Consider the following 115,343-nt stretch of genomic DNA (forward strand, 5'->3'; position numbering starts at 1 on the left):
TAGTTCTGATGGCCGAGCGCGGCAGCGGTGCCGGCGTGACGCGGATGGAGGTAGCGCAGGTCGCCGCGCACGATCATGGCCTCGTGATTGCCGAGAACGATATGCAGCCCGCCCCCGGCCTTCCGGGCTTCATCCTCCAGCTTGTAAAGCAGCCACAATATCTGGAGCTGATGCGGACCCCGGTCGAAGATGTCGCCGGTGACGACCATATGTCCGCGCCCGAAGGACCAGCCGAGTTTGCGATCGATGATCTTCTGCGCCTGAAGCAGTTCGACCATGATCTCATATTCGCCATGGGTGTCAGCCATGACGAACATCTGCGCTGCTTCACCCAGCGTCAGGACGTCCGGCGACGGCACCGCCGGCGGACGCAGCTTCACGCGGAAGGCAGGCACGCGACCGACCGCGGCGATGTCGATGGCCCCACCTGCCCGCACCGGCACATCGCTCCCGCCACCCGCGACGCGCGCAACCCAGCCGCCACCCTTCGCCTCGACATAGGGACCGTCGGGCCCGAACGCATCAGGCCCAGCCTGCGAGATCGCCGCAGCGGGCATGCAGAGGAACGCGGCGATCAGGCCGAACCGACGATGTCGGATCACTCTGGATCCCCATTCGAGGCGACTGAACCGCATGATATCACGCATCGCTGTGGACACCTGGAACGACGCAATGACGATCAAATGGTGAGATGGGCGAGATAGGATTTGCCGCGATATTCGACGACATAGACGCCGACGACGCCCTTTTTGAGCGCATGACACGCCTTTCCGGCATCCGCCACGAGACAAATCTCAGTGCCGTCGGCAAAGTTGAACGGCCCGAGGTCCGAGACGTCGGGCGACTGATCGCTCAGCGTCCAGGGAAAGGCCGTATCGTCGCGATTGCGCAGGACCTTGCCGTTCACGGTGATGTCCAGCACGTTCGACGTGCTTTTGACACGGGCCACTTTGGTATGGACCGGCTTAGCCGTGCTCGGTCCGGCGATCGCGCCGGTATTCTGCGCCACGGCGGCGCTGGCGGCCAGACCGGTCAGAACAAGAGTAAACACCATCGCGCCGAGCGCATGGATCCTCGGTCTCGTCATGGTCAAAATCCCTTCAGGTCGCTGTTTGTGGTCCTCCATGGGGAAACGTGCGACCTCGCCAGCACCGCATTCCCGCGCGAACAAAAAAATGTGTGCTGGAGGAGCGATGAGCGATCGCTCGCCCCAAACCGCACGATCATCCACTATCTCGCCATCTCGCGGCGCTCGGCCAGCCTCTTGTTGATATATTGCTCAAGACCGTTCCCCGGATTCCAGCTCGGGGCGCGCTTGTCGTTCGCGATCGCGAGTATAAGCGCCTTGTGGATTCCGGCGAAGCGCTCGACGGCCCGCCAGTCGATGGGCTGGGACATATCGTCGCCGACCTTGTGATAACGCTCGGCCCGATAGGTCTCCCATGCCGCCTGACCGCCATTTCCCGGCCCGGGCTCGACATAGACCGACGGGATGCCGCGATTTATGAAAGCCAGTTGGTCCGATCGCCAGAGCGGATCGCCCGTCTGGTTCTGGCCAGAGATCGCTGCACCGAACCGCGAGGCTGCTTGAGCAACGATCGGCCCCAGTGACGACTGGTCGGCGCCATAGGGGGTGATATCGCTGAACTCATAGGTAAGGACCGGCATGTCGATATTGACATTGGCAGCGGGAATTACGCCTTGCTTGAGCAGAGCATCGACAAGATATGTCGATCCCAGCATCATCGTTTCCTCACTGGTGACCGCCGCGAATATGATAGGCCGGCTGGGCTGCCGCCGCTCCCCCGCGATCGAGCGCGCGACGTCGAGCATGATCGAGACGCCCACCGCATTATCGAGTGCGCCGTTGAAGATCCGGTCCTTGCCACCTTCCTCCGGCGACTTACCGAGATGATCGAGATGCGCGGTCACTACCACCGGGCGGTTGCGAAGCGAAGGATCGGAGCCGGGGATCATCGCCACGATGTTGGGACTGGCGAATCGACGTTCTTCGAGATTCGCCTGGATCGTGGCGCGCTGTCCGAGCTCGACAGGTTTGAGCCTTTGCCCCGAAGCTAACGTCCGACGCAGCTTATCGATGGAGACCGGGCTGCCGTTCAGCAGCGCCTCCGCCTCGGGAAGATCGAGAGTGACCACGGGGATCGCCGCGCTCCGGGCAACGCCATCGATCCGCACGCCCGGAATGGCGGGATCCGGCGGATTTTTGCGCGATCCTGCCGGGCGTTGCGTGAGGCGGAGATAGATGATCCCGCGGCCACCCATCGAACGGATATTGGCTTCACGCACATAGCCAAGCGCTTCGGGCACGCCAGGAGGGATCGCCTGAATGACGACAGCGACCCTGCCTTGGAGATCCACGCCCTTGAAATCGTCAATCGCTAGGGTCTCGTCACGAAGACCATGGCCGACAAAGACCAGCTCGCCGTCAACAACGCTGTCCGCCTCCAGATGAATGGTCGATCCCTGGCTTATCAGGCGCAACCCGCCAAGCTCGACGAACGGCGTGCGCGCCTGATCGGCGACACGCTTCACCAGGGGAACGGACTGAATCACGCTCCCGTTCCAGCCCTTCAGTCCGGCGGAACGGAAGCGATCACCAACATATGCGGCCGCCAGATCGTAACCAGCGGTGCCGAGAGCACGACCCTCAAGACCGTCGCCCGAAAGATAGGCGGTGTCCGCCTGCATTGCGGTGACGCTCAACGACGATCGTGGGGTCGCGGACATGGTCGCGCAGCCGGAGAGCGAGACAATGGCAAAGAGAGATGCGAGAATCAATTTACCATGCATCGCGTGGTTCCATTTCCAATTTGATCGGGATTCGGATCACCCGGCTGGCAACGCCTCCGAGGGGTCGCACGGCCGCTTCCCGCCCCTTCAAAGCCGAACGGCTACGCGATGCATGCTCGGAGCGAGGCTGAAGGGACGCCGGTCAGGATTGCCAGATCAGCCGCGCAGGGTGGGTCGCGCGATCGCCGATCCGCCCTCGCGCCTCACCTTCCAATCGCAGCGCAAAGGGCGCCCGAAAAACGGCGCAGCTGACGCTGAGCCCGTCCCTCGTCCTCGAAGCGCCGATCCAGGTCAGAGGGAGCCGTCAGGCATTGAGAAACCAAGGTCGCGGAAATATTTGCGGGCGCTTTCAAGGCCAGGCTTGTCCTGGGCCAAAGTCGCCTCGACTTTTCCGATATTCACATCCACGATGCCCGCAACTTCTCTTTCTTCTTTATCGGCCGACTTTCGATATCCGTCCGCCAGCCATTTCGCGGCGATCACGCTCCCGAATTGCACTTCGGGATAGCGCTTGGCGCTCTGCTCAGCCAAGCCATCGAAAAGCGCTGCGGCGCGATGCCAATTGCTGGTGCGCAGGCTGTAGACCGCATCACTATGACGCGCATTCGTCCGGGCGGCGCTCAGGCCCACAGCCCTGGCGCAAGCATCCGTGGCGCTCGGAACCACTATTCCCGACACAGCCGCCGCCCAGCACAGTTGGTTCAGTGCTTCCCAGCGATCCGGAGCGAAACTCACTGCAACTTGCGCGTCCGTGACAGCCTCCCCATATCGCTTTGACCGCAGCAATGCCTTTGATCGCAGCGAGAGGAGAACCGCCTTTGCCCTCGGGGTGGGCGCCGCGTCGGCAGCCTTCCTGCACGCGTCTATGACGAGTTGTTCATTTTGCTGCTTTATATCCTGACAACCTAGAAAGGCTCCGGCCAGATCCTTGCTGCCCGACGGCATTACGAACATGCCCTCAGGCGCTTCGTTTGCTGCGGCGGGCGCGGGCGCAGCTCCGTTCACCGAAATGAGCAATATAGTCGGCACAAATCGGCGCAAATATTTCACTTCACATCTCCATTACAAATTGCATTGAGCCCGACCGCTGATAGCATTTCAAGATAGTAAGTTACATTACGCCTTTATATCGACGATTCACCTTACCTGAGACGCACAACAATCCAATTTCGCCTATCCGAAACTCAATTGCTACTCAGCATGTCAGTTATTTTCATCGAAAATTTGGCATTTTGATAAATCAAAATATTCTTACAGAACCTTGTCAATCACCGGTATCACGCGCGCCATATATGAGCTCGACCCATTGCGCCCCACAATGAATGATGGCGAAAGCGCCTTCTGTCGAAGTCCCGTCTGTTCGACATAGTGCCTCGCTTCTGCTGTTGGATGACATTGCCCGATTCGCAGATGAACAACTTCAGCCTTGCAAGAGCCAAGTTCACTCCTGAACCTATAAATGACCCGTCTCTACGAATTTTGCTCGGGCCGATCCACACGGATCGCCCCGACGCAACAGACGCTAACAGCCTACCATTTGGCGCGGAGAGACGCGGTTACCGATCGGGGCGCACCATACCAGTGCCCACTGCTGGGCGAGTTGGAGACAGTCTGATAATAGGTCTTGTCGAGGATATTCTCGAGATTTAGCGCCAGTGACCATTTATCGGAGAAGCGATAGTCGATACGCGCCGAGACCACCGCATAGGCTGGAACCGTGAATTCATACGGCGCATAGTCAGGCGGCCCCCAGGACGCGCATTCCCGCTGACCATTGATCGGATTCGACTCACCAACGAAGTTCTGACAAAAATATCCGGTATTATATCCCGCAGATTGTCCATTCACACCAGCGGACAGCGTCAATCCGGAGAGCCTGCCGCGGTGGCCAGCGGCTCCGAAATCATAGCTCATCCAGAGCTTGTAGACCTGCTTTGGCGATATCGAGATAAATGAGGTTCCGGCTATACCGTATTCCTCATACATCTTCCCTTCATAAGTTGCTTCATTATACGTATAACTTGCAGAAAGCTGCAAACCGCGCCGCAGTTCGCCGCTTACCTCGATATCAAAGCCCGTACTCTGGTACACATTATCGGGATCACCGATATAGCAGCAACGAACCCCCTCGCTCACCTCGTACTCTGGAATGGTGATATCGCGGATAGCACCTCCTTTCTGCCGCATCCGGTAGGCAGCGAGAGTCAGATTAAGCTTGCCATCTCGCGCCGCCCACTTGACTCCCGCTTCCCAATTCCCCCCCGTTACCGGGGCGAGCGCGGTTTGCTGAGCGGTTCGAAACTCAGACTGGCTCGTATAGATATCGGTATAACCGACATAGGCCGTCAACGCTTTCGTGACATCAAAAGACAGATTGGCGGCCGGCGGCCAACTGAAGTCGGTGCTGCCATAATGCCTATTGAACGGCACACTCCTGACATCGCCTATGGCCTTCCCGACACAACCGCTGGATGGCAAGAATACACAAAGCGCCTGCTGGACCTGATTCGTTTGTTCGCGACTCCAGCGCACGCCAGTGGTCAGGTGCAGCCTGTCGAACGCCGTCAATCTGAGATTGAGATAGGCGGTCGACCGGACCTGACCATTTTCGAGAAAAAGAGCGCTCGAAAGGGGCTTACGCGGCTCGGTGTAGATGGGGTCGTTGGGGTTGAAGTTCAGAACATTGACCGGCGGATAGGTGCGATTGATGCTTCCAGCAGGACAGAGAGTCACCCCGTTGCCGCAATAGATCGGCCCGTTCGGATATGGTTGATAGAGATTGTCATGCCGTCCGATAATAAGGGGCTGGTAACCGCGCCCAGGGGCATCGCTGGTGACACGGTTGACACCCATCGCCACCTCCTGACGCTGCCCGAAAAGCGTGAACGCTCCGGTAAACGTCGCCTCGGCAGACAACTGCTTCCCGGCATAATCATAATAGCTGCCAATCATGTCTGCCCCGAGTCCATTGACCGGGTTGATCGCCCCCGCGCTTCCGGCCGTCTTCCTGAAACTGGTCTGCCTGTTCTGCGTCACGTTGAGCTTCAGCAGCCATTCCGAGCCGATCTTCTGCTCAAGCGTGCCGAACAGTTCGCGCGTCTCGAAATCCCAGCGATTCCATGGAAATACAAGAGACGTCGAACGCGGCAGCTTCAGATCACCGCCGGCCTGATAGCGCGGCAACCCGCCGATCCAAGGCACCGTATCCTGCTTGATATAGTTGAGCCCGGCCGTGACCAGCGTGGTCGGCGTGACATCAAGCTCGGCAACGCCGTAGATCAGGATCTTGTTGAGCTTGGCCCGGTCATAGAAATAGCGCTGGTCTTGGTAGGTGGTCACCAAGCGACCGCGCAGCTTGCCATCGAACGCAAGCGGCGTCGTCGCGTCGATAACAAGGCGATAGTTACTCCAGCTCCCGACCTGGGCGTCGATCGACAATTGACTATGATCGAGCGGCTTCTTGCGAACGAGATTCACAGTTCCCGAGGGGTTGCCGTAGGCACTGAACTGCCCCGCTGCGCCGCGCAATATTTCGACGTGATCGTAAATCGACATGTCGATCTGGGGAAAATAGCCCGCCCCTCCGCCGAACGAGGTCGACAGGGGCGCACCGCCGTCGACCTGGATGCTTTCGATCTTGAATCCGCGTGAGAGGAAAGTGGTTTCCATGCTCGAAGACCCTTGCACGAGCGTGATGCCCGGCATTTGCCGCATCGCCGTCGTGAAATCGGTGACATTCTGCTGCTCTAGCCGCTCGCTCGTGAGCACGCTGATTGTCTGCGGCACGTCCTTCATCGATTGCGCGACCTTGCTGCCGATGGTCAGCGCCCCCGAAGTGAAGCTGCCGGTGCCCTCGGTCGCTGTGATATCGCGCGAGCCGTTGATCCCGTTGACGCCGACATCCCGGCCGGCTCCGCCAAAATAGGGAGAGCCCTGACTCCCCTCCACGCGGACCGGCCCGAGCACTCGCTCGCCGTCCTGGGCGGCGATTTCGCCCGCAGTGCCGCCCCTGGTGATCGTCGCGCTGTTGCCCGACATGCGCGCCGAAAGCCCGGTGCCAGCCAGCAGGCGCGCGAGCGCCGCCTGGGCGGTCATTTCACCGGACACGCCCGGCGAGTGCTTCCCGGCGACGAGGTCGCTGGAATAGACGAGCTGGATGCCGGTGCTCGACGAGAATGCCTGGAGTGCGGCACGGAGATCGCCGGCGGGAATGGAGAAGGATTGGGCCGCCGCCTGGGCATGGGCCGCTTGCGGCAATGCGATGGCGGCAGGCGCAGCGAGCGCGATGGCGAGCGCGGTCCGCGAGGACCGGGCGAGATGACGCAGTTTCATGAAAACCCCCCTGAATTCGGCTCGATGATTTCGAGCGTTATCCCCTCAACGAACTGAATCAGCGGCACCGCACGGGCCCTGCGATTTTGAAGCACGCTCCGCTTTCGCAGGGAAATAGTCGCGCAAATGTCTTCGCGATCCGAATGGATCGCCGCGACCCCGCGCCCGTTTCTCACCCTGCTCTTCGTTTTCCTAACAGCCGCCGTGACAACAAGCCGCTTTCAGATCAGCTTGCGAAGCATGACCCTCACAGTCCGCCCGAGTGCGTCGAGATCATCGGGAAGAAAGCCGCGCGGGGTGACTCCAGCGATATCTGTCACCCTGATCCTGCTGTCGAAAAGATTGTTCGCTTCGACGCTCATACGCAGCCCCTTTGCCCAGCCGCTCTCCACGCCGACGCCAAGTATGCCCAGCTCCCCGAAAAGGCGGAAACCGACCTGCGTCCTTGCTGCGTAACGCAGATCGCCGAGCGCGTCGGCAAGAGCGCTGCGCCGCCATGCCGGCGCCTGCCAGTTCGCGTTGAGCGACACCCCGGCACCAGCCTTGCCGAGCGTTGCCGTTGCCTCGATCCGGTGGCGGGGCAATACCGAACCGCCATAGCCGGCAAGGCGATCGAGAGGTGCCAGACCGGCATGCCAGCGCACGCGATCGGCGAGTTGCCAGACATGCCCGAGCGACAGTTCGAGACGGCCGCGACCGGCAACCGTTTCGAGCGCGCCGGCGGGTCCAATCCGCAAGCCACCCGCGCCGGCTCCGCCGGAAGTGGCTCGTTCGCCGACCGCCGTCTTCCCGCTCGCACCGAGCGCCGTCGACCAGTTAATCGCCGTTCGCAGGTTTTGAGTCACGCTCTCCTCGATCGAAATCGGCCGCGCATCGACCCGGACCAAGCGGCCATCATCGTCCCGCAGGAAGCGATCGGGAAACGCCGCCTCCACGTCGGCTGAAAATGACGGCAAACCGCCAGCCATTCCATTTTCCTGCTCGCGGCGATAATCCATCGTCAAGGTGAGACCAGGCACGGTAGCCAGCCGGAATTGCGCGCCGGCCGCCAGTTCCCCACGGCTGATGGTAGCGAGATCGGGATTGCCGCCGGTCACCTGCTCAACCTCGACCACTTCACCGCGAACCGGATCATAGAGGCGTACCGCCGGTGTGATGACCAGGGGCGCGGTCAATTGTTCGAGCGTTGGCGCGGAGCGCTCGACCGAGTAGCGCAGGTTAAGCCGGATCGCCTGCATAGGTGACCATGCGGCTTCAACGCCGAACCGGGTGCGCGGCGGCCCGCCATTGCCGACAAAGCCACCCGCGGTCAGATTGAGGCTGAGATCGCCGAGCGGCGCAAGGAAGCCCCCCCTGCTTGCCAGGGGCAGGCTGAAGGCGAGCACCGCGTCGGCGCTGTCCCTGCCGGTTTGAAAATCGGGATCGTCGCCGTAGCGGGTGGTTCCGCGCGCATGCGCCGCGCCCAGGGACAAGGTCGCGCTGACAGGCCCAGCGGGAAGCTCGGCCAGGGGGGCGGACGCATTGGCCTGGAGCACGAAGGACGTGGTCTCGCCCTTGCTGACATCGGCGAGGACCGGCGCATCGGGCAAGCCGGCCGGCGCTCCGTAGGGATTGGCGCCGGCGGCGACGGCAGCCTGGACGCCGCTCCAGTCACGCCCGCGCTCGATCTGGCTTTCGCTTCCGCTCCAAGCGAAACCGGCACTGAGGCTCAGTTGCGCCTTGCCGGCGCGCCCGGCAAGGCCGAAGCCGAGATTGGCGCCGAATGTCTCGTTCCGGCCGGTCAGTGGCGCTCCTGCCGCTCGCCGGATGAGCGTATCGCCAGCGAAGGGCGACCAGGCGCTTCCGGGCGGCAACATCCACTGGGCTTGGGCAAAGCCGAGCAGGCTGCGCGAGCGGGCGAACTGGCCACCGACATTGAGCGATCCCGTGAACCCGCCTATCGGCCGCGAGAAACCGATCTTCAGCCCCATGTCCTCGCTGGCCGGCGTGAGCGTGCGCGCATCGCCAGCCGCGGCAGGATGAGGTCGATTGACCAAGGGCAGGAAATCGGCAAGCGTCGGCGGAGTCGCCCGTGCAGTCGCCGGCACTCCCGCGGTCGTGACCGGCACGCCGGCCAGGGCCGTCAGCGCCGGGTCGATTTCACCGCCGGGTACGAGGCCCACAACATCACCCTCTCCCGAATATTGTCCGGCGACCGTGGAGACGCGGCGCTCGGCTTCGGTCAATGCGCTGATCCGGCCATAGCCCAATTCGATGCTGGTCGATGCGTGCCCGTCGAGCTTGACCCGATGAGCGGTCGCGCCGATGCCGGTGGTACCGCCGCGCGTCGCCACGCGCACCGATCCCTCGCCGGTGATCGAGGCGAATTCGCGCTTCAGGATCACATTGACCACGAGCTTCCCGGCGGGATAGCCGAGCCGGGTTGCGGCCTCGGGCGGCAGGACTTCGATCCTGGAGACCGCCTCGGGCGGATAGCCGCTGACGCTGCTGCCAGGCGCCGCCCGCCGGCCGTTGACCAGCATGGCCGATGACGCATCCTCTCCTATACGCGGGCGAAGCGAGCGCAGCAGTTCGCCAATGGTCGAGGCACCGTAGCTGGCGATTTCATCCGATGTGACCTCAAGTTCGGCCGGCAGCCCCGTGCTGCCCCACGGCGCCCTCACGACTATCTCGCCGGGATCCTCGCCAGGAACCTCTCGGCCTGCGGTAACGGGAACCGAATCGGGGTCAGCCCTGGGCGGCTGCGGATCCTGTGCGAGGGCGGGTTTTACCGCGAGCATCAGGCCGGCGATACCGAGGCCCCCTACCTTCAACCGCCCAAATTCAGTCCGCCGGCCCCGCCCCGTACGCACCATGCTACACTCTCCCGACACATGCCCTCGAAAGCGGGCACATGTTCAGGACGAGTGAGATGGCGATGCCCGCACGGGTGCCTTTGGATCCCTAGCTCAACGCCCGTCGGCACAAAGGGGCAGGAGTTGATCGTGTAATGTGCTTGCTCATCTGGAGCGCGATCTGGTTCTCTCTTGGGCCACCAGTAGAGCCCGACCTTCGAGCAGTCCGAGAGCACCGAGGACAGCGAGCGGACTACATCGGAACTGGCCGCATCTCGGGAAAATACCGATACAAATCTCAGAGCATTGAGCATTCAACCCGATAAATATGTGCCCCACCGAGAGTGAGGGAGCAGACGTAACCACGCGTTCTACCTGAACGCTCGTACAGCAGCGCCCGGGGCGAGGACAAACCGGAGCGAGAGCTGACTACCCGGAAAAACCAATTTTCAAGTCGATTTTTTCGCGAAGCACCACCAGATGCGCCTCGAGTTTCTTATTGATTACAGAAAGTTGTTGGGTCAGCCCTAATAACACTTCAAAAAACTGCTCCCGGAATTCTTCTTTCGCGAACAACTCCCCATCTACATCATCCAGCGCTTCGACAATCTTCAACCTCTTATCGATCGCCCGCTCGATCTCGACGAAGAAGGGAATTTTCCGCAGAGCGGGATTTGTCTCAAGCATGTCCTTGATCGACCGGCAATTGGCATTCATCCTATCGAGAAAATCGTTAAATCTCGCGATCAACGCACCGTCTCCGCCCGTCACATCAACGACGCTGACCGTCCCGTCGGCCCTGATCCGCACAAGGGCACCATCAGCGGGCCAAGGCTTTGGCCGCTGCAGCTGGCACTGATGGGTTTCCTGTTGTTGCTGCTGTTGCTCCTGCTGTTGTTCCTGCATTGCCATCAACAGGTCGGCTGCCTCGAGTTCGCGACTCAGTTCCCTAATACGGCCCATCCGGAGCTTGGCATTTACGGCACGTTCGAGGCTTTCCATTACATTGGCCGGAAACTCCACGACAGCCTTGAGCAGCCCAGCCATCCCATCAGTCCAATTGCTCATGCCATCTTCCTCCCTTGCCACGCCTTTAATGTAGGCAGAACACTGATCCGACGCCATTGCAATGCCGGGTCGAACACCCCGCCAATCCAAGGCGAGACAGGACATTCGAAATCCGTGGAAAGAACGAGGTCAGCAACTTTCATCCGGATCGGATGAATCAGGGATGTGGACTGGGGTGTGCCGCTCGTTTTCTCCGTAAGATTTGTTATCGTACGCATACTGGCCGGGGAACTGGTCGTGTACAGGCATTTTAGCGGCCGGCGATGCACTTCGATATCAGCCGCGCCAATGGAACCCTCGCCAGACGAGCTGGCATGACCGGCGATCGGTGGATTGATCATGGCCAAAAACATCATCATCTGCTGCGATGGCACAGGCAACGGGATCGAAGTCGCGATCTCGAACGTCCTAAAGCTGTACCGCGTTCTCGGGAAAAGTGATCGGCAGAGGGTGCATTACAGCCAGGGAAGCAGCGCGCTCGAAGCGGCCTGGCAAATACAATCTCGACTCTGGAGATCGTGTGGACTCCGTGTTCCATCTGCCCAACCGAACGATTGCGCTCAAGGTAAAGCCTCGTATCTCCAACTATGTCGATCTCAAACGGGGCGTGTTCCATTGCACCAAGTATCGAGCGGTCAGGACAGCGATGGACGTGCGGACCGAGGCTCCGGTCGAGGCCGCCCTTGTGACGGAGACGAAGCTCCCCGGAGGGATCTGACATCGCTGCGTCAACATGGCATCCAGCACTTTCAGGCGCTCCTCGAGCGCCGCGCATGAGCCTTCCGATTAGACAGCTTCAAGGTGAAAGGGCTCGGGTATGGGGCTGACGATTAACTCGACCACCAACTTCGCTTCAGGGAGGCGCGCCGCAACGGCGAGGATCGCGCGGCCCATTTCCAGGTGCAGCTTCAACCTGACCGACACCGCTGCCTTCGAGAAGACCATCGAGGCCTGTGTCGAGTGGATGGCGCCCAAGGCGGGAGGGAACCTGCCCGTCGAGGCTCTTCGCGGGGCGCCGTTCGATCTCGTCGGTCAGTATCAGGCTAACCCGTGCCGTGCCGTCAGGCTGGACGTCCCAGATGGCTCTGTGTGGGCAGCCTGGTTGAGCGAGTTCTCGGACGGGACGGCGGACGGCACCCCGCCACGCAACTGGATCACCGAGTTGTTCGTCGAGCGCCGCGCTGGTGAGATGGTCCGCTTCGGCGCTCAGCTCTCGTTCTTGGGTCGACCGGACGACCGGGACTTCATCCTGACGAGGCCGAGGCTGGTGCGGAACATCCTCGAAGTGCTGTCGGCCGAGGCAGATGGCCAGCCCATGCAGGAGGTGCCAGCACAAATTGGCGAGGCAGATGTCCATGAGTTCGAGGCGCTCGTCTATTCGCAGGGCCGCCGGCTTCCAATCATCGCACTCTCGCAGAACGCTGATGGCAACTACTTGGTGAACCCACTGCAGGTCGCCCGTCGGCTCTCGGGCGCGGCACATGTGGCGGAGCTCGACGTCAATGCATCCTGGGCGCTCACCAAGAGTGTCGGCAAGCAGATGTCGGTCTTCGGCGGGGCGGTGCGCATCTACATGCCGGGCTTGACCACCGACGATGAGGAACGCTTCCGGCATCCGCTGTTCCTCTACCCGCTTGGTATGCGCGCGGCGCAGTTCATCGACATGCTGGCGAGCCGCCTCCTACCGCTCACCCTCAGGGACGTCGCGCACGAGAGACCATTCCTTCGCTTCTCCGAGGTTAGAGCCGCTGCCGCGACCATGCCAACCCGGACGGGCGGCGGGCAGGTGGAGCGCATCTCGGACCTCGAACTCGCCAACTCCGCGCTCAGTCAGCGGGTCGAGGCGCTGGAGGCGGATCTCCAGTCGGCTGACGCGCTGAATGACGACGAAGTCAAGCTGCGCCTGGACGTCGAGGCGCGCGAAGAGGAGCTGAAGAACGAGATAGAAATCCTGAAGCGCCGGCTGACGGCCGCAATGAGCGCCCGGCCAGCTACGGTGCCGGAGGAGGAAGTGCCGGCGCGCGAGCTGGAATCCTATGAGGATCTTCCGGAGTGGGCCGAGGAGGTCCTGGCCGGCAGCGTGGTCATCATGCAGCCTGCGCTACGCGACTGCCGAAAGACCGGCAGCGACAACATGCTTCGTCGCCTGGAATCGGTGCTCCTCATCCTAAAGAACGAATACGTCCCGGCCCGGCGATCGAAGTCGCGCGAGGACCGCGCAGCCGCGGACGCAAGCCTCCAGCGGCTCGGCTTCGAGGACACGCCCTGCTTCGCGACCCGGGACGATGCGAGCAAGTGGAGCCAGTATTCGGTCGTCTACAAGGGCCGACGGACGGTGCTTTACGACCATTTCAAGAATGGCAACGGCACCGACAATTCCAGCCAGGCCCGCATCTACTACCACTGGGACGAGGAGGACGGTGCCCTGGTGATCGGCAAGATGCCTTCGCACCTTCCCAACAGCCACACGAACTAGGCTATTCGGTCGTGCATGGACTTCACCCCCCGCCGGTATCGGTATCCCCGCAGGCGGCGTTGTTCGGCCAGCTCGGCGTCGATGTGTTCACCGTCTTCGCTGGCGGGAACAGGCGGCTCTTCGAACTTGCCGTTCTCGCCGTCTATGAACAGCTCTATCGCTCCGACCTGATGTTCCCGACCCAGGCAGAAGTCGTGGCGGTCATCTACGAATGCCTCACCCGTGAGCCGGAGCTGTGGTCCGAGGAAGAGGCGCCCGTTGATCTCGACCGACTTGTGACGCGCAGCGGACGCCGCGTGCGTCGCCGCCGGGTCGAGGGCGCGGACACCGGGGCGACGGGCGTCGTGATCACCCGCAGCCGTCACATCTACAACCGCCTGCTACAGACGGGCTGGCTTGACGAGGCAAGCTACGGCCTGAAGGTCACGGTGGAGATGCCGTCCGGGCCAATGCGCCTGGCGGAGTTCCTCTGCACGATGCGTGACGGCACCGCCGAGCAACTGGGGGGACTGGTGGTCGAGGTGCGCAACGCGATTAGGGCGGTTCGGGAGAAGCCCGGCGAGAATGCACTCGGCCTCAACAAAGCGGCAAGGGATGCGTCCGCTTTCGGACGCTACCTGCGCAGCGTGCTCTCCGCTCTGCGCGAGGTTGATCGCCAGGTCCTGGCGTCGGACACGCTTGCGGACCGCCTACGCCACTATTTCGAGGACTTCGTCGAGCGTGTGCTCCTGCGCGACTACACCGCCATTTCCACAACGGCCCATCCTTATAGGCACCGCCGCGCGATCCTTCAGTCTCTTGACCTGCTTGAGGAGTCCGACGGCGATCTGTCGGCGCTCGCGGATGCCTATCTGGAAGCGCGCCTCGTCGCGAACAGGGCGGCCGCGCTCAACTTGGTCTACGAAGACCTCAACCGCATCCGCCGCGTCTTCGAGCGGATCGAAGAGGCCTTCGAGGCAATCCAGCGCCACCGGGCACGGCTCGAGGTCCGGCTGCGCAACGTCGTTCGCTATGCCGGACGTCGCACGAGCTTCCTCGAGCGCAGCACGGCGGTGATCCGCGGTCTGGACATGCTGGTGATCGACGGGCGCCGCGCCAACACCGAGCCAAGGGGCGTAGTAGAGCCGCGAATACCGTTCGTCGCGCCAACCTTGCTGGCAAAGGCGAGAAGCGTGCGGTCGTCGATCGAGGTCGTCGATCTTGCCATCCCGCCACCAGACCCCCTTCGTGAATTGAGGCGACGGCTCGAGCGGGAGTATCTCGACCGGCTCACCGTGACGCCGGCGAGACTGTCGCGCTTCCTCGAGAAGCAGGTCCCTCCGTTCGGACAGATGCGGGCGGCGCATGTCCGGATCGAGAATGTGGAGGACTTCCTCGCCTTCGAGGCTCTTCGTGGTCTCGTGGCCGGAGGACTGGATATTCCCCTCAGCGGCAGGATGGCCAGCATGATGGAAGGACGCTTCGAGCTCTCGGCACGCGGCGACACACGGGTCGACAACGATTGGATCGAGTGCGCGGACTTCCTGATCCGTCGCCTCGATGACAGCATAACAATGGAGAGTAAGGTTGCTCGTTGAGTTCGATAACCTCAGTGAGAGTAATCCTCGCGCTTATCAAAGGGTAACTCAACTGATCGCGCACCTCATGCGCAACCAGTTTGTGCATACCGAGGACAGGGGATCCGCGCCGCTCCTTGAGGTGCTCGCGCGACCGGAAAGCAGGCGTCTGATCGAAAGCTACTTCGATGTCGCAGGCTATCGCCTCGTCCACCGGGAGAGTGAAGGCTGGGCCGGTATACTGCCGGATCCGGAACGTGTCGCGCTGCCCCGCATGCGCATCGACGAGACCTTGGTGCTCCTTGTCATGCGGCGACTCTGGGAGGAGGAACTCCAGCACGGGGAGATCCACAACAACGGCACGGCGAGGCTCACGGTCAACGAGGCCTACGCGGCCTATCAGGAGATCGTCGCGGGATCCCGCCGGCCAGGTCTGGGCGCAACCGACTTTCGGGATGTGCTGAGGATGCTCGAGCGCCGAGCGCTCGTGCGTCTGGGTGATCTCGACGCCGAGGCACAGGACATGGATCTCGATATCCGTGCGCTCGTCGCGACGGTCGCCGGGGACGACTTCGTCGCATCGCTGGAATCGCTGGCTGGCCGCGCCTCGCTCGCACCAATTGTAGAGGACGAGATGGTTGGTCCGGGGCCGGATGCAGAGCGTGAGCCAGAGCCAGAGCCGGAACCAACGAACGAACCGATGTCCGATGAGCTCGCAACGGTCGGGGACGAGGAGCAATGATCGAGCTCAGCAGAATCGTCCTCCTCAACTGGCACATGATTTCCAGGGCAGATCTGAATCTTGGCGGCGATCTCGCCATCCTGGGTCAGAACAGGTCGGGAAAGTCCACGATCATCGATCTGATCCAGGCCGTCCTGGCAGGCGGCTCGGCACGTCTCTACCGCTTCAACCGCTCGGCCGGCGAGAGCGGATCCCGCTCGGATCGCACTCTGGCAGGCTATTGCCTTGGCCAGCTCAGTGACGACAGCTTTCTCCGAAATCAGGCCATCACGCACGTTGCACTCGTCTTCGAGGATCGTTCCGGAAACCGGCTCCCGGTCAGCCTGGGCCTGTCGGTCGAGGCGACCCGCGGGCGTCCCGCGGAGGTGGTCGGAATGTATGTCGCCGAAGGCGTGGTGGTCGACACCGGCATGCTCATCGACGAGCAGGGGGACTCAATCCGGCCGAGTGAGTGGTCAGTCGTCCGCAGACGGCTGGAACGCGCCTGTGTCGCAGGGAGCGGGCAGTTGCACACTCCTGGCGACGCTCGCTCGTTCATCCGGGAATACATGCGTGCGCTCTTCACCAGGAGAAAAACCTCCGACCCGGACCGCTTCGCGCGGACCTTTATCGCGGCGCTGTCCTTCATGGACATGACGTCGGTCGAGCAGTTCGTCCGCCGGTATCTGCTGGAGCGTCGTGACGTTGACATCGCGGAGTTGAGGGAATCGATCCAGCGCTATCGCGAGATCCAGAAGACCATCACTGATCTCGAAAAGCGACTGGAGGCTCTTGGTGCGCTGAAAGTCCAGGTCGAACGATATGCCGAATTGCTCGCTGATGAGGACGCATGCCGGAGCATCGAGAGGACGGCGCTCGTCATCGAGGCGGTTGGAGGCTTGCTTTCGAACATCGGCGAGAAACGATCAAACGCCGCCGAACTTGCCAACGTGGTCGGCGAACTTGAGCGGCTCGAAGTTGAGATCGCGACCGAGAACGAGACGCTGGAGGCGATCCGCAGGCAACTGAACGCGACTGGGGCCGCCGCGCAGCGGGAGTCCGTGCAGCGGGATATCAAGGACATCGATCGCGCGCGTGGCGTGGTGATGGACAGGCTCCGAAATCGATATCTCGCGGCAGCGCGTGCCACTCAGCTTCTCAAGATGCGCGATCGTCTCAGCGTGGTGAACCCTGGCGAACTGCTGAAGGCGTTGGAGGCGATCCAGAAGGCGAGCGATGGGCTCGAGCCGCCCGACTGGCCTCGCGATCCGGCGGCGATGGATCGGCTACTCGACGAACTCGCGGCCGCGGCGCAGACCCGAGTACCGAAGGCCCTGGATCTCCGGAACAAGGCCATCACTTGGGCCAGCCGCATCCGCGATGAGATCGCTGAGGATCTGGAGCGGTTGGCGGCCGCACGCTCCGGCCGGGTCCCACTCAGTGCCGCGACCACGCGTCTGATCGAGACATTGCGGGCCGAGGGCATGCAGCCGCGCACGCTGTGCGAGGTCGCAGACATCCAGGATGAGGACTGGCGCGATGCGGTCGAGGCATTGATGGCCCGGGACCGCGAGGCGATTATCGTCGCGCCGGAGCACGCGTCACGCGCCACCGCGATACTGCGTCATGGCCGAGGGTCTTATCCCCGGTGTCGGGTCGTCAACACCGCTAAGCTGCAGTCCCGCGCCACAGCCCCGGAAGCACGGTCGCTCGCCTCGGTCGTGACCTCGTCCGATCCACTCGCGATGGCCTTCGTTGTCTTCCGCATCGGTAACGTGCTGATGGCGGGGGATCAGGAAGCGCTACTTTCGGGAGGCCGCGCCGTCATGATGGACGGTTCCTACAACGACAGCATCGTGACCGAGATGCGCAAAGCAGATCAGTACAAGATCGGCCTAGCCGCAGCGCCTCTTATGGAGGCAAGTCTCACCGCAAGCATCGAGGAGAAGCGGCGTGACCTGGCCACGCACGAGGCTAACGAAAAATTCTTCGAGGACATCCTCGCAAGACTCAAGGACTGCTCGGCAAGCGTGGACGCCAAGGATCGGCTGGACGCCATCGTGCTCGAGCTCGACGGGATCTCGGAACGCCGCGCCGAAGCGCTGGGGAGGCTCGAGGCGATCTCGGCGATGGTGGATCCGTCGCTGCTGAATGCGGAAGCGAAATCGAAGCTTTTGATTGGAGACTTCACGCAGGACCGCGAGGACCTGATCGAGCGCCGCGGCGCCATTCGCAAGGAGGCGGATGAGATCCGGAAGCGGCTGGGCGCCGGAGACGGGATGCCGGGATCGTATCTGTGCCTTGCCCACCGTCGCCGGCAGTTCAAGGTCATTGTTCCGACGCAGCCGCTCCTGAAGAAATTGAGGCCGAGACTTGAGGAGCTGTCGAGCCGTCCTTGGGCGCGTGTCGCCTCGGACATGGCCAAGCGAGCGAGCGAGGTCATTGAGGCCCATCGCGCGCTGGAACGCGACATCAGGCTCGCGCTTGGACGCTACGCTATGAATTTCCCCGACACGCTCGAGGGTGCTGCGGACGCGAAGATCACAGGGGCCATCCGGCAATGGGTCACCGAGGGCGTGGAGGCGCTCGAGGGCAACGAACTCATCCGATACCGCAGTCAGGCCGATGAAGCCGCCGATCGGGTGTCGAGGCTTTTCCGCACCAACTTCATCCACGAGCTCAATAGCCGCTTCGGAACGCTCGAGGCGGAGCTTGAAACGCTGGGTCGAGCGCTTCGCTCACGCCCGTTACATGGCGAGATCTACCAGCTCCAGTCCCTGCTTAAGCCGGAATTCGAGGACCTCTACCGCCTGGCGAGGGACAGCGAGACCGATGAGAGCGTGCTGGACGCACTGTTCGGCCGTGGGGAGCCGAAGGACGAACGCCATGCTCGTGCACTCCAGAAGGTCGAGCAGCTCCTTGCAGATGAGGAGTTCGATTTCGCCATTTATCAGGACTACCGTAACTACTTTGCTTTCGACCTGCGTATGCGGGACGTGGCCTCTGGCCGCACCAAGAGCTTCGACCGGCACCGAGGCGTAGCCAGCGGCGCGGAGCGTCAGGTTCCGTTCTATGTCGTGATCGGTGCGGCGCTATCGAGCATATACCACGGCTCCCGGCAGTTCGGCGGGGTCGATGAGATGGGCATCGGCCTGGCGGTGTTCGACGAGGCATTCTCGAAGATGGACGGCCCCAACCAACGGACCCTCCTCGACTTCTACCGTGAGATCGGACTGCAGGTGGTGATCGCAGCACCTAGCGAGAAGCGGGCGGCCGTCTTCGAGAACCTCGACTGCGTGATCGACGTCTATCGCAGTGGGGACGTGGCGTTCGCCGAGACGGTGCAGATACGTGAGCGGGCGCGGCAGGAGATGCGCGCGGCCAATCCCCAACACGCCTCGGATGAGCAGCTTGCCGAGCGTTACGGTCTGACGGAGCGGGCGGCGGAATGAGCGGGCGCGGATTTTCCAATGCCCGCCAGCTGCTCGAGACGCTTCTTGACCGCTACGAACGCAGGCCGGAGACGACGCGTCTGTCGGCAGAGATAGACATCGAAGGCTTTCGAAACGTCGCGGAACGGGATGCATTCGACGAGGAGCTCGCAAGCCTCGTCGGTGTAGGCGGCGTTCGGCTGATACAGAAGGGGCCACGTTACGAGCGCGTGACGACCGCCGTCGCGCTGTCCGATCCAGCTGTCCTGTACGCACATCTGGGAAGAACGCCATCGTCCTTGCGCGTTGAGAAAGCGCTGGAGTGCGTTCGACGTGCCCCGGAGCTCACGCCTTCGGCGCTTGCCGTGGTGGACAGGGTGGCGGAGGCCTGGAGCCGCGGCGTCTCGCACGTCGGGCTTCCCCCCGGGGACGTCACCTCGCTCGAGCATTCCCTGCGATTGGCCGATGCGATCAGGGCGCGGGACGGCTCGGATCAGGCAGTCATGGACTATCGCACCTTCTCTCGCGCGACCGTGGGCGACACCAAGGCTCTGGAGCGCAATCTCAGGCAGGTCAGGCAAATACTCCCCTTGTTGCATCCCGGGGTGTTCGAAGACGAACTTCAGATCGAGCGTCTGCTCGCGGAGGTTGGTATCGTCAGATTGCCGCAGCCGCTGCTGATCGCCGGACGCATGACGATTGCCGGTCAAACGCTACCAGCGATGCCGTATGCCGGGATACCGACCGAGACGGTCTCCCAGATCGGGCTTGTCGAGCGGCCGAGCCATCTGCTCACCATCGAGAACTACGCCTCCTTTATCCGTCACGTCCGCGAGGTTCCGATCGCGGGAGGCATCATCATCTACTCCGGTGGTTTTCCATCGGGACCGGTCCTGGAGGCGACTCTTTCGCTGGCAGCGGCCGCCAGAGCGCCAACCTTCCACTGGGGAGACATGGACCCGGGGGGTGTGAGGATCTTCCGACACTTGGAGCGCGCGCTCGCCGAGGTCGGAGTGGACCTTCGGCCGCATCTGATGTCTGCCGAGTTGCTCGCTGAGCGTGGAACGGCCGCGGCCAGTGGGATCGGTGCGGCTCTGAAAGGCTTCGAGGACAGCGCCGTCGCTGCTCTGGCTGAGGAGATCGGGCTGACCGGGCTTATCCACGAACAGGAAGACCTCGATCCAATAAGTCCCATCTAAGGCCGCGCGAAACGGGGCGGATGTATTCGCCGTCGCAATTTAGATCGCCAGAGGCTTTGTTCTACTTGGCGAATCGGCTCTTCACGGTAAGTTGCCAGATCGTCTTGAATTTTCGACTCGCGGTCCAGGGGGGATCGCTGGGGGGTTGAATTGGATAAATTGCTAGACCTGCTGCTCGGTGCGCTAGGCCTAATCTATTATCATTCGTGGTTTGTGCCGTTCGTCCTGCTGCCCATCATGTTGGCGGTAGCTGGATGGCTGCACTGGAGGGCGGAACGTCACACCCGCCCGTTCATTGCCGCGGCGAAGAACCGCGCCGAGCAGCTGGCGGCCGCGATTGGCGACGACCCAGACCCAACCGCAGAGCGTTCGGCCTTCGCGCGCAACTATCTCGCGATCGCACAGGCGATGGGTGCGGAGGCGAAGGGCGCCGACGCTCTGGTCCAGGCATGGCGGGAGTTCCAGGAGACGATCGTCGACGAAAACGGCGATCCGATCCGCAATACGAACCGCCCGAGCGCCTTCTTCATGCGCGTCATGCCACGCCAAACGACGCTCACGTTCGCGTCCAACGTGTTCGTCGGCGTTGGCCTCATCCTGACCTTCCTTGGCCTGATCGTTGCGCTCAACACGGCAGCGCAGGGCATGTCGGGCGGTGGCGTCGCGAATGCGCAGCTCGCCTTGACCGGACTGCTGACGGTAGCCGGCGCCAAGTTCTTTTCATCAGTCGCCGGTCTTGTTGCCTCGATTTGGCTTCGCTTTGCGGAACACGGACTGTCTCGTAGGGCCGCGGCCCCGGTAGAGGGCATCTGCGAGATGCTCGAGCGCGGATTGCTCTACGTTCCGCCCCAACGGCTCGCGGTCGAGCAGCTGGAGGTCCTGCGCGAACAGCGCGACCAGCTAAAGTTCTTCAACACCGACGTGGCGTTGCAGCTGACCGACCGCATCGGCGAGCAGTTCAGGCAGGCGATCGCGCCGGTGACGCAATCGCTGGGCGACCTCAACTCGAGCATGACCTCCGTCACACAGGGGATCGGTGCGGGTGCCCGCGAGGCGATCGAGAAGGTAAGCGGCGAGCAGCTGCGTGGCCTGAGTGAGACGCTCGGCTCGCTTCGGGAGAGGCTCGACGACATCGGTGCGAAGGTCGGGGCGTCGGGTGCCGACGCGGCAGAGCAGATCAAGGCGGCCGGCGTCGAGTTCTCGGCGGCCGCCCGCGACATCCGGGACGCGTTCGAGACGCTGACCGGGAACGTGGATCGTCTCGGGGAGCGTCTAACCGAGCAGGGTCAGGATGCCGCGACCGCTCAGGACGAGGCACTGACACGGATGCGCGACGGGCTTGCCGAGGCGCAGGACCGCACGGCTTCCGTGATGGAGCGGGCTGTTACGGCCCTGCAGTCGGCGGGCCAGCAGGCTGCGCAGGACATGCAGACGCGTCTCTCCGACGCCTTGGCGGAGGGTGTGGCCTCGAGTCAGGAAACCTTCCGCGCGGCCGTGGCCGAATCCGGCGACGCGCTGCGGGAGACGGCCGGCACCCTGGCCAAGGCGATCACGGAGGCCGCCGGTGGCGTCGAGCGCGCGGGAGCCAGCTTCGACCGGAGCGCCGAGGGCGCGAACAGGACCGCCAGCGCCATCGACGACGTCGTCGCCAACGCGGAGCGTGCGTCGTCCAGCTTGCGTCAGGCGACGGAAGGCATGTCGGGAGCCGCTGCGCCCGTGCTGCAGGCCGCGCGGACGTTGAGCGAGGCCGCAGAGCGGATCGCCACTGCGGTCGAGAGCAGCGGCACCGCGGAGCAGGAGGCCCTGCGCGAGATGCGCCAGCTTGCGGAGGGTATGCGGGAGACCCACGCTGCTGCGGAGGCCGCGTGGCGCGACTACCGCGCGCGCTTCGAGGGCGTCGATCGCGCAATGGCCCAGACGACGGACAAGCTCGCCTCAACGCTTGGAGAATCCTTCCAGGAGTTCCGTCGCTTCGCGCAGGAGACCGACCGCGAGCTCGCGGCGGCCGTCGGAAAGCTCGCCGGCACGGTCACCCAGATCGAGGAATACGCCGAGGCGCTAGACGAGTATGTCGAGGAGACCCGGGGCGGTCGCCTGGAGGCGGCTGAGTGATACTCGAGGATACGGTCGAGCACGTCGTCGAGGAAGAGAACTACTTCATCTCGATGACCGACATGATGGTGGGCCTCGTGTTCATCTTCATCATCCTGCTAATGTATTTCGCCCTGCAGTTCCGGGATGTGACCGAGCAGCTCTCGGGAGCCGACAAGACCAGGGCGGAGATACTGCGCGAACTGGAGAAGACCCTGAAGTCGAAGGGTGTGCAGGTGACGATCGACACCCAGAATGGCGTGCTCCGCCTCCCGGACGCTATCCTCTTCGACAGTGGGGTCGCAAATCTGATGCCCCAGGGCGAAGTCGCGATCGGGCACCTGGCCTCCGCGCTGGCAGACGTCCTCCCTTGCTACACGGACGCGCCTGACCCAAACTGGCACCGACCCAAGAGCTGTCCGGACACGCCGCATAGGATCGAATCCCTTTATGTTGAGGGGCATACGGACGACGTTCCTCTGTCGGGCGGTATCCAGTTCAGGGATAATTGGGATCTCTCCGTTGCCCGTGCGACGAACACATACCGGGCATTGGTTCGCATCTCTCCGGAAGTGGCGCTCCGCTGTGCCCGGCGCGCTGGCGAGTGCGAGCCTGTGCTCAGCGTGAGCGGATATGGACCGCAGCGCCCGGTGCCAGACCATGGAGGAACGGTCGAGGAGCGTCGGCAGCGAGACCGTCGCATCGACCTGCGCATCCTCATGGTCACCCCTGATTCCGGAGATGCTGTGCGCGCCGTCGACAAACGGTTGAGGCGCGATTGACGACGCTTGCCGCCCTCCTCGCGGACCCGACGACGCTGCTGCGCCGCGTGACCGTGCGTGCGCCCGAGCCGGCGGCCCTCCGCAGGGAGGCCGCAGCGATCACGGGCGACGCGAGGACGGTAACCGATCCAGAGCGCATCGCGGTCCTCCAGGCGAGGGTGGCGGCGCTGGTGCTCGAGGGAGGCATCGCCAGGATCTCGCGCCGCGACCTGCGAGAGAGCTGCCGGACATTTCTCAACGCCCCCAACCCACCCGCACGGGCTTCTCAGATTGGCGGCGCGCTGATCCAGCGGGTGCGCGAGACCGGTCGGCGTCCCGCGTTCTTTGCGCTGCTTGACGCCTATCTCGATGGGTTTGCTATCGACGACGAGGATGTCCGCCGGCTCGCGCAGACGCTTGCCCAGATAGCGACGACTTGGTCATGGCGGCCGACCGACGCCTGGCGTGACCGCATCGCCGAGTTCGATCTTCTCAACCCGCAGGGTGCACCGGATCGCATCGCCGCGCGCATCTTGGAATCGACCGATGGCGGCCGTTCGGTCCTCCAGGCATCGGGCCTGGACGTCGGCGGCCGGCGGAAGGGCGGACTTGTCGAGGCGGCGTTCGTCTCGGCTTGTCGCGCCGTGTCCACGCGGAAGGTTGCGGATATCGAGGACGCCCAGTCGCTGCTGCTCGTCTGGGGGCAGGAGCAGGGGACGCTGACGTTTCCCAGGGCGTGGCCCGACCTTGTGCGCGCGTGTCTGCTACCGTGGGCGACGCGCGAGCCGACGGATGCCCACAAGGTGATGCTCGTCGAAGGGCTCGAGCGGCTGGGCGGCGGCGACCCTCGCATCCCGGGTCGCGGCAGGTGGTCCGTCATCGCCTCAGAGGCGCCCGACGCCCACGCGATCCTTATGCGTTGGCTCACCAAGGCCTCCGTGATGCAGTTCCTAGAGATCGTCGACCGGTCGCTGCGGGACGGCGACGCGCGCCGGATGTGGTCATATCGCAGAGCCTTTTGGACCTCCTACCTGCTCAGTGAGAGCGGAGCACGTATCGATCAGGCTTGGGTGGCTTTCGGTTCGGAGGGTGCCCGGCTGGCGCGTGCGGTCGCGCACGAGACTGGTGACCGGAGCCTCTCGGTATTCGGGGAACAAAGCGAGAAGTCCAGTCAGCACGCGGCGCTTCTCGTCAGGATCGGCGATCTGCTCATCGTCGATTGGAGCCACTCCGCGAAATACAATGTCTGGCGCCGCGGCGAAGGGGGGCCAGCGCTTTTTCGGCAGACCTATCTTCCCGGCGCACTGGACTCCGCTCCTTTGCGGGAAAGCCATCACGCCCCCGCCAACTACACGTGGCAGAAGCGGCTTGCGTTCATAATCGAGGGCAAGCGCTACTCCACCGAGAAGCCCAGCTGGAGACCCCGCCGTGTTTAGGCGCAAGGATCGTATCAAAGCCCTGCCCGCGTTCGGATATGAGGTCTCGGGCGAGGAGACGGTTCTGACCCTACGAGATGGGAGCAGCCGCATCCCCGTCTCGGAGTGGGTCGGCAGAATGCCGCAGTCGTCCTCGGCGCTGGCGTCGCTGGAGGCTTTGCAGAAGGGTGTGCGCTTCGGGAACGAGGAGATCGTACTGGAGCCGGGCGCGGTGGCGGCGATTGATTCCGCGAGCGCCGATAGCCTGGGCCTGCCACCGCCGACGCGGCTCGCGCTCGATCTCCGTCCCGTAGGACGCATCGACGAGGATGACTTCCACGTCGCGGTGCGTTGGGTGCAACCCGGAGGGTTCGCCGTCCGGACGGAGCGAAACGGCGCGCTTCTTAGGTCCGAAGCTGGTCTGCGCCGGGTACCCGAGCCCGTCTGGTCGCTCTTCGAAGCGGCGAGCGCACTGTCGCGGCCGCTGGAACGGGAGGGGCGCTTCCAAGCCTTGGCGAGACTGCAAGCCTTGTGGCCGCAGGATCCCGCCGCCGCGGTGGCGAGCGAGCCGTACCTGCAGGACCTTCGCGTCCACTACGCTTCGGCGGTGTCCCTGAGGATCCGGACACTTACGCCTGATAGGACCGAATTCGAGCCCTTGCTCTTCAGTCCGGCGTCGTCGGAAGCCGAGGCGGAGACCATCCATGAGGCCGACGCGGTCCTGAGCAACGCGTCCCAGAAGCTCTTCGCGGAAGACCGCTTCCTGCGGGAGGCCGATGCGCGGCCAGTCTACGTCCTGCGCAACGGCGAATATGTCTTCGTCGATCCTGCTTTGCGACCAGTACTCGGGATCGTCCGCTCGGTCCACGACGCTCCGGAGGGGGAGCGGCGGCACTTCGTCCTGAATCCGCGGAAGGTCCTGCGCGAGCGGCTCGGGGACGAGGTGGCGGAGAAGATCGGGCTTGAGCGTGTCTTCGTCGAGACTGAGCAGTTCTCGGAGCGCGTCTCAGGCGTCGACGTGTGGCGTCCGCCCGTGCTGCCGTGGCTCGCTCCGCCCGGAGGGAGCGGGTGGCTGCCCGAGCGGTTCGGGCTGCGTATCGGCGACGACTATTACATCGTTGCGCCCGGCCACGTCCCGGCTCTCATCGAGCGGGTGGAGGGGGCGTCCGGGCGGGACGAGCCCGACGTCGACGTGACCGATCTGCTGTCCCCGGCCTCGGACGACGCTTCCGGCGAGGACATCCGGCTGCCTATCACCGACCAGTCGATCGCATCCCTCGAGGCCCTGCGCCCGTTCGCGATCTCTAACGGCGGCGGCGAGACGGGTGGCGATGTCGTCCTGACGGCGAGCGAGATCTATGGTGGCAGGCTGTTCCTGGTCGTCCACGATAATTTCGAGGAGGTCGAATACGAGTCGCCGGAGCCCCGGGCCCCGGTCGAGCTCGCACCGGTCGAGCCGCCGGCCCTGCTTCGCTCCGCGCTCAAGCCCCATCAGCGCGCAGGGCTCGACTGGCTGGTCGCTGCGCATCGTTCGGGGCTCCCCGGCGCGCTGCTCGCCGACGACATGGGTCTTGGGAAGACCCTGCAGGCCATCGCGTTCATGGCGTGGCGCCGCGAACAGGTGCAGGCTGGGGAGCTGGCCCCCGCTCCTGCGCTCATCGTGGCGCCGACCGGCCTGCTCGGGACGTGGCGTCAGGAGATCGAGCGCCACCTCCACGACCCCGCCCTTGGCCCGCTCGTCCCCGCTTTCGGCAGCGCTCTGCGCCAGTTGCGCGAGGAGGACGGCTTCACGCAGCGCGACATCGACAGTGGGCGCGCGGCACTGAGCTCCGAGGCGTGGCGGGACGCCGGTGTCGTGCTGACGACTTACGAGACCATGCGCGACTACCACTTCAGCTTCGCCCGCACGCGCTTCGGGCTGATGATCTTCGACGAGGTCCAGAAGCTCAAGAATCCGGCCAGCCAGGTGAGCCGGGCGGCGCTGTCGCTCAATGCCGAATTCACGCTTGGAATGACCGGGACGCCGGTGGAGAACCGCCTCCAGGACCTGTGGTCGGTGATGAACGCGATTGCCCCGGGAGTCCTTGGCTCGAGCCGCGAGTTCGAGCGGCGCCACTCCACGTCTGATCGCCAGGCGCTAGCGGCGCTGAAGTCTCGGCTGAGCGATCCGCAGAACGGGGTTCCCCCACTGCTGCTGCGCCGGATGAAGTCCGAAATCCTCGATGGGCTTCCCCGCAAGCACGTCCACCCGTTCCGGCTCGACATGCCTACTGTGCAGGCCGACGCCTATCGCGACGTGGTGGTCCGGGCCGCGGCGGCGGCGGTCGGCGGCACACTCGGCAAGGGCGGCATGCTCTCCGCGCTATCGGAAATGCGGGGCATCTCGCTTCACCCGATCGACCCGCGCAACGCGCCATCCGACCTTGCCGCCTACGCGAGCGATTCAGCGCGATTGACCCGAGCGTTGTCGATCCTCGATGAGGTGGCGGGGAAACGCGAGAAGGCCCTGATCTTCGTCGAGGACCTCGCGATGCAGGAGCGTCTGGCCGCCCTGATCCAATCGCAGTTCCAGCTGCGGCGCACGCCTTTCAGGATCAATGGGCAGGTTCCGGGACCGCGGCGGCAGGACATCGTCAACGAATTTCAGTCGCGGCCTGGTGAGTTCGACGTCCTCATCCTGTCACCCCGCGCCGGCGGTGTTGGGCTGACGATCACTGCGGCGAACCATGTCATCCACCTCTCCCGCTGGTGGAATCCGGCGGTCGAGGACCAGGCGACGGACCGCGTGTTTCGCATCGGTCAGGAGCGGGAGGTCCATGTCCACCTGCCGCTCGCAGTTCATCCGGACCCCGCCATCGGTCCGTTCAGCTTCGATCTGAAGCTCGACGCTCTGATCGAGCGCAAGCGCGCTCTCACCCGCGATCTGTTCATGCCACCGGAGGCAGGTGACGCCGACCTGAACGAGCTGTTCCGGGAGGTCTCGCTGGCGAGCGAGAGCCATGTGGGCGAGGTAGCGCAGGCAGGTCCCGCAACCGAAGCGACGGCAGAGGGACCGCCGTCGACAGCTGCCTCCAAAGCGCCGGTGGCGGCTGTTACCGGGTCTCCTGCGGTGGCGACCGAAGTCGCACCGCCAACCCTAGCCACGCTTGCACCAGCCCTGCAGGACCGCGGAATACGCTACTGGCGCCTGGAAGCGGGAGACGAGCGCCCCACCCGGGAGATCATGGCTGTCTTCGCCAGTAGCACGCTCGCGCACGTGGCGATCCGAGATCCCTACTCCCTGTGCACCAAGTGGTCGCGCAATGCGCAGGTGCGGTTCCTTCGCGAACTGGCCGCCAGCGCGCGGGTCATCGAGGGGATAACCATCGAATACGCACCCGACATCGACGGCGATCTGGACGAAAGTGTGAGGCGTAGGGAGGTCGGCAGTCTGATGGTCCGCAGCTTCCCAAAAGGCGTTCCGAGCTTCTCCTTGGCGAGGCGGGCGAAGCGTGGTCCGGACGATGATTTCCACGACCGGTTCGTCGACATCGACGTGCGGGGACCGGACGGAGGCTTGCAGCGTCACTCGATCACCATCGGCAAGGGGCTGCAGGCACTTTTCGAGGACGGCTGGCAATGCACTGTCACCTACGTTCCGCCGCGGGCTGCGTGATCCTCACAGCTGGAAGTCCTCCACCTTCAGGGCCTGCTCCATCTCCTTGCGGTTGAGGTTCACGATGTACTGGGTCCGTGCGCTGATCGGCTGAAGGCCTATGTAGACAGAGTCGAGGTGCTCTTCACGGTGGGCCACCTTCTTGAGCAGGATTTCGCGGGCCTTTTCATCACCGGAATATCCAGCAGTTCCGCCATGCAGTTGCCATCACCCACCCGCTACCAGCTCGATCCGGTTGCCCGCGACATGCCGGAACGCGCGATCCCGGCACGTCAGCAGGATGACCTGCATTCGCGTCGCCACGTCCGACAGGATCTCCATCATCAGATCGAGGCCGGCATCGTCGGAATGGACGAGCGGATCGTCGAGGATCAGCGACACCGGCCCGCCCTGCTCCAGCAGCATCTCGCCGAACGCGATCCGGGTGAGCAACGCAAGCTGTCCCTGCGTGCCACGCGACAGGCTGGCGCAAGTCTCGTCGACGCCGGCGCGGATCATGTGCCCCGATCTCGAAAGCGATCTCCACGGCATCGCCGGATCCAGAAGGCCGATGCCTCCAGCCTGAGATCGCTCCGGCAGTCCCTGCGACGGAGAATTTGCCGCCGCTCATCCCCCCGCTATTGCAACTGAAACGGCCAGGGCCAGGCATGCGGCACTTTAGGGGGGAGGGACCATTATCCAACGATGCGCCGCCCGGAAGCAGGCTGCCGACATCATCGTCCGTACCGATGCAGCCGGGCGCCAAGTTGTTTCGGGACCCGGCCTAAACTGCCCCGCTATTCGGCTCCCGCGCCCTGACGGAGGCCGCGGAGCGCAGCCTCCGCATAGCGGAGCGCAGCGGCCTACCGCTCGCGAAGCGAGCGGGACATGCGGGAGAGGGAAAAATGCGGGCTGCGAATGGCGAGATCAGCCCGAGCCGTCAACTTCCGGCCCGTATCTCGAACCGCCTGGCCGACGGGCGCCAGGTCCAGGCTCAGTTGGTCTTCTGCTCCGCAGTCAGCGGCGCGCGAAGGTGGCGATCCATAAAATCGAGCGTTCTTTCCACCTGGTCCAAAGCCAGCTTCGGTCGCCAGTCGCTCGGCTGATGACCTTCGCCGGCATAAACCGCAAGTTCGGCCTCGCGCCCGAGGCGGCGCAACGCCGCAAACATTTTCCCGGCCTCAAAGCTGCCGACGGGATCCGCAGACCCTTGGATGATCAGCAATGGCGTGCGGATGCGATCGGCAAGAAAATATGGAGAATTGGCGACAAAGCGCGCCGGATCATCCCAGAGCGTCTGGCCCAGCCGCGGCTGCGAGCGCTCGAACCAGCCCATCGGGTCGATCAGGCGGTCTCCCCAATATTGCGGCTGCGCATATCCTCCCGCGAGATCGTAGCGGCCGCTGCTCGCGATCGCCGCCCGGAAAAGGTTGGTGCGTGAAATGACGGCGGCAGTCGCAAACCCGCCAAAAGACGTGCCGCGCAATGCAAGCCGGTTGATGTCGACATAGCCGAGATCCGCGGCGCGATAGACCTGCGGCATCAGGGCATCCATGATCTCGTCGATCACATGGCCACGCTGCTCGCCTGGGCCAAGCGGCACATCGGCAAGGACGACGGCATAGCCCCTGCGCGTAAACAGATAGGCAGGGTCGCCGATGTCGGGCGCCCCGAAATATTGGAGCGCATCCGTCGACCTGCTTCCCGGGTAGAACCATATGACAGCGGGCAGGCGCGCATTCCTGGGCGTACCGGGGGGCATGATGATGGCCGTGCGCACCGTCTGCATCGCGCCGTTCTCGCGGGGGATATCGGTATGGAAAGTTGCGATCTCGACATTGCTGGCGCCATCGAGGCCGGGCTCCACCCTGGTAAGCCGGCGCGATGTGCGCATGTCGAGGGAAAAGGATTTCAGATCAGGCGGCGTGCGCAGATCCTCATACAGGGCGATCATCCCGGCACGCAGTGGCGCTATGCGCGTCATGCGCGCCTCGGCCTGCCAGACCGGTTGCGAGACACCGCGGCTCCAGTCGAGCGCGAGCATCGCGCTGACGCCGTCCGACTTCCGACGCGCCATCACGCGGAGCTGAGATCCCCCGGCTTGCCAGAAGCGGCTCTCGTCGGCGGAGACTATGCTGGAAAGCGTCCAGACCTTGCGGTCAAAGGGGAGAAGCGTCGATGGCCCGCCGTCGAGCGGGACAAGCGACAGCGACATGTCATAATTTGACGTGTCCAGCGCCCGACCATTCGCCCGCGCGTCGGATCCCACGAGGATTTTCGTCCCGTCCCCGCTGAACCAGAGAATATTGGGGGCGAAAGACGTCAGGTCCTTGCCGAGCTCGACCGGCTCTCCCGGCCCCTCCTCACCGACCGGGACCCGCCAGAGCTTGTCGTCGGCAAGAAACACGATTTCGTCCCGGTTCGGGCTCCAGCGATAGCGAGGATCGAACTCTCCCGAGTCCGCAGGCCGCAACCCGGCCGTTACCAGATGCGGAATGCCGCCTTCCGCCGGCACGAGATACAAAGACATCCGAGTGTCGTGCACGGAACCGGCGACCTGGCATGTGCCGCCAAGATAGGAAATCCAGCGCCCCGACGGTGACGTCCGCAGATAAGGCGTCGGATCGGAACGGCGCGGCGCCCGCGGTCCGGTGACCTCCAGATCGGAGATCAGCGGTTTTGCGCTTCCTCCGGTCGCCGCGATCGCCGCCAGCCTCGCGGAAAAATGCGACGAGCCGGCACAGGCGACCGCCTCGTCCTGCGGCGCGCCAGCGTCTGCGCCTGCCCTCGCCCCGGCCCCCGCCTCCGCCTCCGCCCCGGACGAACGCTTTGGGGCGATGCTGCGATAGACCATCACCTCGCCATCGGACGTCTTCGGCCCCTCGCCAAGGTTGCTTCGCTTCCGCGAATAAGCAAGCGAAGCAGGTCCATCCTCCGGCCAGAGCGGCACGAAAATTCTGGAACCGTCAGGACTCCATCGCGGCTTGTTCGTCGCCCAGTCGGTTGCCTTCACCATGTCCGCCGCCAGGCGCTGGCATGCCCCGCTCGAAAGATCGTAACGCCACAGGCGCACTGCGCCATCGCGCGTGGAATAAAAGGCTATGCTCTTGCCATCGGGTGACCATGCAGGACTCCAGCTGCTACCGCCCTCACAGACCGGCATGGACCGGTCCGTCCCCAGATCGATCAGATGGATAGACGCCCCCTCCAGCGACGTCGGCGCGCCGCTTTGCTGATAGACGTCAAGGGCTCCGCGCGAGACCGATGTCGGCGCCATGATTACATAGGCGGCGAAGCGCTCGTCCGGACTCACCGACAAGGCAGGCGAATGGATCATCGACGGAAAGCCGCGATGGCTATAGGCAAGCGCTGACGCAGCCGCGACGTTGGGATCCTGCCCGTTGGCCGGCGCGGCGGCGAGCGCCATGGCCGCACAGGATGCGAGACTTGCATAGGTCCTCATGGATCATTGCTCCAGGAAATGATCAGAAGCGCTTGCGGAGCTCGAGCGAGATGAACCGCCCGATCGGACTTGCATTCGCGGGATCGTGACCGATCGGTTCGATCAGGCCCGCGGTCGTGCCGGGCCCGAGTTCAGCCACATAGGGCGGCGCGGCATCAAGCAGGTTCTGGACGATGAAATGGGCCGACAGCCCCTTCAATGGGCCGCTGCGTTCGGCAAAGCGGTAGCTCGCGGTCAGGTCCAATGTCAGCCAGTCATCGATATGGGGAGATGCCGGCGTGATCGGGTTGTCGTATCCCGTAATGTAGTTGGCGCTGAGGCGTGCGGAAAACTGGTCGTGCCTGAACCCCGCATAGCTCATCGCCCGAAAATCCGCCGGCTTGCCGAACTGGTTGATCTGGCTGATGGGGCCGGAGCTTGGAGCGGTCCGTGCCTTGTAGGACAGGATATAGGTGGCCTGCCCGCCCAGCGAGATTTCCGTACGGCCGAGCGCGAACTGGTAGGAGAGTGCCGCGTCGAGCGCCCTTTGCTTCGAGGACGCGATGTTGCGCAGCCGATTGTCGACGATGTAGTCGACGTTGTTAACAAGAGCGTCGAGGTTCGACTGGTCGAAGCCGGTCACATTTCCGGGCGCCACCCGCGCTGTGGCGAGGATTTCACTTAAATCGTCGCGAGACGGCGAAAAGTTGAACAGCTCGGGGTAGAGCGAGGGCTGAAAGAAGAAGCCCGTTCCGCGGCTCGTATCGCCACGCGAGATCCGGTTGTCATAGTCGATGCGAACGAATGTGATCGACAGGCCGAGCCCCGGTATCGGGGCCGGCTTGATGTCGGTTCCGAATGTCAGGATTTTCGCGGTTTCAGGTTGAAGATCGGAAACCACGCCCGCATCGATGTAGAGCCCCACCGGACTGGCGACGCCAGGCATCGGGCTCGGCAAACCGAAGCCCGTCACATTATAAAGTTGATAGATTCCGCCTTCGGCAAGGTTGCTCAGATAGGGTGCCCGGAAGGACAGGCCGTAGCTGCCGCGAATGTTGAACCCGGATACCGGCGACCACAGCAAGCCGACCTTCGGGCTGAAATCGCTCCCAAAGTCCGAATAATCCGAATAGCGCCCGGAAAGATTGGCCTCGAACCGATGGATCATCGGCACGGCATTGTCGGGGCCGATCAGCGGAACGTGAAGTTCACCAAAGGCGTAACGGGTCGAGCGCTTTGGCCGGACGACCGTGATGGCATTGTCCTGGACAAGGCTTTCCCGGGTAAACCCGCCGCCGACGGAATAGGCGAGCTTGCCGGACCGAAGCTGCACAAGCACGCCATCCGCCTTCAGACCGATATCATAGCCGCGGGTGAGCGAACGGGTCGTATACTCGCTCGCTGGCGTCAGGCTGGGAACCCGTGTGACATGACTGGTCTCGTTGACCCGCGAAAAGGACCCGGCCAGTTCGAGGCGGAGCGGCGCCCCCGCATCATAGGATGCGCCGAGCGAGACGAACTGGTTGCGAGCGCGACCGTCATATGTATCGGAGACCGTATTTGGCCGCCCTCCTGACAGGCCATTGTAGCGAAAGACCGCCTGGCTGGTGTCGCGCCCCCCGACCAGCACCTCGCCGCTCAGCGCCAAGCGGTTTCCCACCCGCTGCCCCGCGCTGATAAAAAGTCCGCCCCGGGTTTCTTTCGGCACGAGATAATAGAGCCCGGTGACCCCGCGGGCAAAACTCCGTTCACTCGTATCCAGCGGCGAGCGATCAAGATAATTGACGCTCGCAACGATATGGCCGCTGCTCCAATGCGTACCGGCGGTAAGCGCGCCCCGGAATTCGTCTTGGGCGCCATCGTCGGTAAAGCCGATACCCGCGGCCGCCTCCAGTCCGTCGAAGCGATCCTGCAGGACGAAATTGACGACGCCACCAACCGCATCGGACCCGTAGATGGACGAGGCACTGTCCGTCAGGATATCGACGCGTTCCACGGCGGGCATCGGGATGAGCGAGACATCGACCGCGATGCCGTTGGCAGACGGCGCCAGGCGGCGGCCATTCAGGAGAACAAGCGTCGTTCCCGGCCCCAGGCCCCGCAGGTCGACGCCGTTGACCGCATAGACGTTCGAAAAGTCGCGCGTTGCGCCGACGGCATTTGCGTTCACGCTGTTGAAGTTGGCGGGCAGCTGGGTGATCAGCTGCTCGGCGGTGACCGCGCCCCGTGCATCGATTTCCGTGCGAGAGATGCGCTGTATTGGCGAAGAGTCCGGTTCAACCCCGCGAATATTTGTGCCCGTCACGACGATCTCTTCACTCGCGGCGGCTCGCTCCTCCTCGACGGCGGAGGCCTTCGCGGCCGGCGCGGGCTGGATCGTGATGATCTGCCCGCTACCGTTGAAGCTCGCGACAAGGCCGGTTCCGTCGAGCAGGCGCCTGAGCCCTTCCTCGACCGGATAGCGCCCTCGTACCTGCTTCGTGCGCTTGCCGGCGACGAGACTGCCGCTCGCGAGAATCTGGACGCCTGCCTGCTTCGCAAAGGCCGGGATACCGCGCGAGGCGGGCTGTTCGGGCACGTCGAAATTGCGTGTCTGCGCAACCGCCGGTGCCGAAACGGCAACAGCCGCAATCACGGCCGCACCCGCCATCAACCGCCGTTCAAACGAAATCCCCGCGATCAGTCCCTGCATGTCATGCTCCTTCCCCGGCCGAGATTTGTCCGGCTCCCCGCATGACAGGACGAGCCGCGAAAAATTTTCCGATGGCGGGTTCCGGAAATATTTCAAACTCACCGATCGAGATGGATCGCCTCTCCTTCCACCCGGACCCGCGCGCCGAGCGTCGAGGCTACGGCACGCGCAAAAGCCTCTGGCTGGTCGACGCGAAAATAGCCGACAAGCGGTTCGCGCCCGAGCGCGGGATTGTCGATCACGATGGCGCGACGATTATAGCGATTGAGCTCACCGGCCGCGAAACCGAGACTCTCGCCGTCGAGCGCGAGCTCGCCGGTCCGCCACGCCAGCGCGCGATCGATCCCGCCGGGCGCCGGCGTCACTTTCACGCCAACGCTTCCCTCAGGCACGAAGCCGCGATTTCCCGCCGAGATGCGAACACGCCCGTCGCCGCCTTGCGACCAGGCTTCCACGACGCCTTCCGTCACCAATATTTCGGCGCCGGACGCTGTGCGGCGCACCGAAAAGGCCGTGCCCACCGCCTGCACCCTCACCGTTCCGGCCTCAACCAGGAACGGCCTTGTCCGGTCATGCGCGACCTGGAACCAGGCCTCGCCATGCTTGAGACTGATCCTGCGCTGGTCGTCGGACATCTCGATTTCGACGTCGCTGTCGGTGTTGACGGATGCGACCGAACCATCGGCCAGCGGCACCCGCCTGATCTCACCGATAGCTGTCGCGATCTCGATCCGGTCGGCAGGGCTGGCGGGGACGAGCAGAAAGGCAAGAGCGATTGTCGCCGCCAGCGATCCGGTAGCGACGAGCGGCTTCCAGAACCGCGCCGGACGGGCCTTGCTCTCGTGCTCCTCCCCTGCTCCCAAAGCCCTGCCGCGATCGAGATAGGCGAGCGCGGCCTCGGCGCGCAGCAAGGCGCCGGCCCGGCGTTCATCCGCAGCGAGCCACTGATCGAGTGCTTCCTGATCGACCGCCTCGAGCGGTCCGCCGTCGAGACGCACGGCCCAGGAGGCGGCCGTCTCTTCGTCAGTTTCGCTGCTTGCCATCTTCTCTCTTTCGCAAACTGGCTTGCTGTCCTTCATTTCGCCCCTGCGCGGCGATCGCCTTCAAGATGAGCTTCAGACCGCGTACGGTTTGGGCCTCGACGACCTCTTGGCTGACGCCCATGCGCGCCGCGATCTCGCGCTGCGGCAAGGCCTCGACACGGCGCATGTGGAATATCTCGCGGCACCGGTCGGGAAGCGCATCAATCAGCGCGCGAACCCGTTCGAGCTCCAGGCGGGCGCTGACGCGCCGCTCGGGATCCGGCGCCTCGTCGGCAAGGGCGAGAGCATCGACCTCGGCAAGGCTGTCGATCCGCACGATCCGGTCGCGGCGAATGCGGTCGAGGAGCACCGTACGCGCTGCGGTGAAGAAATAGGCGCGCCCGTCCCGGATGTGGGAAACATCGTTAAGCCTGGCGAGCTTGAGGTAGGTATCCTGCACGATGTCGCCGATTTCATGCTCGGCGACCGCCATACGCCGGAGCCGTGCGCGCAGCTCACCTTCGTGCGGAACGATATTGCTCCCCACCCAGGCGACAATGGCTCGGCGATCGGACGGCAATGAACCCTTCGCTTCCTGTTCCGGCAAGACTATCAGAGCAAGGACGATTGGCTGCGAGATTTCCTACGAGGGGCGCGTGTTTTTTGCCTGAGCCTGATCACAGGCTCGTCCGGACCGAGCCCGTCTGGCGGTGTTCGGGTACCGTCGCGGGAATAGCCGGAATCCAGGGCGTAGTTTTAGAGAGGTCCGCTTCCGACCAGCCTTTCGCGTTCAGTATGGCAAGGCGGTTCGGCTCTCAAACGTCGGGTTCTGGCAACGGCGGACGTTCGAGCTGTTTTGCAGGAACGTCGAGAATGTCCCAAGGGCCGTCGAATTCCGGACTGTCGGCAGCCGACCAACTCGAGACATTCAACGGCGTTAATGTGAGCGTCGGCTTTTGCTGAAACCCGCCATTCGGGTCGAGCAAACTGGCCGGTCGGCTTTGCGCCTCAATATCAGACATTCGAAGGCTGGCAGCGCGACCCTGAAACCCGCCGTTCGTTCATCAAACTGAGCACAGCTTGCGGAGGTCCGCCCTTGGGACGAAGCCGTTATTCGGATACGGTCCGCTATACGACAGCTATCGCCAAATTCGGTCGGCAGTTAATCTGAAATCCGCCCGCCCGGTCCAGTTCCTCTTGGATGACGACGCAATGCCATGATCAAGGTGACCGTGACTGAACCAGACAGGCCGGAGCGACGCCGCAGGACGCTCGCCCCTCTCACCATCCCGCAGATCGCCCACGGTGGCCTGCAGGAAAGCCAATCCCTCGACTTCAAGCGCGAGGTGAACATCGACAAGTTCGAGGGAAAGATCCGTCTGCTCGACGATGTCGTGGCCTTCCTCAACCGAGGGCCCGCACGCATCGTGGTGGGCGTAGAGGAGAAGGGTGGCCGGTTCGACAGCTTCCGTCCAATTCCCGGTGACGCCGATAAAGCGGCGCTGCGGATCCAAACGCTCATCCAGGACAGCATAGCGCCAGTTCCATTGGACGTTCAGGTTGTGCCGCTGCACCTTGAGGCCGGCTTCATCCTCGATATCCAGATTCCGCAGCATTCCGGCGCGCCATTCATGAACCGTCTCTCCGGAGGCTATCTGATCCGATCGGGCGCTCGGAACCTTCCGATCGACCCGGGGATGCTGCGAAGCCGGTTCGTGGAGGAGTCGGCGTGGATGGCACGGCTCGAGGAACTCACAGCCAGCGAAGACGTCAGAGTGCAGGCGGGTGGACGCCTGGCGATGCGGCAGGCGCTCAGGATCGGCATCCTCCCGCAGGAACACTTCGACCATCATCGTCACGCTTTCGAACAGGGCGATCAGATCCGATATCCGGGTCCGGTGTTCCACCCGCATTCCGATCCCTGGTTCAAGGCCGTGGAAGACGGACACGAGATCATCGCCATCGACCTGAAGCCTCAGGGGGTCGAGCGCCTGTTCGTCCGGGACGACTGGTTCGTGCACGCCCATGCCGCCTTCGCCATTCGACAGCTGAGCGGCGAAGGGCGCCTGGGAATGCACGAGTTCAACGAGGAAGTGAAACGCTATCTGGGCGAGCTTGCGGCCTTCTTCGTCATGCAGGAAGTCGAAGGTCCGTTCGCGATCACCTTGGCACTTCAGTCACTGGGCGAGAGCGAGCATTTCGGTGCCTGGTTCCCTCGGACGAATGTCGTTCGAACTCTGCGCCCCCGGATAGTCGGGTCGCTCGATGAGCCGACGTTCATCGACGATTTCCTCCGGAAGGTTCGGCAATCCTCTATCTTCGGTTAGGCGAGAGATCAGCCGCGATGCTGCGGAAGTCGACGATATGATCCACCAAGGCCTGGGCCCGCTTGGAGAACTGCATGGGCACCAGATGATCCGTGACCAGGGCGGAATCCAGCTGGAGTCGATCGACCGGGATGCCGGTCAGCCTGGCCAACCCAGCCGGTTGGGCCTTCAGGAATGTGATCCGGTCGAGATGCTTCTGGATGGGCGTGCGCTTGCCACCCGGTGGAGCAAGGGTCGCATACTCCTGCAGCCTCTCCCCGATCTCCCCGATCGAGCGGGCACGCTGAAGGCGCTTGCATTCGATGGCTAGGACACGCCCGGATTCCTCGTGCCAGGCAAGGACATCGACATCTCCCAACTTCTGCTTGCCGCCGAGTTCCGTCAGCTTCACATCCGGGCGGGCCTTCCATCCGACCTCGACCATCCGATCGGCCACCCGACGGTTGAACTCATGCCCTTCACGGTTGACGGCGGTGCCGATCCAACTGCGCATCTCCTTCATTGAATACAGCTCGACCGGCAGCAATCCCTTCCCGGTTTCGAGAAGCCGCTGGACGAAATGGTCCAGAAGGGTCGGATAGACCAGAATGACAGGATCCTCCCCGCCGCCGACCTGGAGGAACGGGCGCTGAAGGAGTGAAAGCCTTCGATTGAAGCGCCATGGATACCAGTCGCGCTTCTTGGCGCCGGCCGGATCATCCTCGTCCCACGCGGCCCGCGGACGAAGCGACAACGCATCGTAGCAGCGGTCCGCGTCGATCGCGGGCTCGTCATCCGCGGGGCCCGCGATCCGCCCGACCAGTTCGCTCCGTATGAGACGAAGCATGTTGCTGCCAGTCGCGGCGGCCTCGTTGGCCAATCCGCTCGCAAGCCGAACCAGCCCCTGCAGGCTGATCGCGTATTCGGCTTCGATCGCCGCCTTCCACTGCATGTCGATCTTCAAGGCGGATGCAGCCGGAACTGAGCTGAAATTGCTCCCGTAATCCTTCGCGGAGCCCCGAAAATCGCGCTCTCCCTGGGCCTCGTAATAGGGGCGCTGCTGGGTCCGCTGGAACGAGCCGTCGAAGGTCAACGCACCACTAGGGGTGACGACGGGCATACTCGCGACCAGATCCCAGCGGATCGCGTCGCTCTGGTTGGCACACTCGATGATGACCGCGACATCGGCGAGCATTTCATCGAAGTCGGCCTGGGTGACATCCATGCCGCCCGCCTCCGGACATGTGCATATCGCCATCTCCGCGATCACGCGGCTGGCGAGCGATGCCATGCCGCGCTTCGACTCCATGTGGTTGAACGCCGATACGATGTCCGCCTGGTCGCGATACAGCGCAAGAAGCGCCGACGCGGTCTGCGCCCATTGCTGCCGATCCCATGCGACACGATCGTGATTGTTCAGCGTGAAGGTGGCCAACCTCTCCCGATCCAACGTCATCATCAGCGCACGGACGCGGGCCCAGACCGCCTCGACGGCGGCGTTCAGAATGGTGGATGCGTCGTCTTTAGACAGCGTGCCGCTACCACCGGTCCATCCCGAAACGCCGGCCAGATCAAGGCGACTCCATGAAAGATCCTCCTGCTGGAGCAGGCGAGGCCGTCCGAGACCCGCGGCGGCATAAACCAGCGCGCTCGGTGTGCGAGGCGGCAGCATGTGGAAGAAACGCGCCTGCGTCGACCCGGCAATATCGAGGGACAGGGCCTCGACCCCATCATGGTCGATGTCCGCGCCTGACAGAGCGAAGGCTCCGCGGATGATCGCCCCAATAATCAGGCGCTCACCTATGTTCTCGGCCCGACCAAAACTTCGGAGATGGTCCGCTCCGCAGGCGATCACGATAGCGCCGTCATCGAGATCCACCTTGGGCGGACCGAACGCTGCGTCCGGTGGAGGTGGCGCGCCGCCGATCTCGTCCGCACCAGGGACGGAGATACGGATACTGATCTTGCCGGACGGGAGGTTGGGCAGCAAAGCATCCAAGCGGGGGACGGCCCGCACCAGCCAGTTCTGAGCTGCGTCCCAGACCTGATACTCCACCGACTTCCCGGTCGGCGTCACGGCTGTAGCGACCAGTTCTATCCACCAAGGACGTGACGCCGTCTCCACACAGGATAGCAGGCGTCCGCCGACGGCTTCTGCGACGCTCGAATAGAGGGGAAGCCTTTCAACCTCGCCGAAGAAGACGTCGAGGCTAGTGCGCTGGACCTCGACCCAGTGGCCCGCGCCGGGTCCTCGCGTGACATGGGCGTCGATGAGGGATCGAAGACGCTGGCGGACGTTGGCGATGAAGTTCGTCGCGATCTCGAAGGGGCCGGGCGCGACTTCGTCCGGCACGATCGCCATCGAATGCGCCTGCATGAACCCGTATAGGTTGACGAGGCCATTGACGTTATGGATCCCGTAGCCCCGGGAGGCCAGGCGACTGTCCTGGTCAAGGATCTTCCACAGACGAAGGGCGTCGAAATCATGCTCGCACCACATGCGTGCAAGGTCGGACTGCTCGATGCCCGTGAAATGCCAGCCATCTATCGATTCCGGCAGCATAGTCGCGAAGCCCCGACCGATGCCCGCGTGGACGACAACCGTCATCCCTCGGCGATAGCCCGCCTTGCCGGCCAATTCCCTCGATGTCGCGATGAGGGCCGCAGTCAGTTCAGAGGGAAGACGCTGAAGGGAGCGAAGCCCTTGGTCCAACGCGTCGGATAGGTCTTCGTGGACATGTACCACGTGGATCACGCCGCCATCGTCGAATTCAGCCACGAAGTCGCGACAGCGCTCGATCAGGGGCTGCGGTGACCGGATGCCCTTGATCCGAAGGCCCGCCAGCCCCGGGCCCGCCAGTTCAGCCAGATGGAGGTTCGCGACGAGATCCTCCACCTCGGGCAGATCTCCCGCTTCGCGCGCGCACTCGATGATGTACCTGCGGATGGCGGCGCCTATGGCGGTCGGAAGCGCCACGACGATGGCTTTGCCATTCCATATGAGCGGCCGCCTCTCGAACGTCGTATTGCCGAGGGTCTCGCCTTCGATCTGAGCCCGATGCTCTTCCAGAAGTACAAACGGGCGGAGCAACGGTGCGCGTATGGCGAGGCCACGCAGGTCGCTGACCGAGAAGGTCACCCGACCTTTCGCCTCCTCCAGGTCTTTGCTGACGATCCGCAGTTTCTGCCTCGGCCGTCCCGCCGACAGAGCATACCTTTCCAAGCCGCTCCGCTCGGCGAGGACGTCACTCAGCTTGAGCAGCGCAAGGCAGGAAGATAGAGCTTCCGCAGCCCATTCACGGTCGCTGAAGCGTAGCACTGCCTGCAGCAGCGCCCTGACACCAGTATCGTTGTCACCCCACAGTCCATCGAACAGGCGCCGATTGCCTTCGGGAGAGGGGACGTTCGACACGAAGACGTCTTCGACCGGATCCTCAAGCTGACCGATGTCGTCACGCAGCAGAGCATCGTTCAGCCACTCGCGCAGATGCGCTGCGGATGGCGCGCGTGCACCATCCGCATGCACGGCCGCTAGGGAGGAGAGCATCTCGAGCCTGAAGGTCGCCGGCTGATTTTCGGATTCCGTGAGAAGTCCGCCTACAGCAGTCGCCAACTCGTGAAATGAGCAACGGCTCAGGCGACGTGTAAGCGCCGAAAGCCGAACTGAGGTGCCGGACAGTCTCAGCGTGGCGTCAGATGCGGCCAACGCACCGAAACTCCTCCACGCATTCCATTTCATATCTTCACGAGCCATGTCTCCGGCATAGCAGATGCTGTCGTCGCGTGAGTCATACGAAAGGGGGGTGTTCGTCTTTCCACCCGACGCCTATATTGCCGGCAAGGCTCTCTACAGGAGCCTGCCGCCCGCCAGCAGCGAAGCCGTGATCGGCACTGTTCTGATGAAACGACGGTCCTCTTCGGATCCGTTGCTAGGTGGTGGGCGGGCGACGCTTGGCAGTATGGATCGGGAGAATGACATGTCCGATATCAAAGAGCTGCGCCCAAAAACCATTGCGGGCATCAAGCGGCTAGCCAAGCGGCTTCAATCCAACTCGACGCTGACCAGAAGCGCTGCGCTCAATGCTGCATCTGTGCAGGCAGGCTTCCAGAACTTCGCGCACGCCAACCATGCGATCGATCAGGCGAAGGCTCCGTCTGCGAAAGTCCAGAGCCAACTTATGAGCCAACGCGAAGCATACCGTGTGCGCAGCCGTGCTGAATGGGTGAAGAGGATCGACAGCGTACCGGGTGCCTCCGGCTCCGCCTCCCTATCTTGGGACACGCTTGCAGAGATGGCCCGCGTGCTGGACGCATTCATGGGATCCGGGCAAAATCATTGCCACTTCCCGGCTGGTGGCGGCCACGACCTCACCGGTGTGCGCCTCTCGCGGTCTGAGCCCGGCTGTCTCGAATTCCGCGTTACCAATAGTCTTGTCTACATTGGGCGGCCCGTTCGTCTCCGACTGGAGCGCATCGAGGCTGAGCCGGCGGAATCCTACCTCTACATTGAGCAGATGGAACTGGCGGAGTCCGGGGTGTATCTCACGGATGAAGACGATGACACGCCGAGACGTATCCGCGACCAGGAGGAGCTCGTCGATCTTGGCGGTGGGGAGTATGCGGAGCGCGGCGCGTGGGACCGCGGCTTCACAAATGACCCCGAGGATCCCCTGCCCGATTCCGCACGATTGGTGAACCGGATACTACGCGGCGATCTCATGCTGGTCGGCAAGGCCAGCGTCTGGAACGGCAGCGGGCAGACCTACAATGGCCTGCATAACAAGCTGGGCTCGTCAGGTGTGAGGCAGCTGATCGAGACCGGGCTGGCGCGTCGGGCCGTATAGCGACCGAACTCCGGCCCGTTCGGGTGGTGGAAAGCCCCTCGCCAGACGAAAGGGCAGCGCGGGATAGGCGAAAACGGGAACGGCGCCGGCCGGTGCGGATGCGTCGTCCTGGTCAACGTGTGGAGTGAATGCGGGGATTGCGATTACGGAGACGACGCCGAAGCGACCAGGGTTCGCGCATGGTGCAGCACCCTCTATCCGTCTTAGTAGCGGCTTCCCGAATGGCTGTTTCGAGAAGCCATCGCGACGCGCCGAACGACAATGTCTGAGCGCCTACCGACCGGCAGCTTCATGATGCTGATCGGCAGCTCTTTGCAGACCCGGACATTCGCGCCATCAGACGTGAACGGCAATATCTGGTCGGGAGCCGACTCCGCGTGAGCGTCAGCTATCCTCTCAATCCAGCTCCAAATTAGACAGTCGACTTCCGACTCGGAAATTGCCGGGCCGGTTCCGCAAAAGCTGCCGGTCGGCAATGCGCCCCACTTTCAGTCGTACGACGAGCGGTGTGCCTGACCCACGAACAGCCGTTCAGATGGACGCGCCCGTCGGCGATCATCGGGGCAGATAAATCGATTACGCGTTGCCGGACATCTGAGTGCCCAGGTGATCCCGGGCATAGCGCGTGCAAACTGAACCAACGCCCAAGGGTCTGCGATTGGAAGCATCACAATCGCCGGCCTCGGGAGGCTAAGGGGCAGTGAGGGGCGCGGCAGCGACCATGTCGACAAAGATGTGGCGCAGGCGAATGGTGTGGTCCGGGGTCTGGGCCAGCGCGTTCTCCAACACTGCGAGAGCCATGGGATGCGAGGCGCTGGGCACGAGGACGGCTTCCTTGCCATAGGCATTTTGAATGCGCTGGTCGATCGTTGTTACGATGCCGCCGACCGGCAAGGTCAGCACATAGCCGAGCATGAATCCCCAATCATGACCATTGGCGTATTGGCCGCTAGCAAAGCGCTCAACGCCTTGAGTCACATAACTGGCGCTAAGGCTAGGTTTGGCTGCGTCGACGCGCTTGCACTCGATTGCGACGAAGGCGTCTTCATTGCCGAACTGGTGGGAGAACTGCAGGGTAATATCGATACGGCCGAGAATCGCCGGATCGTTAGTCGCCATGTTGTCGACTTCATGCTCGCCGCGAACCTGCAGATTGGTGATCCCGAGCGCGCGTTTGACGCGCCGTATCGCTTTTCGAACGACGATCGTCGTCGGCACCTCGAGCATACCCGGCGTGACGTGCTGCCGCGCTTCGTCGACACCGCGGCATACGAGGTCGAGGACAGTGTCGACTTCGTCCGAGGATAGCGCGAACGCCGGGTTGCCATAGGGTTGATCAGGCCCGAGGAGCGCCATCGCGCCTCCGCAGCCAATGGTCGGCTAATATCACGTCGGCATCGTTGAGCCCGATCGTGCGAGTCCAATATCGCCGTTCAGAAGGCTTCAGAATGAACAGGGCATCGTCGCTGTAGATGCGCAGTTGCCGACGCTCGTTGAGATAAGGCGGGACGTCCGCGTCGAACCGGCCGCGGAGTAAGCGGGCGAGACCAGCCAGATCGTTCCGGTCGCCGTCGCGCACGACCGGCGTTGTACCGGGGGCGCCCGGTGCCATGTTCAGGCGTACTGCGGTGACCCCGGGGATAAGTCGATCGCAGTCCGGTGCGATCAGCTTTTCATCATAGACATGCGCCTCAAGATGCCGCTCTCCCCGGGCACGTAGATAGGCGTTCACGGTGGCGACGACCTGGCCCGCGTAGTTTCGCATGTCGGCGTCACCGGCAGACAGCACGAATCCGGCCCGTTCAACACGGTTCTCAAAAATGAGGTACCGTGCCTTATCGACGGCTTCGGACGCGAGGACCGCTTCCTCCGGTTCGAGTTCGTACAGGTCGAACACGGCGCGATCGAGCGCCTTCAAAATCTCGGAGTCGCCCGGGCTACGCGCCGCAGCCCGCTCGGCATCGATGACGGCTGTGATTTGAGCGTTGTCGACCGCGTCGAAGTGAGGAACGCGTAGCGAAAGCAGATCGTGCGGTTGGACAGTCGGGCGCTCCAGCCCCCATGTCGGACCACCCAAAGCGCACTGAAACGAGGTCAGGGACGAATTGAGGATGCCGGAGAGCAGATAGGCGAAGCGGGTATCTGCTTCCGCGAAAGAAATGCCGAAAAAGCTCTCGGTGTACAGTCGGTCCACGTCCGCAACCGCACAACTATAGCGACCACGCTGCGCTGCGACTTCAGAGCCAACCTTGGAGCATAGAAGCAATGGCCCCTTGAATATTGCGCGGGAGCGGGTGCGGTGGAGGGTTTCGTGTTCGAAAGCGTCGAGTGAGCTGCGCAGCCAGAAGGGCGTGAAATTATCCGGCGTTACGACCTTCAGGTCGAAATAGTCTGCGGGGCTCTTGGTCTGCCCCTTGCCGTTGACCTTGAACCCCTGTCCGCGATGCGTGCGAGCATGAAGGCCGATCCGGTCGAGTGCCTCTCCCAAGGTAGGAAATTCGCGCTCGAGACGATCGATCAGCCATCCGTCGCGTACGGATCCGAACGTCGCTGCCTTCAGGAACGGCGGGACAGACAAAACGCGATCCAACGGGATCGAACGAATTTCGCTTGGCCCAACATGAAAGACGCCGGTCCGACGGAAGTCCGGTGTCCACGGGATCGACCCGACCAGAAGCCTATCCTCGGCGGTCGACAGGGCACAGCGCGCCAGAAACAGCAGGGCCGGCCCGACCGCGTCGGGAAACAGCTTTTCCCGGCGAAGATAGGACAGGTTGATCAACGCCGTCGGCGCCATGCGCTTCAGCAAGTCGCTTCGCGCGGCAACTGCTTGGCGATCCTTCGAGAAGAATGGCGTGGCCTTCATGACCATGCCAACCCGCCCGGTCTCACCGGCAAGGCGGGCGGCTAGGGTCAGAAACGCCCAATCAGGGCTTCGGCGCGGCCGAGGCGTATTGTCCTGCTGCGTCGACGGCTTTGCGACCGGCACGGTCTGGCTGACGAACGTCCAGGGAGGATTGCCGACCACAGCCGAGAAGGTGGTCGAGCTGATCTTATCCGGAAGCGCGCCGAGAGAATTCGCCTCGAACAGCGTGCGCCCGATCAGTCGATCGAATTTAAGGTCGGCGAGATCGTTGATCGGATCTTCGTCGAGTTCGAGCGCGGCGAGATACAGGCTGAAAGCGGCAATGCCGAGCGCCGACCGGTTGATGTCTATTCCGAACAACTGCCCGTAGAGCACTTGCCTGACGGTATTGCGCGACGCCGGGCCGCCTTCGCTCGCGCGCCATACCAGTCGCCGGAAGGCCTCGACCAGGAACGCGCCCGAGCCGCAAGCCGGATCGATAACCGTGCCGCCGGCGGGGAATTGTTCGAAGACCGGATCGAGAGTCAGGTGAACCAGTTCGACCGGCGTGTAGTGGAGGCTCTGGGCGTTGGCTTCGTCGAGTGCGCTCGATCGGGCAAATTGCTGGTAAATCGAGCTGATGAGGTCGATCGGAATGGCATTGAATCGGAATCGAAACAATCGGCCCTGCCCCTTGCGATCGGGGATCAGGCTGCGGCCCTCGATGAAGTCGCGGATCGGTTCCAGATGCGCTGCCGTCAGATGCTCACGTTCCGCGCCGGGATCGTCCATGGGGAACAGATCGCCGTTGAAGGTCGCGCGTAGCCATTGGAACAGGCCAAGGGTGCTCTCCGGTGTGGCGAACATGTCGCTCAGGTCGGAGGACAGATTGCTTGGCAGGAAGGGCTGAGCCAAGCCTCGGTCGAGCAGATACCAGGTGAAGATGCAGCGCCCGACAAATCGCTGGGCGATGTCGCGGGCGAGCGCCTGTGCGCGAGGCGAGGCGTCGGCGGGCGTCAAGGCCACAAGGCGATCTTCGAGCGCGCTGATCTCAGCCAAGAGCTCGCGATCGACGCGGTGCCTGCGATCGATGCGTGCGCCGACATTGCTGGCCCAGAACGCGCCGGTCTCGGTCGTCAATCGGCCGCACGCTGCGTCCAGCGCGCGCAAGCGCTCGGGCGAGCCGAGATCGAAGCGATCGAGTTCGGGCGGGTCCAATTCTTCAGGCGATGCGTCGGGCGCAGCGTAGCAATCGTATAGCCGGACATCGGTGGGCGTCACAATCCAGAGTAGCGGCGCTACGCCGACGTTCCATGCCGCCTCGTACCAACCACGTAGATCGGCGGGGGTCGGCGGCGCCTCGCCCGCATCCTTGAAGATGTTGGCCGGTGCGCCCTGGGCTGAGAATACCGCATCGGCGTTCAGGCCGACGCGGTCGTCAGCGATGACGGCACGCAGGCGTGGCGGGACGTCGCTCCCTGCGACCGTCATCCCGGGCGCAGGGCGGCCTTCGCTGTTGAAATAGCCCGTCGCTTCGAGCGCAGACTTGAATGCCGCGCTCGTCATGCCGATCGCCTTCGCGTCTCAACCGCGACCATTGGGGCTTTCGCGGGCGACGCAGCGACGGGAAGCGCGGGAAACAGATCGAATTGACCGGCCGCCTCGGCAGGGCGTGGCAGCGCGAACCCCACTGCTAGGATCTCGAGATGCGGGTCGAGATGGACGATGATCGCATCGTCCCGTGACCTGTCGGCATGGCCCACATCGACAAATGACCAGTCGTTAGGACTCCGCAGGACCAGTGCCTGACCCCACAGCGCGATGAATGAGCGCGATTTGAGGGCACGACGAAGTCCGGCAAACAGATGTCGGTGGGCTTGAAGTTCGAGGCGAAACTTGTCCTTCAGGATGACCGCCATGCGCAGGACAAGGATGGTCTGCCAGCTGAATTGAGCCGAAGACCCCTGTTTGCGGGCAGGCTGATCTGCCGGGATGAGGGCGCGCCGGCTCGTCCATTCCCGCAGCTTGGCCGGCGTCAGGCCGGTCAGCTGTAACGCTAGGCGTTTCGGCACGAGCTTCATCATCATCCCCAAAGTTGGGTCATCACCCCCCAACTTCCCGAGGTTTGGGTATCAGACTCGAAGTTTTGGGCAACAAAAAAGGTACGAGGGCCGGCGTCGTGATGCGGCCGGCGCAGGCCCGCACCTCAATCGCTTGTGGTTTTGGCCGCGGGAGCCTCCTGGGCATCGGGAACTCAACTGCGTTTCCTCTGCTCGACGTCGCGTTCGGCGCAGGTCCGCTTCCCGCTTTTTGGCGCTGAAAGCCGACAGGCCGCTACCGGCCCAACTTCAGTCGTAACGCGACGCCGCCCGGACAAACGCTGAACGTCGGCCCCTGACAAAAGCTGCCGTTCAACATCTCCCGTGCGAACGTCGGGAATGTCCCCAATAGCGACAGCTCCGCGATCGCTCAGCGAATTGGCTGCTTTCGAGATCGGGGCCATCGGGTCCGAACAACCGAACCAGGGGCGGTACCGACCGATGGCCCATGCGAGCCTCGAAGCAGGTTCACCTCATAAGGCAAGAATGCCGCCATGCATTCCAAAACGAATGCATCGACACGTGGGCCCTCATCGCCCGGGTGCCTGCGACGAGCCTGGCGTCGACTGAACCACCGGCCCCGCCCATGCAACGCCCGCGCAGCTCCACCCCCTCACTTCAGCATCATCCGGTTCGCGTCCACATGCCGGAACGCCTTGGACCGGCAAGTGAGCAGGATCACCTGCATGCGGCTGGAGGCATCCTTGAGGATATCCGTCATCGTCTCCAGACGCGTGTCGTCGGAATAGACGAGCGGATCGTCGAGGATCAGCGATACCGGCGCCCCGTCCTCGAGCAGCAGGTCAGCGAATGCGAGGCGCGTCAGGATCGCGAGCTGCTCCTGGGTGCCGCGGCTGAGATCCGCACAGGCCTCCTCCATCCCCGCCCTCGCGACCCCGGAAAGCCCGAGCGCCTCGTCGAACGACAGGCCGGAGCCCGGGAGCAGGCGCTCGACATAATGGCCCGCGCGCCGCGTGACGGGCCCCATGAAAGTCCGCGACGCTTCGTTCGCGGCATCCAGGAGCACGCTGCGGAGCATCTCGAGCACGTCCGCCTCGCGCCGCAGCTTGTCGACCGCGGCGATGGCGGCATCCTCTTCCTCGCGCGCCTCGGCGAGGACGCCGGCGGGACCCGTCGTCCCTTCGCGCGCGATCGTCGATTCCAGCGACGCGATCCTCGCGGTCAGCTCGAGCCGTTCCTCGCCCGCACGCCTCGCCGCGCGATCGAGATTCTCGATACGCCGGCGAATGGCGTCGACATCGAACGCCCTTGAGCCTTCGCGCGCGTCTTCCAGAGCCTCGAGCTTCTGGGCCCGCTCGCGCCTTGCCTCGGCGAGCGCACCCTCCAGCGCTCCGCGATCGCCGCCCTCGAGGACATTGCGGAGGTCCTCCCGCGCCGCCACATCCTCGCGAAGCGCCGATCCCAGCTCCGCCTGCGTCCTGGCGAGCACCGTCTCCGCCTTCGAAAGCGCAATCCGGCTGTCGTCATGCCGTCCCGCGGCGTCCGCCTCGGCAAGCCTCGCCTCGCCCAGCCCGGCCTCCAGCGCATCCAGATCGTCCGCCGGGGGCAGCGCATCCGCCATGCCCGCCCCGAGCTCCGCCACAAAGGCGCGCAGCGCGTCGGCACCCGGCGCCAAGGCGATCGTCGCATCGCCCGGACAGGCGGCCGCCATCTGCGAACGCAGCGCCGTCAGCTCGCGCGCGGCGGCCGCGGCCCGTTCGTTCCGCGCGACGCCCGCGGAATGCGAGTCGAGGCCCAATGACCGCAACGCGGCGGCGAGCGCCTCGCTCGCGGTCGCAAGATCGGCCTCGATCGAACGCCCCGCCCCCCGGGGCGGACGGATGGTGACGCTGCCCGCATCGCCAAGCTCGATCTTCGTCGCGGCGAGAATGTCCAGCCATGCGACGTCGCTCTCCACGCCATCGATCCGCAGCGGCACGCCGTCGCCGACCGCGACCTCGACCCGGACCGCGCCCGCCTCGAACCGCGCGCGCGCCTCGATCGCCGCGCGCTCGAGCTTCGCGAGATCGCCGAGGTCCCGCTCGGGGATGGCGCCGGCGGCTTCCTCGACCAGCAGCCGCTCTCGCGCCTCGAGATCGGCAAGCGCCCTGCGCGCATCGACCGCGCGCCGCGCAGCCGCCGCCACGGCATGGGCGCGCGCACGCTCGCGTGCCTGCCCAAGCGCCGTCTCGCGCGCTTCGCGCATCGACCGGGCGTCGTCGAGGCAGGCGCGCAGGCGCTTCTCCTCGTCCCCGGCACCGTCCGAGGCGGCCCTGGCGGCCGCTTCCGCGACGCTCTTCTCCTGCAGAAGCGCGGACGCGGCCACCGCGCGCGTTTCCGCCGCCGCCAACCTTTCGATCCGCGACGAGGCGGTACGCGCGACCTCCTCGGCGCGCCCGAACTGCGCCTCCGCCGCCGTCGCGCGGAGAACCGCGCTTTCGGCAACCTTCTGGTCCGCCTCGAGCGCCTTGCGCGTCTCCACAGTCTCCGGATCCACCAGGTCGCGCTCGAGGAGCCTCAGCCGCGCCTTGACGCCGTCCAGTTCGGCAAGCGCGTGCTCATAGTCCCGAAACCCGGTCTCCGCCGCCTGGCGCGCCGCCGCCGCGGCGCTCGCTCTTGCTTCGGCGGCGAGGAGGTCGCCGCGCGACTTGCCCGTCGCCGGCGTGCGCAAGGCGGAATAGGCGGTCTCGACGCCGGCCCGGATCGCATCGAAGCGGCGTCCGCCGGTGACCGCGCCGACCTCGGCCTCGAGCACGCCGCGAATGCTGTCGCGCACGATGCGATTGGGGCCCTTCACCTCGAGCGCGCCCATCTGCTCGACCCACAGCATGCCGAGCGGCCCGCGCGTCTCCTCGTCGGTCCCGCGGCTGTTGCCGCGCTCGAAGCCGAGCAGCTGCTGGAGCGTTTCCTCCGCCGCATCGCTCTCGCGGCGGCCGCCGCCGCCCTCGAGCCGGACGAAGGCGGACTTGAGGAACTGCTTCTCGAGCGTCCAGCCCTGCCCCTTCACATCGAACGCGATCGCGACGCGGGGCGCGACATCGTCGCCGAGCGGCACATAGGAGCGCACCAGTTCGGTCTTCGCCGAATAACGGACGAAGAAGGCGGCGCGCAACGCCTCGAGGATGGTCGACTTTCCGGTCTCGTTGGGCTCGATGACGATGTTGAGCCCGTCGGTGAACCCCTCGATGCGCAGCGGTTCGCGGAACTTGCGGAAATTCGAAAGCGCGATCGATCTCAGGATCATCGCACCGCCCCCGCCTCGAAGCGCATCGCCTCGACATAGAGGCGCTCGAGCGCGGAGGCCGCGATCCCCGCGTCCGCGCCGCCGGTCTCCACGCGCAAGCGCAACGTCTCGGTTGCACGTGCCAGCGCACCCTGCACGTCGATGAGTGCGATATCGTCGTCCGTCGGCCGGACGCCGAGGCCGTCCGCGTCGAGATCGAGATGCCGCAGCTCGTGCGCCAGGCGGTCATCGAGCATCGCGAGGATGGCGACGCGGTCGGCGAGACTGGCGACGCCCGAAAGGCCGAGCGACAGGAGCATGTCGGGCAGGCGCCCTTCCCCGCGCAGCATGGCGAGCTCGCGCTCCAGCTCGTCGGGGTTCGCGACGCTCCAGCGCCGCGACAGCCAGCGATAGCGTCCCGTCTCGATACGCTCGAGCGACGGAAGCTCGCCCGAGCGCAACCCCGCGACGATGCAGCCTCCCGGCTCGTCGCGTCCGAACCGGTCGGTTTCAGGGGTGCCGCTATAGGCGGTGCGGTCGCCGACCTTGAGGAAACCGTGCCAGTCGCCAAGCGCCAGATAATCGAGACCGGCCGTCCTCGCACGATCGGGCGGAATGAGGTTCGCGGCGTCGCCCGATGCGCCGAACTCGGTGATCGAGCCGTGCGCGAGGCCGATCCGCAACGCGCCGGGCGGGGTCGCCATATCGGCCATCGCGGCCGTCGGATCGGCGACGGTCTTGCGGTGCTCCAGGGGCGCGGGCAGCAGCCAGGCACCCTCCTCCATCTCGACCGGCTCGGCGGTATCGACGATCCGGACATTCGACGGCGCCCGGCTGCGCACCCTGCCCCACAATCCGCCGGCGCGGGCATGATCGTGATTGCCGGGCATCAGCCACCAGGTGACGGGCGCCCTTTCCATGCGCGAAAGCGCCTGGGCCACGATCCGGTCGCCGGGCTCCACATTGTCGAAGACATCGCCGGCGACAACCACATGGCTCGCCCCCGTCGATGACGCGACGCTGCCGAGCCGGTCGATCGCGTCGAGCCGCGCTTCCGACAATGCGGCACGCACATCGGCCGGAAACCGCCCGAACGGCTTGCCGAGCTGCCAGTCGGCCGAATGCAGAATCCTGAGCGCCGCCATGTCATCACTCCCTTCGTCTTCGCCCTACAGCCTCGCAGCGCTGGGTGACAGAGTCTGTCGCCCATCACCCGCTTGCGGCAGCGACCCCCGCGCGCCGCCCGCTCGCACCTGCCCGCGCCGCCGGACAATATCCCCGCCGGTCCATATCCGGCCGGATCCGATCGGGATGACGAACGATATCCGTGCGGACCTGGCGCCCGAGCGCCCGTGCGCCGTCGCGCGCTGAGGGCTGCGGGCTGCGGGCTGAAAGCTGAAAGCTGAAGACGACGCATCCGCAACCGAATCAGGGAAGCGCCGGAAAGGCCCGACGATAATCATGAACCAGCTCGCGCAGCGCCTGGGGCGCAACGACCTCGACGGCATCGCCCCAGGAATAGAGATGCCAGGTCATTTCGAGATGGCCGGACGCGTGGAAGCGCACGATCAACGACCCGTCCTCCGCCTCCTGCGTCGTCTGGGTCGGATGGAAGACATAGCGCCGCGCATGCGCCGCGGCGTCCGGCCGGAAACGCCAGATCACCTCGCCGAACTCCTGCGCACTCACATAGGAACCGAAACCCTTTTCCGCATGGCGCCTGAGATTGAAGCCGGGATCGATTTCGAACGAACCCTCGAGGCATTCGGCGTCCTGGATCTCCTCGACGCGGTAATGCTGAAGACTGGCCTTCGCTCCCTTGGCGGTGTCGCGCGCCACCAGATAGCGCCGGACGCCGAGGAGCAGCCCGTGCGGCGCGACGATCCGCTCGCGCGGCTCATCCTCCTCGCGCGTGCGGTACATGATCCTGAGCAGATTCGGCCCCTTCAGCGCCTCGTAGATCGCCTCGACCACGTCCTCCCCCGCGGCAGGTCGCGGCCCGGGTCGCGCGGCATGGCCGAGCGCCTCGAGCACCGCCTCCTTGTCGACCGCGAGCCTGGTGCCCTGCTCTGGCGGAATGAGCGCGCGGACCTTGCGCTCGAGATTGCGGGCCTGCGCGGCTTCCTGCGCCATGCCGGCACGGTCGAGCTGCGAGATCGCCTCGGCGAGCGCGACCAGCTCGTCCGACGACGGGGTGAGAAGCGGGGCGATCGCCCGCGCGGGGATCGTCCAGCGCGCGCGCCTGTCCTCGCCGATCATGTGCTCGGTCTGGGGAAAGGCGGACTGGAGCGCGAGCGTCATGCGTTGCGCCGTCCGTTCCGAACAGGCGAACTCCTCCACGATGTCGTCGAGCGTCACTCCGCGGCGGCCCGTCGCCATCATCGCGAGCTTCAGCAGTTCCTGTGCCTTGGAGAACGCCATGAATCACCCCGCCAGACCATTTCGTACCCGGCGATCATGGGGGTGACAGGTTTTGACGTCCAGCCATGCAAAACAGGATTCATCGAAAGCAGGAGATCAGGACATGGGTTTCTCGGATATCGGACTGCGCCATATCGTCGATGTCGACGGACAGCTTCTCGGCATCGACGCCGACGTGATCGACACGGCCTCGCTGCTGGCGAGAGCGGATCGTCCCGCCGACAGCCAGCTCTGGCTGGTGCGCGCCGGCGAGCGCTTCGCGGTCCGCCCGAAACAGCTCATCCGCCTCAGCGAGGACGATGTGCTCTTCTTCGAGACCTCGGCCACCAACGCCTCGCCCGCGACCGAGCTGCTCGCGGCCTGAACCGGTTGGCGGGGACGCGGGCAGGCAGCATCCACCCTGGCGGCCGCGCGGGGTGACGGGCGCACGGCGTCCATGGCGAACATGACGACCGTTCGGTCAGCCACCGTGAAGGTGAACGACGAACCGGTCGCGGTCAGCGTGATGCCGTTGCTCCGATCGATGTGCGGCTATCCCGCCCGACAGCGCGGATGCGTAACTGGCTCCGCTTCGTGGCGTATGCTGCGCCCCCCGGCGATGGCAGCGGCGCGCGAGTCTGTCGCAATCTTGCCATAATGGAAACATCGCGTTACATAAATCAGGGATAACGGAAAGCGATGTTTCCAATGCCCAGTCCTCACCTTCCATCGATCGCGGTTCGCCGGGCGCTTGTCAGGCTGGGGTCAGACCTGCGCGACGCCCGGCTGCGGCGCAACTTGCCCGCAGATGTCGTCGCCAGTCGCGCTTTTACAACGCGCCCGACGCTTCGCCGCATCGAGGCCGGCGATCCCGGCGTCAGCATCGGCATTTACGCCGCCGTCCTCCAGGCGATGGGACTGCTCGAAGGCCTTGGTGTGCTCGCCGATCCGGCCAATGACCCAATCGGCCAGCGACTTTCGGCGGAAGCCCTTCCCGAGCGCGCGCGGATCAAGCGGCGCAAACCGCGCTCGGACGGTGGTCGCCCTGACCGTGATGGCTGACGTCGAAGTCCATATCGCACTCGGCGAGACAACGCTGCGTGTCGGGACGCTCTATGCGCCCGAACGCGGCGGCGACCGCGCCCCCGTCGTCTTCGAATATCATCCCGATTGGCTCGACGACGACTCCGCTTTCTCGCTCGAACCCGCACTGCAGCTTGGCCGTGGCGCCTTCGCACCCACCGCCGGTCCGTTCGGCTCGATCGGCGATTCGGCACCCGACACCTGGGGCCGCCGGCTGATGCAGCGCGCCGAACGTCGCAGCGCCGAGCGCGAGGCACGGACGCCGCGCACGCTGTCAGAACTCGATTATCTGCTCGGCGTTTCCGACCGCGCTCGCCTCGGCGCCCTGCGCTTCCGTCGGGCGGGTGCGGTCGTATTTCTTGCAGAAGACGGCGCGGGCGTTCCCGGCCTGGTCGATCTCGGCAAGCTTCTCGCCGTGACCGAACGGATCGAACGCGACGAGGAAAGCGAAGAGGATCTGGGTCTGATCTTCGCGCCGGGCTCATCGCTCGGCGGTGCCCGCCCCAAGGCCTCGGTGCTCGATCAGCACGGCGCACTGTCGATCGCCAAGTTCGCCAAGGAAACCGACGATTATCGCATCGAGCTGTGGGAAGGGGTCGCGCTCGATCTCGCGCGTCAGGCGGGCATCACTGTTGCCGATCATGCGCTGCACAAGGTGGCCGGCAAGCCGGTCCTGATCTCGCGCCGGTTCGATCGCGACGGCGAGCGGCGCATTCCCTTCCTCTCCGCTCTGTCGATGATGGGGCTGAAGGACGGAGAGCGCGCGAGCTATCCCGAACTGGTCGATGTGCTGACACGCAGCGGCGCCAAGGCCGCCGCCGACGCGGCCGAACTCTATCGGCGCATGATTTTCAACATCCTGATCTCCAATGTCGACGATCATGGCCGCAATCACGGCTTCCTCTGGCGGGATCAGGCCGGCTGGGTGCTTTCGCCGGCATATGATCTCAATCCTGTACCGGTCGATGTGAAGGCACGCATTCTCTCGACCAATATCTCGCTTGACGACGCGACCTGCGACCTCGGCCTGGCACTGTCGGTGGCGGAATATTTTGGCCTGAAGCCAGCCCATGCGATCGAAATCGTCAGGCAGGTCGCCCGTGTAACGCAGCGCTGGCGCACGGCTGCCGAGCGAACGGGCGCGAGCCCTGCCGAAGTCAAGCGTATGGCCAGCGCGTTCGAGCATGACGATCTGGCCAAGGCGCTGGCGCTATGAGCCTGGGGTGGTTCAGCCTGGCGAGCTGGAAGGCGGGCCGCGCACCTGATGTCCGGCGGAGAGGTCGCCAGCCATGGTGGACCGTCAAGGCACAATGCAGACTGTCGGCGCCTCCCGCAGGCTCTATCCGGCAAGGAGCGATCGCGGCTTACATTGCCGCATAACCGCGAACCGACACCGACTCAGTTCGTCGAATCCAGATGTCCTACATGAGAACAGGAGTGGTACAAAAATGGCGAAAGGAGCATTCGCCATGATCTATTTCGACTCGACGCTCATTGTCGCATTCGCGACCCTCCTCGGCAGTCTCGCGACACTTGTCTGGGCCATCCGCCGAAAGCCCTAGACGGGATCGCCGCCCGGCCCCGTCGAGCGCGGGCATGCCGCCGACAATTGGCGCGGGTTCGTCGCTTGCGAGCCCCGTCTCGATTTCCGCGCACCGTCGCTGCGGGGTGCAGGCGATGCCGAAAGGAGGATCCCGACAGCTTCAGACCCAGAGCGAAACCCTCAATGCCACCGGCTCCTCGTCCAGGATCCGGTCGGTCGCCTTGTCGAACTCGATGGAGACGAACTGGCCGTCGACCAGCCAGACCGTCCCCTTGAAAGGCGCCCCCGAGATGCTGCGGAATGAGAAGGTCGCCATGGCGATCTCGCCATTGACGTCGGTGAGACGAAGCGCCGGATCGAAGCGCGGCCTGCCCCTCTTCATCGCATAGGCGTTGACCTCGCGCCCGCCCTCGAGGCGCTGGACCAGGTTGATCCAGGCGATCCGCTCGCGCAGCTTGCCGCCGCGCCGATAGCCGAGCCGGATCGCCGCCTCCAGGAGAATGGTTTCCTCCAGCAGGCGAAAGCCGCGTGTTCCCCGCCGGAAGAACGCGATGAACGACAACAGGACATTCATGGCCATTTCGCCTCCCCCGCGCTTGCCGCACCCCGCGCCCTCATCAGGAAAACGACCCGGCCCGCCCGATCCGCACCATGTCGCCCGATAGGCCGCGTGGCGGCGTGGCCCGGCACCGCCTGGCGATGCGGCCCCGGACCACGCCGCGTCCGAAGCGCGCACCCGTCGAAGGGGACGCCAGCGCGCACTTCAGATCAGCTTGCGAAGCGATACCCGGACGGTCCGGCCAAGCGGCTCGAGATCGTCGGGCAGGAATCCCCGTGGCGTCGCACCCGCCGTGTCGGTCACCCTCATCCGGCTGTCGAACAGATTGTCGGCATCGAGGCTGAGACGCAGCCCCTTGATCCAGCCCTCGCCCGTGCCGACCCCGAGCCGCCCGAGATCGCCGAACAGGCGGAGATCGACCCGCGTCCTGGCGGCATAGCGCAGGTCGCCCAGCGCATCGGCCACGGCGCTGCGCCGCCAGGCCGGCGCCTGCCAGCTCGCATTGACCGACACGCCGGCGCCTGCCCGGCCCAACGTCCCCTGGGCATCGATACGATGCCTGGGCGATACCGAGCCGCCATAGCCGGCTAGCCGGTCGAGGGGGGCCAGACCGTCCTGCCAGCGCACCCGATCGGTCAACTGCCAGACATGGCCGAGCGATAGCTGGACACGGGTCTGATGGCCGCCGCCCAGTGGCTCGCCCGGCTCGACGAAACTTCCACCACCCGGCCTTCTGGGTCCCGGCGGCTCGTCGCCCGCCTCGGCCTTTCCGGTCCTGCCCAGCGCCTTTGCCCAGCTGATCCCGGTGCGCAGGCTTTGCGTGACGCTCGCCATGATGGAGATCGGCCGCGCATCGACCTGCACGAGGCGCCCGTCGGGATCGCGCAGGAAACGCTCGGGAAACGCCGCCTCCACGTCCGCGGAAAACCCCGGCAGCGCCCCCACGATCCCCTCGCCCAGGTCGCGGCGATAATCGATCCGCAGCATCAGGCCGGAGAGCGCCGCCGGCCGCAACACCGCGCCTGCTGCAAGACTGGTTCGGCTGGTGGGAACGAGGTCAGGGTTGCCGCCGGTCACCTGCTCGACCTCCACGACCTCCCCGCGAACGGGATCGAAGACCCGTACGCCAGGCGTCACGATCAGGGGCGCGGTCAATTGCTGGAGCGTCGGCGCAGCGCGTTCGAGCGAATAGCGCAGATTGAACTGGACCCCGGACATGGGCGACCATGCCACCTCGGAACCGAGCCTGGTGCGCGGCGGCCCGCCGGTCCCGACAAAACCGCCGGCGGTGAGATTGAGTCCGAGGTCGCCGAGCGGCTTCAGGAAACCGCGGCTGCTTGCAAGCGGCAGGCTGAGCGCGAGCTGCGCGGTGCCGCTGTCCTGGCCGATATCCTGGTCCGGCCCGTCGCCGTACCGCGTTGTCCCCCGCGCATGTTCCGCACCCAGCGACAGGCTGGTGCTGACGGGGCCGGCGGGAAGGCTGGCGATCGGTGCCGCCGCCTGCGCCTGAAGCGAGAATGACGTGGTTTCACCGGTGCTGATATCCGCGAGCGCCGGCGCATCGGGCAGGCCGGCCGGCGCGCCATAGGGATTGGCGCCCGCTGCGATGGCGGCCTGGACGGCGCTCCAGTCGCGGCCGCGCTCGACCCTGTTCTCGTTTCCGTTCCAGGCGACGTTCGCGGTCAGGAACAGCTGGGCCTTGCCGGCCTGCCCGGCGAGCGCGAGCGCGAGATTGGCGCCGCGGCTCTCGTTGCGGCTGGCCAGCGGCGCTCCGACGGCACGCCGGAGGTTGGTATCGGCGGCGAAGGGCGACCAGGGACTTCCGGCGGGCAGGATCCATTCCGCCTGGGCGAGGCCAAGCAGGCTGCGCGAACGGCCAAGCTGGCCGCCCGCGTTCAAAGAGGCGATGAAACCGCCAAGCGGTCGCGTCAGGCCGATGCCGAGGGTCAACGCTTCGCTGGCCGCCGTGAGCGTGCGGGCATCGCCGACGACGACGGGATTGGGCCGATTGGCGAAAGGCAGGAAGTCCGCAAGCACCGGCGCATTCGCCTGTGCGCCGGCAGGTACGCCCGCGACCGTGACGACGATGCCCGCGGCGGCACTCAATGCGGGATCGATCTCGCCGCCCGGCAACATCCCCGCGATATCGCCCTGCGTCGAGAATTGCCCGGCAAGCGGCGAGACGCGCCGCTCCGCTTCGCTCAGGGCGCTCGTCCGGCTATAGCCCAGATCGAGGCTGGTGCGCATATGTCCGGCGATCCTGAGGCGCTGGACACGCGTATCGATCGTCGAGGTTCCGCCACGGGTTGCGACGCGCGCGCCGCCTTCCACGGTGACCGCGGCGAAGCTGCGCTTCAGCACGACATTTACGACGCGCTGCCCGGCGGGATAACCGAACCGCACCGCCGCCTCGGGCGGAAGCACCTCGATCCTGGCGACCGCCTCGGGCGGATAGCCGCCGACCCCGCCGCCCTGCCCCGTGCGCTGGCCATTGACCAGCACGATCGGTGGAGCGTCCTCGCCGATGCGAGGACTGAGCGAGCCCAGCAGTTCGTCGATGGTCGAGGCGCCATGGCTCAGTATCTCGTCCGAACTGATCTCGAGTTGCGCGGCGATGCCCGAGCTGCCCCAGGCCGAAGGCGCGGTCACCACGATCTCGCCGGGATCCTCGGCGGGCGCGGCCGGCGCGGACGCGGCGGGAACGGGATCGGGCACGGGCGGCGGCGACGCCTGCGCGATCGCCGATTGAGGGGCGAGAACGACGCCGGCGATATTGACCATCCCGGCTCCGAACAGCCCCGAGCCGCACCTTCCGCTCCGCTCCAATCCCGCCATGACACGCTCTCCCGACACATGCCCGCGACACCGGACACATGGTCATGACGAACGAGATGGCGAATGGCGCAGTGCCCCATCCGCCAAACTCAGCCGTCGGCATCCAAAAGCGCGAAAATTCGCGGAAAAAGGGGCGCGGAATCTTAGCCCCGCGCTACGCCATTAGTCAGCGGCGGCCCTCCAAACCGGCTCACACGGCCAGCCTTACGGTCCGCTTGCTCGAGCCCACATGCACAAATGACTTGCGATAGTTGCAAGAGCCGTGCGGTTGATTGCAAAAAAGCGGCCAGAATTAGGCCGCGAAGAAACGGCGTGTGTCGGGCAGGCAACGCAGGACAACCACATTACAAACCACGTTACGGCGAGGTCGGCTCCCGACCAGTATGCACCGTTTCGGTTCGACAACGAGCATGTCCGCCTACACCAAAACCTGCCACTCCGCTGGGGCAAGACCGCCCTGGCCCAATCGGTACGTCGATTGGCACGATGTACGCCATATTCTCATTACGCCGCAAGGCGGTGCCGATTCGATTACCCCTTCGCTCCTGAAGCAAATTCCAGTGCGACCCTTACCAATTCAGAGGCTGAGAGTTTGCGGCCGAAAATTTCAATCGATGATTTGAGCGAAGCCGGCAACACCCTTTGGGGATGACGGCCTCTTTGTCGGCTTTGAATGTGTGTGCAGATCTTCGACTTTGCCCAAGCCTCCAAAAATCGCTTCCATGGTTCGGACACATAAAGCGACGCCCTCGTCTGCAAGGGCATACCAGACCAGTTTGGCTTCCTTGCGCGTTTGAACGAGATTGGCGCGGCGCAATTCGCCTAGCTGCTGGCTGAGCGCCGGCTGAGCGATCTCAGTTGCTTCACCAATCTCCGACACATTGCGCTCACCGCGCAACAGGCAGGACAGAATCATGAGGCGCTGGGGTTGCGCAAAGACCTTGAGCTTTTCCGACGCTACGGTCGCGGCGTTGCGGTCCTCGTAGAATGCCGCCTTCATCCCGCACCCACGAAGCGGCAAAACCAGTCCTGGTGATTTTCAGCGGTGTCAGACAGGGGGCTCAGCAGCGGTTTTCCCTCCCGCCAGCCTTCAGGCGCCAGCACCTCACCACCATCAACGGCCTGCAACGCCTTGAGCATCCGCAGCATTTCATCAACCGAGCGCCCCACATTGTAAGGATAGCAGGTGATCGCTTTGATAACGCCTTCAGGGTCGATGAAGAATGTCGAGCGCATCGCCATGCTATCGGCAGATCGCTCGTCGATCATGCCATAGGCGCGCCCGATCGCCATGCTCGGATCCTCTATTATGGGAAACCGGACATCGGCGCCCAGCGTCTCACGGATCGCCCTGATCCACGCCAGGTGCGAATAAAGACTATCGACCGACAGCCCCAATAGCGAGGTTTCGAGTGCATCGAACTCCGCTTGGCGCCGGGCGAGTTCGGCGAATTCTGTGCTGCACACAGGCGTGAAATCCGCAGGATGGGAAAAGAAGATCACCCACCGTCCGCGCAGCTTGGAAAGCTGGATTTCGCCTCCCGTCGAGCGGGCGCGGAAATCCGGCGCGATCTCTCCGATGCGCGGTGAGCCTCGATCGATCTTTTGAATGGCTTCCATGGCGCTTCCTTCGACACTCCCGCCGCTTGACGCAACAATATTATTCAATTACACGATATGTGTAAATATGAATTTATGAGGTTTTCCGTGATCGACTCCCCTCTGGCAGCCGCCTCGTCGCAAATCTCTGCCGCCCAGGCCGGCATTCCCAAGATCAAGGCTTTCTTCGACGAGCCGACCTTCACGGTGACCTATGTCGTTCATGATCCGGAGAGCCTTCGCGCCGCGATCGTCGATAGCGTGCTGGATTATGATCCGGCTTCGGGTCGCACGTCCTTCTCCTCGGCAGACGCGGTGCTCGCCTATGTCGGGGAGAAGGCGCTATCGATCGACTGGCATCTGGAGACCCACGCCCACGCCGATCACCTCTCGGCCGCACCCTATCTGCAGCACAAGCTCGGCGGGAAGATCGCGATCGGCGAACATATCGTCACCGTGCAGGAGACATTCGGCAAGCTGTTCAATGCCGGCACCGATTTCGAGCGCGACGGCTCGGACTTCGACCATCTATGGAAGGATGGCGATCGTTTCCGCATCGGCAATCTCGATGTCACCGTGTTGCATGTGCCGGGTCACACGCCAGCTTGCATCGCCTATGTGATCGGCGACGCCGTCTTTGTCGGCGATACCATGTTCATGCCCGACTATGGCACGGCGCGCGCTGATTTTCCCGGCGGCGATGCCCGAACCCTCTATCAATCTGCGATGCGGCTTTTGTCGCTACCGCCGGAAACCCGGCTGTTCATGTGTCACGATTATCTGCCGGAAGGGCGAAAGGACTATGCCTGGGAAACGACCGTAGAGGCCGAGGGCAAGGCAAACGTCCATATCCATGAGGGGATAAGCGAAGACGAATTTGTCGCGATGCGCGAAGCCCGCGACAAGACGCTCGCGATGCCGCGCCTGATCCTGCCGTCAGTCCAGGTGAACATGCGCGCGGGGCACCTGCCACCGGCCGAGGACAATGGCGTCACTTACCTCAAGATTCCGGTCAACGCGGTATGATGCTGCCCGGCTTTCCTGACGCCATGCCCGCTGCGGGTCTGGCAGGCGGCCTGCTGATCGGTCTTGCCGCCGCAATCATGCTGCTCGGCCTTGGTCGCATTGCCGGCGTCAGCGGCATGCTCGCCCGTGCGTCGGGAATTGCTGATACGGGCGCGCCACGCGTGATAGCGCTCGCCTTCGTTATCGGGCTGCCCCTGGGAGCATTGCTCGCCACGCTGGCTTCCAGCGGGGTCGAGCCGCGATTCACAGGATCGATACCGCAACTCGTCATTGCCGGACTGCTTGTTGGTTTCGGCACGCGGCTCGGTTCAGGTTGCACGAGCGGTCACGGGGTCTGCGGTCTCTCCCGGTTTTCGCGCCGGTCGATGGTCGCCACCTTGACCTTCATGACCAGCGGCTTCGCCACAGTCGGACTGATGCGCGCTTTCGGTTTCATCAACGGATAGTTGGGGGCCACGGGGCATGAAAAGGAATATGGGAACGGTCGATCGGGTGCTGCGCACGATCGCGGCGCTGGTGCTAGCTTATCTTTGGTGGACCGGAACGATTAGCGGGGCCCTCGGTGTCGCCTTGGTGATCCTTGCGGTTGTCTTCCTTCTGACGAGCGCGATCAGCTTCTGTCCGCTGTACCGCCCGCTCGGTCTCTCGACCTGCGGCCACGGCAAGTGAAAGCCCCCGCCATCTCGTTGCTTGCCGGTCTCCTGTTCGGAGCGGGACTTGCCGTGTCCGGCATGGCTGATCCGGCGCGAGTGCGCGCCTTCCTCGATCTGTTCGGGGCGTGGGACCCTATGCTTGCTTTCGTGATGGCGGGTGCGTTGATGCCTATGACAATCGCCTGGCTGGTCCAGCAGCGGATGCCCAGGCCGATCGCCTGCGAGGCCTTCGACTTACCCGGCACCGGCTTGCTCGATGCAAAACTGCTCCTGGGCGCGATCCTGTTCGGCATCGGGTGGGGCATCGGCGGACTATGTCCCGGTCCCGCACTTGCCGACCTTGCCATCGCGCCATCCGAGGCTGGAATTTTCGTGGTCGCCATGCTCGCCGGCATGACCGCGCACCGCATCACTAGAGGATGAACAAAGGCCCGCATCAGAGCGGGAGCGAGGAGAAGCCATGGACATCAAGCCGCTCAACCGGGATTTCGCAGTCTCCCCGCAGATCGATCTTGCGGACATTCCCGCGATCGCCGCGCACGGCTACAAGGCGATCATCTGCAATCGACCCGATGATGAGGAACCGGGCCAGATCGCAGCTGAGGCGCTTCGTGAATCTGCCGAACGACTGGGCCTAAGCTTTGCTTATATCCCCGCAGTCTCCGGGGCGATCACCGATGCGAATGTCGAGGCCATGGCGGATGCGCTTGCGCACCTCCCTCAGCCGGTTCTGGCCTTTTGCCGTTCCGGCGCACGATCAACGAAATTGTATGAGTTCGTTGCATCCCGAAACCACTCGGCACCGGGCGCCCGTGTTCACGATGTCGTGATCGTCGGTGGCGGTGCGGCCGGGATCGCGACGGCTGCCAGCCTGCTGAAGCGTAATTCGAAGCTCGACATCGCCGTCATCGAACCGTCCGCCGTGCACTATTACCAGCCCGGTTGGACGATGGTGGGCGCAGGCGTCTTCGACAGGGAATTCACGCGCCGCGCCGAAGCGCAGGTGATGCCAAGGCAAGTGACCTGGATCCGCGCCGTGGCTTCGGGCTTCGCCCCCGACCAAAACAAGGTGATCCTCAGTGACGGCAACGAAGTCCGCTACCGGATCCTCGTTGCCTGTCCCGGCATCAAACTGGATTGGCACGCGATACCGGGCCTCGCCGAGACGATCGGCAAGAACGGCGTGACCTCCAACTATGGCTATGATTTTGCGCCCTACACCAATCGACTGGTGAAGGAATTCAAGGGTGGCCGGGCCCTGTTCACCCAGCCCGCGATGCCGATCAAATGTGCGGGCGCGCCGCAGAAAGCGATGTATCTCTCCTGTCATCGCTGGGAAAAGGCGGGCGTCCTGAAAGACATCGACGTCCAGTTCCACACCGCTGGCGCGGTGCTGTTCGGCGTTGCCGCCTATGTCCCGGCACTGATGGAATATGTCGAGCGCTACGGCGCGCACCTCAACTTCGAATCAAAGCTCGTGGCGATCGACGGCGCGGCGAAGGTGGCGACGTTCGAGCGCAAGGATGGCGAGGGCACGCGGCGCGTCGAAGAGCGCTTTGACATGATCCACGTCGTGCCACCCCAGGTCGCGCCCGATTTCGTGCGCACCAGCCCGCTCGCGGCGGCCTCCGGATTTATCGAGGTCAACGAGGCGACGCTTCAACATGTGCGCTATCCCAATGTCTTTGCATTGGGCGACGCTTGCTCGGCCTCAAATGCCAAGACCGCCGCTGCTGCACGCAAGCAGGCGCCGGTCGTCGCGGTCAATGTCCTTGCCGCGTTGGAGGGTAAGCCTCCGGTTGCGGACTATGACGGCTATGGCTCCTGCCCACTGACCGTCGAGGCCGGCAAGATCGTCCTCGCCGAGTTCGGCTATGGCGGCAAATTGCTGCCCAGCTTTCCCAACTGGCTGATCGACGGAACGCGGCCCTCGCGCCTGTCCTGGCTGCTCAAGGACACGATCCTGCCGCCGGTTTACTGGCACGGCATGCTCAAGGGCCGGGAATGGATGGTGGCTCCGCACGCGATAGAGGCGGCGCACTGAGCCATGCTCGAGCCGCTGCAATATGCTCTCGGCGGACTTTCAGGCGCACTCGTGGGCTTTGTCCTCGGGCTCGTCGGAGGCGGCGGATCGATCCTCGCCGTGCCGCTGCTGCTCTACCTCGTGGGTGTTCGCAATCCGCATGAGGCGATCGGCACCAGCGCACTGGCAGTCGCGGCCAATGCACTCGCCGGTCTCTGGAATCATGCCCACGCCCGCACCGTGAACTGGCGATGCGGGGGCATCTATGCCGCCGCCGGCGTCGTCGGTGCGCTCACCGGCTCGACGCTCGGCAAGAGCATCGATGGGCACAAGCTGCTCTTCCTGTTCGCGATCCTGATGATCGTCGTGGCGGTGCTGATGTTTCGCGGGCGCGGCGACCAGGGCGTCGAAGGCGCCCAGTGCAATAGGGAGAATGTCGGAAAGGTCGTCGGATATGGTCTCGGCACCGGCGCCTTTTCCGGCTTCTTCGGGATCGGTGGCGGCTTCCTCATCGTGCCGGGCCTGATCGCCTCGACCCACATGCCCATCTTACGCGCAATCGGCACCTCGCTTGTCGCGGTCGCGGCCTTCGGCCTGACGACGGCGCTCAACTACGCGCTTTCGGGCTATGTCCTTTGGGGCCTGGCCGGCGTGTTCATCGTGGGCGGCATTGTTGGAAGCGTGATCGGCACGCGTGCATCGCAGGTGCTGGCCGCTGAAAAGGGCCGGTTGAACAGCCTGTTCGCGGTATTCGTGCTCGTCGTCGCCATCTACATGCTCTTCAAGAGCTGGTCCGAACTCGCCAGCTGAACGGGGATATTCATGGACGCCATCATTCTCGCAAGGGCGCAATTCGCCTTCACGGTGAGCTTTCACTTCCTCTTCCCGGCCTTTTCGATCGGGCTGGCGAGCTATCTGGCGGTGCTCGAAGCCTTGTGGCTGAAGACCGGCAAGGGCGTCTATGCCAACCTGTTTCGCTACTGGCTGAAGATCTTCGCCGTCGTGTTCGCGATGGGCGTCGTCTCGGGCATTGTCATGTCTTATCAGTTCGGCACAAACTGGTCGGTGTTCTCCGACAAGGCGGGGCCGGTCATCGGCCCGCTGATGGCCTATGAGGTGCTGACCGCCTTCTTCCTGGAGGCCGGGTTCCTCGGCGTCATGCTGTTCGGGATCAACAAGGTCGGCCGCAAGCTGCACTTCGTCGCGACGCTAGCGGTCGCGCTCGGAACTTTCATCTCCGCGTTCTGGATCCTGTCCGTCAACAGCTGGATGCAGACGCCTGTCGGCTATGAGGTCGGCGCCAACGGCCAGTTCCTGCCAGGGCCAAGCTGGCTGACCATCATCTTCAATCCCAGCTTCCCCTATCGGCTCTTTCATACAGTCCTTGCCGCCTATCTGACGACCGCCTTTATCGTCGGCGCGGTGGGTGCCTGGCATCTTCTCAAGGACCGCAGCAATCCCGGCGCGCGCAAGATGTTCTCCATGGCGATGTGGATGGCTGCGATCCTCGCGCCCATCCAGATTTTCGCAGGCGACATGCACGGGCTCAACACGCTCGAGTATCAGCCAGTGAAGGTGATGGCGATGGAAGGCCATTTTCAGAGCCATCCGAACGGTGCGCCTTTGATCCTGTTCGGCATTCCCAACAGCACTGAGCAGCGGGTGGATTATGCCGTCGAGATACCCAAGGCGTCGTCGCTGATCCTGAAGCACGAACTCGATGCGCCCCTGAAGGGTCTCGATACGGTACCGCAAGCTGATCGTCCGCCCGTCGGTATTGTCTTCTGGGCGTTCCGCGTGATGGTCGGCATCGGGTTCGCGATGTTCGGGATCGGTCTCCTGAGCATGATCGCGCGCTGGCGCAAAGCGCTCTACGACTGGCCGCTTTTGCATCGCTTCGCCGTGCTCATGGGCCCGTCGGGACTGATTGCCGTCCTCGCCGGCTGGATCGTGACGGAAGTCGGGCGACAACCCTTCACGATCTATGGGCTGCTGAGGACTACTCAGAGCGCTTCGCCGCTCGATGCCCCTGCGGTCGCCTCATCGCTGCTGGCCTTCGTGGTCGTCTATTTCACCGTCTTCGGCATGGGCATCTGGTATCTGCTTCATCTCATGAAGAAGCCGCCTGAAGCGCATGAGACCCCGCCAGGCGATGCGCCCATTCGCAGCGCCGGGATCACGCCGGCACCGGCCATCATCGAGGGAGCTTCGGCATGATCGACCTCACCGTCATCTGGGCCTGTATCATCGGCTTCGCCATCATCGCCTATGTCGTGATGGACGGCTTCGACCTCGGCATCGGCATCCTGTTTCCCTTCTTCAAGGTCGGGCAGAACCGCGACACAGCGATGAACAGCATCGCGCCCGTCTGGGACGGAAACGAAACCTGGCTGGTGATGGGCGTTGGCGGCCTGTTTGCCGCATTTCCATTGGCCTATGCCATCATCCTGCCGGCGCTTTACGCGCCGATGATCGCGATGCTGCTGGGGCTCGTGTTCCGCGGTGTGGCATTCGAGTTCCGTTGGCGGGACCCGGCGCATCGGGCTTTCTGGGACAAGGCCTTTACCACCGGCTCGGTTATCGCGACCTTCGCGCAAGGCATCGCGCTCGGCGCGCTTTTGCAAGGTATTACCGTCGATGAACGTGCCTATGCCGGGGGCTGGTGGGAATGGTTGTCGCCATTCAGCCTGCTGACCGGGGTTGGCCTGCTGATCGGCTATGCTCTGCTCGGGGCCTGCTGGCTGAACTGGAAAACCGAAGATGGATTGCAGCGGCAAGCGGTGACCTATGCCGGGCGCCTCGGTATCGGCCTGCTCATCATGATCGGCGTCATCAGTCTCGCGACGCTACGCCTCGAGACGCAATATTATCAGCGTTGGCTGAGCTTCCCGGGCGTGGTCGCGACGGCTCAGGTGCCGCTCGCTACTCTCATCGTGACATTCCTCTTCTATCGCAGTCTCCGATTGAAACGCGACGCGCAGCCATTCTTCTGTGCACTCGCGCTTTTCGGGCTGTGCTTGATCGGTCTTGGCATCTCGATCTGGCCGGACGTTGTTCCGGCGCGGGTAACGATCTGGGAAGCGGCAGCGCCTGTACGCAGCCAGCTGTTCATGCTGGTTGGAGCCTCGATCATGTTGCCCGTGATCCTGGTGTATACAGCTTGGTCCTATTGGGTTTTCCGGGGCAAGGTTGGCATCGAGGGGTATCATTGATGCCGCTCTGGCTGAGTCGGCTTGGATGGTTTGTCGGCATTTGGGCTGCGAGCGTTTCCGCGTTGGCGCTTGCAGGAGGATTGCTCCGCTTGTGGCTACGCTAAATGGCCCCTCGCCAGAGGCGAGGAGCAACACTCAAATTTCGGTATTCTCAGCAAGCGCAAGCGCGTCCTCCACGTCGACCCCGAGATACCGCACAGTGTTCTCGATCTTGCCATGACCCAGCAGGATCTGGACGGCACGAAGGTTGCCGGTCGCCCTATAGATAATCGACGCCTTCGTCCTGCAGGAACAGCTCGTTCTTTGAATAACTGACCGAATAAGCCCGATGAATGAAAGCGAGATTCGAGAGAACGTCACCTAGAGCATAGGCTTGGGTCGCCTCAGTCTCGCCGAAATACGAGATGAGCGAGGGGAGCACCCCTGCTCCCTTGATCTTGATGCCCTCGTTGTCGAGGCGGATACGGCCATTGGCGACAGTTCGCATGTCGAAGCCCGCACCGCCATGGCCCGGATTGTAAGTGACGCCCTTGGCCTCAAGCAGCGTCTTCGTCGCATTGAGAAAGGCATGGCCGCCCTCAGAAATCCACCCTGTCGCCACCCTTCAGGCCCAGCATGGCCCGTGCGTCGGCGGGGGTCGCCGGCTCATGCCCCATCTCGGCGAGGATACGGACGACCTTCTCCACCTGCTCGGCATTGCTCGCGGCCAACCGGCCGCGATCGATGAACAGGCTGTCTTCCAGACCGACGCGGACATGGCCGCCGAGCAACGCCGCCTGGATGGCAAACGGCATCTGGTGACGACCGGCGGCCAGCACCGACCACTGATAGGTGTCCCGCCCGAACAGCCGGTCGGCGGTCTGCTTCATGAAGATGAGGTTGTCGGGATCGGCGCCGATCCCGCCAAGGATACCGAAGATCATCTGGACGAAGAAGCCCGGCTCGATCAGACCCCGGTCGAGGAAATGGGCCAGATTGTAGAGATGGCCGACATCATAGCATTCGTGCTCGAACCGGGTGCCGGCATCGGCCAGCGTTTCCAGGATCGTCGCGATGTCGCGGAATGTGTTGCGGAACACGAAGTCGTCGGAGCCGAGCAGATAGTCGCGCTCCCAGCCATGCTTCCACGCCGCGATCTTCGCCGCGGCCGGGAACAGCGCGAAGTTGATCGTCCCCATGTTGAGCGAGCACATTTCCGGTCGGAAGCGGACCGCGGCGGCCAGCCGCTCGGGAACGGTCATCGTCGCCGATCCGCCGGTGGTGATGTTCACCACCGCGTCGGTCGCCTGTTTGATCACCGGCAGGAAGCGGCCATAGACGTCAGGGTCGGGGGTCGGCCTCCCGTCCTCGGGCAGCCGCGCGTGAAGATGGATGATCGCGGCGCCGGCCCTGGCCGCGGCGATCGACTGTTCCGCGATCTGCTCCGGAGTGATCGGCAGCGCGTCCGACATGCTTGGTGTATGCGCCGATCCGGTGATCGCGCAGCTGATGATGACCTTGCCCATGGATTTTTCCTTTGCGGGCGCGCTCGCTTCCCGGCAGCGCCGGCATCGGGCGCGCCCGCCCCTCTCATGATATTCTGAAGCAGTTGACCGGGCGATCTCAGATACGCCCCTTGCCCCCGTCGCGTTCGATGAGGTTGCCGATGTCGAAGGTCTTACTCTTCATCGGCCAATAATCGTAGCAAGCCAGGCTCTCATGGGCCATGCCGGAGAAGAGTTCCTTGGTGAACAGCTCGCGCCAGGGCTGCATCAGCAGCGATCGCGTCAGCCGCCGCTGGATGCGGTTCTTGTTCATGAACACGTTGCGGGCGATCTCCCAGGCACGGTCAAGCACCTTGTCATGCGGCAGCACCTCGCCGACCAGGCCGAGCTGGAGCGCTTCCTCGGCATGGATCTTCTGACCCATCAGCATGAAATAGCGGCCGCGATTTGGGCCCAGCAGTTCGCGGAACAGGGTGTGGACGCCGTCGCCGGGAACGATCCCCAGGCCGTCCCAGTGGCCCTCGTAGAAATAGGTCGCCTCGGATGCGATCACGATGTCGTTCAGAAGCGCCAACTCGGCATGGACGATGCTGGGTCCGTTGACGGCCGCGATCACGGGAATCTGGAGATTGATCAGCGCGAACGGTTCGCGGGTCTGATCCTTATAGAAGATGTCATAGCCGTGATAGGCATCGAACGGCTCGTGGAATCTGTGGCGCGCCCAGCTTTCGCGGTCGAACTCGGCCAGGAAGCTGTCGCCGGTGCCGGTCAGGATCAGCAGCTCGTTCTCGGGATCGGCATTGATGTCGAACATCGCCGGGATGATCCCGTGATGCACCTCCAGTCCCCATTTCAACGGGCCGCCATTGGTGTGGAAGCGCGCCTCGAGAATGCCGTCCTCGCGCCGGAAATGAAAGAAATCCGCGTATTTCTCGGCATAATCCTCAAGCCGCGTCTCATATTTATGCATCGACATTACATTATCCTCTCACGAATCGCGCTTTGCTGCAGCGGATCGGCGGCACATCCGTGCCAGACCGTCCAGTATCCCGACTCATTCGGCCCGACCGATCCCGCGGATATTAATGTAATAGCACTACATTAATTTAGTCAATCACACTCATTTCCGGCGCAAGCGAGCGCGGAACACCCTAAGAATATGCCGATTTTCCGGACCTTGGATCATCCCGGCCATGCCCATGGACCCGGGGTTGACCAACTTAAATGTATTGCTATTACATTATTGCGAAGTGGCGACGACGGGATTCGCCCGGCCCCGAGAGCGGGACAAGCCGGCCTGCCGTCGCGCCGAACCAAAGAGGGGATGACCGGTCCCCCACGCGACACGTTCTGGAGGATGCGCTAATGTTGAACATGCCTGTTCCCACCAAGGATGATGCCCTGCAGATGCGTGTCCTCGCGCCTGTCCGCGGCATCACCGCCGGCACGACCGCGCTGGTCGAGCTTTCCGGCTGCGGCGAAACCGTGCCCGCGCTGCGCGTCAACGGCCACCCGGTCGAACCCTTGGAAGCGGCACGCCAAGGGACGGGAGCCTGGCGGATCATCGTCCCGGGCCTCGCTCCCGGACGCAACCGGATCGAGGCGTCGACCGCGGCAGACTGCACGGCGATCGAGCTGCGCGGCTATCCGGCCGAAGGGCCGATCATCAGCGGCCCGCATCTCAAGCCCTGGAAGCTGACGACCCAGGAGAATGGTCTCGGCACCCCCCTCGACGAGCATGGCAATGCGCCGCCCCGGATCAGCCATGTCTATATGAGCCTGTCGTCCGGCGATTTCGAACCCTATGACCCCGCGAACCCGCCCGCCGAAGCCGATGTCGCGATCGCGCGCACCGATGCCGGCGTCGAGGTGAAATATATCGTCCGGCATGAGCGCGGCGCCGCCAATCGCGGCATCTACGAACTGGCGGTTCTCTGCGATCCCACCCACCCGCTATCGGCCGTCAATCCGCCGCCGGGCTGGAACGGCAAGCTCTGGATCTATCTCTATGGCGGCTGGAACCAGTTCCGGTCGCAGGGCGTGCTCGCCGGCTATGACGTCAAGCCGCCGATCCCGGCGCACCGGGTCCTGCTCGACATGGGCCTGCGCCGCGGCTTCATGATCGCGCGCACCACCCTCGCCCAGTCGGCCACCAATTCGGACAGCGTGCGCGGCGCGGAATCGCTGATCATGCTGAAGGATCACGTCACCCGGGCCTATGGGCCGATCCGCTACACGCTGTCGTCGGGCACGTCGGGCGGGTCGATCATGCAGCAGATGGTGGCGAACCAGTATCCCGGGCTGATCCAGGGCATCATGCCGCTCTCCAGCATCCATGGCTCCTGGTATCTGCCGGGCCAGCTGATCGAGGCGAAGCTGCTCGACCGCTATTTCACGCAAATCTCCCCGGCGCTGTGGAGCGATGCGGATCAGCGCCTCGCCGTCGACGGCCATGGCAGCCAGAAATCGTCCGATTTCTTCAACACCGTCTTCGACAACCAGTTCTACGGCCGCACGACCGGCGGCAACGATCCAACGCGCGGAACCGATCTTCCCGACGGTGAGACCTATCACCCCCGGGACCGCCCCGCCGGCGCGCGCGGCACCCTGCAGGATTATCAGGTCAACTATCTCGGCTGCCGGGACGAAGCCCAATGGGGCGATGCGGAGCGTGCGGCGGGTCACGGCTTCGCGCCCCTGCCCTGGGCCAATGTCGGCGTCCAATATGGTCTCGGCGCGCTGCTCGACGGGCGGATCGGCAAGGACCAGTTCCTCGATCTCAACGAGAAGATCGGCGGCGTCGATATCGACCAGAATTTCATCGCTGCCCGCAACGATGTCGATCCGCAGACGGCGGCCCGGATGCATCGCGGCGGCTTCGCCAATGACTTCGCCCATCTTTCGACCGTCGCGATCCTCGATGTGCGTCCGCCCGAGACCGGCGACCTGCCGAGCCATACCCAGTTCCACACCTGGGTGTCGCGCACGGGCCTGGTCGCCGCGCAGGGTCATGCAGACAATCAGGTCGCCTGCATGGTGCCGGGCTATGACAGCAGCACCACCCCGCCCGAATGGGCGTTGCTGGCGATGGACCGCTGGCTTGCCGCGATCGAGGCCGACGACAGCGAGGCGTCGCTGGCCGAGAAGGTCGTCGCCAACAAGCCCGCCGGGCTGTGCGACGGTGTCTATGATGCGGACGGAAACCGCACCGGCGACCTCGAGGACTATCACCGCCTCTATCCATCGTTCGGCGACGCGAAGACGGTCGCCGCCGCCGGCGACCTCAGGGCGCACCTGATCGTCCGGCCCCGGCTCAAGCCGCTCGACCGGTGCGACTATCCGGGCATCGATTTTGACGATGGCGAATGGGCGCGGCTGCTGGCGATCTTCCCCGACGGTGTCGCGGACTGGGCCGCTCCGGGCGTCGGGCAGGCCCGCTCGGTGCCGTGGCTGAGCTATGCCGAGGGTCCCGGCGGACAAGCCTTGCAGCCCTGAACCGAGGCCGGTGCGGCGGGGCGCCAGCCCGCTGGACGACGCGATGTCTTCCGATCCGAGCCAATGAACGGCCGGCGCGAGCCGCCGCCGCACGAGCACGATTTAGCGTTTTACAAAATTGTAATGATAATCCATTTCTAACGATAAGGAGAGATGTCGTGGACAAGGGACCTTGGGGAGCGTCGACCGCCATGATCGCGCTCGGAGCGGCTATGGCCTGGTCATGCCCGGCTGTGGCGCAGGAGACTGCCGCTGCCGGCGATGACGCGGTGGCGGAGGAGATCGTGGTCACCGCGCAGCGCCGTTCGGAACGGCTTCAGGATGTGCCGATCGCGATCAGCGCGCTTGGTGGAGACGCAATGGCGGACCGGGGGATCATCGATATCGGCGATCTCCGCTCGGCGGTGCCGTCGCTTGCCATCTCCACCTTCGGCGGCGTGAACGCCAGCAACCTCGTGTCCATCCGTGGGATCACCGGCCAGCCCCTTCCGATCGGCTCGGGCCAGGCCGTCGCCATCTATCTCGACGGCGTCTATCTGGCGCGGCCCGATGCCGGCTTCTTCGGCCTCGACAATATCGACCGGATCGAGGTGCTGCGCGGTCCGCAAGGCACGCTCTACGGGCGCAACGCCACCGCCGGCGCGATCAACATCATCACCCGCATGCCCGGTGATCGACTGGAGGGCGGCTTCGACGTCGCCGCCGGCAACTACCGAACGGTCCGTGCGCGCGGATCGGTGAGCGGTCCGATCGGAGCCGGGCTGTCGGCGGGCTTCTCGGCCTCCTATGACCGTCATCGCGGCTGGTTCACCAACACGATCGACGGGCGCCCGCTGGGCGCGAACCGCTCCTATACGCTGCGCGGCCAGTTGCGCTACGAGGCACCGGAGGGCGGTTTCAACGCCACCATCTCGGGCGATCTGTCGAAGACCGATGGCACCCCGCTGTTCAAGGGACTGGTCAGTCCCGCCGGCGCAATCCTGGGGATCGGCGATCCCGATCGGGTGACCACCGATATCGCAGGCAAGATCGGCACCCATGTCAAGTCGCGCGGGCTCTCGCTGACGGCCAATGTCCCGCTGGGCGACGCGATCGAGCTGACCTCGATCAGCGCATATCGCCGGGTCGATACCGACACCAGCATCGACGGCGATTCCTCGGCAGCGCCGCTGTTCTGGACGGCGTCGATCAACGCCAGCAAATCCTTCAATCAGGAACTGCGGGCGGTCTTCACCGGCGCCTCCGTCCGCGCGACCATGGGCGGCAACTATTTCCATGAGAAGAGCAGCTTCGGCCTGAGCGTCCTTGGTTCGGCCGCGCCTGCCCCGATCTACGCAAATCCGTCCGACACCAGCTCGCTCGATGCGTTCGCGCTGTTCGGCCAGTTCGAGGTCGATCTGGCGCGCGCGCTCACCCTGGTCGGCGGCCTGCGCTATAATCATGAGCAGCGCGACTTCACGATCGACTATACGGGGGCACCGACGCCGGGTCGCTTCACCGCCGGCAATCTCAGGGACAGCGCGCTTCTTCCCAGCGCCGGGATCAACTTCAAGGCGAGCCGGGACATCCTCCTCTACGCCAAGGTCAGCAACGGCTATCAGGCACCGGGCTTCAATTTCGCCCCCGGCGTCGCGGCACCCGCCAACACCTTCAAGGCCGAGAAGCTCTGGGCCTATGAGATCGGCGCCAAGACCCAGTTCCTCGATCGCCGCGTCACCCTCAACGTCGCCGGCTTCTACTACGACTATAAGGATATCCAGGTCCGCAGCGTCACCGCGCCCGGGGTCACCGTCGTCAACAACGCCGCCAATGCGACCGCCAAGGGCATCGAGGGCGAACTGTCGGTGAAGGCCGCGAAGGGCCTGAGCTTCGGCGCGAACCTCACCTGGCTCGATGCGACCTATGACAGCTTCTGCGAGCCGCTCAGCGTGGCGACGCCATTGGCCGGCGCACCGCTTTGCGCGCCCGGCCTCGCCGATCGCAGCGGCAACCGGCTCAGCCAGGCGCCGAAATGGAGCGGGGGGATCAATGCCGCCTTCGAGACCGATCTGTCGGCCAATGTCAGCCTGAAGGCGAATGCCAGCTATTCGTTCGAAAGCGGCGTCTTCTTCACCGCGGTCAACGAAGCGGTGGCCGGCAACGGCAATGGCTGGAAAAAGCTCGATGGCCGTGTGGCGATCCAGCTGGCCGACGGCCCCGAAGTCTACATCTTCGGGCGCAATCTCACCGACAACCGCTATATCGGCAATGTCGCCCGGCTGGCCGCCACGGTCGTGATCGGATCGGTGAGCGAGCCCCGGACCTTTGGAGCCGGCGTCCGATATCGCTTCTAGACGCCGGGGCAAGGCATTGGCCACTCGGGAGAGTTGATGACATACTGGCGACGAGTGTTGGAGGACCAGTGAACGTGCGGGATTTGATACGGGCGCCTCGTCAGGACCGCAGCCAGCGGACGATGACCAGGGTCGTCGATGCTTTCGAGAAACTGCTCGACGACCATCCCTATGAATCGATCACCATCACGGACATCGCGCGGGAATCCCGGACCGGCGCGAGCTCGATCTATGCCCGCTTCAAGGACAAGCGCTCGATCCTGCTCGCGGTCCACGAGCGGGTCCGCGAGCGGGCGACGAGCCATTTCGAGGAGGTCTACACGCCGGTCCGCTGGGCCGACATGCCGATCGAGGACGCCATCCGCCTGATGTGCGTCGAAACGATGCGCTGGTACCGCGATCATCACAACGTCATCAAGGCGTCGATCCTGCTCAACGACGACGTCATCTACGAACGGATCGCGGACTCGGTGAACGCGGGCTCGGTGCAGCTCGCCTATTTCATCCAGGCCCGGATCGGCAGTTTTTCGAAGGTCGAGGCGGTCCGCACCGCGGACGTGATCTTCCGGATCATGACGGCCGCCTTCCAGCAGATCACCATCTTCGACCGCGTCCTGCCCACAAAGCAGGCGCTGAGCGACGAGGAGGTGCTCACCGGGGTCGTACGCGCGGCGCTGGCTCAATTGTTTCCGGAACGGCTCGAGCGACAGGGGTGAAACAGGCCTTTGGAGGCATCGATAACCGCTGCGATTGCCGCGCAGGCGCTCCCCAGACAAAGCCCTGCGTGGTCGAGCAGCGAGCTTCAGCTCATTTCTTGCCCGCTGCCTGCTTGGCGAGAAGCTCATCGAGCGTCCTGACCAGGGCATCGCGATTCAATGTGTAAGCGGCCTGGCTTGCATTGAGCTGCAAGGCCCGGTCGAGCATTTCGCGAACGATGATATGAGCCACCTCCTCGCTGTTGGCGGCCATATACCGAAGGCGCGGCGTGTCGCTCGACAGGAAGTGGAACACCTGCTCGGCAACGGGGGTCGGATCGCTCATCTTCGCCTCGGCCTCCTGGACCGTCACGAGCGTCTTTTTCTGCTCGTCCGTCAGCGGTTGACCCAGTTCCGGATTGCCGGTCAGCATCCGCATGGTCACTTTTTCACGGGCGCGGGACTTGAACGCGCCTGGATCGATGATGCCGGCGACGACCTTTTCCCCGGCCATCTGAAGTTCGAGCGCCAAGGTCTCGGTATAGACCTCGACCGCAGCCTTGCTCATGCCATAGGCGCCGCCGGTCGGGCTCATGACGAACGCGGAAAGCGATCCGATGATCGCGGTGCGTCCCTGGCTCTCCTTCAGCAGCGGGAAAAAGGCGCGGTTTACCCGCAACGGCCCCATGACGTTGATGTCGTGCTGCCACAGCACGTCCTCGTCAGATGTCTTGATCAGTTCCGCGACGCTGGCGACGCCCGCATTGTTGATCACCCCGTAGAGGCCGCGTCCCTGGGCAGCGACGAACCGGACGGCCGCATCGACATCCGACTGTTTGGTGACGTCGAGCCGCACCGCGCTGACATTCTTCATCGCCTCGAGGCGCTTGAGGTCCTCGTCCTTGCGGGCGCCGGCATAGACGTGGAAGCCGCGATCGGCGAGATATCTGGTGATGGTGAGCCCGATGCCCGAGCTCGCACCTGTCACGAGGACGGCCCTCTGCTCGGGTGGGCTCTGGGCCAGGGCGGGGTGCGAAACCATCAGGGCCAGGAACGCGATCAGAAGATATTTGAGCCGGTCCATGAGATGCTCCTGTTGCGATAAGGGTCGGGGCGGCATCGATGACGATGCCAGGGTTGAGCCGTGCTGCGCAGCGTCCTAGCGGACGCTGTCCTGGTTCTTCCGCTTCCAGAGCGCGTAGGAATAAGCGGACGGCACCAGCAGACCCAGCACCAGCGTCGCCAGCAACAGGCCGGTCATGATGTCCGCGGAAACCCGCATGAGACCGGCCGCCACCAGCACGAGACCGCTGGCGACCAGGAATTTGCCGGCAAGCCGATGGGTCTTGCTCCACACATCCTCGTCCACCAATGTCCAGGGCGTGCGGATGCCGATCAGGTACATGCTGCGCGATTTGCCCATCTGGTTGCCGGCCAGGCACAGCGACAGGCCGAGGACGGTCGCGAACACATGCAGCACGGGAATTTCGCGGCCCAGCGCGCCGAGGATCACGATCGCCTGAACCGTCGCCCCGGCCATCAGCATGGAGACCCAGCCCCAGACGTAGAGCCCGCGGCTGCGCTCCAGCCCGCCCGCCCTCGGCTCGATCCCGGGAAGCGCGAGGAAGAACAATGTCGCCAGGGCAGTGCCGATGCCGGGCACCAGCAAGGCGACCCATTTGCTCGAGAACTGATCGGGCCGCCCCCGCGCATCCCAATGCGTGGGAAGCGCCATGTCGCCGGGCAGGCTGAGCGCCGTCCAGCATCCGGCCACCAGCAGCAGGATGACGGTCACGATCGACGCCATGGTCAGATGCCTGTTCGTCATTCTCCGCTTTCCTTCTCGTTCCGGGGGCTGATGCTCAACGTTCCCATGAACCCCATCAGCACCTCCTCCACCGTCGATACGCTGATCGAATAGAAGATCGTCGTTCCCTTCTGCTCGGACTGGATGAGCCCGGCCTCGCGCAGCTTCGCGAAATGGCCGGACATGGTCGGCTTCGCCACGTCGAAGGCCGACGCGATATCCCCAGCCGAACGCGCGCCTTCCTTCAGCATCTGCAGGATCGCGCGTCGGGTGGGATGGGCAAGTGCTTCGAAAACCTTGTTCATCATCTCTATTTCGGTTATTAGCTAAATAACAAATGATTCGAATGGCGTCAATCGCCGTGTCAGGAACCGCAGCGCATCTCAAGCGCGGCCGCAAGCCGCGCACGGCACCCGCTTGCCCGTTCCACACGGCGCCCGTCCACGGATCCACGGTTCAATGCGTCCGGCCATCGCCGGACCGGCGGAGGGGATGAGGATGCGTTTCATGACAGGCATGGCCCTGGCGGCACCGGCACTGGCACTGGCACTGGCACTGATCGCGGGGCCGGGACCGGCCGCGCCGCCACGTCCGGCGAGCCCGGCACATACGGCAAACGTGTCACAGGCTGCGAGCGCGACACGGGCTTCGAACGCGGCACGGGCGGCGAGCGGGACGCAGCCGTCGAGCGGGACAAACGCAATCGCCGCGAGGGCACCCCGATCGTCCGTCGCGCCGCAGGGTGGGCGGTCGCTGACCGCGGAGGATGTCGATGCCTGGCTCGACGGATACATGCCCTTCGCGCTGGCGAAGAGCGACATCGCCGGCGCGGTTGTGGTCGTCGTGAAGGACGGCCGGATATTGGCGCAACGCGGTTACGGCTTCGCCGATGTCGCGAAGCGCAGGCGGGTGGATCCCGCGGCCACGCTGTTCCGGCCCGGATCGGTTGGCAAATTGTTCACATGGACCGCGGTGATGCAGCTCGTCGAGCAGGGAAAGCTGGACCTCGACGCCGACGTGAACCGCTATCTCGATTTCAGGATCCCGCCACGCGCCGGAAAGCCGATCACGCTGCGCCACCTGATGACGCACACCGCCGGCTTCGAGGAGCAGGCCAAGGAGATCATGGGCACCGATCCCGGGCGCGTCGTGCCCTACCAGACGATGCTGAAGCGGTGGACGCCCGAACGCGTCTACCGCGAAGGCTCGACACCCGCCTATTCCAACTATGGTGCGGCGCTGGCCGGCTATATCGTCGAGCGCGTCGCGGGCGAACCCTATGACGACTATATCGAGCGCCACATATTCGCGCCGCTCGGCATGGCCCGTTCGACGATGCGCCAGCCATTGCCGGCACGGTTCCGGCCGCATATGGCGACGGGTTACAGCCTGGCATCGGGCAAGCCCACCGCCTTCGAATTTCTGGGGCCTGCGCCCGCGGGATCGCTGACCGCGACCGGTGCGGACATGGGCCGCTTCATGATCGCGCATCTCAACGGGGGATCGACCGATACCGGCCGGATCCTGGCACCGGAAACAATGCTGCTGATGCACGACAGCGTGACGCATCCCATTCCCGGGCTCAACGGCATGGCGCTGGGCTTTTACGAGGCCAACATCAACGGACGGCGCGTGATCGGCCATGGCGGCGACACGTCGGTCTTCCACAGCGAGCTCCAGCTCTTCCGGAACGAAGGCGTCGGCATCTTCGTGTCGTTCAACAGCACGGGCCGGGAAGGCGGTTCGTCGGTCCTGCGGACCGCGCTGTTCGAGGATTTCGCGGATCGCTACTTCCCGGGGCCCGGCGACGATCGTCGCGCCGATCCGGCGACCGCCCGCGCACAGGCGCAGCAGCTCGCCGGCACCTGGTCGATCTCCCGCCGCTCGCATTCCGGCTTCCTCGCGATCGTCGACCTGATCGGGCAGGTCACCGTGTCCATCGACAGCGAAGGCCGGCTCATCGTGCCGTTCGCCACCGGCGCGAACGGACAGCCGCGCCGCTGGACGCCCGTCGCGCCCTTCCTGTGGCGCGATCCCGACAGCCATGCCTATTTCGGCGCGCGCGTCGAGAATGGCGTGCCCGTGCGCATCGGCGTCAGCGATTTCGCGCCGGTGATGGTGTTCGATCGCACGCCCTGGCACCGGTCCTCGGCCTGGCTTCGCCCGATGCTGCTCGCGGGCATCGCGGCGTTGCTGATCACCGTGATCCTGTGGCCGGTTACGGCATTGGTCCGCCGTCGCTACGGCGCCGCCCTTTCCTTTGCGGGCCGTGAGCGTCTTGCCTACCGCCTCGTGCGGATCGCCGCGGCGCTCGCGCTGCTGGCGGTCCTCGGCTGGGTCGTGCTGCTCTCCGCGATGCTGGGTGATATCGGCAATCTCGCCTCGCCGTTCGACCCGGCGCTTCTGGCCGCGCAATTGTTCGGCTGGCTGGCCTTTGTGGGCGGCGGCGCGATCGCCGCGTGGAACGTCGCCCTGGCCTTGCGCGGGCGTCGGCACTGGTCGGCGAAGCTGTGGAGCATCGTCCTGCTGCTCGCGTTCCTGACATTGATCTGGATCGGCGCGGTCTTTCGATTGCTCGCGATCGGCACGAACTACTGAGATCGCATCTCGAGCCGGAGGCGATCATGGGCAGGGACCCGGTGACTGTCCATGATCGCCCGGCATGTCGCCGCCCCCGGGCGTATCCCCCCCTTTTCGGAGCAGCTCGGATCGAGCCGGATGGCCGGTTGGCGGGCGCGCTGCCGGCCGGCGGTTCAGGCTTGGGCCCGTCCGACGCCTTCCGGGCCGTATGTCGACGGCCTTGCCGTTGGCACGGATTTGCTGACGCCATGCATTCCGTCCGGATGCGGCGGCCATCCGTCCGGACTTTCGACGCGGCTTCGTCATGCGCCGCTCGCCGTGATGCCTTTCGCGCAAACCGGGTACGCCGAACAGCGCGGGCGCGACGCGCCACGGCCCAGGACGGGTTTCCACGATCCGGCGGCATTCAACCGCCTTGTCCATCCGTCCCGCGCGCCCTCCCGGGCCGCCGCGATCGATCCTATGCGAAGCTCATGGCCGACAGAAGGGACAGATCGCCGGCCTGGGTGATGAACAGTTCCTGGAATTTGATCTGGTAGTTCGAACCCTCCCCCAGATCCGACCATCCGAAGACAAGGCTGTCGCCGCTCGAACCGAAATAGGAATCAGCATCCCTATGGACAATGGAAGATTCAACCACCATGACTTTGTCGCTGATCTGGTACGATTTCACATCGTAAACCTGGGTATAGATCGGAGCCATGGAATCAAACGGCCCGGCGGGTTCGATCTTGGCCTGAGAAGCGCCGACCTCGTGCCGAGCGACATGATCGCCGTTCCGGTCGGGCCGCCCCGCAGCTTCGCCGTCGTCGCAACGCATGCCTATTTCGAGGCCAACGGCAAGCCGTATGCGCCAGCGGACCTCCTGCGACATGCATGCTTGCGCATCCGCCTGCCGAACGGCGCGCTGCATCGCTGGCACTTCGAGAAGAACGGGCAGCCCGCGCAAGTCGACGTCCGTGGTCCGATCACGCTGGATGAGGCCAGTCTCTCAAGGATCGCCGTCCTCGAGAGCGTCGGCATAGGTTACTTTATGGAGTCCGATGTGCGCGCGGACATCGAGGCGGGACGCCTCGTCCGGGTCCTGGAGGACTGGACGCCGCCAATGGCGCGCCTGTGTCTCTATTACCCGAGCCGGCGCAATCCGTCCGCGGCGTTCAGGGCGCTGATCGACATGGCACGTGCCGCGGATGGCTGAACGACAGCCATCCGTTCACCAGGACCGTCGATAATCGCCCGGGACCGCACCGGATCGGGGACTTCGGCTCCACGATTGGCGCGGCGACCATGGGACGACGGCTGGAATCGACGGCGAACCGATAGACCGACCGATCGGATGGCGCATTGCCGGCAGGCAGCTCATGCGCCTTGCCGCGGGCCCGGCCATGCCTCGCGCCAACCGTCCCACATTCGTAAAACTGTCAAGCGCCCGGCCGGCGCGCCCGGCTTGCCTGGGTCCACCGCAGCGAGAGGCGCTGCCACGCTCCCAGGGACCAAAAAAAGCCCCGGCGCCAAAACAACGCCGGGGCGAGGAAACGATCCGTGCGCACGGCAGACCGTTGGGAGGCATGCTGTACGCGCGAGGGGCGGTCGGGGTTGCATGGCGGCCGGCGATATTCGCCGCCGGTGCCGGGAGCCGGTGAGGGCGGCGGCGGCGAGCCGTTGCCGACCGCCCGGTCCGTCGGGCGTGCACGCCGCTCCATGGACGGGGCGCGCGCTGCGGGCACGGACCGGCGAGTGCTTCAACGGCGCCGAGGATGGTCAGGTCCGGGAGATCGCCAGGCCCGCGCTCGACATCTGCACGCCGGCCACCAGATCCCGATCTTGCACTCTTCCCCGCCCTCCCGGTCGCGCCGTCTGGTCGCGCCGTTACGCCCCGGTGACCGGGAGGCAGCAGGAATTCAACCGCCCGTCATGAGGGCGCGCAGATCAGCAACCATCCGCGCTGCCGGGATGGCCAGCCCATGCCCTTGAAGGGAAGACGTCCTAACCGGACGCGACATCCTCGCATTCGACCGCGGCAAACCGCTCGCGCTTGACCTTCCGTTCGGCAAGGCGGAGCCAGGTTTCAGCGGCGGCGATATGCACACGGGCCCGATTGGGCAGCGTTTCCGCCTCCGCCATCTGCATTGACCTGCGCGCACGCGCGATCAGGTGCTCGCGGGTTTCGCGAACCTGGCTGACACCGATCATGTCGCATTCACCCTCCGCCCCGCAGCTTCGACGAAGCCGGCATATTTCTGCGCGAAGCTTAAATGCGTATGCCGGATAGCCGGATCGGACGAGCGCTCCGCGGCTTCGCGACATTCGCGTTCGCGGCGCAGATAATAATCATACTGGCTTTCGTGGGGCATGGTGAGCCTCCAGCTTTGACAAGCGGCGGCTCTACAGAATTACCGTCATTCGGCGCCGGCCTGCGGGTCACCCGTGGCGCCAATGCCCGCCATGCTACTCTCATCGGGGCCGGGAGTCCTGATCCAGGTCAGAACCCACGCTCGGCTCGACGCGGATTCAATGCGTCCTGCCGTCCTCGGGTCCCATCAACTGGATCAGCTTTTCGGTGATGTCTTCCCAGAACGCCAGGGCATCCTCGTCGCCCAATCGCCGGTAATGGGCGGCGCGCCCTTCGATAAAGCGCCCGATCCTCGAGCGGTGGACATCGAGAAGCTTGGCGGCGAAGGCCCAGCGTTCATGCTCCGGCGTCACGGGACGATGTCCATCCTATTGGTCCGTCAAGCGCCGGGGCTTTCGCGCGGCGAGCTTCAGCCAGGTTTCCGCGGCCTCGATGTAGATCAGGGCGCGGTTGGGTACCGTCTCGGCCTTTGCCAACCGCATGGCATCCCTCGCGCGCCTGATGAGATCGTCACGCGTTTCGCGGAGAGGCGCGGCGATAACCATCACGAAACCAGCCGCAATTCGGGGCGAACGTCGACACGGGCAATGCGCTCATACGCGTCGGCGATCTTTTGATGCGCCTTGCGCGCGCAAGGGTCCCTGGCATCGGCGGCGTGCTGCCGTTCCTCGGCTGCCCTTCGCTGAAAATATCTCACGTCATCGTCTGACATGGTGCGACTCCATCTCCGGCGCCCCCCGGCATGGCGCGACTCGTATAGCCCTGGACGGCCGCGAAATCACTGATGCACGTTAGCCGTTCACCCCGTCGTCCGACCTGTTCATGCGCCAGCGAAATCGCGGAGGACGTCCTGAAACAAAGCCAGCGCGCTATAAATCTCGTCCGGCGCTTCTCCGCCCGAGACGTGGCTGAAGCGTGCGACAGGTTGCGGTCCTGCGACGATTTTCAAGCCGCACGACGCCTTCATCGAACTTGAGATCGCGCCCCGCGCATCAGTTCAGGCCGGCCGGAACCTGCGGCATAGGTTCGCTTCGTTCCAGGAACGCGCGCATCTTAAGGCTGGCAATGCACGTCAGCCTCAGGAGCACGCGTCGTGCATCGCTATCGTCGCGGATCCTGACAAGCAGTCCCCGCTTCTCGAGGAGGCCGGCATATCGCTGCACCGTCGACAAAGGGAGGTCCGTGGTTTGCGAAACCTGGGTCACGCTGAGCGCGCCACCCTGCTCGGTGGCAATGAACACGGACAGGAGCAGGTCCCAGGCGGGTTCGCCGAAAAGCGTTCCATAATCCGCGAAAGCGAACTTCCTGCGCAAACGCTCCAGATAGATCTGCACCGCAAAACGCACATGCGAGGATATCTCCTGGCCAGGCTCGTTTGTCATCCACGCCCCCTTGTAACCAATTGCAATACCCTAACTATTCGTGCCTCCTTCGCAAGCCGGCTCGTCGCGAGGACCGCTTGGGAACAACTCGCCCTCTTCGATCTTGAATATCAAATCCTGGGCATCGGACCTTGGACATTCGCAGGAGACGATCATGAGCGACGACAAGAGCAGACGGGATGGACGCGACCGGAGCCGGGTGGCGGCCGATGAGGACTATGAACTGGACTATTTCGCCGAAAGGCATGGCCTGACGCGCGATGAGGCGCGAGCCCTGATCGAGAAGCACGGGAACAGCCGCGATGTGCTCGACGGAGACGCTGCCCGCCAAGGGCGCCGATGATCCTGGCGAAAAGGCAGGCCGGGGTCTGGGGTCCCGGCCCGCCGAGCAGAACGGATACCGCATGCTCTGCGCCATAAGCGAGGTTGGGCTCCCGGCGCTGCGCCCGACTATATTAACGCGTCCCGGGAGATCAAGGCCGATCGAGCGGGCGATGAGCAGGCCGGGGACGACGGTCGCCCGACCTGCCGAACATGCTGTGGGGTCATGCTCTGACACCAGCGGCGTGGGGTACCGCGATGCTGCCCGATCCCTACTTTCCCATTCCGATAACGCAACGAAATTTAACTGGGTTTACAATGTCGTTACGTGGTCTCCTTCACCTTATCCCATTGACAATCGCGACAGAACAGGGTTAACGGCGCGCGACGATGCGGCGGTCTGTGGGGGCCGAGCAAAGGTGCTTGCGGACAAAGCCGGTGCCATGTGGGGAAGCTCGGAGTTGCGCCCGCGCCCGCATCGATTCGCTCGGCGCAATTCCGTCCTCACCCCGCGCAAGGCCCCGGTCCGTCACGAGAAAAGGCCAATCCGGCTCGCTGGAATGCGACGCCCGAAAGCGGGAGAGATCCCGGATCAGGCCGGCTCGGATCGGTCGATCGCGCCACTGTCCAGAAGGGGTGCCGCGTCGATATGCTGGGCATCCATGAGGACCGACAGGCGCTCTGCCGCGGCCAGGAGCATGGACTGCTCCCAGAGCGGCAATTGCGCGAACCGCTCTGTGAAATTCGTCTGCAAAAGATCCGGAGAGTCGACGAGCGCCACTTGCCCGGCGGGCAACGCGGAAAGGATGACCTGACGCTTGTCGCGGTCCCCGCGCCGACGCTGCACCAGGCCGAGCTCCTCCAGCCTGTCGACTATGGCGGTGATGGTCGCCTGGCTGAACTGAAGCGTGTTCGCCACCGCGCCGGGCGTCGCCGCGTCGCGAGAGCCGATCTCGCGCAGGACCAGCCACTGCGACGGCGTCAGCCCCGTCGTGCTCGCCAGGCGGCGGCTGCCGATTTCCGTCGCGCGCAGGACCCGTCGCAGGGCGCGCAGCGTGAGCGATGCGATTTCCGAACTCATCGGCGAAACATAAGAAAACCGGGGGTCCGAAGCCATACACAATCCTTCAGATAGAGAAGGATTCGCCGCATATACTTCACCAATCGAAATATATGTCGTGGCACCGAGGGTTGAAAAACGACTCAAATCGGCCATATATGTCGCCAACATCGGCTCAAGCCATCGAGTCGACGCAGAAAATAATTCGGGAGATAAATTATCTTGGAAATCAATTCCGCTGCGGCCTCCACGCCGCCACGGACAGTCTCGCGCCCTGTTCCCGGCTCAGCTTCGAAAACCCGGTTGCGCAGGCCGCACATGGCCGATGGACCGGCGATAACGCGACTGATCGCGCGGTGCCCGCCGCTCGATGTCAATTCCGCCTATTGCAACCTGCTGCAATGCACGCATTTCGCGGATCATTGCATCGTTGCCGAGCGGGAGGGCGAGGTCGTCGGCTGGGTTTCGGGCTATCGCCCGCCATCCGATCCGCAAAGCCTGTTCATCTGGCAAGTCGCGGTCTCGACCCAAGCACGAGGACAGGGGCTCGCCGCGCGCATGATCGAAGCCCTGCTCGCCAGGCCTTCGGCAGCGGGCGTGACCCATCTGACGACGACAGTGACATCGGACAACCGCCCGTCATGGGCCTTGTTCGGCGCGCTCGCCCAGCGATGGAAGGCGCCCCTCGACAAGACGCTTCATTTCGAGCGCGAAAGCCATTTCGCGGGCGCTCACCCAAGCGAATGGCAGGCGCGCATCGGCCCCCTGCGCCGCGCGAGCCGCTCGAACCACAGCCGAGGAGACCAGGCGATATGATCACGACCCTCCCCAATCCGACCGATACCAGACCCGACACCGCGATCTACGAACGGAGGGAGTCGGTGGTGCGCAGCTATGCGCGTTCGATCCCGCGCCAGTTCGGCCGGGCCGAGAATGTGTGGATGTTCGACAGCCAGGGCGGCCGCTATCTCGATTTTCTCTCGGGCTGCTCGACGCTGAACTACGGCCATAATCACCCGGTCCTGAAACAGGCGCTGCTCGACTATATTTCAGCCGATGGGATCGCCCATGGGCTCGATCTGCACACCGACGCCAAGGCGGCCTTTCTCGACACGTTCGAACGCCTGATCCTCGCCCCGCGCGGCCTCGACTATCGCGCCATGTTCACCGGCCCCACCGGCACCAACGCAGTGGAGGCGGCGATCAAGCTGGCGCGCAAGGTCACCGGGCGCGAACTCGTGATCGCTTTCACGAACGGCTTTCACGGCATGACGCTGGGAGCGCTCGCCTGCACCGGCAATGCCGCCAAGCGCAGCGGCGCCGGCGTGCCGCTGCCGCACGTCGCCCATGAACCCTATGACGGCTATCACGGCGACGGCGTGGACACCGCCGCATTGCTCGAACGCCGCCTTTCGGACCCGTCGAGCGGCCTTGACGCGCCCGCCGCCTTCCTCGTCGAGACGGTGCAGGGCGAAGGCGGCCTCAATGCCGCCTCGCCCGATTGGCTGCGGCGGATTGCCGACATCGCCAAGCGCCACGGCGCCTTGATGATCGTCGACGACATCCAGGCGGGCTGCGGCCGGGCGGGCGGCTTCTTCAGCTTTGAAACCATGGGCTTCACCCCCGATATCGTGACGCTCGCCAAATCGCTCTCCGGCATGGGCCTTCCCTTTGCGCTCACGCTCTTTCGCCCCGAGCTCGATCAATGGTCGCCGGGCGAGCACAACGGCACGTTCCGGGGCAACAACCATGCATTCGTGACCGCGACGGCGGCGCTTCGGCATTTCTGGAGCGACGACGGGTTCGAGCAGCATGTCCTACAAGGCAGCCGGCTGCTGAAGGCGCGGCTCGAGACAATCGCGCGCAGCCATGGCCTGTCCGTACGCGGCCGCGGCATGATGCACGGGATCGACGCGGGATCGGGCGAGGTGGCGTCCGCCGTCACGGCCGCCTGCTTCACCCGGGGCCTGATCATCGAGACCAGCGGCGCCCGCGACGAGGTGGTCAAGATCCTCGCACCGCTCGTCATCGACGAGGCCCAGCTTATGGCCGGGCTCGACATCGTCGAAGCGAGCTTCAGCGAGGTGCTGACGGCGGCATACGGCGTCGCCGCAGAATAGGGAAAGAAAGGAAGAAACAGCAATGATCGTACGCAAACTCCAGGACATTCGCGGTTCGGACCGCAACGTCAAATCGGACGGATGGGAAAGCGCCCGCCTGCTCCTCAGGGACGACGGCATGGGTTTCTCCTTCCATGTCACCACCATGTACGCCGGCGAGCAGTTGCAGATGCATTACCAGAACCATCTCGAGGCGGTCCTCGTGTTGAAAGGCACGGGCACCATCGAGGATCTGGGCACGGGCATCACGCACGACCTGGCCCCGGGCGTCATGTACGCGCTCGATGCGCACGACAGGCATGTCGTCCGCCCCGCCACCGACATCCTGTGCGCCTGCGTATTCAATCCGCCCGTCACCGGCCGCGAGGTCCATGACGCAAGCGGCGCCTACCCCGCGGACACGGACATGCCGCGCGTGCTCGAGGCTGCAGGCTGAGGGGAGGAGGAGCACTTGGAAGATATCTACCCGTCGCGCAGGGCACGCACGGCCCGCTTCCTGCCGCGCCAGGATCCGGTCGTCCACGGCGAATGGACCGATGGAGCCCCGCTCAGCCGCGCACAGGCGGCGCAATTCGAAGAGCAGGGATATCTTGTCCTGGAAGGACTGTTCGAGGATGAGGAAATCAGGTTTCTTCAGGCCGAGGCAGGCCGGCTCCTGGGAGATCCGGGCGCGCTCGAAGAGCACACCGTCATCACCGAGCCGGATGCCGGCGAAGTGCGGTCGATCTTCAGGATCCATGGCCAGAGCCGCGTGATCGAACGGCTCGCCGCCGACACGCGCCTGGCGGACGTCGCGCGCTTTCTTCTGGGCGGCGAGGTGTATCTTCACCAGTCGCGACTGAACTACAAGCCGGGCTTCGACGGCAGGGAATTCTACTGGCACAGCGATTTCGAGACCTGGCATGTCGAGGACGGCATGCCGCGCATGCGAGCGCTTTCGATGTCCGTGCTGCTGGCCGAGAACACACCGCACAATGGGCCGCTGATGCTCATGCCCGGCTCGCACCATGCCTTTCTGACCTGCATCGGCGAGACGCCCGAAGACCATTATCTTACCTCGCTCAAGAAGCAGCAATATGGTGTCCCCGACAAGGACAGCCTCGCCACGCTCGCCGAGCGTCACGGGATCGCAGCACCGACCGGCAAGCCGGGATCGGTGGTCGTCTTCGACTGCAACATCATGCACGGATCGAACGGCAATATCACACCCTTTCCCAGGGCTAATGCCTTCCTGGTCTATAATGCCGTGGACAACGGGCTCGCCGCACCGTTCGGGGTCGACCGGCCACGGCCCGACTTCATCGCCACGCGCCTGAGCCCGAAGCAGATCATTCCGGTGGCGGGGTGCCTGACGCAGGGCGTCCCGGCATGACGGGCTCCCATAGCGTCGAGAAGATCGGCGGCACGTCGATGGCCGCCACCGCGACGCTCCTCGACAATGTCCTGGTCGCGGGGCGTGACGGCGCCGATCTCTACAAGCGCATATTCGTCGTCTCCGCTTATGCCGGGATCACGGACCTGTTGCTCGAACACAAGAATGGCGGGCAGCCGGGCGTCCATGCGCATTTCCTCGCCGACGACGGGACGGAGGCCTGGCGCGCGGCCATGGAAGACGTGCGTTCGGCGATGCACGCCCGCAATGCGGACATGTTCGCGCACACCGGCAACCGGGACCAGGCCGATCGCTTCATCGACCGGCGGATCGACGCGATCGCCGCGTGCCTGGAGGACCTGGCACGACTGCGCAGCCACGGCCGCTTCCGGATCGACGGGCAACTTGCGAGCGCGCGCGAACTGCTTGCCGGCATCGGCGAAGCCCATAGCGCGCACAGTACGGCCCTGTTGCTGCGCGAGCGCGGCGTCAACGCCGTTTTCGTCGATCTGACGCTCTGGAATGAGCAGGACAATCGCGAACTGGACGAGCGGATCACCGAAGCGCTTGCGCCGATCGACCTGACGACCACATTGCCGGTCGTCACCGGCTATGCCGGATGCGCGCAAGGCATGATCAGCCGTTATGCGCGAGGATATTCCGAGATGACCTTCTCGCGGGTGGCCGTGCTGACAGGCGCGCGCGAGGCGATCATCCACAAGGAGTTCCATCTCTCGAGTGCGGATCCGCGGCTGGTCGGGGTCGAGAAGGCGCGCAAGATCGGTCGTACCAACTACGATGTCGCCGACCAGCTCGCCAATATGGGCATGGAGGCGATCCATCCCGGGGCAGGTCGCGGCCTGCGGCAGGCGGGCATTGCGCTGCGGGTCCGCAATACATTCCACCGCGAGGATGAGGGCACGCTCATCCGCGGTGACTATGTCTCGGACAAGCCGCGCGTCGAGATCGTGACGGGCATCCGGCACGCACAGGCGCTCCGCTTCTTCGAACAGGACATGGTCGGGGTCAAAGGATATGACGCGACCATATTGGAGATATTGGCGCGGCACGGCGCATGGATCGCCAGCAAATCCTCGAACGCCAATATGATCACGCACTATCTCTCGGCCGATGCCGCGACGGTAGGCCGGGTGGCCGGAGACTTGCGCCTGCACTATCCCGACGCATCGGTTTCCGCCTCCCCCGTATCGCTGGTTTCGCTGATCGGCAGCGACATCTCGAGGCCGTCGCTCGTGGCCGATGCGCTCAAGGCGCTGGCCGCCGAAGGCATCGGCATCATCGCGATGCAGCACCAGATCCGCAGCGTGGACGTGCAGTTCATCGTCGACGTCGAAGATTATGACGGAGCCGTGCGCGCCCTGCATCGCGCGCTGGTCGAGAACGACGAAGATACGATGGGGGTCCTGCGCGCGGCCTGACCGGCTCGCAGCCCTTCATGATGCTCGCCGCGATCCTGCCCGTCCGCAGCCTGTTGCTGTCCATCTTCATATTGATGGCCGGAAATGGCTTCATGACCACGCTTCTCGGCCTGAGGCTGGAAAGCGAAGGCAGCTCCACGATCATGATCGGCCTTGTCGGCACCGCCTATTTCGGCGGATTGGTCATCGGCGCCCTTCGCGCCGCCCGGGTGGTGCGGCGGGTCGGCCATATCCGCGCCTTCGCGGCATTCGTCGCGCTGCTCTCGGCGAGCACCTTGGCATATGCCATCCTGGACGAGCCGCTGTTCTGGATGACGTTGCGACTGATCGACGGCATCTGTGTCGCGGGCGTCTTCATTTGCCTGGAAAGCTGGCTGAACGAGCGATCCGAGACAAGGCATCGCGGCAGCGTGCTCGCAGCCTATATGGTGGCGCTCTATTCGGGACAGGCGCTCGGCCAGATGCTGCTCGGCGCGACCGGCCAGCTGTCCGCCCTGCCCTTTCAACTCGCCTCGATCCTTGTCTCGCTCGCGATCCTGCCGCTTTGCCTGACCCGAAGTGCCGCGCCAGCGCCTGTCGAGGCCGCCAGCCTTTCGATCCGCTCCCTGCTTGACGCCTCGCCGCTGGGCGCTGTCGGCGCCGCGGCGACGGGCATGATACTGGGCGCCTTTTACGGGCTCGCCGCGGTCCAGGCCGGAAGGCTGGGGCTCGATCTCCCCGAGACCGCGCGATTCATGACGATCGTGATCCTGGGCGGGGTCGTCCTGCAATGGCCGCTGGGACGTCTTTCCGATCTCTACGACCGGCGCCAGGTCATACTGATCGCCTTTGCCGGGGTGGCCTGCGTCAGCCTCGCGATCGCGCTGACGGACGCGGACGACGTGATGCTGCTCCGGCTGGCCGGGCTTTTCGGCGGTCTCGGTTTCGCGCTCTATCCATTGTGCGTCGCGCATTGCAACGACCGCCTGCTCGCGAACGAGCGCGTCGCGGCGAGCGGACGGCTCGTGCTCCTCTATTCGCTGGGCGCGGCCCTCGGACCGCTGTGCGCGGCTACCGTCATGACGCTTCTGGGTGGGAACGGGCTTTTCCTGTTCATCGCCTGCTGCGCGGGACTGACATTGCTGTTCGGCCTGTGGCGCCAATATGCCTCGGATCCGGTGCCAGGCCGCGCGCAGCGCGACTTCCAGGTGATGCCGCGCACGACCCCGACCGTCGCCTTGCTCGCCCCCGATCTGACCGACGACGCGTGAACGAAGGACAAGAAACATGACCGCGACTTCGACGGCCCCTCTCGAGACATCAGCCGCATCCGATTCCAGGCCGGCATTGCGTCGCGCAATCGCGGCCTCTGCAATGGGCAATGCGACCGAATGGTTCGACTACGGTATCTACGCGTACGGAGTCACCTACATCTCCTCCGCCCTCTTTCCCGGCGAGACGGACGAGGCGGTGCTGTTCGCGCTGGCGACATTCGCGATTTCATTTCTCGTGCGGCCGCTCGGAGGCCTGTTCTGGGGACCACTCGGCGACCGGCTGGGTCGCAAGTCGGTGCTCGCACTCACAATCCTGCTGATGTCGGCCGCGACGCTGTGCGTCGGATTGATTCCCGATCATGCCACGATCGGCTTCTGGGCTCCCGCACTCCTGATCCTCCTGCGGATGGTGCAGGGCTTTTCGACGGGCGGGGAATATGGCGGAGCAGCGACCTTCATGGCCGAATACGCGCCCGACGAACACCGGGGTTTCTACGGGAGCTTCCTGGAGTTCGGCACATTGGCGGGGTTCTCGCTGGGCGCGTCGCTGATGCTCGGCTTCTCGCTGATGCTCGGCGACCAGGCCATGCATGCCTGGGGCTGGCGTATTCCGTTTCTCGTTGCCGCGCCGATGGGGCTGGTCGGCATGTATCTCCGCTCCAGACTGGAGGACACACCCGTGTTTCGCGCCGCCGCATTGGCGCGCGAACCGAAGGCGCCCCCTCCCGGGCTTCGTTCTCTCATGCGGCGATACTGGCGGCCCATGCTGGTCGTCGGCGGACTGGTCGTCGCGCTCAACGTCGTCAACTACACACTGCTCAGCTATATGCCGACCTACCTGCAGCGTCGCCTCGGTCTTTCGCCGGACGAGGCGCTTGTCGTTCCCATCGTCGGCATGCTGCTGATGATGATATTCCTGCCGTTCGCGGGACGGCTCTCCGACAGGCTGGGCCGCCGGCCGATGTGGCGGATATCCTTGCTGGGACTGATCATGGGCGCGGTGCCCCTCTATATGCTGATGGCGACCGGGCTGATCGGCGCGATCGCCGGTTTCGTCATGCTGGGGCTGCTCTATGTGCCACAGCTCGCCACCATTTCCGCGACGTTTCCGGCCCTGTTTCCGACGCAGGTGCGTTTCGCCGGCTTTGCCATCGCCTATAACGTGTCGACCTCGATCTTCGGCGGGACCGCGCCTGTCATCGGCAGCAGCCTGATCAGCGCGACCGGCAATGAGCTGATGCCGGCATTCTACATGATGATCGCCTGCGGTGCGGGGCTCGTCGCCCTTCACTTCATGCCGGAGACCGCCGGCCGCTCATTGCACGAGGATGTGTTCGGCAGATCCAGCGCTTCAATTCGTCACAACCGGTGATCGGGCTATCCGGCCGCCCGCCGCCTGGGCCTGCGCGTCGGTGAGCCGGCGCTGCGATCTGCACCGCGCGATCGGGGCCTCGACATCGTCCCGGACCAGGCACGCCCCTCCGGTCATCCGTGGACAGGGCGGCCGACGCCGTCGGCCGCACCACGCCTCAGCTGCCAGGCGAACATCACCATTGCGGCGAGCAACCCTCCCCCGCCGACGAGCAGGATCGCCAGACCGGTCGCAGCCTCACCACCGGCCATATGCTGCTTGACCAGCGCGACGATTGTGGGGCCGCTGCCCAGACCGGACATGACCATGGTGAAGGCGAGCAGCGCCGTCCCGAACCCCTGCATGCCCAGCGACAGCCGGCGAAGAAAGGCCGAGGCGCCCGCGACCGAGACGGACGCGATCGCGAAGACGAACAAGGCATAGGCCGCGACCGCTGCCCCTCCGCGCAGCATGACGAAGCTCAGGCCGATCAACGCCGCGCCGCTCGCGCCCAGGGCGACCCGGTCGCGCGCATTCCGCACGCCGCGCGCATCGAGATAATCGGACAGGATGCCGCCGGCCAGATATCCCGCGCCGCCCGCCACGATCGCCGCGGTGCCGACCTCCGCGGCGATCCGCGCAGGCGTGAAGTGCAGCAGCCTCGAGAAGAAGGTCGGCGCCCACGCCGAGGCGGCGGCATCGGCGACCGAGACCATCGCCAGCGCGAGCAGGACCACGCCTCCGGTGCGCAACAGGCCGAGCAGGGTCGCCGTTGACAGGCGAGCCCCCTCGGCAGCGGTTGCAACGCGCGCGGGTTCCCGCACCGACAGGATGAGCAGCATGAGCACCGGGCCGGCGGCGGCCAGGATCACCAGGACGCCGCGCCAGCTGGACCCGCCGGGCAGAAACGGCCAATCCAGATGGGACGGAAGAAACGCAAGCAGGCCGCCGCCGATGGACACGGCGGCGCCCGTCCCGATCGCGCTTCCCATCAGCAGCGCGCCGAAGGCCAGTCCGCGCCGCTCGGCGGGAAAGACGGCGGCCAGGATCGACAAGGACGCGGGAAAGAAGCTCGCCTCGCCGATGCCGACCAGGCTGCGAAAGAACACGAGCTGACCGTAATTCTCCGCCAGACCGCAGCCCAGCATGCCCGCGCTCCACAGCGCGGTCCCGCCGAACAGGATATTGCGGCGGTTCAGCCGATCCGCCAGCGTTCCGAACGCAATGGCCGCGAACGCATACACGATCGCGAATGCCGCCCCCTGCACGAGACTGATCGCGACGTCGTCCAGATGCAGGTCTCGCTTGATGCCGTCCACCAGGACGTTGATGATGTACCGGTCGGTGTAGGAGAGGACCGCCCCCAGGGTGAGGACCGTGAGCGCATACCATGCGCGCGCGGGCACATGGCTTGATCGCGGAATTGCCGCATTCGCGTTGGATGGCATGTGAAGAACGTCCCGCGTCTTCGGGATTGGGATGCGCAAGATCGCAGGCCGTCCGTCGCGCAGCGCCACGGGCGGCCCGCCTCCTGTCGGTCAGAACCTGGCGCTCAGTGCCAGCGTGAAGCTGCGAGGCCGGATGAGATTCGCCCCCGCCGGCACGCCCGGCGAACCGGGATTGTAATTGATGATGCCGCCTTGGTCGAAGAGGTTCTCGGCGCGCAGCTGAACCTGGTAGCCGCCGAAATTCACGCCCGCGCGCAGGTCGACGGTCGTATATCCCGGGACCCGCACATTGGGGTTGATGATGCTGCGCGGATAGGAGGTGAACATGTGCGACTGGTAGCGCAGCGTCCCGCCCAGTTGCCCCTGCACCCCACCGCCCAGGTCGAACATGTGATCGGCGGTCGCCGATGCCGTCCACTTCGGCGTCTGCGGGATCGTATCTCCCGCATAGGCGCCGATATAGTCGCTCACACCCTGCTCGATCTGGGTGATGCGCGGATTGGTATAGCCAAGATTGGCGCTGAGTGTCGTCTTGTCCGTCGGCCGTGCCTGTACGGCGAACTCGAAGCCGTCGACCTTGGCTCCGCCCGCATTCGCGAGCACGATCTGCCTCAGACCGGCCACGGTCACATATGAGTAAAGCTGGATGTCCTTCCAATCGATGCGGTAGGCCGAGGCCTGCACGCTCAGCCGGCCGTCAAGGAAGTCGGCCTTCACGCCGGCCTCATAGTTCCAGACCGTGTCCGGATTGATCTGGCTTTGCGCGCCCGGCGGGACCACGGCCGCGGGTTGTGGCCCCCCCGGCCGGAAGCTGTTCGCCGCGCGCAGGAAGACGCTGAGCCTGTCGGTCGGACGCCAGCGCAGCGTCGCCAGATAGGCCAGATGGTCCTTCTTCGCGTGAAGCTCGGGGATGCTGACCGGCCCGCCGTAGAATATGGTGTAGACCGTGCCGCTGTAGCCGAGCGTGAAATCCTCCTCGTAATGCGCGAAGCGCAGCCCGCCGGTGACGTCGAGATTGTCGGCGAGATAGTAGGTCAGGTTACCGAAGGCGGAGACTTCGCGGTACCGATCGGTGATGGGCGCCGAGATCAGCGTCGCCACCGGGTCCGCCAGCGGCAAATTGTCCGGAATGCTGCGCGCGACGACATCGCTGTCGAGATCGACGCTTTCATGCGTGAAGAATCCGCCGGCGATGAACTCGACAGGACCGAGCCGGTCCGAGACGAACCTGATTTCCGCCGTGGTCTTCTTCTGCGGGATCCGGCTTTCGGAGACGACGCCGGTATTCGCCGGATATGGCAGGCCGAGCGAGGCGAGAACCCCGACCGTGCCCGCATAAGCCGTCGTGATATCGGTATCCGTGCTCAGCTTGCTTTCGAGATAGGCCGCGGTCGCGATCAGGTCGCCGATGCCCATGTCATAGCGTCCGGTGATCGAGGCGAGGCGATAGCGCACCGAGGAAGGCGCGTTGAAATAGGCGCTGTATTTGCGCTCGCCATAAAGCGGCGTGAAGCTTCCGGTGACATTGTCCTGGAGCGTTGGGCCGTGTGTGTCGGTATCCTGCAACTGGCCGACGAGATCGATCGAGAGACGATCGTTCGGAGTCCAGCCAAGGGCCAGCCGAGCCCCTTTGGAGACGCTCTCGTTCACATCGGTCGCGCCCGTCCCGACATTGTCGATGAAACCGGGCGCGCGACGGTAGAAACCGGTCGCGCGCACAGCGAGCGTATCGCGCACCAGCGGCAGGTTGGCATTGAGGTTCACCAGATAGCCGACACCGCCGCCATCGATGGCGGTCACCTCCGCGCGGGCGCTCGCCGAATAGCGCGAAGCGTCCGGCCGCTTCGAGATGAGCCGGACGACGCCGCCGAGGCTCGATGCGCCGTAAAGCGTGCCCTGCGGCCCTTTCAGCACCTCGATCCGGTCGAGATCGGCCAGTTCGGGGTCCGGTGCGATGAACGCGCCGCCGCCATTCGCCGAGCTGGCCGTGAATGGCACGTCGTCGAGATAATAGACCGTGGTCGCCGACTGCTGGAGCGCGCCCGTCTGCAATCCGCGGATGAACACCTTGCCCGAACCGGGCGTGCCGTCGCCCTGGATGGTGAGCCCCGGTGTCAGGCTCGCATAGTCGCGCACGGATCGCACGCCCAGATCGGCAAGCGCATCTCCGTCGAGCACCGTGATCGCCGAAGGCACGTCGCGCAGCTTTTCCTCGCGCTTGCTCGCGGTGACGACGATTTCCCCCTCATCCTGGGCGGTGGCGGCGACAGCCTGGCCGTCGGTCGATTGCGCGGCGACGCCGGACGCCGTCATGTGAATTGCCAATGCGGCGGCCGATATGCGACAGATGAGCTTCACGGACTTCTTCATGCCTTCCCCCTGACTATTCTATTCAATACAGTTCTGTTCTGCATGGATCAGGAAACCGCGTTTGACCGCCCGTACACCGAGGACTCCGCGCCTGACACCGCACTGTAACCAACGCCGGAACGGACCGCTTTCGCAATCCGCCAAAATGCATTCGACCGCCGCCAAATGACCGCACGGATCGACTAATCTCGCCGGATGCAAGGCATCGGGAGGAAGATCTCGCAAGGCCGGCCGATGCCGCGGAGATGCGGAACCGCAGCGATGCGAATGGCCCGCCAAAGCCTGGCTGAACGAGTCAGCGGCCCGGGGCGAGCCGCATACTGTAGTGCATGTTCGGTCCTTGTACGAGGCAACGCAAAGGCGTACTCAACCACGGACAAAGGAACATGCATGGCGGGCCAGCTGAAGCTTAATCGTGGTGAATGCCAGTCGCGGCGATTCCCGCCGTTGGCGGTCGATTCCCAGCGCGTGTCGGTGCGCTACTCCGTTGATGATTATGTCGTGGATCCAGCCAAGGCAGCGGGTCATTTGGTCGGTGCCTTCATTCCCTTGAGCGATCGCCATCACTACCGCTTCGACCTGCAGGGGACGTTCGGCAGCGGGCGCCACGAATTTTGCGGCCTCGCCGACGGCTTCTTCATCATGTTCAGCGAAACGGCCTATCACGCGCCGCAATCCCGCTTCATCTCGTCACCCGAGAGCCTTCAGATCTTCATTGCGAGCCAGGGGGACGGGGAGTTTGTGCCCGCCGGCGGAAAGCCGTTGAGCTTCGAGGCGCCAAGTGCGGCGCTCGTCATCGAACCCGCTGACGCGCCGCCCTCCGAAGTGACCTTCGCCGGCCAGGCGAGATATATCCACATGGTGGTCCACCGCAAGGCACTGCAGGCCCTCTATGCAGGCGGCGAGCAGGAACTCCCCGCCGCGCTCCAGACGCTCCTCACGGGCGAAACGCAACGCATGGTCGCACGCGCCCTGCCGATGGGCACCGCCACGCTGCGCTGCGTCGACGATGTTCATGGCTGTTTGCTGGAGGGTCGACGGCGGCGGCTCTGGCTGCACTCGAAGGCGATCGAGATCATTTGCCAGGCCCTGGAAGCGCTCGATCACAGCGAGGGCTTCCAGTCGGTCGAGGTGACCCGCCTGACCGCGAACGGCGTCATGAAGGCGCAGCGGCTCCTCGCCGACAATTTCGTGACGCCGCCCTCGCTCGAGGACCTCGCCACCGAAGTCGGATTGAGCCGGAGCGCCCTGTGCACCGGCTTTCGCCAGATCCTCGGCCAGTCGGTCTTCGATCATATCCACGACCTGCGGATGCAGCGCGCCCTTGCCCTGCTGAACCAACGCGGTGATTCCATCACTCAGATCGCCTATGCGGTCGGATACAACCGCGCCTCCAGCTTCTCCGTCGCTGTGCATCGCCATTTCGGTGCGACCCCGTCCGAACTTCGCCGCCGCGGCACCGCCTCGGCGAACTGAATTCCACCCGGCAGCAAGGCATCGGCGCCGCATGTCCCGGGATCAACCAGCACCATGCCCGGCGCTTCGCGTCGGTTTTGTCCTGGCGCCGCGCTTCACGCTCACGGCATTCGCCGGCTTCATCGACGCGATCCGCCTCGCCAGCGACGAGATGGACCGCAGCGGCCGGGTCGATTGCCATTGGGACGTGCTGGGCGCCGAGGGGCAACCCATCGAGTCGAGCTGCGGCGTGCTGGTGCAGCCGACCGGCATTCTCGGAGACGCCGCCCATTTCGATTATGTCGTGGTCGTCGGCGGACTGATGCACGGCGGGCAGCGTGTCCCCGCCGGAACGCACGGTTTTCTGCAGGCCGCGGCGAAGCTCGGCGTCCCGTTGATCGGCCTTTGCACCGGATCGTTCATCCTCGCCCGCGCCGGCCTGCTCGATGGCTACGATATCTGCGTCAGCTGGCTGCACCATGAGGAGTTCGCGTCCGAGTTCCCCGATCTTCACGCACGGTCCGACACGCTGTTCGTCATCGACAGGGATCGCATGACGTGCGCGGGCGGAACCAGCGTGGTGCACCTCGCCGCCCAGGTGATCGAGCAGCATCTCGGCCGGGCACGCGCGCTCAAGTCACTGCGTATCATGATCGAGGAAGAACCGCTCCCGACGAGCGCCTGGCAGCCCGAGCATGTCGTGACGCGGCAGTCGCAGGACGCGCTGGTTCGCCGCGCGATGCTGTTGATCGAACAGGGCCTGGCGGGAGAACCCGCCCTTGGCGAAATCGCCCGCCGCCTCGGCATCGGAGCCCGCCAGCTGGAGCGGCGGTTCGCCAGCGATGTCGGCGTCACCCCGCGTGACTATCGCTCCCGCCTCAGACTGTCGCGCGCGGACTGGATGATCCGCCATACCGATCGTTCGATGACCGCCATCGCGCTGGAATGCGGCTTTAGCGACAATGCCCATCTGGCCCGCACGTACAGGGCGCGGTTCGCCACATCGCCTTCGCGCGCGCGTCAAAGCCGTCAGTCGCCGCAACCCGGCTGAATGTCGCAAGAGTTCAAATCGGGGTCGCATCCGTCAAGGATCGATCGGCATGTGCGCGCCATGATGGCCCCGTCATGCAACATTTCTCGATCCTCTCGCTTCTCCGCCACGGGCTGCGCGATCACAAGGGCTGGCGCCCGCAATGGCGCGCCGCAGCGCCGAAACCGGGCTATGACGCGGTCATCGTCGGCGGCGGCGGGCATGGCCTCGGCGCGGCGTTCTATCTCGCCCGCGATTATGGCCTGCGCAACGTGGCGGTGCTCGAGAAAGGCTGGATCGGCGGCGGCAACACCGGCCGCAACACGACGATCATCCGCTCCAACTATCTCTTCGACAAGAGTTCGAGCCTGTACGATCATGCGGTCAAGCTCTGGGACGGTCTGAGCCAGGAACTGAACTACAACGTCATGTATTCGCGCCGCGGCGTGCTGATGCTGGCGCACAACGTCCACGACGTTCAGGTGTTCAAGCGTCACGTCCATGCCAATCGGCTGAACGGCGTCGACAATGAATGGCTGACGGCCGAGCAGGCCAAGGCGTTCTGCCCGCCGCTCAACATATCGCCCGATGTCCGCTACCCCATCCTTGGCGCGGCGCTCCAGCGCAGGGGCGGCACAGCACGGCACGACGCCGTCGCCTGGGGATATGCCCGCGCAGCCGACGCGCTTGGCGTCGACATCATCGAGAATTGCGAGGTGACCGGCATCGACCGCGACATCTCCGGCAAGGTCACCGGCGTCCAGACGAGCCGCGGCCCCATCGCGTGCGGCAAGATCGGCGTCTCCGCGGCAGGCAACAGCAGCGTGGTGATGAACATGGCCGGCCTGCGGCTCCCGCTCGAAAGCTTCCCGCTCCAGGCGCTGGTCTCCGAACCGGTCAAGCCGGTCGTGCCTTGCGTCGTGATGTCGAACACGATCCATGCCTATGTCAGCCAGTCCGACAAGGGCGAGCTCGTCATCGGCGCCGGGACCGACATCTACACCAGCTACACGCAGCGCGGCGGGCTCCACATCGCCCAGCACACGCTGGAGGCGATCTGCGAGATCTTTCCGCAGTTCCGCCGCCTGCGCATGCTGCGCAACTGGGGCGGGATCGTCGACGTCACGCCCGATCGCTCCCCGATCATCGCCAGGACGCCGGTGCCCGGGCTTTATGTCAATTGCGGCTGGGGTACGGGCGGGTTCAAGGCGACACCGGGTGCCGCGCAGCTGTTCGCCCACACGATCGCGACCGACGCGCCGCACGCACTCAATGCTCCGTTCACGATCGAGCGCTTTCGCGACGGCTACCTCATCGACGAAGCGGCGGCCGCCGCCGTCGCGCACTGATCGGACAGACGATGCTGCTGATTCCATGCCCCTATTGCGGCAACCGGCCAGAGATCGAATTCAGCTATGGCGGACAGGCGCACATCGCCCGCCCGCCGGTGCCTGAGGAGCTCGATGACGATGCCTGGGGCGCGTTCCTCTATGCCCGCGACAATGTTCGAGGCCCGCATCGCGAGCGCTGGCGCCATCTCCATGGCTGTGCGCGCTTCTTCAACCTTGTGCGCGACACACGCACCGACCGCATCATCGCAAGCTACCGTGTCGGCACGCCCTGCCCCCGGGTCGAACCCTTGTGAGCCAGATGTTCCGCCTGCCGAAGCGCGGCCTGGTCGATCATGGCGCACCGCTGTCGTTCAGCTTCGACGGCAGGCGCCTTACCGGCCTCGCCGGCGACACGCTTGCCTCCGCGCTGCTCGCCAACGGCGTGCACCTCACCGGACGCTCGTTCAAATATCATCGTCCGCGCGGCATTCTGGGCGCCTGGGCCGACGAGCCCAACGCGCTGGTGACCGTCATCCGCGGCGGCGGCCGCAGCACGCCCAATCTGCCCGCCACCCAGGTCGAATTGTTCGAGAATCTGGTGGCTTTCAGCCAGAATCGCGAACCCAGCCTGGAGCGCGATCGCTGGAGCATCAACGACCGGCTGGGCCGCTTCCTTCCGGCAGGCTTCTACTACAAGACCTTCATGTGGCCGAAATCCTTCTGGAGCCGGGTCTACGAACCCCGGATCCGCGCCGTCGCGGGCCTCGGCGTCGCGCCCGAGCAGGCCGATCCCGACCGCTACGAACATCGCTACGCCCATTGCGAAGTCCTGGTTGTCGGCGCGGGACCGGCAGGGCTTTCCGCGGCGCTCACTGCCGCCGAGAGCGGATGCCGGGTGGTCGTGTGTGACGATCGGCCGCTGCCTGGCGGCTCCCTGCTGTCAGCGGCGAGTGCGACCATCGACGGTCTGGGCGCGCGCGAATGGGCCGACACGGCCGTTGCCCGCCTTTCCTCCATGACCAATGTCACCCTGCTGCCGCGAACGACCGCGTTCGGCTATTATCCGCACAATCTGCTCGGGTTGTGCGAACGATTGGGCGATCACCTGCCCGGCGAACCGGCCGGCCCGCGTGAACGATTGTGGAGCGTGCGCGCGGCACGCGTGATCCTGGCAACGGGCGCGCTCGAACGCCCGCTCGTCTTTCCGGACAACGACCGCCCCGGCATCATGCTCGCAGATGCCGCTCGCCAGTATCTGCAGCTTCACGGCGTCGCGGTCGGCCGGCGCGTCGTCATCGTCACCGCACACGATGCGGGGTATCGTAGCGCGCACGAGCTTCATGCCGCGGGCATCCAGGTGGTGCTGGCGGATACCCGCCCTGCAGCGATCGCACGCAGCACGCCGTTCAGGGTCATCCCCGATGCGCGGATCGAGGGCACACGCGGCACGCTGCGGGTCAGTGCGATCACGATCAGCCATACCGGGCGCAGCGAACGCATCGATTGCGACGCTGTCCTGATGTGCGGCGGCTTCACGCCTTCGATCCATCTCGCCTCGCAATCGCGCGGCACGATGGCGTGGGACGCGGAGGTCCAGGCTTATGTGCCGGCGGGCTCGGCCGAAGCCGAATGCAGCATCGGCGCAGCCGCCGGCCGTCTCGAACTTGCCGACGCGCTCGCCGACGGGTGCCGCGCCGGGCGGGACGCCGCGGCGGCGGCCGGTTTTGCCGCAAGGCGGATCGGCACGCCTCGCGCATCGGTCGATCATTCCGTCGGCCAGGGCGGTATCATCGGCGCGCTGCCCCATGGCCGGGATCCGGCGAAGGTGAAGGCGTTCGTCGATTGGCAGAATGATGTGACCGCGCGCGACATCATGCTGGCGACGCGCGAAGGTTTTCGGTCGATCGAGCATGTCAAACGCTACACGACCACCGGCATGGCCACCGACCAGGGCAAGCTGTCCAACCTCAATTCGCTCGCCATCACCGCCGCGCAGACCGGTCGACCGGTGGAGGCGGTCGGCTTCACGACCTTCCGCCCGCCCTACACGCCCGTGACGTTCGGCGCGCTCGCCGGCGCGGCGCGGCGCGATCTGTTCGATCCGGTGCGGCAAACGCCCATTCACGACTGGGCGGTCGCGCAAGGGGCGGTGTTCGAGGATGTCGGGCTGTGGAAGCGCGCGCGCTATTTCCCGCGGGCAAGCGAGGATATGCAGGCCGCGGTGAACCGCGAATGCCTGGCGGTGCGCGGCTCGGCCGGGCTGTTCGACGCATCGACGCTGGGCAAGATCGAGATCGTCGGCGCCGACGCGGCGACGTTCCTCAACCGCCTCTACGTCAACGCCTGGGACAGGCTCGCCATCGGCCGGTGCCGCTATGGCGTGCTGCTGCGCGAGGACGGCTTCATCCTTGACGATGGCGTCATCGGCCGGCTCGCCGCCGATCGCTTCCACGCCACCACCACCACCGGCGGCGCCGCGCGGGTGCTGGCGACGATGGAGGATTATCTTCAGACCGAATGGCCCGATCTCGACGTCTGGCTGACCTCGGTCACCGAACAATGGTCGGTGATCGCGGTCCAGGGCCCGCATGCCCGCGAGATCCTCACCCCGCTGGTCCAGGGGCTCGACATCTCGGCGGACGCGTTTCCGCACATGAGCATCGGCGAGGGCACGATCTGCGGCGCGGCGCTGCGCCTGATGCGGGTCAGCTTCACCGGCGAACTCGGTTTCGAGGTCAACGTCCCGTCGAGCCATGGACACGCCGTCTGGGAAGCGATCTGGCGCATCGGGCAGCCGCTCGGGATGACGGCGTACGGCACCGAGGCCATGCACGTGCTGCGGGCCGAAAAGGGCTATATCATTGTCGGACAGGAAACCGACGGCACCGTTACGGCTGACGATGCGGGCCTGGCCTGGGCGATCGGCAAGACCAAACGCGACTTCGTCGGCAAACGATCGCTGGCGCGGCCCGCGATGAAGGCCCCCGACCGCAAGCAGCTGGTCGGATTGCGCACGCTGGATCCCGCGAAACTGCTGGAGGAGGGCGCGCAGATCGTCGGCCCGGATGGCGGCCCGTCGCTCGGGCATGTCACATCGTCCTATTACAGCGCAAATCTTGGACGCTCGATCGCGCTCGCGCTTGTCCGGGGTGGCCGGGCGCTCGAAGGGCATCGCCTGCGCGTGGCTATGCCGGGCGGCGGCATCGAGGTCGACGTCACCAACCCCGTCCTTTTCGACCCGAAAGGGAAGCGCCTCGATGGCTGATGGATTCGCCATGACGTCCGGCCCGCTGTCGCTGGAAACGCTGCAGCCAATGACGCGCCACATTCTGCGCTGCCGCGAGCGGCGCGTCGCCGAGGCCTCGGATTTGCTCGGCCTCGACCTGCCCCGCTCAGCCTATGGCACCGCATCGCATGCGGACAGACACGCACTGTGGCTGGGACCGGACGAGTGGCTGATCCTTGCGCCCGAACCATTCGCCGCCACCGCCGATGTCTGGGCCGCGATCGGCGCCAGTTTCGTCGAGGTGAGCGATCGGCAGGTCGCGCTGCAATTGTCAGGCGCCGGCGCGGACACCTGCCTTGCCGGCGGATGCCCGCTCGATCTCGCCTTGCCGGCTTTTCCGATCGGTGCCTGCGCCCGCACCGTCTTCCACAAGGCGGAGATCATCGTGTGGCGCACCGGCAGCAGCCGCTTCCAGGTCGAAATCGGGCGGTCATTCGCCCCATATGTGACCCGCCTGCTCTCCCAGCAGGTGCAACGGGGCAGATCTCTCGCGGTGCCGACTTGAGGCGCTCGATTTCGCCGTGCCATGCGAGCGTCGCCGGGGCTTCCGCCGCTGCGCCGATCAACGCCGGCACAACACGGCGCCTCACCCGCCAGGACTGGATCGCGGCTGCCCGCAAGCTTCTCCTGAAGCGCGGGATCGATGAGGTGAAGGTCGATCACCTCGCGCGGCAGATGCGTGTCACGCGGAGCAGCTTCTATTCGTATTTCGACAATCGCAAGGATCTGTTCGAGGCGCTGCTGGCCGACTGGGAGGCGCGCAACTATTTCGACCTCGCCCGGATCCAGGCACGCTGGGCGCGATCGCCCTCCGAAATGGCTGCGGTGATCGGACTGTGGCTGGCCGAGGATCCGAACGCGCGCGCGTTCGATATCGCCTTGCGCGCCTGGGCACGGCGCACGGCCGGGACGGCGGATTCGATCAGGCGCGTCGACGACGCGTGGATCGGCCTGCTGCGGAAAAGCTTCGAGCGCGACGGCAGGGCCGCGGACGAGGCGCTGGTGCGCGCCCGGATCACCTATCTCCACCAGATCGGCTATTGGGCGCTCGATCTTGACGAGAAGCAGGACGAGCGCGTGCGGCTCGTGCCGGTTTATTACCGGGTGCTGACAGGGCACGAGGCGCCGGCCGAGCTGGGCAAGGCGCTGACGCGGCAGGCCAGCACGAAACCGGTCAAGCGCGTTGCCTCAGCGAGGGCGATCCAGCTCATCCCGGTTCCGTCTTCACCAACGCGCCCGCGCGCATGATCAACCCCACCACGCGCGTGGCAACGATATGGGAGTCCACAATGAACCTGGCCAAATTCTGCATGCCATTGCTGTTTCTGGCCAGCGCCGCGCATCCGGCATCGCCCCCGCCGGCCGATGCCGCCCGCCCGGCGAACGATACCGCCGCACTGCACGCGATCGAGGATGATATCGAGCAGTCTCAACTCGAGACGTCCTTCTACGCGCAATGGCGGGCCGGCAAACCGATCGGCCAGTTCGTCGACTATTCGCCGGCGCCGGTCCGCCGGCTGACCGCCCTCACGGCGCGTCGCATGGCGCGGCATGCGCGCATCGATCCCGCACGGCTCGATCCCGTCGACCGACAGACATGGCGGATCCTGAGCTTCGAGTTCGCCACCGCGCCCGACGAGGCCGAATATTGGCTGACCTTCGACCTCACGCCCTATCAGGCGCCGATGCAGCTCGGCATGGTGCATCAGGTCCTGGCGACGCAGCCGCTCGCCTCCCGGGACGATGCCGCCAACTATCTCCGGCTACTCGGCGAATATGCCAGGATGCTCGAAACGCTGCACGCCAAGCTCGAGGCGCAGAAGACCCGCGGCATTTACATGCCGAAGCCCGTCCTGCCGATGGTGCGATCGACCTGGACCGCGCTCGCAGCGGGCTCCGGGGCCCTGCGCCCCGCCGATGCGCGGCTCGCGGTTCTCGATGCCGCGACCCGCGCGCGGTTCCTCACCGACGCCGATCGCATCATCAAGGGGCGGATCGCGCAGGTCTATGCGCGGATCAACGCCGCGATCGGATCCGATTACGAAGCGCAGGCGCCTGTCGCCGTCGGGATCGGACACTATCCCGGCGGCAAGGCCGTGTACCGTCGACTGATCCACCGCAACGTCACGCTGGCGATGACGCCGGCGCAATTGCATAGCCACGGTCTGGCCGCCGTGGCCGACATTTCCAGCCGGATGCGGGCGATCCGGACGCAACTCGGCTTTACCGGCAGTTCAAGGGCCTTCTATGACCGGATCAGCACCGATCCGCGCTTCCTTGCCGGGAGTCCCGCCGATGCCGAAGCGACCTATCAGCGCTATGTCGACGCGGTCGAGCCGAAGGTGCCGCGCTATTTTCGCATGGTGCCCAAGGCGCCGTTCGGCATCCAGCGCCTGCCGCTCGCCGCGGAGGCGGGACAGACCTTCGGTTATTATGATCCGCCCAATGCAAGCGAGCCGCGCGGCCTCTATTACTACAACGGCTCGAACCTGGAGAAGCGCTCACTCGTGAATGCCGGAACCTTGATCTATCACGAGCTGGTCCCCGGCCATCACTTCCAGACCGCGATACAGGAAGAAAGCACGACCCTCACTCCCTTCCGCAAACACTATCTGGCCGCTTCCTTCAACGAAGGATGGGGCGAATATGCGGCCAGCCTGGGCATCGAGCTGGGCCTCTACGACACCCCCGAGACGCTGTACGGCCGGTACGTGAACGAGATGTTCCTGGCGGCGCGCCTCGTCGTGGATACAGGCATGAACCATTATGGCTGGTCGCTCGAGAAGGCCCGCGCCTATATGCACGAGGTGACGTCGCTCTCGGACGTCGAGATCGCATCGGAAACGCTGCGCTATTCGACCAATCTGCCGGGCCAGGCACTCGCCTATCGCACCGGTTACGACAAGATGTGGGACCTGCGCCGCAGAGCCGAAAAGGCGCTGGGCGCGATGTTCGACATCCGCGACTTCCATGACGTCGTCCTCGCCACCGGGGCGCGACCGCTGGCCGTGCTGGAAGCCGATGTCGATGCGTACATCACACGGGTGCGCACCTCGCGAAAGCCTGTCACGAGGCGCCCGAAACCCGCCTCCTGACGGGCAAGACGCGCTGCATGCGCGCGCGCCGGACGGTGGATCCGATGGCCTGGGGCCGGACCGCGGCGCGCCGATCCCGACAGATTTTCGCTGGCGGCCAAATCCGTTTCGCGCGCGTATGATCGGTCGGTTCGCGCTTGATCTTGCTGCCGCTCGATCCCTAGCCTTCCTCAAGAGCGGGATTTTCCAACATCGGCTTCGGGCGGTGGCGCCGCGATCATTCGCCACGTCACCCCCGGTTCTGCGGGCGCTTGCGCGCGCCGGAGAGCTGCTGTGGCTGGTTCCGCGTACGTGGGGCGGAGAACGACCAATGCAGCGCATGAGCCGTTCCGCCCTGACATCAACGATTCAGCCGGTCGGGGCCGAGCCGCCGCTCGCACCCGCCGGCGCAAACCGGATGTGGAAGCCACGCATGCACAGATCGATCATCGCCGGTGTTGTAAACCTTGCCCTGGCGGGCAGCGCCATCGCCGCTCCCTCCACCGAAGACATGTCCGCGCGCTACACCCGCGCGCTCGCCTCGACGGGCCAGGCGCTCGCTCCCCTGATCCTCAACCCGAGCGTGACCCCGACCTGGTTCAAGAATGGCGGCTTCTGGTATCGCCGCGCGCGCGCCGGCGGCGGCGAATACCGCATCGTCCAGTCGTCCGGCGCCTCCGCCATGGCTTTCGACCATGCGCGACTTGCCGAGGCGGCTTCGCACGCCGCGGGGACGAAGCTCGGCGCATGGGATCTGACCGTCACCGCCCTCGAGCCGGCGACATGGGTCGAGCTGACATCGGGCGGCAACATGATCCGCTGCACGCTGCCCGACTATCGTTGCACCGCGCCCGCGGCGCCCGCGGCCACCGATCCCCGGCAAAGCGTGTCACCGACCGGTCGCAACGCCATATTCGCGAAAGACCATAATCTGTGGCTGCGCGATCTGACGAGCGGCCGGGAACAGGCGCTGACCACGAACGGGACGGACTATTTCGCCTGGGGCAAGCTGCCTGATTCCATGCTGCTCACGCTGGTCAACGAGCGCAGCAGCCTGCCGCTGCCGCCATGGGGCGCCAGCTGGTCGCCGGACGGCCGCTTCGTCGTGGCGAGCCGGATCGACGAGCGGCCGATCAAGCCCTATCCCTTTCTCGAGGCCGTCCCTCAGGACGGCAGCTTCGCGCCGGTCCTGCGCACTGCCCGGATCAGCCTGCTCGGCGAACCGACCCCGGTCATGACCGCCATGGTGTTCGACACGGTCACCGGGACAAGCGTGCCCGTCGCGCTGCCGAAAGACTTTTCAAAGGCCAGCCTGATCGAGATCTTCGGCTGGTCAGATGACGGCAAACGCTTCTACGCGCTCATGCCCGGTGAAGGCCGCGACCTGGAGCTGACCGAGGTCGATGCCGCCACCGGTGCGATGCGCGCGCTGATCGTGGAGAGGGCCGACGGCTTTCTCGGGCTGAACAGCGAGATGTACAACGCGCCCAATGTTCGGGTGATCAACGGCGGGCGCGACCTGATCTGGTATTCCCAGCGTAGTGGGTGGGGCCATCTCTACCGCTTCGACCTGCGCACCGGAAAGCTGCGCAACGCGATCACGCGCGGAAACTGGCTGGTGCGCGACATCCTGCATGTCGATGAGGCGCGCGGACGCATCATCTTCACGGGATCGGGGCGCGAGCCGGGCGACCCGTATCGCCGCCGGGTCTATCGCGTGAACCTGGACGGCAGCGAACTGACGCTGCTGACCCCCGAGGACGGGGACCATGTTCTTGCCGGACAGTCCACCGGAGCCTACGCTCTCTTCTTCGGCATCAAGCCGACCGCCTCGAAGGTTTCGCCGGACGGCGCCAGCTTCATCGACAGCTGGTCCACCCCGTCCATGCCGCCCGTCACCGTGCTGCGGCGCACCTCGGACGGCGGGATCATCGGGCGGCTGGAAACAACCGACATCGGCGCGCTGGACGCGCTCGGCTGGCGCCCGCCCGAGCATTTCGTCGTCAAGGCCGCCGACGGCAAGACCGACATCTACGGCGCGATCTGGTGGCCGGACGCAGCGATGGGCGATCGTGTGCCGATCATCGACAATCTTTATGGCGGCCCGCAATCCTCGATCGTGCCACACGGCTTCACCGCCTCGGGCTGGAACGACTCCTTTGCGCTGACCAGGCTCGGCTTCGCGGTCGTGACCGTCGACAGCCGCGGCACGCCATTGCGTTCGCAAGCCTTCCAGGACGAAAGCTTCGCCAATTTCGGCGACACCATGACCGACGACCATGCCGCGGTCATCAAGCAGCTCGCCGCCCGCTATCCGCGCCTCGACGCAGACAGGGTCGGCGTGACCGGACACAGCCTCGGGGGCTATATCTCGACCCGCGCCATGCTGCGCTATCCCGACATCTTCAAGGTCGGCGTCTCGTCCGCCGGCTCGCACATCTACGAAGCCCTGTACGGCACGTCCGGCGTCTTCCAGAATCCGGATTACGGCAACGGGCGCGAACTCAAGCCGACGCCGGACGCCTCGCCCGCCAACTACCGCGCGATGAGCAACGCGCCGCTCGCGGGCAAGCTGCGCGGGCGTCTGCTGATCGGCTATGGGGAGCTGGACGAGAATGCGCTGTCCGCCTCGACGCTCCAGTTCCTCGATGCACTGACCAAGGCGGACCGGCCCTACGACCTGGTCTACCTTGCGAACACCACGCATCGTTTCGGCTCCGGGGGTGATTATTTCACGCGCCGGCGCTGGGATTATTTCACCGAGCACCTGCTCGGGGTCGAGCCGCCGCTGTCCCCATACGCCAGGTCCGCCCCCAACTGACCCGCAGCGGAAAGAGGTTGAAGTGACGCAGAACTATAGTCGCCGAAATGTCCTTGAGGGATCCCTGGCCGCGATAGCTGCCGGCTCGATCGCGCCCGGTGCGGCAACGGCCGCCCGGGTCACCGCGCCCGGGCCCTGGCGCCCTCCCGCCGACAACGAGCGCCGCCGCCTTATCTCCACGGCGCGCTTCGGACAGAAGCAGGGCGTCAGCGGACGCAACGGTGTGGCGATCTGCACGCACCCGCTGGCCTCGGCAGCGGCGCTCGACATGTTGAGGGCGGGAGGAAATGCGTGCGATGCGATCTGCGCCGCCGCCATGGCGCAAACCGTGATCGAACCGCACATGACGACCCTGTCGGGCATGTTCTCGATGCTCTATTACGACGCGCGCACCCGCTCCTATTCCTATGTCAACGGCGCGATGGGCGCGCCGAAATCCCACCCGGTATTCAAGGGCGGCGCCGACGCGTTCGGCGCGATGGCCGCGGCCGGCCAGTATGATGGCCAGCTGGTGCCCGTGCCCGGTTATTGGGGCGGCTTCGAAGCCTCGCATCGCAGACACGGCCGCTTGCCGCTCAGGACGGTGATGGCACCGGCCGTCCACTATGCGCGCCACGGCTTCGAGATTCATCCCTTTCTGTGGGGCGAGATGTTCGTCGAGTCCGCCGACCTGGGAGCGGCGGACTACGGCCGGGAGGTCTATTACCGGGATCGTCGCCTGCTCAATGTGGGCGAGATGCTGGTCCAGCCCCGCTATGCCGACACGCTGGAGCGCATTGCGGAGGAAGGCAGCGACTATTTCTATCGGGGCGAATTCGCCCGCAAATACGCCGACGCCGTGCAGCGGGCGGGCGGCTATGTGACGGTCGAGGACATGGCGGCATGGCAACCGCTGATCGGCGAGCCGTTGCGTTCGACCTATCGCGGCTTCGACGTGATCGCCGCCGCCGCGCCCGATTATGGCGGGCAGGCGCTGCTCGAGATCATGAACATGGTCGAGCTGCTCGACGTCCAGAGACTCGGCCCCGCCTTCGCCTCTCCCGAGACGACGCGCAGGCTGATCGAGATGATCAGGCTGGTCTATTCCGACGCGGTCGCCCAGCGCTGGAGCAATTCGGTCCAGCCCGCCGAGACGATGATCTCCAAGGCACTGGCCGCCGAACGCTTCGCCCGCCTGGGCACGCAAGCGATGCCGCCCGGCCCGGCCCCCGCGCCGCCCGGGTCGACGCATGTCACGGTGGTCGATCGGGAAGGCAATGTCGCCACCGTGCTGCACTCGGTGATGTCCGCCCCTTACACCACCGGCATCTTCGTCGACGGCGTCTATGCATGCGCGGGCCTGCTCCATCTCGGCTCCGGTCTGCCGGGCGCGGACGGGCGGGTACATGCGCGCATCGCTCCCAACATGTTCGCCCGAAACGGGATGCCGGTGCTGGCGTCCGGTTCACCGAGCATCTCGCTCACGGAAACGGTCGTGCAGAATGCAATGAACATGCTCGATTTCGGCCTGGACATCGAAACCTCGGTGCACAAGCCGCGCTTCGGCGGCGACGACCTGCGCGTACCCGGCAATACGATGATCGAAGCCGACATGGGCAAGGACCTGATCCGTCGGCTGAAGGCGGGTGGACAGAAGCTGAGCGGTTCGAGTCCCTGGGACTGGATGCACGGCTCGTTCGACGGGATCCGCATCGCAGAGGACGGCATGGCCACGGCCTGCGGCGATCCGCGACGAACGGCGCAGGCGCTCGCGGCCTGAACATGGCCTGGCCTGTCGATCCGGCCGCAAATCTGGTCGCGGGCGAAACCTTTTCGGCGAAGCTCGAAAGCCCACCCAGCTATGGTCGCGGTTCCTCGACTGACCCGAGGCCTCGTTATGGCCGGGCGCAGTTTCCTCATGACACATGCCGCGGCGATGTCGCGGGAAAGGGACACTCATGGAATTCAACAGGCGCAGGGCGATTGCCGCCTTCGCGGCATCCGCCACGGCCTCGATGCTCGGCGGCGCGACGAACGCGATGGCCGCCATGGGGCCACGCGCCGATGGGAAGCCGGCCCCCTCGCCCCTCGTGCGGCCGGATGCCGAGCAATTCGACATGACGTCCCGGATGACCGGCCGCAGCTACCGGATCTTCATCGCCAGGCCCTCGGGGACGAAGCCGGTACCCGCCGGCGGCTACCCGGTCATCTATCTGAACGATGGTGATTTCGAATTCCATACAGCCGCCGATGCATTGATGATGCAGTCGATCGCGCTGGAGCTGGCGCCAGCCTATATCGTCGGGATCGGCTATGGCAAAGGCTGGGAACATGCCTCGCGCACCCGCTGCGCCGACCTCACGCCGTCGCAGCCCGATCCGGCCACCCTCGCCGGTCTTGAAGCATCCCCGCTGACCAAGGGTGCGATCTATGGCGAGGCGGAACGCTATCATCGCTTCATGACCGAGGAGCTGCGCCCGTTGATAGAGGCCAGCTATCCGGTCAGCCGCAGCGACCGCACCTTATGGGGACATTCCTTCGGCGGTCTCTTCGCCTTGCACGTCCTGTTCCACCACCCCGAGGCGTATCGCACCTATCTGGTCAACAGCCCGTCGATCAACTGGGGCGGCGGCGCGATCCTGGAGCATGAACCCAAGCTGGTCGCACAGCTGGAAGCCGGCAAAGTCGCGCCGCGCGTGCTTCTCACCGCCGGCGAATATGAGGAAAGGCTCGCCGATCACGTCAAGCTCTATCCTGGCGTCACGCGCGAGCAGATGCAGGCCGCGTTGAAGGCCTTTGCGATGGTGACCAACACGCTTGGACTGGCCGAGCGCCTCAGGGCTGCAAAGGCGCCCACGGGTACGCAGTTCCAGGCGATGATCTTCGATGGTGAAACCCATCTGAGCGCGATCCTGCCGGCGATGAGTCGCGGGTTGCGCTTCGCCCTGGCCGCGTGACCTCGCTCGTGGCTCCGGCCAGCGCCGCATGAACAATTTCGGCAACAGGCTGGTCATCCTGCGCAAGATGCTGGTCGAGCTCGATCTCGACGGCTTCATGCTCTCGACCGGCGACGCGCACATGACGGAATGGCCGGCCGCTTTCGCTCAACGGCTGGCGTGGCTGACCGGCTTCACCGGCACGACCGGCATGGCCGCCGTGCTCGCCGGCCGCGCGGCGATGTTTGTCGACGGCCGCTACACGGCCGCAGTACGCAATCAGGTCGACGGCGGCGACTACGGCTTTGTCGATCTGGCGCAAACCGGCATCGGCGACTGGCTGGCCCGCAATGCAGAAGCGGGCGCACGGATCGGATATGATCCGACGCTGCACGGCTGCGATGCGGTGCGCAAGATCGAGCACAGGCTGGCGGGCTCCGGCATGGAACTGGTCCCACTCGCCGCCAATCCGATCGACGGCTTATGGGTCGACCGGCCCGAGCGCCCGAAAACGCCGCTGTTCGTCCAGCCGGTCACGCTGTCGGGCAGGACCACCGCCGGCAAGCTGGATGACGTCACCGACTGGCTGGCTTCGAGTGATGCAGACGCCGTTGTGCTGGTCGCGCTCGATTCGATCGCCTGGCTTTTCAACATCCGCGCGAGCGATATCCCTGTCGCGCCGCTCGGCTACGCGTTCGCGATCTGCAGACGAGACGGCAGCGCCGACCTTTACATCGACACCGCGACGTTGAGTGACGAAGTCCGCAATCACCTTGGCGATCGCGTTCGGCTGGCCGGTTACGACGACTTCTACCCCGCGCTCGAAGCGCTGACGGGTCAGTGCGTGTCGATCGATCCCGACCTCTCGCCGATCGCGATCCACCAGGCGCTCAGCCAGGCAGGCGCCAAGGTGCGCGAAGACGTCGAGCCGACATTGCTTGCGAAGCAAATCAAGAATGTCGTCGAGATCGAGGGGATGCGGCAAGCGCATGTCCGCGACGGGGTGGCCGTCACGCGCTTCCTTCACTGGCTGTCGACAGAGGGCCCCAAAGGCAACCAGACGGAATTGTCAGCCGCCGGTCGGATGACCGCGTTCCGTCGCGAGCTTGCCGGCTTCCACGGCGTTTCGTTCGATCCGATCTCCGCCGCCGATGCGAGCGCGGCACTGCCGCATTACTGGCCGACGCCGGCAAGCAACCGCCCGATCCGGCCTGGCAGCGTCTTCCTGATCGATTCCGGCGGACAATATCCTGACGGCACGACCGACATCACGCGAACCGTGACGATCGGCACGCCCCGCGCCGAGGTGAAGGATCGCTTCACCCGCGTGTTGAAGGGGCATATCCGCCTCGCCGCCACACTCTTTCCCGCCGGCACGCTGGGCAGCCGGCTCGATCCAGTGGCGCGTCTCGCCTTATGGGAGGCCGGCCTCGATTACGCCCATGGCACCGGCCATGGCGTGGGCCACTTCCTGAACGTGCATGAAGGACCAAATCATCTGCCTGCCGGTCCCCGGCCCGGCGAAACGGGGATCCAGGCGGGCATGATCCTGTCCAATGAACCCGGCTATTACAAAGCGGGCGACTACGGCATCCGCATCGAGAATCTGGTCGTCGCGGTCAAGCGCGACGTGCTCGGCGCCGAGCAGCCTCTCCTGGGCTTCGAGACGATCAGCCTTGCCCCGATCGACCGCGCATTGATCGACATCGATCTGCTGAGCGATGCCGAGATCGCCTGGCTCGATCGCTATCATGCCCGGGTCCTCGCTCGCATCGGGCCACTCGTGCCGTCGGACACGCGCCGCTGGCTCGAACAGGCGACCGCGCCGCTTCGCCCCGATGCGCGATCGGCGCGGGTCGCGGATTTCGGAGACTGAACAATGACCCGCATCTTTCGTCGCGCCGCGCCCAAGCGCAACAGTTCGTATTTCGCCCGCACGATGTTCAATTCGTTGTGTCTGGCGTCGATCGCGACGCTGTCGCTTGGCGCCGCCCCGGCAAAGGCCGCTCCCGCCGCGACAGGCCCCGCCGCCAGCGGCGCGGTCACCGAAACGGCACGGCTCAACGCCTGGCTGGATGCCAAATATGATGAAGAGCTTGGCTTCAGTCCGATCGCACGTTCATTCCAGGGCGACAAGACGGACCAGGCCAGGATCGACGACCTGTCGGAATCCGCAAGCGACCGGCGGCTCGCGTGGCTGCGAAAATCGGTCATGCAACTCAAGGCCGGATTCGACCGCACGCAACTCTCGCCGGACGGGCGCCTGTCCTACGATCTGTGGGTCTACAGCTATGAGGAGGCCGCGCGGGCGGCAAGGTTCAAGCGCAACGTCTTCGTCTTCGACCAGTTGTTCGGCGCGCATACCCGGCTGGCGCAGGTCCTGATCGCTGCGCACAAGGTGGATGAGCCGGCGGACATGGACGCCTATGTCACGCGGATCGGCGGAATCCGGCGCGGCCTGCTGCAGCAGCTGGATATTGCGAAGCGCAACGCGGCTGCCGGCTCCCGCGTGCCCCGCTTCGCCTATGAGACCATGATCCGGCAGGCACGCACGCTGGTCACCGGGGCACCGTTCACAGGCCAGGGCGACAGCGCCATCTGGACCGATGCGCAAGCCAAGGTCGACGGGTTGCTCCGGGCCGGCAAGATCGATGCCGCAACCGGAGCCATCTACAAGGCCACCGCCCGCAAGGCGCTGCTCGAAGAATGGCTGCCGGCCTATCAGGCGGTCATCGCCTGGTTCGAATCCGAACTGCCAAAGGCTGACGCCGTGGCCACCGGGGTGGGCAAGAACCCGAACGGTGCGGCCTATTACGCCGCGATGCTCGCAAGT

At 64.7% G+C, this 115,343-nt stretch carries 85 protein-coding genes and 2 pseudogenes (2 of these 87 cut by a window edge); 49 read left to right on the plus strand and 38 right to left on the minus strand.

Annotated features, from left to right (window positions below; translation table 11 throughout):
- The 7 genes from K7G82_RS13625 to K7G82_RS13655 form a co-directional block, all read right to left on the minus strand.
- A protein-coding gene (locus K7G82_RS13625; RefSeq protein ID WP_222990455.1) for a metallophosphoesterase crosses the window boundary here: on the minus strand, positions 1-602 show its 5' portion. The gene continues 526 nt to the left of window position 1, outside the view; 602 of the gene's 1,128 nt are visible here — the first part of the coding sequence; it begins with the start codon at positions 600-602; its stop codon lies off the left edge, out of view.
- Positions 603-679: 77 nt separating this feature from the next.
- Positions 680-1,231, minus strand: a complete 552-nt coding sequence (locus tag K7G82_RS13630; RefSeq protein WP_222990456.1) for a hypothetical protein — start codon at positions 1,229-1,231, stop codon at positions 680-682.
- On the minus strand, positions 1,231-2,811 hold the full coding sequence (locus tag K7G82_RS13635; protein WP_222990457.1) for a M20/M25/M40 family metallo-hydrolase: 1,581 nt from the start codon (positions 2,809-2,811) through the stop codon (positions 1,231-1,233). The genes K7G82_RS13630 and K7G82_RS13635 overlap by 1 nt, the downstream gene beginning before the upstream one ends.
- Before the next feature lie 291 nt (positions 2,812-3,102).
- Entirely contained in the window at positions 3,103-3,861 is a 759-nt protein-coding gene (locus K7G82_RS13640) for a hypothetical protein (protein ID WP_222990458.1), read from the minus strand.
- Positions 3,862-4,341: 480 nt separating this feature from the next.
- Positions 4,342-7,143 carry a TonB-dependent siderophore receptor gene (locus K7G82_RS13645; protein WP_222990459.1) on the minus strand — a complete coding sequence of 934 codons (2,802 nt, stop codon included), beginning with the start codon at positions 7,141-7,143 and terminating at the stop codon, positions 4,342-4,344.
- Between the two features lie 221 nt (positions 7,144-7,364).
- On the minus strand, positions 7,365-9,806 hold the full coding sequence (locus tag K7G82_RS13650) for a porin family protein (RefSeq protein WP_222990460.1): 2,442 nt from the start codon (positions 9,804-9,806) through the stop codon (positions 7,365-7,367).
- 600 nt (positions 9,807-10,406) lie between these two features.
- On the minus strand, positions 10,407-11,045 hold the full coding sequence (locus tag K7G82_RS13655; protein ID WP_222990461.1) for a hypothetical protein: 639 nt from the start codon (positions 11,043-11,045) through the stop codon (positions 10,407-10,409).
- Positions 11,046-11,384: 339 nt separating this feature from the next.
- Between K7G82_RS13655 and K7G82_RS30305 the strand changes: the two genes are divergently transcribed.
- The 10 genes from K7G82_RS30305 (at position 11,385) to K7G82_RS13705 (ending at position 28,350) form a co-directional block, all read left to right on the plus strand.
- Positions 11,385-11,822, plus strand: coding sequence for a phospholipase effector Tle1 domain-containing protein (locus tag K7G82_RS30305; RefSeq protein ID WP_222990462.1), 438 nt, complete (start codon positions 11,385-11,387; stop codon positions 11,820-11,822).
- Between the two features lie 40 nt (positions 11,823-11,862).
- A complete protein-coding gene (locus tag K7G82_RS13665; protein ID WP_222990463.1) occupies positions 11,863-13,521 on the plus strand; it encodes a hypothetical protein in 1,659 nt (552 codons plus the stop codon).
- A 59-nt stretch (positions 13,522-13,580) separates the two neighbouring features.
- Positions 13,581-15,098 (plus strand): Wadjet anti-phage system protein JetA family protein, encoded by a 1,518-nt coding sequence (locus K7G82_RS13670; RefSeq protein ID WP_222990464.1) that lies wholly within the window; start codon positions 13,581-13,583, stop codon positions 15,096-15,098.
- Entirely contained in the window at positions 15,088-15,819 is a 732-nt protein-coding gene (locus K7G82_RS13675; protein WP_222990465.1) for a DUF4194 domain-containing protein, read from the plus strand. The genes K7G82_RS13670 and K7G82_RS13675 overlap by 11 nt, the downstream gene beginning before the upstream one ends.
- Complete coding sequence (locus tag K7G82_RS13680) at positions 15,816-19,250, plus strand: SbcC/MukB-like Walker B domain-containing protein (protein WP_222990466.1); 3,435 nt, start codon at positions 15,816-15,818, stop codon at positions 19,248-19,250. The genes K7G82_RS13675 and K7G82_RS13680 overlap by 4 nt, the downstream gene beginning before the upstream one ends.
- Positions 19,247-20,428: a Wadjet anti-phage system protein JetD domain-containing protein gene (locus tag K7G82_RS13685; protein WP_222990467.1), complete on the plus strand. Its 1,182-nt coding sequence runs from the start codon at positions 19,247-19,249 to the stop codon at positions 20,426-20,428. The genes K7G82_RS13680 and K7G82_RS13685 overlap by 4 nt, the downstream gene beginning before the upstream one ends.
- Before the next feature lie 150 nt (positions 20,429-20,578).
- Positions 20,579-22,540, plus strand: a complete 1,962-nt coding sequence (gene zorA, locus K7G82_RS13690) for an anti-phage ZorAB system protein ZorA (RefSeq protein ID WP_222990468.1) — start codon at positions 20,579-20,581, stop codon at positions 22,538-22,540.
- Positions 22,537-23,301 carry an OmpA/MotB family protein gene (locus K7G82_RS13695; protein WP_343228579.1) on the plus strand — a complete coding sequence of 255 codons (765 nt, stop codon included), beginning with the start codon at positions 22,537-22,539 and terminating at the stop codon, positions 23,299-23,301. The genes zorA and K7G82_RS13695 overlap by 4 nt, the downstream gene beginning before the upstream one ends.
- Positions 23,298-24,716, plus strand: a complete 1,419-nt coding sequence (locus K7G82_RS13700) for an EH signature domain-containing protein (RefSeq protein WP_222990469.1) — start codon at positions 23,298-23,300, stop codon at positions 24,714-24,716. Before K7G82_RS13695 ends, K7G82_RS13700 begins: the two co-directional genes overlap by 4 nt.
- Before the next feature lie 118 nt (positions 24,717-24,834).
- On the plus strand, positions 24,835-28,350 hold the full coding sequence (locus tag K7G82_RS13705) for a DEAD/DEAH box helicase (RefSeq protein ID WP_222990470.1): 3,516 nt from the start codon (positions 24,835-24,837) through the stop codon (positions 28,348-28,350).
- A 207-nt stretch (positions 28,351-28,557) separates the two neighbouring features.
- On the opposite strand, the gene K7G82_RS13710 is transcribed toward K7G82_RS13705, so the two are convergent.
- The 6 genes from K7G82_RS13710 to K7G82_RS13735 form a co-directional block, all read right to left on the minus strand.
- The gene (locus tag K7G82_RS13710) at positions 28,558-28,848 is read right to left on the minus strand and encodes an ATP-binding protein (protein WP_246623547.1); all 291 of its coding nucleotides are present in this window, start codon (positions 28,846-28,848) and stop codon (positions 28,558-28,560) included.
- 475 nt (positions 28,849-29,323) lie between these two features.
- Complete coding sequence (locus tag K7G82_RS13715; RefSeq protein ID WP_222990471.1) at positions 29,324-31,345, minus strand: S9 family peptidase; 2,022 nt, start codon at positions 31,343-31,345, stop codon at positions 29,324-29,326.
- A 469-nt stretch (positions 31,346-31,814) separates the two neighbouring features.
- The gene (locus tag K7G82_RS13720) at positions 31,815-34,463 is read right to left on the minus strand and encodes a TonB-dependent receptor (RefSeq protein ID WP_222990472.1); all 2,649 of its coding nucleotides are present in this window, start codon (positions 34,461-34,463) and stop codon (positions 31,815-31,817) included.
- Positions 34,464-34,561: 98 nt separating this feature from the next.
- A complete protein-coding gene (locus tag K7G82_RS13725) occupies positions 34,562-35,506 on the minus strand; it encodes a FecR family protein (protein ID WP_222990473.1) in 945 nt (314 codons plus the stop codon).
- A complete protein-coding gene (locus K7G82_RS13730; protein WP_343228582.1) occupies positions 35,487-36,032 on the minus strand; it encodes an RNA polymerase sigma factor in 546 nt (181 codons plus the stop codon). The genes K7G82_RS13725 and K7G82_RS13730 overlap by 20 nt, the downstream gene beginning before the upstream one ends.
- Before the next feature lie 268 nt (positions 36,033-36,300).
- Positions 36,301-36,507 carry a hypothetical protein gene (locus K7G82_RS13735; protein ID WP_222990475.1) on the minus strand — a complete coding sequence of 69 codons (207 nt, stop codon included), beginning with the start codon at positions 36,505-36,507 and terminating at the stop codon, positions 36,301-36,303.
- Between the two features lie 195 nt (positions 36,508-36,702).
- Between K7G82_RS13735 and K7G82_RS13740 the strand changes: the two genes are divergently transcribed.
- Positions 36,703-37,812 carry an AlbA family DNA-binding domain-containing protein gene (locus K7G82_RS13740; protein ID WP_222990476.1) on the plus strand — a complete coding sequence of 370 codons (1,110 nt, stop codon included), beginning with the start codon at positions 36,703-36,705 and terminating at the stop codon, positions 37,810-37,812.
- On the opposite strand, the gene K7G82_RS13745 is transcribed toward K7G82_RS13740, so the two are convergent.
- The gene (locus tag K7G82_RS13745) at positions 37,799-41,497 is read right to left on the minus strand and encodes a hypothetical protein (protein ID WP_222990477.1); all 3,699 of its coding nucleotides are present in this window, start codon (positions 41,495-41,497) and stop codon (positions 37,799-37,801) included. The two genes, K7G82_RS13740 and K7G82_RS13745, sit on opposite strands and share 14 nt — an antisense overlap.
- 64 nt (positions 41,498-41,561) lie before the next feature.
- On the opposite strand from K7G82_RS13745, the gene K7G82_RS13750 reads away from it, so the two are divergent.
- Positions 41,562-42,635 carry a hypothetical protein gene (locus K7G82_RS13750; RefSeq protein ID WP_222990478.1) on the plus strand — a complete coding sequence of 358 codons (1,074 nt, stop codon included), beginning with the start codon at positions 41,562-41,564 and terminating at the stop codon, positions 42,633-42,635.
- Positions 42,636-43,325: 690 nt separating this feature from the next.
- Here K7G82_RS13750 and K7G82_RS13755 read toward each other — a convergent pair.
- The 6 genes from K7G82_RS13755 to K7G82_RS13780 all read right to left on the minus strand — a co-directional run bounded on the left by K7G82_RS13755 (position 43,326) and on the right by K7G82_RS13780 (position 53,223).
- A complete protein-coding gene (locus tag K7G82_RS13755; protein ID WP_222990479.1) occupies positions 43,326-43,991 on the minus strand; it encodes a hypothetical protein in 666 nt (221 codons plus the stop codon).
- Positions 43,972-47,046, minus strand: coding sequence for an N-6 DNA methylase (locus K7G82_RS13760; RefSeq protein WP_222990480.1), 3,075 nt, complete (start codon positions 47,044-47,046; stop codon positions 43,972-43,974). Before K7G82_RS13760 ends, K7G82_RS13755 begins: the two co-directional genes overlap by 20 nt.
- Positions 47,043-47,561: a hypothetical protein gene (locus K7G82_RS13765; RefSeq protein WP_222990481.1), complete on the minus strand. Its 519-nt coding sequence runs from the start codon at positions 47,559-47,561 to the stop codon at positions 47,043-47,045. The genes K7G82_RS13760 and K7G82_RS13765 overlap by 4 nt, the downstream gene beginning before the upstream one ends.
- A 631-nt stretch (positions 47,562-48,192) precedes the next feature.
- Positions 48,193-50,823, minus strand: a complete 2,631-nt coding sequence (locus K7G82_RS13770) for an AAA family ATPase (RefSeq protein WP_222990482.1) — start codon at positions 50,821-50,823, stop codon at positions 48,193-48,195.
- Positions 50,820-51,947: a metallophosphoesterase family protein gene (locus K7G82_RS13775; RefSeq protein ID WP_222990483.1), complete on the minus strand. Its 1,128-nt coding sequence runs from the start codon at positions 51,945-51,947 to the stop codon at positions 50,820-50,822. Before K7G82_RS13775 ends, K7G82_RS13770 begins: the two co-directional genes overlap by 4 nt.
- A gap of 283 nt (positions 51,948-52,230) precedes the next feature.
- On the minus strand, positions 52,231-53,223 hold the full coding sequence (locus tag K7G82_RS13780; protein ID WP_246623548.1) for a helix-turn-helix transcriptional regulator: 993 nt from the start codon (positions 53,221-53,223) through the stop codon (positions 52,231-52,233).
- 103 nt (positions 53,224-53,326) lie between these two features.
- Between K7G82_RS13780 and K7G82_RS13785 the strand changes: the two genes are divergently transcribed.
- From K7G82_RS13785 to K7G82_RS13795, 3 genes are all read left to right on the plus strand, one after another.
- Positions 53,327-53,587: a hypothetical protein gene (locus K7G82_RS13785; protein ID WP_222990484.1), complete on the plus strand. Its 261-nt coding sequence runs from the start codon at positions 53,327-53,329 to the stop codon at positions 53,585-53,587.
- A 323-nt stretch (positions 53,588-53,910) separates the two neighbouring features.
- Positions 53,911-54,264: a helix-turn-helix domain-containing protein gene (locus K7G82_RS13790; RefSeq protein WP_222990485.1), complete on the plus strand. Its 354-nt coding sequence runs from the start codon at positions 53,911-53,913 to the stop codon at positions 54,262-54,264.
- On the plus strand, positions 54,257-55,501 hold the full coding sequence (locus K7G82_RS13795; protein WP_222990486.1) for a type II toxin-antitoxin system HipA family toxin: 1,245 nt from the start codon (positions 54,257-54,259) through the stop codon (positions 55,499-55,501). Before K7G82_RS13790 ends, K7G82_RS13795 begins: the two co-directional genes overlap by 8 nt.
- A gap of 487 nt (positions 55,502-55,988) precedes the next feature.
- Here K7G82_RS13795 and K7G82_RS13800 read toward each other — a convergent pair whose 3' ends face one another.
- From K7G82_RS13800 to K7G82_RS13815, 4 genes are all read right to left on the minus strand, one after another.
- Positions 55,989-56,408: a hypothetical protein gene (locus tag K7G82_RS13800; RefSeq protein ID WP_222990487.1), complete on the minus strand. Its 420-nt coding sequence runs from the start codon at positions 56,406-56,408 to the stop codon at positions 55,989-55,991.
- Positions 56,409-56,591: 183 nt separating this feature from the next.
- Entirely contained in the window at positions 56,592-59,168 is a 2,577-nt protein-coding gene (locus K7G82_RS13805) for a porin family protein (protein ID WP_222990488.1), read from the minus strand.
- A gap of 661 nt (positions 59,169-59,829) precedes the next feature.
- Complete coding sequence (locus tag K7G82_RS13810; protein WP_222990489.1) at positions 59,830-60,222, minus strand: ArsR/SmtB family transcription factor; 393 nt, start codon at positions 60,220-60,222, stop codon at positions 59,830-59,832.
- Complete coding sequence (locus K7G82_RS13815) at positions 60,219-60,842, minus strand: peroxiredoxin (protein WP_222990490.1); 624 nt, start codon at positions 60,840-60,842, stop codon at positions 60,219-60,221. The genes K7G82_RS13810 and K7G82_RS13815 overlap by 4 nt, the downstream gene beginning before the upstream one ends.
- 75 nt (positions 60,843-60,917) lie before the next feature.
- On the opposite strand from K7G82_RS13815, the gene K7G82_RS13820 reads away from it, so the two are divergent.
- The 8 genes from K7G82_RS13820 to cydB are packed head-to-tail and all read left to right on the plus strand — an operon-like array spanning position 60,918 to position 67,735.
- Complete coding sequence (locus K7G82_RS13820; RefSeq protein ID WP_222990491.1) at positions 60,918-61,847, plus strand: MBL fold metallo-hydrolase; 930 nt, start codon at positions 60,918-60,920, stop codon at positions 61,845-61,847.
- The gene (locus K7G82_RS13825) at positions 61,844-62,293 is read left to right on the plus strand and encodes a YeeE/YedE family protein (protein WP_222990492.1); all 450 of its coding nucleotides are present in this window, start codon (positions 61,844-61,846) and stop codon (positions 62,291-62,293) included. Before K7G82_RS13820 ends, K7G82_RS13825 begins: the two co-directional genes overlap by 4 nt.
- Positions 62,294-62,321: 28 nt before the next feature.
- On the plus strand, positions 62,322-62,516 hold the full coding sequence (locus K7G82_RS13830) for a YgaP family membrane protein (RefSeq protein WP_246623549.1): 195 nt from the start codon (positions 62,322-62,324) through the stop codon (positions 62,514-62,516).
- Positions 62,513-62,923, plus strand: a complete 411-nt coding sequence (locus K7G82_RS13835; RefSeq protein WP_222990494.1) for a DUF6691 family protein — start codon at positions 62,513-62,515, stop codon at positions 62,921-62,923. Before K7G82_RS13830 ends, K7G82_RS13835 begins: the two co-directional genes overlap by 4 nt.
- 37 nt (positions 62,924-62,960) lie before the next feature.
- A complete protein-coding gene (locus tag K7G82_RS13840) occupies positions 62,961-64,544 on the plus strand; it encodes a bifunctional protein tyrosine phosphatase family protein/NAD(P)/FAD-dependent oxidoreductase (RefSeq protein WP_222990495.1) in 1,584 nt (527 codons plus the stop codon).
- 3 nt (positions 64,545-64,547) lie between these two features.
- On the plus strand, positions 64,548-65,333 hold the full coding sequence (locus K7G82_RS13845; RefSeq protein WP_222990496.1) for a sulfite exporter TauE/SafE family protein: 786 nt from the start codon (positions 64,548-64,550) through the stop codon (positions 65,331-65,333).
- Positions 65,334-65,345: 12 nt separating this feature from the next.
- Positions 65,346-66,740 (plus strand): cytochrome ubiquinol oxidase subunit I, encoded by a 1,395-nt coding sequence (locus K7G82_RS13850; protein ID WP_222990497.1) that lies wholly within the window; start codon positions 65,346-65,348, stop codon positions 66,738-66,740.
- Positions 66,737-67,735, plus strand: a complete 999-nt coding sequence (cydB, locus tag K7G82_RS13855; protein ID WP_222990498.1) for a cytochrome d ubiquinol oxidase subunit II — start codon at positions 66,737-66,739, stop codon at positions 67,733-67,735. Before K7G82_RS13850 ends, cydB begins: the two co-directional genes overlap by 4 nt.
- A gap of 135 nt (positions 67,736-67,870) precedes the next feature.
- On the opposite strand, the pseudogene K7G82_RS29785 reads toward cydB, so the two are convergent.
- The 4 genes and pseudogenes from K7G82_RS29785 to K7G82_RS13875 all read right to left on the minus strand — a co-directional run.
- Positions 67,871-68,020 (minus strand): annotated as a pseudogene (locus tag K7G82_RS29785) (integrase); the annotation flags it as partial.
- Positions 67,995-68,336 carry a YaaC family protein gene (locus K7G82_RS13865; protein WP_222990500.1) on the minus strand — a complete coding sequence of 114 codons (342 nt, stop codon included), beginning with the start codon at positions 68,334-68,336 and terminating at the stop codon, positions 67,995-67,997. The pseudogene K7G82_RS29785 and the gene K7G82_RS13865, both read right to left, overlap by 26 nt.
- Positions 68,314-69,240 carry a 3,5-dioxohexanoate:acetyl-CoA acetone transferase gene (gene kce, locus K7G82_RS13870; protein WP_222990501.1) on the minus strand — a complete coding sequence of 309 codons (927 nt, stop codon included), beginning with the start codon at positions 69,238-69,240 and terminating at the stop codon, positions 68,314-68,316. The genes K7G82_RS13865 and kce overlap by 23 nt, the downstream gene beginning before the upstream one ends.
- A 97-nt stretch (positions 69,241-69,337) precedes the next feature.
- Positions 69,338-70,195, minus strand: coding sequence for an enoyl-CoA hydratase/isomerase family protein (locus K7G82_RS13875; RefSeq protein WP_222990502.1), 858 nt, complete (start codon positions 70,193-70,195; stop codon positions 69,338-69,340).
- Between the two features lie 389 nt (positions 70,196-70,584).
- On the opposite strand from K7G82_RS13875, the gene K7G82_RS13880 reads away from it, so the two are divergent.
- The 3 genes from K7G82_RS13880 to K7G82_RS13890 all read left to right on the plus strand — a co-directional run bounded on the left by K7G82_RS13880 (position 70,585) and on the right by K7G82_RS13890 (position 75,763).
- On the plus strand, positions 70,585-72,714 hold the full coding sequence (locus tag K7G82_RS13880; RefSeq protein WP_222990503.1) for a DUF6351 family protein: 2,130 nt from the start codon (positions 70,585-70,587) through the stop codon (positions 72,712-72,714).
- Between the two features lie 158 nt (positions 72,715-72,872).
- Entirely contained in the window at positions 72,873-75,047 is a 2,175-nt protein-coding gene (locus K7G82_RS13885; protein ID WP_222990504.1) for a TonB-dependent receptor, read from the plus strand.
- 122 nt (positions 75,048-75,169) lie between these two features.
- Positions 75,170-75,763: a TetR/AcrR family transcriptional regulator gene (locus K7G82_RS13890; RefSeq protein WP_222990505.1), complete on the plus strand. Its 594-nt coding sequence runs from the start codon at positions 75,170-75,172 to the stop codon at positions 75,761-75,763.
- 91 nt (positions 75,764-75,854) lie between these two features.
- Here the strand turns inward: K7G82_RS13890 and K7G82_RS13895 are convergent, their stop codons facing one another.
- The 3 genes from K7G82_RS13895 to K7G82_RS13905 form a co-directional block, all read right to left on the minus strand.
- A complete protein-coding gene (locus K7G82_RS13895) occupies positions 75,855-76,826 on the minus strand; it encodes an SDR family NAD(P)-dependent oxidoreductase (protein WP_222990506.1) in 972 nt (323 codons plus the stop codon).
- A 75-nt stretch (positions 76,827-76,901) separates the two neighbouring features.
- Positions 76,902-77,570 carry an SdpI family protein gene (locus tag K7G82_RS13900; protein ID WP_222990507.1) on the minus strand — a complete coding sequence of 223 codons (669 nt, stop codon included), beginning with the start codon at positions 77,568-77,570 and terminating at the stop codon, positions 76,902-76,904.
- Positions 77,567-77,857: an ArsR/SmtB family transcription factor gene (locus tag K7G82_RS13905; RefSeq protein WP_246623551.1), complete on the minus strand. Its 291-nt coding sequence runs from the start codon at positions 77,855-77,857 to the stop codon at positions 77,567-77,569. The genes K7G82_RS13900 and K7G82_RS13905 overlap by 4 nt, the downstream gene beginning before the upstream one ends.
- A 199-nt stretch (positions 77,858-78,056) precedes the next feature.
- Between K7G82_RS13905 and K7G82_RS13910 the strand changes: the two genes are divergently transcribed.
- Together K7G82_RS13910 and K7G82_RS13915 are read left to right on the plus strand one after the other, a co-directional pair.
- Positions 78,057-80,147, plus strand: coding sequence for a serine hydrolase domain-containing protein (locus tag K7G82_RS13910; protein ID WP_246623552.1), 2,091 nt, complete (start codon positions 78,057-78,059; stop codon positions 80,145-80,147).
- Positions 80,148-80,850: 703 nt separating this feature from the next.
- Positions 80,851-81,327: pseudogene (locus K7G82_RS13915) on the plus strand (LysR substrate-binding domain-containing protein); the annotation flags it as partial.
- A gap of 788 nt (positions 81,328-82,115) precedes the next feature.
- Here the strand turns inward: K7G82_RS13915 and K7G82_RS13920 are convergent.
- The 4 genes from K7G82_RS13920 to K7G82_RS13935 form a co-directional block, all read right to left on the minus strand.
- Positions 82,116-82,322, minus strand: a complete 207-nt coding sequence (locus tag K7G82_RS13920) for a hypothetical protein (RefSeq protein WP_222990508.1) — start codon at positions 82,320-82,322, stop codon at positions 82,116-82,118.
- Positions 82,319-82,483 carry a hypothetical protein gene (locus K7G82_RS13925; RefSeq protein ID WP_222990509.1) on the minus strand — a complete coding sequence of 55 codons (165 nt, stop codon included), beginning with the start codon at positions 82,481-82,483 and terminating at the stop codon, positions 82,319-82,321. The genes K7G82_RS13920 and K7G82_RS13925 overlap by 4 nt, the downstream gene beginning before the upstream one ends.
- Positions 82,484-82,640: 157 nt before the next feature.
- Positions 82,641-82,835: a hypothetical protein gene (locus K7G82_RS13930; RefSeq protein ID WP_222990510.1), complete on the minus strand. Its 195-nt coding sequence runs from the start codon at positions 82,833-82,835 to the stop codon at positions 82,641-82,643.
- Positions 82,836-83,474: 639 nt separating this feature from the next.
- On the minus strand, positions 83,475-83,864 hold the full coding sequence (locus K7G82_RS13935) for a MarR family winged helix-turn-helix transcriptional regulator (protein WP_222990511.1): 390 nt from the start codon (positions 83,862-83,864) through the stop codon (positions 83,475-83,477).
- 154 nt (positions 83,865-84,018) lie between these two features.
- Here K7G82_RS13935 and K7G82_RS13940 point away from each other — a divergent pair, with 154 nt between their 5' ends.
- The gene (locus K7G82_RS13940) at positions 84,019-84,207 is read left to right on the plus strand and encodes a DUF3606 domain-containing protein (RefSeq protein WP_222990512.1); all 189 of its coding nucleotides are present in this window, start codon (positions 84,019-84,021) and stop codon (positions 84,205-84,207) included.
- A 570-nt stretch (positions 84,208-84,777) separates the two neighbouring features.
- On the opposite strand, the gene K7G82_RS13945 is transcribed toward K7G82_RS13940, so the two are convergent.
- Positions 84,778-85,302, minus strand: a complete 525-nt coding sequence (locus tag K7G82_RS13945) for a MarR family winged helix-turn-helix transcriptional regulator (protein ID WP_246623553.1) — start codon at positions 85,300-85,302, stop codon at positions 84,778-84,780.
- A gap of 246 nt (positions 85,303-85,548) precedes the next feature.
- Between K7G82_RS13945 and ectA the strand changes: the two genes are divergently transcribed.
- Genes ectA through K7G82_RS13980 form a run of 7 tightly spaced genes read left to right on the plus strand, consistent with a single transcriptional unit; the run spans position 85,549 to position 92,801 of the window.
- Positions 85,549-86,061: a diaminobutyrate acetyltransferase gene (ectA, locus tag K7G82_RS13950; protein WP_281423003.1), complete on the plus strand. Its 513-nt coding sequence runs from the start codon at positions 85,549-85,551 to the stop codon at positions 86,059-86,061.
- Entirely contained in the window at positions 86,058-87,365 is a 1,308-nt protein-coding gene (ectB, locus tag K7G82_RS13955; RefSeq protein ID WP_222990514.1) for a diaminobutyrate--2-oxoglutarate transaminase, read from the plus strand. The genes ectA and ectB overlap by 4 nt, the downstream gene beginning before the upstream one ends.
- A gap of 22 nt (positions 87,366-87,387) precedes the next feature.
- Positions 87,388-87,801 carry an ectoine synthase gene (locus tag K7G82_RS13960; RefSeq protein ID WP_222990515.1) on the plus strand — a complete coding sequence of 138 codons (414 nt, stop codon included), beginning with the start codon at positions 87,388-87,390 and terminating at the stop codon, positions 87,799-87,801.
- Between the two features lie 15 nt (positions 87,802-87,816).
- Positions 87,817-88,737: an ectoine hydroxylase gene (gene thpD / locus K7G82_RS13965; protein ID WP_222990516.1), complete on the plus strand. Its 921-nt coding sequence runs from the start codon at positions 87,817-87,819 to the stop codon at positions 88,735-88,737.
- Positions 88,734-90,176, plus strand: coding sequence for an aspartate kinase (locus tag K7G82_RS13970; RefSeq protein ID WP_222990517.1), 1,443 nt, complete (start codon positions 88,734-88,736; stop codon positions 90,174-90,176). Before thpD ends, K7G82_RS13970 begins: the two co-directional genes overlap by 4 nt.
- Before the next feature lie 20 nt (positions 90,177-90,196).
- Positions 90,197-91,426: an MFS transporter gene (locus tag K7G82_RS13975; RefSeq protein ID WP_222990708.1), complete on the plus strand. Its 1,230-nt coding sequence runs from the start codon at positions 90,197-90,199 to the stop codon at positions 91,424-91,426.
- 16 nt (positions 91,427-91,442) lie between these two features.
- Positions 91,443-92,801 (plus strand): MFS transporter, encoded by a 1,359-nt coding sequence (locus tag K7G82_RS13980; RefSeq protein ID WP_222990518.1) that lies wholly within the window; start codon positions 91,443-91,445, stop codon positions 92,799-92,801.
- A 113-nt stretch (positions 92,802-92,914) separates the two neighbouring features.
- Here the strand turns inward: K7G82_RS13980 and K7G82_RS13985 are convergent, their stop codons facing one another.
- Both K7G82_RS13985 and K7G82_RS13990 read right to left on the minus strand, forming a co-directional pair.
- Positions 92,915-94,297 carry an MFS transporter gene (locus K7G82_RS13985; RefSeq protein WP_222990519.1) on the minus strand — a complete coding sequence of 461 codons (1,383 nt, stop codon included), beginning with the start codon at positions 94,295-94,297 and terminating at the stop codon, positions 92,915-92,917.
- A 21-nt stretch (positions 94,298-94,318) separates the two neighbouring features.
- A complete protein-coding gene (locus K7G82_RS13990) occupies positions 94,319-96,541 on the minus strand; it encodes a TonB-dependent receptor (RefSeq protein WP_246623554.1) in 2,223 nt (740 codons plus the stop codon).
- Between the two features lie 447 nt (positions 96,542-96,988).
- Here K7G82_RS13990 and K7G82_RS13995 point away from each other — a divergent pair, with 447 nt between their 5' ends.
- From K7G82_RS13995 to K7G82_RS14055, 13 genes are all read left to right on the plus strand, one after another.
- Positions 96,989-98,074, plus strand: a complete 1,086-nt coding sequence (locus K7G82_RS13995) for a helix-turn-helix transcriptional regulator (protein WP_222990521.1) — start codon at positions 96,989-96,991, stop codon at positions 98,072-98,074.
- A 31-nt stretch (positions 98,075-98,105) separates the two neighbouring features.
- Entirely contained in the window at positions 98,106-99,104 is a 999-nt protein-coding gene (locus tag K7G82_RS14000; protein WP_222990522.1) for a GlxA family transcriptional regulator, read from the plus strand.
- Positions 99,105-99,178: 74 nt separating this feature from the next.
- Positions 99,179-100,432 (plus strand): sarcosine oxidase subunit beta family protein, encoded by a 1,254-nt coding sequence (locus K7G82_RS14005; RefSeq protein WP_222990523.1) that lies wholly within the window; start codon positions 99,179-99,181, stop codon positions 100,430-100,432.
- A gap of 11 nt (positions 100,433-100,443) precedes the next feature.
- Positions 100,444-100,728, plus strand: a complete 285-nt coding sequence (locus K7G82_RS14010; RefSeq protein WP_222990524.1) for a sarcosine oxidase subunit delta — start codon at positions 100,444-100,446, stop codon at positions 100,726-100,728.
- Between the two features lie 5 nt (positions 100,729-100,733).
- A complete protein-coding gene (locus K7G82_RS14015) occupies positions 100,734-103,679 on the plus strand; it encodes a sarcosine oxidase subunit alpha family protein (protein WP_222990709.1) in 2,946 nt (981 codons plus the stop codon).
- Positions 103,672-104,205 carry a sarcosine oxidase subunit gamma gene (locus K7G82_RS14020; protein ID WP_246623555.1) on the plus strand — a complete coding sequence of 178 codons (534 nt, stop codon included), beginning with the start codon at positions 103,672-103,674 and terminating at the stop codon, positions 104,203-104,205. Before K7G82_RS14015 ends, K7G82_RS14020 begins: the two co-directional genes overlap by 8 nt.
- Positions 104,202-104,948, plus strand: coding sequence for a TetR/AcrR family transcriptional regulator (locus K7G82_RS14025; protein WP_222990525.1), 747 nt, complete (start codon positions 104,202-104,204; stop codon positions 104,946-104,948). Before K7G82_RS14020 ends, K7G82_RS14025 begins: the two co-directional genes overlap by 4 nt.
- A 41-nt stretch (positions 104,949-104,989) precedes the next feature.
- Entirely contained in the window at positions 104,990-106,795 is a 1,806-nt protein-coding gene (locus K7G82_RS14030) for a DUF885 domain-containing protein (protein WP_222990526.1), read from the plus strand.
- A gap of 118 nt (positions 106,796-106,913) precedes the next feature.
- Positions 106,914-109,595 carry a S9 family peptidase gene (locus K7G82_RS14035; protein ID WP_222990527.1) on the plus strand — a complete coding sequence of 894 codons (2,682 nt, stop codon included), beginning with the start codon at positions 106,914-106,916 and terminating at the stop codon, positions 109,593-109,595.
- A gap of 22 nt (positions 109,596-109,617) precedes the next feature.
- Complete coding sequence (locus K7G82_RS14040; RefSeq protein WP_222990528.1) at positions 109,618-111,354, plus strand: gamma-glutamyltransferase; 1,737 nt, start codon at positions 109,618-109,620, stop codon at positions 111,352-111,354.
- A gap of 178 nt (positions 111,355-111,532) precedes the next feature.
- Positions 111,533-112,531, plus strand: coding sequence for an alpha/beta hydrolase (locus tag K7G82_RS14045; protein ID WP_222990529.1), 999 nt, complete (start codon positions 111,533-111,535; stop codon positions 112,529-112,531).
- Positions 112,532-112,559: 28 nt separating this feature from the next.
- The gene (locus K7G82_RS14050) at positions 112,560-114,386 is read left to right on the plus strand and encodes an aminopeptidase P family protein (RefSeq protein WP_222990530.1); all 1,827 of its coding nucleotides are present in this window, start codon (positions 112,560-112,562) and stop codon (positions 114,384-114,386) included.
- Between the two features lie 3 nt (positions 114,387-114,389).
- A protein-coding gene (locus K7G82_RS14055) for a DUF885 domain-containing protein (protein WP_222990531.1) crosses the window boundary here: on the plus strand, positions 114,390-115,343 show its 5' end (the start). Its footprint extends 978 nt past the window's final position; 954 of the gene's 1,932 nt are visible here — the first part of the coding sequence; its start codon is at positions 114,390-114,392; its stop codon lies off the right edge, out of view.

The organism is Sphingomonas colocasiae, from assembly GCF_019880585.1.
In the GTDB taxonomy this organism is placed as follows: Bacteria; Pseudomonadota; Alphaproteobacteria; order Sphingomonadales; family Sphingomonadaceae; genus Sphingobium_A; species Sphingobium_A colocasiae.

What these genes read in the sequence shown, in the direction of transcription:
- K7G82_RS13635 (WP_222990457.1), bottom strand. Translation starts at nt 2,811, where the DNA reads ATGCATGGTAAATTGATTCTCGCATCTCTCTTTGCCATTGTCTCGCTC.
- K7G82_RS13645 (WP_222990459.1), bottom strand. Translation starts at nt 7,143, where the DNA reads ATGAAACTGCGTCATCTCGCCCGGTCCTCGCGGACCGCGCTCGCCATC.
- K7G82_RS13655 (WP_222990461.1), bottom strand. Translation starts at nt 11,045, where the DNA reads ATGAGCAATTGGACTGATGGGATGGCTGGGCTGCTCAAGGCTGTCGTG.
- K7G82_RS30305 (WP_222990462.1), top strand. Translation starts at nt 11,385, where the DNA reads ATGGCCAAAAACATCATCATCTGCTGCGATGGCACAGGCAACGGGATC.
- K7G82_RS13665 (WP_222990463.1), top strand. Translation starts at nt 11,863, where the DNA reads ATGGGGCTGACGATTAACTCGACCACCAACTTCGCTTCAGGGAGGCGC.
- K7G82_RS13680 (WP_222990466.1), top strand. Translation starts at nt 15,816, where the DNA reads ATGATCGAGCTCAGCAGAATCGTCCTCCTCAACTGGCACATGATTTCC.
- K7G82_RS13685 (WP_222990467.1), top strand. Translation starts at nt 19,247, where the DNA reads ATGAGCGGGCGCGGATTTTCCAATGCCCGCCAGCTGCTCGAGACGCTT.
- K7G82_RS13705 (WP_222990470.1), top strand. Translation starts at nt 24,835, where the DNA reads ATGCCGCAGTCGTCCTCGGCGCTGGCGTCGCTGGAGGCTTTGCAGAAG.
- K7G82_RS13710 (WP_246623547.1), bottom strand. Translation starts at nt 28,848, where the DNA reads ATGATCCGCGCCGGCGTCGACGAGACTTGCGCCAGCCTGTCGCGTGGC.
- K7G82_RS13715 (WP_222990471.1), bottom strand. Translation starts at nt 31,345, where the DNA reads ATGGTGAAGGCAACCGACTGGGCGACGAACAAGCCGCGATGGAGTCCT.
- K7G82_RS13720 (WP_222990472.1), bottom strand. Translation starts at nt 34,463, where the DNA reads ATGCAGGGACTGATCGCGGGGATTTCGTTTGAACGGCGGTTGATGGCG.
- K7G82_RS13725 (WP_222990473.1), bottom strand. Translation starts at nt 35,506, where the DNA reads ATGGCAAGCAGCGAAACTGACGAAGAGACGGCCGCCTCCTGGGCCGTG.
- K7G82_RS13735 (WP_222990475.1), bottom strand. Translation starts at nt 36,507, where the DNA reads ATGTCTGATATTGAGGCGCAAAGCCGACCGGCCAGTTTGCTCGACCCG.
- K7G82_RS13740 (WP_222990476.1), top strand. Translation starts at nt 36,703, where the DNA reads ATGATCAAGGTGACCGTGACTGAACCAGACAGGCCGGAGCGACGCCGC.
- K7G82_RS13750 (WP_222990478.1), top strand. Translation starts at nt 41,562, where the DNA reads ATGCTGTCGTCGCGTGAGTCATACGAAAGGGGGGTGTTCGTCTTTCCA.
- K7G82_RS13755 (WP_222990479.1), bottom strand. Translation starts at nt 43,991, where the DNA reads ATGGCGCTCCTCGGGCCTGATCAACCCTATGGCAACCCGGCGTTCGCG.
- K7G82_RS13760 (WP_222990480.1), bottom strand. Translation starts at nt 47,046, where the DNA reads ATGACGAGCGCGGCATTCAAGTCTGCGCTCGAAGCGACGGGCTATTTC.
- K7G82_RS13765 (WP_222990481.1), bottom strand. Translation starts at nt 47,561, where the DNA reads ATGAAGCTCGTGCCGAAACGCCTAGCGTTACAGCTGACCGGCCTGACG.
- K7G82_RS13770 (WP_222990482.1), bottom strand. Translation starts at nt 50,823, where the DNA reads ATGATCCTGAGATCGATCGCGCTTTCGAATTTCCGCAAGTTCCGCGAA.
- K7G82_RS13775 (WP_222990483.1), bottom strand. Translation starts at nt 51,947, where the DNA reads ATGGCGGCGCTCAGGATTCTGCATTCGGCCGACTGGCAGCTCGGCAAG.
- K7G82_RS13780 (WP_246623548.1), bottom strand. Translation starts at nt 53,223, where the DNA reads ATGGCGTTCTCCAAGGCACAGGAACTGCTGAAGCTCGCGATGATGGCG.
- K7G82_RS13785 (WP_222990484.1), top strand. Translation starts at nt 53,327, where the DNA reads ATGGGTTTCTCGGATATCGGACTGCGCCATATCGTCGATGTCGACGGA.
- K7G82_RS13790 (WP_222990485.1), top strand. Translation starts at nt 53,911, where the DNA reads ATGCCCAGTCCTCACCTTCCATCGATCGCGGTTCGCCGGGCGCTTGTC.
- K7G82_RS13795 (WP_222990486.1), top strand. Translation starts at nt 54,257, where the DNA reads ATGGCTGACGTCGAAGTCCATATCGCACTCGGCGAGACAACGCTGCGT.
- K7G82_RS13800 (WP_222990487.1), bottom strand. Translation starts at nt 56,408, where the DNA reads ATGGCCATGAATGTCCTGTTGTCGTTCATCGCGTTCTTCCGGCGGGGA.
- K7G82_RS13805 (WP_222990488.1), bottom strand. Translation starts at nt 59,168, where the DNA reads ATGGTCAATATCGCCGGCGTCGTTCTCGCCCCTCAATCGGCGATCGCG.
- K7G82_RS13810 (WP_222990489.1), bottom strand. Translation starts at nt 60,222, where the DNA reads ATGAAGGCGGCATTCTACGAGGACCGCAACGCCGCGACCGTAGCGTCG.
- K7G82_RS13815 (WP_222990490.1), bottom strand. Translation starts at nt 60,842, where the DNA reads ATGGAAGCCATTCAAAAGATCGATCGAGGCTCACCGCGCATCGGAGAG.
- K7G82_RS13820 (WP_222990491.1), top strand. Translation starts at nt 60,918, where the DNA reads ATGAGGTTTTCCGTGATCGACTCCCCTCTGGCAGCCGCCTCGTCGCAA.
- K7G82_RS13825 (WP_222990492.1), top strand. Translation starts at nt 61,844, where the DNA reads ATGATGCTGCCCGGCTTTCCTGACGCCATGCCCGCTGCGGGTCTGGCA.
- K7G82_RS13830 (WP_246623549.1), top strand. Translation starts at nt 62,322, where the DNA reads ATGGGAACGGTCGATCGGGTGCTGCGCACGATCGCGGCGCTGGTGCTA.
- K7G82_RS13840 (WP_222990495.1), top strand. Translation starts at nt 62,961, where the DNA reads ATGGACATCAAGCCGCTCAACCGGGATTTCGCAGTCTCCCCGCAGATC.
- K7G82_RS13845 (WP_222990496.1), top strand. Translation starts at nt 64,548, where the DNA reads ATGCTCGAGCCGCTGCAATATGCTCTCGGCGGACTTTCAGGCGCACTC.
- K7G82_RS13850 (WP_222990497.1), top strand. Translation starts at nt 65,346, where the DNA reads ATGGACGCCATCATTCTCGCAAGGGCGCAATTCGCCTTCACGGTGAGC.
- cydB (WP_222990498.1), top strand. Translation starts at nt 66,737, where the DNA reads ATGATCGACCTCACCGTCATCTGGGCCTGTATCATCGGCTTCGCCATC.
- kce (WP_222990501.1), bottom strand. Translation starts at nt 69,240, where the DNA reads ATGGGCAAGGTCATCATCAGCTGCGCGATCACCGGATCGGCGCATACA.
- K7G82_RS13875 (WP_222990502.1), bottom strand. Translation starts at nt 70,195, where the DNA reads ATGTCGATGCATAAATATGAGACGCGGCTTGAGGATTATGCCGAGAAA.
- K7G82_RS13880 (WP_222990503.1), top strand. Translation starts at nt 70,585, where the DNA reads ATGTTGAACATGCCTGTTCCCACCAAGGATGATGCCCTGCAGATGCGT.
- K7G82_RS13890 (WP_222990505.1), top strand. Translation starts at nt 75,170, where the DNA reads ATGACCAGGGTCGTCGATGCTTTCGAGAAACTGCTCGACGACCATCCC.
- K7G82_RS13895 (WP_222990506.1), bottom strand. Translation starts at nt 76,826, where the DNA reads ATGGACCGGCTCAAATATCTTCTGATCGCGTTCCTGGCCCTGATGGTT.
- K7G82_RS13900 (WP_222990507.1), bottom strand. Translation starts at nt 77,570, where the DNA reads ATGACGAACAGGCATCTGACCATGGCGTCGATCGTGACCGTCATCCTG.
- K7G82_RS13905 (WP_246623551.1), bottom strand. Translation starts at nt 77,857, where the DNA reads ATGATGAACAAGGTTTTCGAAGCACTTGCCCATCCCACCCGACGCGCG.
- K7G82_RS13910 (WP_246623552.1), top strand. Translation starts at nt 78,057, where the DNA reads ATGACAGGCATGGCCCTGGCGGCACCGGCACTGGCACTGGCACTGGCA.
- K7G82_RS13920 (WP_222990508.1), bottom strand. Translation starts at nt 82,322, where the DNA reads ATGATCGGTGTCAGCCAGGTTCGCGAAACCCGCGAGCACCTGATCGCG.
- K7G82_RS13925 (WP_222990509.1), bottom strand. Translation starts at nt 82,483, where the DNA reads ATGCCCCACGAAAGCCAGTATGATTATTATCTGCGCCGCGAACGCGAA.
- K7G82_RS13935 (WP_222990511.1), bottom strand. Translation starts at nt 83,864, where the DNA reads ATGACAAACGAGCCTGGCCAGGAGATATCCTCGCATGTGCGTTTTGCG.
- K7G82_RS13940 (WP_222990512.1), top strand. Translation starts at nt 84,019, where the DNA reads ATGAGCGACGACAAGAGCAGACGGGATGGACGCGACCGGAGCCGGGTG.
- K7G82_RS13945 (WP_246623553.1), bottom strand. Translation starts at nt 85,302, where the DNA reads ATGGCTTCGGACCCCCGGTTTTCTTATGTTTCGCCGATGAGTTCGGAA.
- ectB (WP_222990514.1), top strand. Translation starts at nt 86,058, where the DNA reads ATGATCACGACCCTCCCCAATCCGACCGATACCAGACCCGACACCGCG.
- K7G82_RS13960 (WP_222990515.1), top strand. Translation starts at nt 87,388, where the DNA reads ATGATCGTACGCAAACTCCAGGACATTCGCGGTTCGGACCGCAACGTC.
- K7G82_RS13970 (WP_222990517.1), top strand. Translation starts at nt 88,734, where the DNA reads ATGACGGGCTCCCATAGCGTCGAGAAGATCGGCGGCACGTCGATGGCC.
- K7G82_RS13975 (WP_222990708.1), top strand. Translation starts at nt 90,197, where the DNA reads ATGCTCGCCGCGATCCTGCCCGTCCGCAGCCTGTTGCTGTCCATCTTC.
- K7G82_RS13980 (WP_222990518.1), top strand. Translation starts at nt 91,443, where the DNA reads ATGACCGCGACTTCGACGGCCCCTCTCGAGACATCAGCCGCATCCGAT.
- K7G82_RS13990 (WP_246623554.1), bottom strand. Translation starts at nt 96,541, where the DNA reads ATGACGGCGTCCGGCGTCGCCGCGCAATCGACCGACGGCCAGGCTGTC.
- K7G82_RS13995 (WP_222990521.1), top strand. Translation starts at nt 96,989, where the DNA reads ATGGCGGGCCAGCTGAAGCTTAATCGTGGTGAATGCCAGTCGCGGCGA.
- K7G82_RS14000 (WP_222990522.1), top strand. Translation starts at nt 98,106, where the DNA reads ATGTCCCGGGATCAACCAGCACCATGCCCGGCGCTTCGCGTCGGTTTT.
- K7G82_RS14005 (WP_222990523.1), top strand. Translation starts at nt 99,179, where the DNA reads ATGCAACATTTCTCGATCCTCTCGCTTCTCCGCCACGGGCTGCGCGAT.
- K7G82_RS14010 (WP_222990524.1), top strand. Translation starts at nt 100,444, where the DNA reads ATGCTGCTGATTCCATGCCCCTATTGCGGCAACCGGCCAGAGATCGAA.
- K7G82_RS14015 (WP_222990709.1), top strand. Translation starts at nt 100,734, where the DNA reads ATGTTCCGCCTGCCGAAGCGCGGCCTGGTCGATCATGGCGCACCGCTG.
- K7G82_RS14020 (WP_246623555.1), top strand. Translation starts at nt 103,672, where the DNA reads ATGGCTGATGGATTCGCCATGACGTCCGGCCCGCTGTCGCTGGAAACG.
- K7G82_RS14030 (WP_222990526.1), top strand. Translation starts at nt 104,990, where the DNA reads ATGAACCTGGCCAAATTCTGCATGCCATTGCTGTTTCTGGCCAGCGCC.
- K7G82_RS14035 (WP_222990527.1), top strand. Translation starts at nt 106,914, where the DNA reads ATGATCGGTCGGTTCGCGCTTGATCTTGCTGCCGCTCGATCCCTAGCC.
- K7G82_RS14045 (WP_222990529.1), top strand. Translation starts at nt 111,533, where the DNA reads ATGGAATTCAACAGGCGCAGGGCGATTGCCGCCTTCGCGGCATCCGCC.
- K7G82_RS14050 (WP_222990530.1), top strand. Translation starts at nt 112,560, where the DNA reads ATGAACAATTTCGGCAACAGGCTGGTCATCCTGCGCAAGATGCTGGTC.